Genomic DNA, 114,230 nt, shown 5'->3' with positions numbered 1-114,230 from the left:
AGCTAAAGCCGAAGCTCAGGCTAAAGCCGAAGCTGTGGCTGCTAAGAAAGCAGAGCTGGAGTTGGCTCAGGCTAAAGCGAAAGGTATTCATAAAGTAAGCAGCGGGGATACTTTATCTAGCATTGCTGTTCGTTATGATGTAAGCGTAGCCGATTTGGTTTTTGCCAACAATATTAAGGCTAATCATATTGAAACAGGGCAAACGCTTAAAATCAATGTGAGAAATAGTGCAAAAGCGGCAGAATTGGCAGCAGTGAAGAAAGCTGAATTGGAGTTGGCACAAGCTAAAGGGATACATAAAGTAGTTAATGGAGATACTTTGTTTAATATTGCTGGCCGTTATGATGTAAGCGTTGCGGATTTGATTGCGGCAAATAATATTAAAGGCAATCATATTGAAATTGGTCAGAAGCTAAAGGTTACTGTTAAGAATAGTGCTAAACGCACAGAAACAACAAAAGTAGAGAATGATAGCCGTAAATCTGATGCGTCGAAATCTATAATCCCAGCAACGCATACCGTTAAAAAAGGTGAGACGTTAGAAGGGTTAGCTGCGCGCTATGGCTTAAAAGTGAATGATTTGAAACGTTTTAATAATGGTGAAAGCACAATTAAGGTTGGACAAAAAATTAAATTGTCATAATTTTAAGTGCTAAAGAATGGTCGTTCTTGTATTTGGTTCACAAGGACGACCTTTTTTACTTGTTAAAAAAAATATAACTCGTTACAATTTTGCGAATTTTGTTTTCAGACTACTTGAAAAAATGAGGAAAGAATCATTATGCAGTGGAATATACCTATTGGATTAACTTGGATGAGGATTGCGCTTATCCCAGTCTTTACCGCTTTGTTCTATATACCGAATACGTGGATAGCGGAAGAAACAGTTAATATTACTGCTGCTGCTATTTTTGCGGTGGCAGGAATAACAGATTGGCTTGATGGTTTTTTGGCGCGACATTGGAAGCAAACATCTGATTTTGGCGCGTTCCTTGACCCTGTTGCAGATAAGTTAATGGTAGCTGTTGCGTTGATTTTGCTGGTTAAGCTCAATCGAACATTAGACTTGTATGCCATGATTATCATTGGGCGTGAAATTACCATTTCTGCATTGCGTGAATGGATGGCGCAAATGGGAAAAAGGAATAGTGTTGCTGTTGCTTATATCGGTAAATTGAAAACGGCTGCGCAAATGGCTGCTATTTTTTTATTATTGCTGCATACATCGCCAGTTGGCAATTTTGGCTTACATTTTATTGGTAACTTATTGATGTTTATAGCATCAGTTTTAACCGTATGGTCTATGTTTTATTATTTGAAAATGGCATGGAAAGAATTTCAGTAAAAATTTTTCGAGAAATGCTTGACAGAAAATTTCAAGCTGTTATAATGTCTACTTCTTCGCTGTAGCAAGAAGTGAAACGCGGGAGTAGCTCAGTTGGTAGAGCACAACCTTGCCAAGGTTGAGGTCGCGAGTTCGAGACTCGTTTCCCGCTCCATAATTTAAAATAATTTAATCAGGGCGGGAATAGCTCAGTTGGTAGAGCGCAACCTTGCCAAGGTTGAGGTCGCGAGTTCGAGACTCGTTTCCCGCTCCACTCTGATTAAATTTCGTTATGCGGGAATAGCTCAGTTGGTAGAGCGCAACCTTGCCAAGGTTGAGGTCGCGAGTTCGAGACTCGTTTCCCGCTCCATTTTTTATATTGCATTTATGCGGTATAAATGGCGAAATAGCATAGTGGTAATGCAGCGGATTGCAAATCCGTGGACGCCAGTTCGATTCTGGCTTTCGCCTCCAGCTATTTATAAATGGCGGGGTGGCAGAGAATTTATGCGATAAAGGGTGCAGCCTTTATATAGGCTGGTGTGAATCCACGCCATCGACTCCAAAATCCAGTTCTAAAGAGTGCCCGAGTGGTGGAATTGGTAGACACAACGGACTTAAAATCCGTCGCTCCTAAACCGAGCGTACCGGTTCGATTCCGGTCTCGGGCACCAAATTATAAAAGCAGCCTTTTCAGGCTGCTTTTTTCACATCTGCTAATTTTCTAGTTTATAAAAAAGCAGCCTGAAAAAACTTTTCAGGCTGCTTTTATCATTACTTACCTTCTTCGCTATCCAAGAAACTTTTCAGCTTATCAGAGCGCGTTGGATGGCGCAATTTACGCAACGCTTTTGCTTCAATTTGGCGAATACGTTCACGCGTAACATCAAACTGTTTACCCACTTCTTCCAACGTGTGGTCAGTATTCATATCAATACCAAAGCGCATACGCAACACTTTTGCTTCACGCGGTGTCAGGCTTTCCAACACATCTGCCGTTACTTCACGCAAACTTGAATACATCGCCGCTTCTGCCGGCGCAACGTTATTCACGTCTTCAATAAAGTCGCCCAAGTGCGAATCATCGTCATCACCCACAGGCGTTTCCATAGAGATTGGCTCTTTGGCGATTTTCATGATTTTGCGGATTTTGTCTTCAGGCATTTCCATCAATTCCGCCAATTTTGCAGAATCAGGATCTTCTCCTGTTTCTTGCAGATATTGACGCGAAATGCGGTTCATCTTGTTAATCGTTTCAATCATGTGAACTGGGATACGAATGGTGCGCGCTTGGTCGGCAATCGAACGTGTAATTGCTTGGCGAATCCACCACGTTGCGTATGTGGAGAATTTGTAACCACGGCGGTATTCAAATTTATCCACAGCTTTCATCAATCCAATGTTACCTTCTTGAATCAAATCCAAGAATTGCAAACCACGGTTGGTGTATTTTTTCGCAATCGAAATCACCAAACGCAAGTTCGCTTGAATCATTTTTTGTTTCGCTTGCGCCGTTTCGCGCTCGCTTGCCGACATGTTTTTGCTGATTTCTTTCAGCTCAGTAATGGAAATACGCGCATGCGCTTCCAAATTAGCCATTTCAGTTTGTTTTTCCAAAATCGCATGACGGAAACGGTCAAGTGCTTCACTCCAAACACGTTTTTTCGCAATTTCTTCTTCCAGCCAATCCAAGTTAGTCGCGTTTGGCAAGAAACTATCAATGAAATATTGTCTGTCCATGCGGACACGTTCCAAGCAAATATCGCGGATTTCGCGTTCTAATTTGCGAATTTGCTCCACGCGACCACGCAAGTTGGCACTCAAATTCTCAATTTGGCGAGTAGAGAAACGTACTTTCAACAATTTTTGCGCAATCGCATCGCGGTGTTCTAAATATTTCGCGTGTTTGCTGTCGTGTTTATCCAACGCTTTGTTCATCAAACCGTAGCTTTTTTCAATTTGCTTGAAGTGTTCCAGTACTTGGGCTTTTAATTCTTCCAAGTTTTGTTGGTTGTCCATGCCGCCTGAAACATCGCCGCCATCATCTTCGTCATCTTCATCAGATTCATCTTCATCGCTGGCTTCATCTGCACTGTTCAGGCTGCTTTCCAAGTGTCCCAAACCCAATTCGTTCAGCAAAACTTCATTCGGGTCAATAATGGCTTCCACCACTTCATCAACGCGAATTTCGTCTTTTTTCACTTGGTCAATCAACGCCAAGATTTCGCCAACTGAACCTGGACAGGCTGAAATGGCTTGAATCATGTTTTTCAACGCATGTTCAATTTCTTTGGCGATTTTGATTTCGTCTTCACGTGTCAGCAAGTTCACTTGCCCCATTTCGCGCATATACATACGTACAGGGTCTGTGGTGCGACCAAATTCAGAATCAGCTTGCGACAAAGCAGCTTCGGCTTCCGCAACCGCGTCTTCATCGGTAACGGCTGCGCTGTTATCGCTCATCAACAAAGAATCTGCGTCAGGGGCTTCTTCGGTTACTTGAATACCCAAGCCTTGAATCATATTGACGATGTTGTCGATTTGCTCTGCGTCTGACATATCATCAGGCAGCGCGTCGTTGATTTCAGCGTAAGTGATGTAGCCGCGTTCTTTGCCCAAAATAATCAGGCGACGCAAGCGTTCACGTTGCTCTTCGGGGGTTAAGGCGCGATTTTCGTTTTGTTCTTCGTTATCGTTGTCAATAATTCGTTCAGACATTTGTAGAAACTCGTAATGAAAAGAAACACATGGTTGCAATGAATGATTTTCTTGCCTATCGTTGGGCAACGCGTTGCAATAGATGTGCTGGTTTTGTCTGCAATAGCTCAAAATGGCTTTCAGACCAAGAAATAAATTGTAGATGAAATATAGGGTTTAACAGGCTAATTACAAGTAGGCAGCCTGAAAAAATAAGGGCGTGAATTATAACAGATTTAAATGCAGTGATTTGAATTTAAATCAATACTGTGAGCGTTGTCGAAATTTAAACCACTGCATTTTCAGGCAGCCTAAAAGTTTAAAACACAAATAGCGTGTAAACATCAGGATAACTTGTGGATAAGTAAACTAATTCACTGAAGTATCAAAATATTTTCAGACTGCCTATTTTTTGAGCAGTTTTGATTTCATGTTTCGCCGTTTTGAATTTTTGTTTCATCACAGCCAACGCGTCCGCGCTCACAAACCAACGTCCGTCAGACAGCAAAATCGCGCCGCTATCACACACAATCACAACTGCACGACCGCTCAGTTTATCCACTTCTGTTACGCACACGCGCTTGGATTTGCCCCAATCGCAAACAGGCAAATATACTAGCGCAGCCTGAACCGCCATATTGTGCGCCGCTACGTCCTGCGCTTCACATGCCGCCGAGCATTTACCAACGACGCTCACAGGGCAAGGCGTTCCTTTTGGCAACTCGTCAGGCAAAATGCCCAGCATATTCGGGCACAAATCCTGCTCTTTCGCCCATGCGGATAATGCGCGTTTTGCCGCTTTTGTGTTCAAAAACAAGCCGCGCGGCGGTTTATCATAAAAACCTGCACGCAAAGGGCGAATGCGCGTTTTCAGGCAGCCTGAAACGATGTCTTGCTGCACCAAAATGGAATGACGCACGATTTCATCGGCTGGCAGCAAACCATGTTCCGCCATGATTTCCGCGCGAGTTTGCACGTTATGCAATGCGCCTAGCGTTGGTACGAAAACCAGTTTTGCCGCGCGCGCGTAAGTACTTTGTCGCAACAAAACCGCCACTTCACGAAACGCGTGTTCATGCTCGTGTAACGCGAAAGTTTGCCCTGCTGCATCATACCAAATCGAAACGCCAAAATTGTCAGACAATTCAAACGCTGCCTGAAAAATGCTTGGATTGACGTTTTCAGGCAGCATTGGGGGATTGAATAATTGTTTCGCAGCCTGAAACCATGCACTTTCGCCGCGTTCTTTCACTGAAAGCTGCAAAAATTCTGCTAACGCTAACACATCGCTCATCGCGCGATGACGGTCTTCCACGGCGATGTTGTGGCGTTCGATAATCGTGTCTAAATTATGCTTGTAAAATTCGGGGTACAGCTTGCGTGATAGTTGCACGCTGCATAAAGCTGGCGTGGCAAATGGTACGCCCATGCGCTGAAATTCATGGCGCAGAATGGTGTAGTCAAATTTACTGTTATGCGCAATCAGCAGACTGCCACGCAACAGGGGTAAAATGTTGGGAGCGAAATCGGCAAATTGTGGTGCGGTGGCAACCATTTCGTTGCTGATGCCTGTTAAGTCTTGCACAAAGCTGCTGATGGGAGTCGTTGGGTTAATCAGTTGTTGAATGGGCGTGATTTTGCCTTGCCAAAAATGCAGGAAAGCGATTTCCGTGATTCTGTCTGTGGTTAAATTTCCGCCCGTGGTTTCTAAATCGATAATCACAACGGGGGTAGGATAGTGGGCAAAATGTGCAGCTAGTTCATTAAAAGATGAAAGCATGATAAAAATTTCTTTAATAATTTTCGTGAATTATACGATTTTTGATAAATTTTGTGAAATAGAGTATTGACAGTTTTTGGGTTGGTTACTATAATTCAAATCTTTCTTACACGGCACCCGTAGCTCAGTTGGATAGAGTATCTGGCTACGAACCAGAGGGTCGGGCGTTCGAATCGCTCCGGGTGCGCCAGTAAGAGTTCCTTTATTCCGCGCCCATCGTCTAGCGGTTAGGACATCGCCCTTTCACGGCGGTAACCGGGGTTCGATTCCCCGTGGGCGTGCCATTTTTTAAAAGTTCTGTTTTTTAGCAGAACTTTTTTATTTATGTGTCTAAAAAATGCAGCCTGAAAACCGTTTTCAGGCTGCATTTATCTTTTAAATTCTCTCTAAAATCATCGCATCGCCATAGCTAAAAAAGCGATATTCCTGCTCAATCGCATGGCGGTACACTTCGCGAATATGCTCGCTGCCTGAAAACGCAGACACCAACATCAGCAAAGTCGATTTCGGCAAATGGAAATTCGTAACCATGCGGTCAATCACTTGAAACTGATAGCCTGGCGTGATGAAGATATCCGTATCGCCTTGCCCCGCTTTCAGGCTGCCTAAACGTGCTGCCGATTCAATCGCACGCATAGACGTTGTGCCAACCGCCCACACTTTGCCGCCACGCGCCTTGGTTTTCGCGATTTTCGCCACCGCTTCTTCCGACACGCTGTACCACTCGCTGTGCATTTTGTGTTCCGCGATATTGTCCACACGAACAGGCTGGAACGTGCCTGCGCCAACGTGCAGCGTTACTTCCGCAAAATCCACGCCCTTGTTTTTCAGGCTGCCCAATAATTCATCGGTAAAATGCAAACCAGCCGTTGGTGCGGCAACTGCGCCTTGATGTTTGGCGTACACCGTTTGATAACGCGAATCATCGTTGTCATTCGCATCGCGCACGATATACGGCGGCAACGGCATGTGTCCATTGTGTTCCAACAATTCATAAACCGTTTCACTGCCTGAAAAATGCAACTTGAACAATTCTTCTTTACGTTCCACCATTGTCGCGCGGATGTCGCCTTCAAAAATCAGTTCCGCGCCTGCTTTGGGCGATTTGGAAGAACGAATGTGCGCCAAAGCCGTGTGTGCGTCCAACACGCGTTCAATCAGAGCTTCAATTTTGCCGCCGCTTGCTTTTTGCCCAAACAGTCGGGCTTTCATCACTTTGGTGTTGTTGAAAATCATCAAATCGCCTGCGGCAACGTAATCAGGCAAATCAGTAAAATGTTTGTCTTGCAACGGACTTTCAGGCAGCGCAACCAATAAGCGACTGCTGCCGCGCACAGCTGGCGGATTTTGCGCGATTAAGTGTTCGGGCAGATGAAAGTCAAAATCGGAAATATTCATTTGGGTAAACTTACAAAAAAATCAAAACGCGAATTATACTCTAAGCGAGGTTGCTTTTATAATTGCAGCCTGAAAACCCATTTCGTTGTTTTTAACAGAACGTGGCGTTGCGCCTCCACACCTACGCTTTAGGTTCGTGAAACCCCACAAAACGCAGCCTGAAACCACACAAAGAAACCTCCATGAACTACACCGTCTTCGGCAACCCCATCGCCCACAGCAAATCCCCCAAAATCCACCAACTTTTCGCCGCGCAAGAACACGCCACCATTGAATACACGCGCACCCTTGTGGACGACAATCCTCAAGCGTTTCAGGCTGCCGTGCAACAATTCTTCGCACAAAACGGCGGCGGCGCAAACGTAACCCTCCCCTTCAAACAACACGCCTACGCACTCGCGCAACACCACAGCCCACGCGCCCAAGCCGCAGGCGCAGTAAACACCCTAATCTCCCAAGCAGACGGCACATTATTGGGCGACAACACAGACGGTTTAGGTTTGGTGCAAGACCTCACCCAAAATCTCCAGTTTTCATTAAAAGACAAACGCATTTTGCTACTCGGCGCAGGCGGCGCAGCGCGTGGCGTGATTTTGCCTTTGCTAGAATGCCAACCAGCACAATTCATCATCGCCAACCGCAGTCCCGAAAAAGCCCAAGCACTTGCCGCGCAATTTCACATTCAAGCGCAAACTTTCGCCGAACTTTCAGGCTGCTTTGACCTAATCATCAACGCCACATCAGGCAGCGTTTCAGGCAGCGTTCCCGAAGTGCCACCGCAAATTTTTTCAGGCTGCCAACTTGCCTACGATATGTTCTACAGCGCACAACCCACCGCCTTTATGCAGTTCGCCGCCCCAAATGGCGCAGCGCACACATCAGACGGGCTGGGTATGTTAGTTGGGCAAGCCGCCGCATCCTACCAATTATGGCGCAATTTCGCCCCACAAACCGCGCCCGTTATCGCCGCATTACGCAAGGAATTACACGCATGAAATACCTAAAATGGCTGCTCACCGCCCCGTTTGCCGCACTCGTTTTGTTTAACGTGTACGCATACGGCACAATCATCAGCTACCGTGCACTCGCCCCGCACCGCACATCATTCATGACCATGCGTATGGACGAGTTCGCCGAAAGTCGCCCCGATACCAAACTGAACTACCAATGGGTTGCCTACGACAAAATTTCGGTCAATCTCAAAAAAGCCCTGATTGCGTCAGAAGATGCCAATTTTGCCGAACACGGCGGTTTTGACTGGAACGGCATCAAAAGTGCCATTCAGCGCAACGAACGCGGCGGCAAAATCAAGGCAGGTGGTTCAACGATTAGTCAGCAGCTTGCCAAGAATTTGTTTTTAAACGAAAGCCGCAGCTATTTTCGCAAAGCCGAAGAAGCCGCACTCACGTCCATGCTGGAAGCAACTACCGACAAAGACCGCATTTACGAGCTTTATCTCAATGTGATTGAGTGGGGGTATGGCGTACACGGTGCGGAAGCGGCTTCGCAATATTTTTATCGCAAGCCAGCCGCCGATTTAAGCGCAGGACAAGCCGCCATGTTAGCCGCTCGCGTTCCCAAACCCTTGTTCTATATTGACCACCCAAACGACAGGGGTTTACGCGCAAAAGCTCGTGTGATTTTGCGCCGCATGGGTTCGGCTGAATTGCCAGCGCAATGAAATAGCCGCAATTTGGGTAAACCCGTACACAATCCACTCAAACGCAGCCTGAAAATGGCATTTTATCTATTTGAAAACCGTCTTCGCTCAAGCCTGAGTGAAGACGGTTTTTTATGCTCTGTTGCAAATATACAACATAAAATTTCTTTATAAAATAAAGATTTGCTATGCAACCCCGTGGCGGTTATGCTTAGGGAAGTTTATGCTTTTTGGGCTTGAAGAAAGCGTTTTATTGCCCATATACAAAGTAGGTTAGATTCTCGAATCCAACATTTCGCTAAATTGAACGATTGTTGGATACGAGTATCCAACCTACATTTTTAGCACTCTCAATTTCAGCGTTTTCAGGCTGCCAACAAATGCAACAAACGCAGCCTGAAAACATTTCTCAACCTCCGAAAAACAAGGAAACCAAAATGAAAAAAGTTTTTCTCAGCGTGCTAACCGCCCTAGCCCTCACCGCTTGCGGTCAGCAAAACAACAATGAAGTCAGCTCAATCGCATCGCAAGTACAACAAGAAATCAAAGCTGAGTCTGCTGATAATGCCCCAACCGCCAGCGCACCCGTTGCCGCTTCTGCTCCAGCGATTATTAGCCTAGATATTCGCAAAGACAACTTGGGTGGCGATTTCACGCTCACAGGCAGCGATGGCAAACCGTTCACGCTTAGCAGCCTGAAAGGTAAAGTTGTGATTTTATCGTTTGGCTACACCAACTGCCCTGATGTTTGCCCAACCGAATTGCTCACATACAAAGACGTTTTGGCGCAACTGGGCGACAAAGCTAAAGATGTTGCCGTTGTGTTTGTCAGCGTAGACCCAGAACGCGACACGCCAGAAGTGGTTGGCAAATATGTGCAACAGTTCCACCCATCATTCATCGGTTTAACCGATACCACCAAAGGGCGCGATTTGGCTGTGATTAAACAGCTTTATGAAGTGGTTTCTGCGAAAAGTGCGATTCAGTCCGACACCGTTTATGTGGTAGATCATTCATCAGGCACGTTCTTGTTGGACAAAACAGGCAAGCCAGCTTATATGGAACGCTACGGCATGGAAGCCCCACAAATTGCGGCAGATGTAGAAAAATTGCTTGCCGAGTAGGTCGTGTGGACATTTCATTTAAAAAATGAGTATCCATAATTGATTAGATAAAAAATGGCGAATGAGTAAAATTTAATTTCTACAAAAAACCCTACCATTCGCCATGCCTCGCCTAATGCTCAATAATAAACAATGGACAAGACTGAAAGCTATTTTACTCAAACAAGGTATTTACGACAAAGAAAATTTGCGTAAAACCGTCGAAGGTATTTTATACCACATGAGAACAGGCATTCCTTGGCGAGATTTGCCAAAATATTTTGGTAAATCTAACACGATTTATAAAACATTTAACCGTTGGTTTGTTGCTAATAAATAGTTGTTTAAATGGCGATATGATAGGCTTGTATCGTCATTCTAAATTTTTATCATTTTTGTGAATACAGGTTCTTACTTGGATAAATCTGTTTGAAAAGAGTGCTAATTTGACATACTCGACATACTCTTTAGTTAAGTATGTTATACTCATGTACGTATATTACATACACATTAGTCTAATGTAATAGGCATGATTCTCTGACTCGTTCTATTAAGGATTTTTTTGAAACATTTGAATAAGGAAGAATTTATGAGTACCTCTAATAAAGCATTAGGTATTTCAAGTAATTACCCAATATTTAAGCTAAATAATTTAACTTCGGATAATATTATTTCTGCAGAAGAAGCCAAAGGCAATATTGCCATTACTGGTATGGTAAGTGGTACCGCAAAAGTGGGCGACGTGGTAACAGTTACTGTAAATGGTAAAAATTATACTGGTAAAGTAGCTGCTAATAAAACTTTTTCTATTAGTGTTTCGGGTAACCAATTAGTTGAAGATAAAGATAAATTAATTGAGGTGTCCATTGTAACCAAAGTAGGAAATACAACATATCGTTATACGAAACAAACTCAGTTTAAAGTAGACACTACCGCTATAATAACTAAACCAAAACCAGCAGTTATCAATCCAATCATCACTTTAGATGCCAAAGTTGCTGGTGATGACCTCGTATCTTTAGCAGAAGCTAAAGGAAAATTGAATGTAACAGGTAAAGTAGGCGGAAGTGCTAAAGCAGGCGATACAGTAACCTTAATTATCAATGGCAAAAAATACACAGGCAAAGTTGACAACAAAAACACCTTCTCAATTGGGGTAAACGGTTCAGATTTAGCAGCAGATAAAGACCGCACAATTGAAGCTGTATTGAACAGCAAAGACAGCACAGGCAAAGCAGTAAGCGTAAAAGCAACTGATACGTATAAAGTTGAAACTGCAGTCCCCATTGCATCTATAATGCCTAAACCTACCGTGAGTACAGCAACGTTAACATTGGATGCAATAACAGGTGATGACTTATTGAATTATGCCGAAACTAAAGGCGATGTTAAATTGACTGGTAGTGTGGGTGGTTCAGCTAAGAAAGGCGATACTGTTGAGCTGAATATCAACAATAAAAAACAAAAAGTTACAGTTAGTGAAGGTAATAAATTCTCGTTAACGGTTAAAGGGAGCGAGCTAGCAGCAGATAAAGATGGCGCAATTGAAGTGATTTTGACCACTAAGAATGGTGATAAACCTGTAACATTATCAAGTATTTATAATTTTACTGCTATTCATGACGTAAGCGGCAAGCATGCTAATGATAAAGGACAAGTAGTAACGCCTTATTTTGTGGATTCAATTTCTATTTCTGATGATAATCGCCGTGGATATTTATATCCAACCACGAAAACATATGCTCGAGCACCAAGAACAAGCTATTATGTGCGCGATGACCAACTAGGTCCAAAATTGCAAGGTAAATGGGCAGGGCCAGGTAAAGGTATTGTTGTGCGCTATAGTTTCGCGTTGAGAAACTACAATGGTGAAACTAATTTCAAAGAATTCTCGGTTACACAAAAACAAGCTGTTCGAGATGCTTTGGCTGAATATGCAAAATATGCCAATATCACTTTTGAAGAAGTATTAGATTCAGGTGATCAATTAGATAAAGGTAATGCCGATTTCCGCTTCTATTTTGATGATTTGAGAAATCATAATGAACCTGGTACAGTTGTTTACAATTCTGTGAAATCTAGCCAGCCAAACTTAATGCCGACCACGCAAAATATGTGTTTATGTTGTGGTGGTTTCCACCGCACAGCACGACATAATAAAACTACTGCTATTGGCTCAGAAGAAGCACAAAATGCAGGCGTCAGTATGACTGCAGGTTATGCTTATTATGGTGGTGATGTGCATATCAATAGCTTGTTGTATGCAGGTGATAAAGCTTTAAGCAAAGGCACATTAAAAGTACCTTATGGCAATGGTTGGTTTGATGGCGGATACGGCACATTGGTACACGAAATTGGTCATAGCTTAGGCTTTAAACATACGGGTAACTACAATGGCCAAAACGGTAAGGCGGAAGGTCCATATTTGCCAGACGGTGAAGAAAACTCTGGACACTCTGTCATGTCGTATAAAGACCTTCGTGATAGTAATCAGAATGTTATTCAAACAGGTCAAGGTTTACAAATTTTTGACTTAGCAGCTTTGCATTATCGCTATGGTGTGAATAAAGCTGAAAATAGTGGTAACAATACTTATCGCTTTAAAGCATACAACAAAGATAAAGTCGGTAACGATATTTATATTTGGGATGGTTCGGGTATTGATACATTCGATGCATCTGATGCTAAAGATAAAGTGACTGTGGATTTAACACCAGGTTCTTGGAACTATATCGGATCAAAAACCAGCCATTTGATTACAGATACATTAGGTCACAAAGTAACAGGTCAATCGTTTATTGGTTATGGTACACAAATCGAAAATTTGATTGGTTCTGCGTTTAATGACACTTTGAGAGGTAATGATGCTGATAACATCATTACTGGCGGCAAAGGCAATGATACTATTTTTGGTGATTTAGGTAATGATACTTTGGATGGTGGTGAAGGAGTAGATCAATTGTCTGGTGGTAAAGGCGATGATATTTATATTGTTGATAACACAGGCGACACTGTAACCGAAGTTGCTAACGAAGGCAAAGACACTGTTATTAGCAGCGTAAACTACACATTAAGTGCCAACGTAGAAAACTTGACTTTAGTTGGTAAAGCAAATCTTTCTGGCACAGGTAATGATTTAGATAATGTAATTACTGGCAACCGTGGTAATAATACCTTGATTGGTGGTAAAGGTAACGATACCTATGTGTTTAGCAAAGCAGGCGGTCACGATACTATTATTACTAGAGGTGGTGGCAATGATACCTTGCGTTTTGCAGGCATTAATATGGATGCTGTGTTAAATAAAACAGGCGGCGTGAAACAAAATGGTAACGACTTAGTCTTATCTGTAAGCAATAGCAGAGACAGTGTAACTATTAAAGATTGGTTCCAAGGTGGGCGAGATGTATTAAAAACATTTGAATTTGCCAATGGCAAAAAAGCTACAGCAGATCAAGTAGCAAGCTATATAAGCGCGTCTAACCAAATGGTGCATGCAATGGCATCATTTGGTGTAGCAACTGGCACATCAAGCAGCCTGAATAATATTGATCAACAAACTTCAACCCCAGTTTTGGCAGCTTCTTTATTGTCATAAATAGAAATGTTCGTATGGATTGAATAAAAATAGGCAAATTAAATATAATTTAATTTGCCTATTTTTCAATAAAAGTTGTTACCAACAATTTACGAAAGTTTGCAGCTTTGGTTTTTGCTGCTACTAGGTCGTGTGGACATTTCATTTAAAAAAATGAGTATCCATAATTGATTAGATAAAAAATGGCGAATGAGTAAAATTTAATTTCTACAAAAAACCTTACCATTCGCCATGCCTCACCTAATGCTCAATATAAACAATGGACAAGACTGAAAGCTATTTTACTCAAACAAGGTATTTACGACAAAGAAAATTTGCGTAAAACCGTCGAAGGTATTTTATACCACATGAGAACAGGCATTCCTTGGCGAGATTTGCCAAAATATTTTGGTAAATCTAACACGATTTATAAAACATTTAACCGTTGGTCTGCTGCTAATAAATTTATGGACATATTTAAGCAACTTATTGATTATCCTGATATGGAATGGATATTGATTGATGGGACTTACGTTAAAGCACATCAACACAGCAATGTTGCCAATCCTAAAGAACAAGCAATTGGTCAAAGTGTTGGTGGCCACACGAGTAAAATTCATCTAGCAGTAGATGCACATGGCAATCCTTTGGAATTTATCATTACTGACGGTTCGGTACATGATGTTAAAGTTGCACCTGAATGGATTGCTAAATTGGATTTAAGTGAAACATCAATAGTTTGTGCAGACAAAGGTTATGATTCAGAACCTTTGCGTGAACAAATTGAAGCTGAAGATACTCATGCAAATATACCAGTAAAATCAAATAATAAGAAAAAAGGTAATCATCACATGGACTGGCATTTAGATAAATGTCGCCATGTTGTAGAAAACCAATTTAACAAAATTAAAAACTACCGAGCTATTGCTACACGGTTTGATAAACTAAAGCGAAATTATGAAAATAATGTCGCTCTAGCCCTTGCGTATCAATGGCCCAAGCTATGAATGTTCAACAAGACCTAGTAAAATCGAGTTTATCCTAGTTATCTAGGACAGCCCCTAATTTTTTCAATATGATAATTGATTTCATCAATAACTTGATGAGCAAAATCCACCGTATAATCGCTCACAATATCCGCTAAAATTTGTTCTAGTTCTAGCTCATAAAATGGGTCATATTCCACTTGATACATTTCACTTATCCATTCTTGCTAAAACTCTTTGCAACACAGCATTGTGAAAGTCATCGGGCATTGGCTTTGCTTGATAGTTGGGTATATTCATACGCTCCAATGTATTGAGTAGTTGGGCATCAATCATTTCTTGATAATTCTGTTCAGCCTTTCGTGCTAATGCAGAGCTGCTATGCATTGGCGAAAAAATCTCATTTTGATGAATAACGTAATCCATTTTATGATTTCCTTTAAGTTCCATTTTTCCAGTATACCATTTACTCAATGAAATAGAACAAAAAACCGCCCCATATTATGGGACGGTTTTAATCAAACTGTACACAAAGAATTACAGATTGTTCGCAGCGAATACCTGTTGTGCATACTCTTTCATCTGTTCAGGAACACCTAAGCCACTTCCTTGTTGTGGTGCGAATGCTGCCATTGCCTGTACCAATTTTTGTACTGCGCTAACATCAAGATGTGAGCCGTCATGGGTTTGAATGGTCTCAATCCTACGCGGAATAATGCCAAACCAATCTTCAACGGTTACGCTGTCTGTTTGACCCAATACTTGAACTGTCAAATTACGACCATTGCGGCTAAACCATAAATCCTGTTTCGCAATACCTGAACCCAATAACAGCGTATCATTACCAAAACTGTCATAAATGCGGTCATTGCCGTTACCAAGATTGAATGTGTAAGTATCATTGCCGACACCACCTTCTAATCGGTCATCATTTTGCCCACCTGATAAAGTATCGTTGCCCCAACCACCCACAAGATAATCAACGCCAACATTACCGATTAAGGTATCGTTACCACTACCACCATGCAATTTGCCACCGTCTGTGTAAGCATAAAGCTTATCATCGCCACGAGTAGGACTAATGACCCATTGGCGCAGTTGCTCGGTATTCAGTTGCTGACCGTCAGCAAATTCAATACTTTGAACCGTGTAATCGCCCTTGCCGTCTTTCTCAAAGAAATTTTGAACGGTAACTTGCTGACCGTCTTGTTGTGTAATCAACAAATCAGCTTCATTGCGATGAATGATTACATCGTCTAATCGTGTATGGGTAAATTTCAGCACATCTTTATCTTGTTGATGTGGATTGAAGTTCAAAACCGTATCTTGACCAAATTGTTTCCCGAAAACATAAGTATCCGAACCAATACCACCCTCTAACGTATCATTCAGGCTGCCTGAAACAATGGTATCGTCCCCATCTCCACCATAAGCGCGATTATTTCCTGTTTCTAGGTAAATCCTATCGTTACCGCCGCCCGCATCAATATTGTCATCGCCTAACCCTGCGTAAATGGTGTCATTGCCATTGTAGGTTTCAATACGGTCATTTCCTGCCCCTGCATGAACCGTATCATCATCGCCATAACCCTGTAAGAAATCGTTACCATCTGTACCACGTAACAGCGTTTCTTTGATTTCTGCTAGGCTGATTTGACCACCGTCATATTCAATCGCATCAATGTGTTGAGTTAAAACATCGCCAGCAAACATATTGCTAACAGTAATACTGTTTTGCTCACCAGATACACGAATAATTAGGTCATTACCATTGCGTTTATAAGAAATGGCATCTTTGCTCACACCGTTCAAACGTACCACATCATGACGTTTGTCTGATGTATCGCTATTGTAAATCGTGGTTGCACCAAAACCTTTATTAAACTCGTACACATCAGAGCCATTACCACCATTCACAACAGCAGTAGCAGAACCTACGATTAAACGGTCATCGCCCCCATTACCATTCAATACATCACGACCGAGCAAACCAACTGCTTGTAAGACATTGTTAGCAGCATCACCATTTTGTTCTGCCAAAATGGTAGCTGCTTTATCACCTAGTACATTCAGCCAGTCTTGTAATTGACCGCTCTCTTTACCCTGTTTAGCGAAATCAGAAAGCAACGACATTCCAGCAGTCCAATCTTTTGCACTACCAAAAGCCAAAAATTCGCCTAAATCTACAAAGGCTTTTTGAGCATTGGTTGCAAAAGTTTCTTGAAATTTGGTTTGAACATCGGTGTAATCTAACGTAAATTGTTGTTTATCATCTAATTTAAAGCCGATTTCATTCAAATAAGGCTGTAAACGTGTTTGGAATAACAAACCCTGATAGATATTATTTGCCAATGAATCATAAGTTTGATTAACCGTATCAATAATTTGACGAGCTTGTGCTTGCGTACCAAAGTAGAGCGTTTCAGATTTTTCGCCTGTAAACGCATCAAGAACGGCAATTTTGCTGCGTACAGCTTCAAAATCGGCTTTGGTTTGAGCATCTAACACAATACCTTTGCGCCATTCTGCGATTTGAGTGGGTGTCAACCCAATGCCCTCGTTATCAGTCAAAATCAAATCACTAGATAAAGTAAACGCATCTGTTTTGGATTTGAATGGGTCAGTTGCACCCCATTTAGTAACCAACTCACTCAACAATGCTGTTTGTTCTTCTTTGGTTTGAGCAGCAGCATAGGTTTTTAACGTATCTGCTAATTCAGCGTTCAATGCGGCAGCCTCGCGCAAATCGCGCAAACGTCCCAAACCCTGTAAATTAGGAGCTTGTAATTGTTCAGGTGTCAGCTTTACCGTATCTGTGTAACGACTATACAAACTGTTGCTAGCAAATTCTACATCGCCCATTTCACCAGTTGTACCATCTATTTTAGTGTAGCTACCAATATGGGTTAAACGGTTGCCATTGCCTAAATCTTTGCTATTTTCTTGATATTCTAAATTAAGAGATTGAATACCCAATGCTTGTAATGTAAACAATTCATTGGCTTGTGAGATGCCGTCTTGATTGATGTCTTGCCATACTTTCAGGCTGCTAAACAATTCATCTGCTTGATTGATGAGATTATCGTGATTACTGTCTAATTCAGCCAATGCTGCATAACCATGAGCTGCTGTCGCACCATTAGACAAAACAGAATGGTTACCAAAGATTTCCTTACCGCTATCAATTTTGCCGTTTTTATCCAAATCTAACGCCAAAATACCGTTACCTGCTGCCGTCCAGCCTGTAGCAGTTGCAATACCGTCTGCGTTGTGGTCAAAACGCGCACTGATAGAAGATGGTGTAAGAGTTTGAATGCCTTTGCCGTCTAGGTTTAGGATTAATGGGTCGTAGCCGTGGGCTTTGTTAGTGCGTGGTGGCTGTTCCACCCAAGGTTTTAAACATTGGTAACCATCATCTCCATATGGGAAAAGTGGCTCACTTCCAGGTAACATATTAGACCGAGACTCATTCCATGTTGGCCATAACATTCCATCAAAATCTTTAACAGGATTAATACCCCCGACATTTAATGCTCTCCAAGTAAAATCAATGCAACTATTCCATAACCCATTATAGTCTCCATCAAAACCATAATTAGAGGAATGTTCTCCAAAGTCTTTTAATCGCTCATATTGTTCTTTTGTAATTTCTATTGTTCTAGAATAAGAAGTCGATAAGTAGTTGTCACTGTCATCATCGTATACATGACCTTTTCCAAATGCTTTTCCATGTTCAAGAGGTGCGAATCCGTAACTTTTGGGTTTGGATTTATAATCATTGATTTCATACCACATATGACCAACTGAAGAAGTTCCGCCTTTTTTCAAAGGTGTTCCTCTATTTGCAATATGGATGGTTACTGAATAAGTCATCATTTACCTCGTTACTTTGCTTTGTATAAAAGAGTAATTTCAATTTGTTTTCGATAATTACCAAGAGAGCTTAAGTCTATATTATCAATATTAATTTTAAAGTAATATCTTCTCCCTTTTTCTAAATAAAAATATTTAGGAAATGCATCCACAGAAATGACTCTGTCAGCTGGATTAGAACTATGGTGATGCAACCGTATGGGGTATTCAGTTATGGAATAAATTAATTTATTGTTTTCATCGAATATTGAAATTGATGATTTATATTTTCCTGTATTACTTTCGGTTCTTATAAGATCTATTGTTTCTCCCCACTTATTTATGTCATCCACAAAGTAATTAATATAAATTGAATAAGTATCGCTCTTGTCAATATCTATAAAATAATAAACATCAATTTTATTATTTAAATCACCTAACTCATAGAAATAACTTTTTTCATAATGACATCCGCATAAGAGTATAGTTAATCCCAATAAACTAAATAATATTTTTTTCATTGAAAAAATCCTTGCCATTATAATATAGATTTATGGTTAATAATTTGTTTGCTAGAAAAAGATTCTATTCCTTTGTTTAAATCTATTTCCATTTCAAATATAATTCACTATAAATTATTATCATCTATATGATTTTTTGATTTACAATTCCTTTATAATTGTAAATATTATTTAAACATTTCATACCTATATTAGATTATTTCAAATTCATGTACGTCATTGGTGTTTTGTACTCTTTCTCGAATAATCTGCTTTATATATAATGGGTTGTTTGGATATGATTTAATAATTAAACTACTTATTTCATTATTTAGCATTGGTATTACTGGGAATACTGTCTATTTGATAGCAAGCGTAGGGCGGGTGCTTACACCCACGCATTTTCAAGTTGCTCATCAGCCCATCATTTTAACTTTTACCCTGTGTGATAGAAATTTTACAAAAGTTATCACAACTTAAACTTACAGTCAATAGCTTTACGAATTATTCTTATTTTCTTTTTCGTAATTCTGATATATCAATCAGCTTTCAGGCTGCCTGAAATATCAAAACTATTTAACATTACTGGTTAATTCAGCGTAACCAAGCATAAATCACGTAAGCGACCCAAACCCTGTAAATTAGGAGCTTGTAATTGTTCAGGTGTCAGCTTTACCGTATCTGTGTAACGACTATACAAACTGTTGCTAGCAAATTCTACATCGCCCATTTCACCAGTTGTACCATCTATTTTAGTGTAGCTACCAATATGGGTTAAACGGTTGCCATTGCCTAAATCTTTGCTATTTTCTTGATATTCTAAATTAAGAGATTGAATACCCAATGCTTGTAATGTAAACAATTCATTGGCTTGTGAGATGCCGTCTTGATTGATGTCTTGCCATACTTTCAGGCTGCTAAACAATTCATCTGCTTGATTGATGAGATTATCGTGATTACTGTCTAATTCAGCCAATGCTGCATAACCATGAGCTGCTGTCGCACCATTAGACAAAACAGAATGGTTACCAAAAATTTCTTTACCGCTATCAATTTTGCCGTTGTTATCCAAATCCAATGCCAAAATACCGTTACCTGCTGCTGCCCAACCCGTGGCGGTTGCAATACCGTCTGCGTTGTGGTCGAAGCGTGCGCTGATAGAAGAGGGGGCGAGAGTTTGAATGCCGTTGCCGTCTAGGTTTAGGATTAATGGGTCGTAGCCGTGGGCTTTGCCATTTCGGTTGATATTATTAAAATCATGTGCACCTTTTTCACATAATGGGGATTCTTTTAAAAAAAAGTTATATGTAAAAAGAGCACCATTAGCAACTGCTGCTGCTGTTAATGTTCACGGATTTGCCAGACCTGCTAATACCCCAAAACCAGCCAATAACGACATAGTTGATGCTGCTACTTCCGCATAATCCGTAGGCTCTGCTGTACCATTATGAATTTTATAAAATAAATCAGCAGTACGAGTTACCCATGTCCCTTGACCTGTTAGAGCATTAGCTATTGCTACTCCTGGGTTTGCACCTCCTACAGCTTTTCCAATCATACCTGCAAAAAAACTTACTGCGCCTGCATAGTTTTCAGCAGTTTCAGTTCCTGAATGGCATTGTTTGCTCATAATAATATCCAAACTTTGAGTTGTAACAAAAAAATTAATTAAAATAAGAAACTAATTATATATAAGATACTTGCAAAAATCAGCATAGTTAAACAAATTATAATATTTATTCTATCAAATTTTCTATCTTCATCTTTGTTACTTTTATTAAACAAGGAAAATATAGTTCCTGTATTTAAAATTACATATATAGATGTCCCAATTAAAATTAATGATAATAATCTAAAGATTTCCTTCATATAATATTAAGAACCCGTATTCACAAACAACTATTTGATAAATTTTAATATTTGTGAAATATACCCTAGTTTAACAAAATTTTCAGCAGATAAATTCGTCTGCTCAAAATCTTTTGCTAAACGTCGAGACCAACCTAACCATGCAAACGTTCGTTCTACAATCCAACGTTTGGGCAGAATATGCCAAGAAATATCTTGAATTCTCTTTGAAATCTCAACAGTTAAACCCAATTGCTCTGATACTTCACGCTCAAATGTATTCCGATAACCTGCGTCCGCACAGAAACCTTTTAAACTCGGATAGGTCTCAAACGCTTTTTTTGCTACAAAAATACCTGCTTTTGTGTCATGAATATTGGCTGCATGAACCACAACAGACAATAGATTACCCAACGTATCAACAGCTATATGTCGCTTACGACCTTTGATTTTTTTACCTCCATCAAAACCTTTATCATGTGCGCTAGAAGCTGTTTTGACACTTTGTGAATCAAGAATGGCATAAGTTGGCATTGCTTGTTTTTGATGGATTAAACGTTTTTTTGAACCAATGCCAAAAGAATTCTATCCCATAAGCCTGATTGATTGGCTCTGCGATAGAAACTCCATACGGTTGAATAAGGTGGAAAATCATTGGGCAGCATACGCCATTGGCAACCTGTTTTGGTGATGTACAAAACGGCATTCACTAATTGACGTTTATCCCATTTGTAGTGGCGTAGCTGGTTAAAATATGGCTCAATCGCTTGCCATTGGGCATCTGTTAAGTCTGTTGGGTAGGATTTTCTAGTCATAAAGATATTTTATCATTTTTGTGAATACAGGTTCTAAATCTGTCAAGTGTAGAGTAAGCGTAGTGTGATTGCTTGCACCCACGCATTTTATTAAATAAATTCTCAAAAAAGAATTGGTAATGATGTGATTATATCTCAAAAAGATTAGAGCTTTTTCAAATCATCATCTGTTATTTTAAACATTCTCATCACAAGTTCCATTTCTTTAACCGTATCATCATTCATCATATTTTTGAAATCTCTATACATAATCAATTGTTTTTCAACTTGTTTTTTCCAATCATCTCTAAAAGAAATTGTGCCTTGAACAGGTGGGTGCAAATCTTCCTGCTTAATCTCTTTTTCCGTGTCGCGAACTGGTAAATCAGTCAGTTTTTTTGCTCTTTTAGCACATTCTTCTTTTTGAAAATACTCATAAAATTTTTTGACAAATCGCACATCAGTATGCACCGTTCCTTGCTTTTGTGCATTCTGAAAAATCTGTTTGAATGCACCTTGTCCAACTTCTTTAAATATCATCTGAATAACCGTTTCTTGCTGTTCAGACGATAACATTTCAAATTTCTTGATTACAAAATTTCTTTGTTTTTCAATCTCTTTTTGTTCATTTTCTTTTTTGAGTTGCTCTGCCTGTTCTTCTGCTTTCTTACGTTCACGCTCAGCTTTGGCGATTTTGGCTTTCTCTTGTTGCTTAACCAAAATATCCAGCCCCCAGCGTTCAGAAATGGCTTTTTTCGTGATATTGGTGCGGTAAAAGTCGCTAATTAACTCGCCTTTCTGCTCCTGATGTTTGATGTACTCATCAATTCGGGATTGAATGGCTTTGCGCTCAACGTCTGAAAAGTCCGCGAACAAGTCAGGTTCGGGGGACGTTTTAGGTGTTTCTTGGATTTTTTCAGGTTGCTGCCGTTGTTTTTTTGTAAAGTCATAAACGTCAATTAGTGAATGCCGTTTTGTACATGACCAAAACAGGTTGCCAATGGCGTATGCTGCCCAATGATTTTCCACCTTATTCAACTGTATGGAGTTTCTATCGCAGAGCCAATCAATCAGGCTTATGGGATAGAATTCTTTTGGCATTGATTCAAAAAAACGTTTAATCCATCAAAAACAAGCAATGCCAACTTATGCCATTATTGATTCACAAAGTGTCAAAATAGCTTCTAGCGCACATGATAAAGGTTTTGATGGAGGTAAAAAAATCAAAGGTCGTAAGCGACATATAGCTGTTGATACGTTGGGTAATCTATTGTCTGTTGTGGTTCATGCAGCCAATATTCATGACACAAAAGCAGGTATTTTTGTAGCAAAAAAAGCGTTTGAGACCTATCCGAGTTTAAAAGGTTTCTGTGCGGACGCAGGTTATCGGAATACATTTGAGCGTGAAGTATCAGAGCAATTGGGTTTAACTGTTGAGATTTCAAAGAGAATTCAAGATATTTCTTGGCATATTCTGCCCAAACGTTGGATTGTAGAACGAACGTTTGCATGGTTAGGTTGGTCTCGACGTTTAGCAAAAGATTTTGAGCAGACGAATTTATCTGCTGAAAATTTTGTTAAACTAGGGTATATTTCACAAATATTAAAATTTATCAAATAGTTGTTTGTGAATACAGATTCTTAGTAGGTGTCAATAAAAATACCGCAGCCTATTATTTTCATCGTTTACGATTACTTATCTATCAAAACAGTCCACATTGAGAAATGTTTGATGGCAAAGTAGAAGCAGATGAAAGTTATTTCGGTGGACAACGTAAAGGCAAGCACGGTCGTGGTTCAGCTGGCAAAGTCGCTGTATTCGGGCTTTTGAAGCGAAATGGTAAGGTTTATACGGTTACTGTACCGAACACTCAAACCGCTACTTTATTACCTATAATCCGTGAACAAGTGAAACCTGACAGCATTGTTTATACGGATTGTTATCGTAGCTGTGATGTATTAGATGTGAGTGATAAAGCCATTTTAGCTTCGCTGAAACTTCGTTTTCGTATCAATCACAGTACACATTTTGCTGAACGACAAAACCATATCAATGGAATTGAGAACTTTTGGAACCAAGCAAAACGTCATTTACGCAAGTTTAACGGCATTCCCAAAGAGCATTTTGAGCTGTATTTAAGGAGTGCGAATGGCGTTTTAACAACAGTGAGATAAAAGTTAAAATTTCCATTTTAAAACCATTAGTAAAATCGAGTTTATTCTAGTTATCTAGGACAGCCCCTTTTAAAATTCAAAGAATATCAACATGAACAATCAACAAGCATTAATCCACATTCAAGGCGAAGTTGGCAAATTAGAAACCATTTATTTACCTGCGAAAGGCGTAGAACAAGGGGTTGCCGTGATTCACCACCCAAACCCCACTCAAGGCGGCACATTCACTAATAAGGTGATTCAAACCGCAGCAAAATGCTTAACCACAATGGGCTTTCATTGCTATCTCCCCAACTCACGCGGAACAGGAAACAGCGAAGGCGTACATGATTATGGCAAAGGCGAAAGTGAAGATTTAGTACGCGTGATTGACTTTGCACGCGCTCAACATCCTAACGCCCCTAAATTCATTCTGTCAGGTTTCTCATTTGGCGGTTATGTTTCCACATTTGCAGCGCAGCAGCGCGAACCTGATGTGTTATTGCTTATTGGTGCAGCAGTAGGTTTTTATGAAGTACCCGCCCCTCATGTACCCAATATCAATAAAACCTTGATGATTCACGGTGCAGATGATGAAGTAGTGGAATTGGCGCGACCATTGAAATGGGCAGCAGAACAAAATATGCCTGTGGTTGTTATCCCCGAAAGCTCACACTTCTTTCATGGCAAACTAATTCACCTACGCGATACGATTAACCGCTTTGTTCCACCAATGTTGTAAATACACTTTTCAGGCTGCCTGAAATTTCTTTTTATTCACCTTTAAGGAATTGTTATGCTCACACTTGATATTCGCTTTAATCAAATTATTGTCACAACAGATGAACAAGAAAACGCCGAGCCTATCCAATTTTCAGCCACGTTCAGCAATAATCGCCTAATTGTTTCCGATTTCAACGCGTTTGTGGCTGCGTTAAAAGCAGTATTGGAACAAGCAGCTGCAAAAGGGTATTACACACCGTTTAACCAAATCACAGGCAAATTATTGGCAACAATCGTGCGTTTAGATGTACGCGAAGAATTGCAAGGTGGACTCAGCGCAATCGAATATAAAGTGTTACAAGAAAGCATGATTGCCACTAATTTGCGTGGGCGAGAAATTTGTTATCGCGGTGCGCCCGTGTTTTTTGCATAACTAAAAAGCAGCCTGAAATTCAGGCTGCTTTTTTTCAGGCTGCAACTTGTAAATGTTATAATCCGCCCATTTTTAATCATTACAAAAAATCACTATGAACCACTTTGCTTCCGAGCTTGCCAACGGCATTGCCGCCATGAATTTATCGATTGACGACGCCCAACAACAAAAATTACTTCACTATCTCGAGCTGCTCAAAAAATGGAACAAAACCTACAATCTCACCGCCCTGCGCGATGACAGCAAAATGGTTAGCCTCCATATTTTGGACAGCTTAACGCTGCTGCCCTACGCGGAACACGCGCAAACCATGATTGACGTGGGTTCAGGTGGTGGCATGCCAGGTATTCCCACCGCTATTTGTCGCCCAGATTTACAGATTACGCTGATTGATTCTAACAGCAAGAAAACCACGTTTCTGCAACAAGCCGCGATTGAATTAGGGTTGAAAAATCTATCCGTGAGCAGCAGTCGAGTAGAAAATATTTTGGACAAACGCGCCGACATCGTAACCAGCCGCGCCTTTGCTGAATTGTGCAATTTCGTGCAACTCACGCGCCACTTACTCAACGAGAACGGACATTGGGTTGCAATGAAAGGCGTGTATCCCAACGAAGAATTATTCAGGCTGCCTGAAAATGTGGAAGCGTATCAAATTGATTCGCTTACCGTGCCGACTTTGGACGCAGAACGCCACATGGTGCTGTTGAGACCGAAACACGAGGAAACAAAATGAGTGCAAAAATTTTAGCGATTGCCAACCAAAAAGGCGGCGTAGGCAAAACCACCACGGCGGTAAATTTAGCGGCAAGTTTAGCAGCAAAAGGCAAACGCGTTTTGTTGATTGATTTAGACCCACAAGGCAACGCCACCACAGGCAGCGGCGTGGACAAAACCACAATAGAACAGGGCGTGTATCACGTTTTGTTAGGCGACACCGATATTCAGGCTGCGCGTGTAAAAAGCGATGCAGGACAATACGATTTATTGGCGGCGAACCGTGAATTGGCAGGCGCAGAAGTAGAGCTGGTGCAAGAAATCGCACGAGAAATGCGCTTGAAAAACGCGCTGGTGTTGGTGGAAGAGGATTACGATTTTGTGCTGATTGACTGCCCGCCCACGCTGACTTTGCTGACCTTAAACGGCTTGGTTGCCGCGCAGGGCGTGTTAGTGCCGATGGTGTGCGAATATTATGCTCTGGAAGGCATTAGCGATTTAGTAGCGACTGTCCGCAAAATCCGCACGGCGATTAACCCAAAATTGGATATTTTTGGCATTGTGCGCACGTTGTTTAACAACCAAAATCGTTTGGCGCAAGAAGTGAGTGCGCAGTTGCAACAGTATTTTTCAGGCAAAGTTTTTGAGACGGTGATTCCGCGCAATGTGCGTTTGGCAGAAGCCCCAAGCCATGGTTTGCCAGCGTTGGCTTATGATGCGAAAGCCAAGGGAACTTTGGCTTATTTGAGTTTGGCAGATGAAGTGTTGGCGCGTGCGTAAACAATAAAAAAAGCAGCCTGAAAAAGTTTTCAGGCTGCTTTTTATTGTAAGGATTACGCTTTTTGTGCAGTAGCTTTCTTCGCTTCCAATTTCAATACGCCACGGTGAACCATCGCGCAGCAGAAAATGCAGCCTGCAACGGCAAACAGCAATAGATAGAAACCAGCGTCCCAGCCGAATTTTTCTGCCAAGATACCGAACAGAGCGGTGCCGCCTGCGCTACCCAAAACGTAGCTCAACAAGCCGCGCAAACCTGTTGCAGAGCCAGCCGCAAATGAAGGCACTAGCTCAATTGTTTGCAATGAAGACAGGAACATCGGCACGTAAATCAAGCAGCCAACGAAGCCTGCGCCAATCGTAACCGTAACCAAATCGTTACCATTGCGATACAAGAAGATAGATGCGCCCACTCCAACCAGTGTGATGATAGACAATGGCATGCGTTTGCCTTTGAAATAGGTGTCTGTTACCCAGCCTGCCAATAAAGTGGACGGAATCGCTGCCCATTCAAAAATCGCAAATGCCACGTGCATGTCTTTTTTAGAAAAGCCTTTGGTTTCCAAAAGATACAATGGCAACCAAGTCAGCACACCAAAGCGAATCATATAGGTGAACACGTCAATAAACGAAACGAACCAAACGTTCATGTCTTTTAAAATGTAATCGCGGAAGATTTCCCATGTGCTTAAGTTCACGTTTTCTTCTTTGGTGGCAATCAATTCTTCATCGGCGTTGTTCAAGATTTGGTTCATTGGCGGCAAACCTTCGTTGTATGTTCTGCCTGCGCCGAAGATGAAGAAAATGGTCGCCACAATAGAAGCAAGCACGGCTGGCACGATGAAGTGAGCTGATTGCCAGTGCGTTTCGCCCAACCAAGCCACAGAAGCACCTGCAATCGGTGCAACCAAACCGCCGCCTACGTTGTGTGAAATGTTAAACACGGCTGTGGTTGTGCCGCGTGTTTTGCGTGGGAACCAGCTTGCTAGCACAACATAAGCAGGACCTGCGCCCATGCCTTGAAAAATACCGTTGAGCATGCACAAGAAAAAGAAAATCCAGAATGAAGTGGTGAAACCCATCATCAGATTGACTAAAGCGGACATCACCAAGCCAAAAATCATAAAGTATTTTGGATTGGATTTATCTGCTAATGCAGACATAAAACCTTTGCTGACACCGTAAATAATCAACATGGTTGCGGATACAAAGCCGATGTCTTTTTTCGTGAAACCGAAATCACGAATCAAATCGGGTGATGAAAGCAAGAAATTGTTACGCAGAATATAGTAAGCGGCGTAACCGATGAAAATGCCAAATAATGCTTGCCAACGCAACCGATTGTAACGGTCGAGGACTTCTGCATCAGGGACTGGCTTGCCAGGTTTGGAAGCGAGTAGGGATAGCATAGTGTTTCTCCAAAAAGTGAGTTGATAAAATTTGAGGGCGTATTATCTTTTTTAACATGTGTAAAAGCTACTGTTAAATTTTGATAAGTAGGAAATATTTGTTCTAAATCAAAAAAGCAGCCTGAAAAAGTTTTCAGGCTGCTTTTTTAGACTTCAATTTTATTTGGTGTAAAGGTTTCCCACTTATTGCAAGCAGGGCAATGCCAGAAGTAAACCTGTGATTTAAAATGGCAATTTCGGCAGCGATACATCACAGCTTTTTGCAACTGACGACCAATCACACTACGCATCATGTCTGCATCTGCTTTCCATTGCGGATTCAAATCCGCCATCTGAAACCCAAGTAAGCGATACATGCCGTTCAAATCAGGTTTCGCGCGGATTAAGTCAATCGCTATTTGATTGGCTTTTTCTTCGCCGTTCAGCAGCAGCGATTTATCGTAAATCACTTGCACCAAATCCAGCTCTGGAAAGGTTTTCATGTAACCAATCAATACGTTCAAGCCGTCTTGCGGTTTGCCCAGCGCATCGTAAGCATCGTATAAACGCTCGCCAATCATGCTCAAATAAGCGTGATTTTGCTTTTCAATCGCTGAATACGCATCAATTGCAGCCTGAAAATTGCCTTGTTTTTGCTCAATGTCGCCCAAAATCATATTGGCACGAGTGCATTTTTTGTTTGCGTCTAACGCTGCGGCAATGTGTTCACGCGCAGCCTGAAAATCGCTTTTGAATAACGCGGTTTGTGCTATTTCGCAATAAAACTGTGCAATTTCAAATTGATAGGTTTGTTCATTGTGCGCCAGTTGTTGCGCTTCGTTTACGGCTTTTTCCCAGTCGCGGTCCTGTTCGTAAATGTTCAGCAACACTTGTCGCGCTTGCTTATTCATATTGCCGTCTTGCAACTCAAGGAAAATGTGTTCCGCTCTGTCCACCAAACCTGCGCTTTGATAGTTCAAGCCCAGTTCATACAACACGCGTTCACGTTTTTCGCCGACTGTATCGGGCGAATCCAACAGGGCTTTGTGCATGGCAATCGCTTTGTCGTTTTCGCCGCGTTGGCGGTAGAGTTTGCCCAGCGTGAGGCTCAAATCGTAAGAACCTTGTTGTTGGTCAATCACTTCCGTGAGATTGTGAACGGCTTTGCCTGTGTTTTTGTCCACCAGCGCGTCCAAACTCACATAGAAACCAGCTGGCACTTTTTTAGCGTGTTTCAGCACGGTTTTCATGTCCACACGCGCGGCAAACCAACCCATAGCAAAAAAAACTGGCAGTAGGATAATGGGGATAATTAGCCACCAAATTTCTGTACTATCCATGATTATTTGCTTTCGGTTTTCGCTGGGGCTGGTGCGGCGATGTCTTGGGTGGCTAACCGTGCGGATTTTTGCACTTCGCTACGCAAACGGGTGTTTTGATTGCGTAAGCGCAACAAGCGTCCAAACATGGAAAATACACCGACAATCGCGCCTAATACGAAAAAGCCAAATAAAACAACAATCAAAGGAATGTCAATTTTTTGAGACGGCAGGTAAGAAAAAGGGACTTTGTCGGTGTTGATTAAGGCGAAAATCACGAAAATAATCAGAATGATGAATTTGATAATGTTGGCAAAAAGTTTCATTTTTGTTTCCTTTGAAAAACAAGATTGGCAGCCTGAAATTATTTTTTCAGGCTGCGTTCAAATAGGTATAAGTTTAAACGATTTAAAGCTGTTTTGATACTTGTTTAATCGTTTTGCAAGTGTATAATCAAACGCTTTATTTCCTTTTCAGACTGCCTGAAAAGCCTAAATTATTCTCTAATCAACACATTAAGAAAGACTCAAATCATGGCAATCACAATGGACGACCGCGACGGTAAAATTTGGTATAACGGCGAAATGGTTGAATGGCGCGAAGCAAAAACCCACGTTTTAACCCACACTTTGCATTACGGCATGGGTGTATTTGAAGGCGTACGCGCGTATGAAACGCCAAAAGGCACAGCGATTTTCCGTTTGCAAGACCACACAAACCGCTTTTTCAGCTCTGCGAAAATTGTGGGCATTCACTTGCCATTTACCAAAGAAGCGTTCAACCAAGCGCAATTAGACGTTGTGAAAACCAATAATTTGAAATCTTGCTATGTCCGCCCAATGGCGTTTTATGGCTCTGCAAAATTGGGCGTTGCGCCACAACAAGATGATGTGAATGCGATTGTGGCAGCATGGGCTTGGGGTGCTTATTTGGGCGAAGAAGGTATGCGTAAAGGCATTCGCTGCAAAATCAGCAGTTTCACACGCCATCACCCAAATGTAACCATGATTAAAGCCAAAGCCAATGGTAACTACATGAACTCAATCATGGCAAATACTGAAGCGAAACAAGGCGGTTTTGATGAAGCGATTTTGTTGGACGCGGCTGGTTATGTAACTGAAGGTTCTGGCGAAAACATCTTTATCGTGAAAGATGGCATGTTATACACACCAGCTTTGGACGTGGCTTTGGATGGCATCACACGCAAAACTGTGATGATGATTGCGCGTGAAATGGGCGTGGACGTGCAAGAAAAACGCATTACGCGAGATGAATTGTATATTGCTGACGAAGTATTCTTCACAGGCACAGCGGCAGAAGTTACTCCAATCCGTGAAATTGACAATCGCCAAATCGGTATCGGCGAGCGCGGCGAAATGACAACTGAAATCCAAAAACGATTCTTTGATATTGTAGAAGGTCGCAATGCGGATTATGAACATTGGCTGACTTACGTAGGTTAATTTTTCAGGCAGCCTGAAAAGCAACAAAACCCATGTTTCTATTTGAAACATGGGTTTTTCTTAAGCAAACCGCTTTCATGCAGCCTGAAAGTTGATTAAAATACTGGTTTATTTAACAACATTTTAAAAATAAAAGGTTTACCCCAATGAGCATGCAAATTACCGACCTTCTCGCATTTGGCGTGAAAAACAAAGCATCAGACTTGCACCTGTCAGCAGGTTTGCCTCCAATGATTCGCGTCCACGGCGACGTGCGCCGCATCAACTTGCCAGAAATGAGCGCAGAAGATGTTGGCAACATGATTAGCTCAATCATGAACGACTTGCAACGCAAAAACTATCAACAAAACTTGGAAACCGACTTTTCGTTTGAATTGCCAAACGTGGCGCGTTTCCGTGTGAACGCGTTTACGACTAACCGTGGCCCAGCAGCCGTGTTGCGTACCATTCCGAGCAAAGTATTGACTTTGGAAGAATTGAAAGCGCCGCGCATTTTCCAAAAAATTGCTGATAACCCACGCGGTTTGGTGTTGGTAACAGGCCCTACAGGTTCTGGTAAATCAACCACTTTGGCGGCGATGATGGACTATGTGAACGACAATCACGCAGGTCATATCTTGACGATTGAAGACCCAATTGAGTTCGTTCACCAATCTAAAAAATGCTTGGTAAACCAACGCGAATTGCACGAACACACTCACAGCTTTGCCAACGCATTGAAATCAGCGTTGCGTGAAGACCCAGATATTATTCTGGTGGGCGAGATGCGTGACCCTGAAACCATCGGCTTGGCATTGACTGCAGCCGAAACAGGTCACTTGGTGTTCGGTACCTTGCACACCACATCAGCCGCTAAAACGATTGACCGTATTATCGACGTGTTCCCAGCTGCCGAAAAAGAAATGGTGCGCTCAATGTTGTCAGAATCATTGCGTGCCGTAATCGCGCAAACGCTGCTGAAAACCAAAGACGGCAAAGGCCGTGTGGCAGCGCATGAAATCATGGTTTCAACGCCTGCGATTCGTAACTTGATTCGTGAAAACAAAATTGCGCAAATGAACTCAACCATTCAAACAGGTCAAAACTACGGTATGCAAACGCTTGACCAATGTTTGCAAGACTTGGTGCGCCGCAACATCGTTTCTTTGGCGGACGCACGTTCTAAAGCACAAAACCCAGATATGATTAACTAATCGTTTTCTCTTTTAAAGGAGCGTTGCCATGTCAGAACAAAACTCAAATCCCTCTTCTGAGTTAGCCCAATTGTTGGAAGGCTTTGTAAACACTTATCAGGTTACGCCCGAAAATGGTCCAAAGCCTGTGCCACACGCGGCAGGTAAAGCGATTGTTCACGCGCAGCAGCACCCAAATGATCCGCAAGCAGCAAAAGCAGCGGCTGCAGCTTCAACAGCAGAAGTGGCGCAGAGAAAAGGCTTGCATCCATTGCTGGAACGCATGTCGTTAGAGTGTGAAAAACGTCAGGCTTCTGATATTTTTATCAGTGCAGGTTTTCCACCGTCTTTTAAAATCAACGGTGAATTAACACCTGTGCCTTTGAAACCACTCACGCCGCAAGATACGCAAATTTTGGTGTATTCAACTATGAACGCCGACCAGCGCGCTCGTTTTGACCAAGAACTGGAATTAAACTATTCCGTTTCATCATCTGACGGAACGCGTTATCGTGTGAATGCCTATCACGAGCAAGGTCGCATGGGTATGGTTTGGCGACGCATCACTACTAAAATTTTGACTGTGGACGATTTACATTTGCCACAAGGCTTGAAAGATTTAGCGATGCAACCGCGCGGTTTGCTGATTTTGGCTGGTGCGACAGGTTCGGGTAAATCCACTTCTATGGCAGCGATGTTGGACTGGCGCAATAAACACGCGGCAGGTCATATTGTTACCATTGAGGACCCTGTGGAATATTTGCACAAGCCAATCAAAAGTATTTTCACACAGCGCGAGTTGGGTATTGATACCAATTCATGGTCAATGGCGGTTCAGTCTGCTATGCGTCAAGCGCCTGATGTGGTGTGCGTGGGTGAAGTGCGTAATGAACACACGATGGAATACGCCTTGCAGTTGGCGCAAACAGGGCACTTGTGTATTTTCACGATTCACGCAAACAACGCCGTGCAAACCATTGAACGGATTATGAACTTCTACCCAGAAGAGCGTCATCAACAAGTTTTGATGGATTTGGCGTTGAATACCGTGGGGATTATTGGGCAACGTTTGGCGCGTTTGAAAGAAGGCGGTCGCCGCGCTGTGGTAGATTTGTTGGTGAATACACCTGCGATGCAAGACTTTATTTTCAAAGGCGAATTGATGGAGTGCTCCAACTTAATGGCGCGTTCTCAAAACGATGGTATGCAAACATTCGACCAAGATTTGTTGAATTTGTATAAAGAAGGTTTGATTACCAAAGAAGAAGCCTTGAGACAAGCCGAATCGGTAAACGATTTGAACTTGGCAATTAATCTTTGGGAAGATGGCAAAGAGCGAGACGGTATTTTTAACCGTGTTCGTGATTTGCAAGTTTTGTAATTTAGTTGTAATAAAAAAGCAGCCTGAAAAGTTTTCAGGCTGCTTTTTTTATAGTTGGTTAAAATGAAAATGAGGCAAGGCGACAAAGCCTGCCGTGTGCAAGTAGCACATAAGGGCTTTGGCAACGCAGTATCATTGATATTTTAATCAACTATTTATACGATTTCTGCTTTAGTGATGACTACTGCTTCAGTTGGCACATCATCATGGAAACCGTGGCTTTTTGTTTTCACGCCTTCAATTTTGTCCACAACGTCAGTACCTTCAACCACTTTACCAAACACCGCATAACCCCATTCTTGTACCACTTCACGACCGTGCATTTCTTTTGAACGGTAGTTCAAGAAATCATTGTTGTTGGTGTTGATGAAAAATTGTGCGCTGGCAGAGTGGGGTGCAGAAGTACGCGCCATTGCGATAGTGTATTTGTCGTTTTTCAGACCATTACTGGCTTCGTTTTGAATCGATTCGCGGGTGTCTTTTTCGTTCATGTTTTCGTCCATGCCGCCACCTTGAATCATGAAGCCTTTGATAACGCGGTGGAAAATCACGCCGTTGTAGAAACCATCTTTGACGTATTGTTCAAAGTTTGCCGCTGTGATTGGGGCTTTTTCGTGCTCTAATTCAATACCGATTACGCCAAAATTGGTGTGCAATTTAATCATTTTGAGTCCTTTATAGACAGGTTAAAGATAGGTTACAAAATATAGGCAGCCTGAAAAAATTCAAGTCTTTCAGGCTGCGTGAGTGTTATTTTTCAATGCGAACTTGTTTGATTAACACTGTTTGCGTTGGCACATCTTGATGCATCATTTTGCTGCCTGTGCGCACTTTTGAAATTTTATTAACCACGTCCATGCCTTTGGTAACTTTACCAAATACAGCATAGCCATAACCTTGCGTGGTTTTACTAGTGTGATTTAAGAAATCATTGTTTGCTGTATTGATGAAAAATTGGCTGGTTGCTGAATTTGGGGCGGCGGTTCGCGCCATGGCAATCGTGCCAACGGTATTTTTCAAGCCGTTATCTGCTTCGTTGTTGATGGCTTTGGCGGTTGGTTTCTCTAGCATATCAGGTGTGAAACCGCCACCTTGAATTATAAAGCCGTCAATCACACGGTGAAAAATGGTGTTGTTATAAAAACCGCTTTTGGCATATTGCACGAAGTTGGCTACGGTTTTTGGGGCTTTGGTTTCGTCTAATGATAATTCGATGTTGCCCATGTTTGTTTCAATCACAGCGTGAGTTTCGGCGTGAGCAGCAAATGCGGTGGTGCTCATTACGGTGGCTAAAACGATTTTTTTGATTGTTTGTTTCATTGAGGTTTCCTGTTGGTTGTCTAAATAAGGAAGAGTAATTTTAGCAAGTTTTGTTGTAAGCAACTGTAAAATGAAATCAAAACGCAGCCTGAAAATATTTTTCAGGCTGCGTTTTGATTATTCAGCAGCTTGTTTTTCTGCTGCTTTGGCTTGTTGTTTGGCTGCGCGGGCTTGTGCGGCTTCTGCGCGGCGAGCGTCTTGTTTTTCAATCGCTTCTTTAATGCCTTCGTGCGACAAGGCGTGTTGTTGCTCTTCAGGGCTCACTTCACCGTGGAAACGATTGTTTAAGTTGAAGCGTTTGCCACCACGCGCAACGGCTTTGATGTATTTTGGTCGGCGGCAGTGGTTGGATAACACGCGATTAATCAGTGTTGGGTCGAACTGTGGCAAGGCTTCTACTAGGTCTTTTTCAATGCCGATAGAGAGGGGTTTGAAACGGCTGAAAACTTCGTATTTGCTATAAATATAGTCGGCAATCATTTCCGTTTGTTTTTTCTTGCTCATGGTTTGCACGGCGTTTTTTAAGGCTGCTCCTAAGGCGGTTTCTTGTGTCATGGTTTTGTCCTAGCTTTCGTTATTTGGGAAGATAATTTGATAATACGGTTTTTAAAATTTGCTCGTCTTCAATGGTGGTGAGCTGTGCTTTGCCTAATGCTGCTAATGTGATGAAGCGCATTTTGCCGCTGGCAACTTTTTTGTCGTGGCGCATATGGGCTAACCAGCGTTCAAATGGGAAGACGGGCGGTGTGTCGGGCAATTTGGCTTGGCGCAAAATGGCTTTGATGCGCTCGGTGTCTGTGGTTTTCAGGCTGCCTAATTGTTCAGAAAGTTGGCAAGCTAATACTGTGCCAGCGGCGACTGCTTCGCCGTGTAACCATATGCCGTAGCCCATTTCGGTTTCTATAGCGTGTCCGAATGTGTGTCCGAGATTGAGTAGGGCGCGGATGTCTTGCTCGGTTTCGTCTTGTGCGACGATGTTGGCTTTCATTTGGCAGCAGTGGTAAACGGCTTGGGTGAGTGTGGCTTTGTCGCGCTGCATCAGGGCTGCCATGTTGTTTTCTAGCCATGTTAAAAATTCTGCATCGTCTAAAATGGCGTATTTGATGACTTCTGCCATACCTGAGGAGAGTTCGCGTTCAGGCAGCGTGTCTAATGTGTCTAAATCGGCTAATACGAGTTGGGGTTGATAGAATGCGCCAATCATGTTTTTGCCAAGTGGGTGGTTGATGGCGGTTTTGCCACCTACTGATGAATCAACTTGGCTGAGTAATGTGGTGGGGATTTGCACGAATGGTATGCCGCGCTGATAGGTGGCGGCGGCAAATCCTGCCATGTCGCCAATCACGCCACCACCTAATGCGATGATGGTGGTTTTTCTGTCGGCGTGGTTTTGCAGTAGGCTGTTGTAGATTTGGTTGAGTGATTCGTGGTTTTTGTATTGTTCGCCGTCTTGCAGAATGATGTCAAAGTATTCGATTTGGTTGTTTTTTAGGACGGTGTGTAGGGATTCGATGTAGAGCGGGGCTACGGTGGTATTGCTGACAATCGCTACTTTTTTGCTGATGTGTGGTTGCAAGAGTGAGAAGTTGTTGAGTACGCCGTTGCCGATGTGAATGGGGTAGGCGTGTGATGGGGTATCAACGATTAACTGGCGCATAATTTTCAATGCTTTCTAATAGTTGGTTAAAGGTTTTCAGGCTGCCTGAAAGTTCTATATCTAGGATAATGTGTGCGGTGCGGCGATAGATGGGGTCGCGTTGGGTGTAGAGGTCTTGCAGCTTTTGCAATGGGTCTTCTACTTGAATCAGTGGGCGATTTTGGTCGCCGCGAATACGTTCAAATAGGGTTTCAGGCTGCACGTGTAAATAGATAACTGTGCCTGATTGTTTGAGGCATTGTTGGTTTTCTTCGCGTAAAACTGCGCCACCACCTGTGGCTAAGATGATGTTGTTGAGTTGGCATAAATCGCGGATAACAGTTGCTTCTCGCAGCCTGAAACCTTGTTCGCCTTCTCGCTCAAAAATGGTTGGAATGGACACGCCTGTTCGCTCGCAGATTTCTTGGTCGCTATCGTGGAATGAATAGCCTAATGTATCAGCGAGTTGATGTCCGAGTGTAGTCTTGCCTGCACCCATCAATCCGATTAAAAAAAAATTGCCTACCATGTTTTTCATGGTAGGCATTCTAACCTAGTTTAAGGTTTTTTAGTAGCGAAGAACGCTAGTTTCACTGCCCATGATGCGTGGGGTGATGAAGAACAGGAGTTCACTACGGCTGTCACTGCGAGAGCGTGCTTTAAATAAGTTACCTACTACTGGCAAGTCACCTAATAAAGGAACTTTCTTAATAGTATTTGATGCTTCTTCTACATAAATACCGCCTACAATTAAGGTACCACCATCTTCAATCATTGCTTGGGTTTTAAGTGATTTAGTTTCTAAACCAGGTTCACCTTGAGCACTTTGATATCGATCACTTGGTGCATCTTTTTGGATAGCAATATCCAAAATAATTTTATTATCCGGTGTGATACGTGGCGTTGCTTTTAGGCTTAATACAGCATCTTTAAAACTTGTTGTTACTGTATTATCTTGACGAGTAGTATAAGGAACTTGATAGCCTTGTTTAATTTCAGCTTCTTGGCGATCTTGCGTTAAAACGCGTGGAGTTGAAATTGTTTTGGTACGGTTATCTTGTTCTGAAGCAGAAAGTTCTAAACCTAATGCTCCAGATGCAACTGCTTTCACAATTGCGATGGAACTAGTTGGAGAAGCTGCGCTCATAGAAATATTAGGGCTAGTAATGATACCGCTATTAGCTCCTCTACCAGTACCTGCATTCACGTTATTTAAACCATTTCCCCAAGTTGAGCCCCAGCCCGTGTTACCTGCACGAGAGAAACCAAATTTAACACCTAAATCACGTGAAAAACCATCTGCAGCTTCGACAATGCGTGCTTCAACCATTACTTGACGAGCTGGAACATCCAATTCCTCAATTAATTTAACAAATTTTTGAATAACAGATTGAGTATCTGTGATAATCAAAGTATTTGTTGCTGGATCAACTAATGCACTACCACGGCTAGTTAAAATAGATTTGCCATCTCTATTATTAGAATCTTCAAGCTTCAGGATTGTTTTAAATTCTTCAACATTTTTATATTTCAGTTGGAAGCTTTGAGAAATCAATGGACCTAATTCATCTAATTCTCTTTTCGCTTTTAATTCGTCTTTATCTTTTTCTAATAATTCTGCACGTGGTGCAATATTAATAATGTTACCTACACGACGCATATCTAAGTTACGCGCATCCAAAATCAAATCTAATGCTTGATCCCATGGAACATTTTTTAAAGATAATGTCATTTTACCTTGAACGCTATCACCTGCAACAATGTTCATGCCAGATTCAGTAGCTAAAATTTGTAATACTGTACGTACATCAACATTTTGGAAATCTAAAGAAATATTTTTACCTGTAAAGGTTTTATTTTCTTGACGCTGCCCAATGCCTGATGACGCAATATTTTTATTAGGAATAATTTGAACAGTTTGACGATTTGCTTTTCCTGTTAATTTATATTCCCATGTACCTTGGTTGCGAATGGTAATTTGAGTATCGTTACCAATACGTTTAGCAGAAACAGTACGCACAGGTGTAGAGAAATCTGTTACGTCTAGATTTCTTTGGTCTTGCGTAGATAATGCGTAATTTTTTAATGTGATGATTAAGCGATCATTTTGTCGTTTAATTTGTGGCTGTCCAGTATAATTAGATGCATATTCAATCACACCTGAGTTGGCAGAACCTTTATGGAAATCAATGTTAAAGGCTACAGGAGCTGTTACTGTGCTTGTGGTATTTTTTGTAACAGGTGAAGAAATTGCAGATGCAGCAGAATTGGTTGATTCTGCTTCACTTAGATATACCCATACTTCATTACCTTTCACTTCAGTATTATATTGACCCTCTTTCGATAAACCTAACAATACACGTGAGTGCCCATTACCTTGTGCTGCAATGATTTGATTTAACAGCTGGTCGTTAAATGAAAGTGATGATTGAGCAACTTTAATGTCAGTAGAAGGAAAATCTAAAGCAATACGCGCAGGTGTTGCAGTAATAAATCCGCTTGGTTCTACTGCATTTTCATCAAATTGCAATTTAATAACACGTTGTTGATTGGGTAATACAGAAACTTTGATGTCTGTGATGTTACCTGCGTGCGCAGATTGAATAAATAAGCCTAATGCTATAGCAGATAAAGTTTTAATTGAATTTACTTTCATAGTCATGAAACCTCGTAAAAATTATTTGAATTGCTAATTATTTTGAAGGGCTATCTGAATCAGATAGAGGTAGGTCTACGTTTCGTGGGTTCCATTTGCCATAGACATCTTCAACATTCTCTTGGATAGTAATTACTTCTGGTTTTATGGATGTGATACGACCAAGATTTTGACCAATATAATTACCAGGTTTTACTGTATACACAAAGCCATCAACTTCAATCATTGCTGATAAGTTGTCACCAGAGCCAATTGAACCAACATATTTCAGACTTTCTAAACTATAATTTTCTAATAGTTCTTTGCTTCTATTTAAGTCTGGCATATTAGTGCTTTGATAAGCTGCACGCATTCTATCTTCATTGAATGCATTAGGGCCTGATGTTTGAGGTGCGTAGTAGGTTACTCGCTCAACTTTTTCAGGAGGTGCAATAGGTTTAACTTTGGATTTTGCACTAGCTTGAGTTGATTTCATCCATACTTGTAAATCTCCTTCTTCTTCTGAACATGCAGATAAGACAAGTAGTGATGCAATTATTAAAGAGATTGTTTTCATTATTGCTTCCTAAAGATTCTATAAATCAAAATTATTCATCAGCATTGTTTGCAGGTTTGCTAGCAGCTGATGCGGAAGAAGCAGTATCAGTTAGATTCATTGCTTTATATGTATTTGCAGTAGCTGTAAAAGTCAATTTACTACCTTCTCCGTTTTGTTCACTTTTTGTAATATTAATATTTGATAAAGTAACAATACGAGACATAGAACCAACATCTCTGACAAATTGAGCAACGTTTGAGTAATTACCCGTTACTGATATTGCGAAAGGTAAACGTTCAATCGGTTTTTCGATTACTTTTGCTTCTGGAGTTACACTGTTCATTGTTAAGCCATTTTTGGCTGCTGCTTGATGCAACTCCTGAATCAATGTTGGAATTTCTTCACTTGTAGGCAATTGCTTAATCAAGACTTCAATTGAAGCTTCAATATCAACTAATTCTTTCTTTAAATTATCCAAATTAGCTGCTTGAGCACTTTTCTTTTCATAGTCTGATTTCAATTCAGCTTCTTTTGCAACGGTTGATTGATACTCTTCCCATTGCGCTTGAAATAAACCAAAATATCCTAATACAACAATGACAACAGCCAAAATCAATGCCATTAAAAATTGTATAGGCTTATTTTGTAAATGAAGTTTTTTAAAATCAATTTCATTTAAATTCATTTTAGTTTCCTTTTGATTGAGAAGCTGCAGCAACCGCAGGTTCGGTAGGTTGTGAAGCTACTTTTTGCTCTACCAAGTCAGCTTCTAAAACAAATTCTTGACCATTATCAGTTTTTTTAATGCTGATTAATTTAGGGGCTTCGAATATGCCAGTACTTGGTAAGGCAGTCATAAGCATCGCTACTTTGTTATCACTGATGGCTTTACCTGTAATGCTATACGTATTGCTATTTTTTCCTGTAGCCGCTGTCGCTTGAATTTTTGCTAAATAAGCTCCTTCAGGCACAAGCTGATTCAATGTATCAATAATATAAGCACCTTCAAAACGCTTATGATCCAATTCTTCAACTTTTAGTTTACGAGCCAAAAAACTTTGTTTTTGCTTATTCAACTCTTTAATTTCAGTGAGTTGCTTATCTAGTTCTTTAATTCCTGCTTGCAAGCTTTCATTACGACTTTCTTGACTAACCATCAGACCTGTCAAGCCTAGATAAATTGCAGCACATGCTCCAATGCCAGCTAAAGCACCTGCAGCCATAATCAATTGAAATTTTTTCTTTTTCTTTTGCTCTTCCATTTCGCGATATGGAAGTAAGTTAATTTGAATCAATTTCATGTTATATCAGTCCTCTTAAAGCCAAACCAAAAGCAGTTGTCAAAGAAGAAGCATCTTTATTCAGTTGTTCCTCTTCTATTTTTGTTTTGTTTGTTGCTAACAAAATAGGGTTTAATTGTTGAGTAGGTATGTTAGTTTGAGAATAAATAACCTCTGCAACGCCTGAATTAGGTGTGCAACCACTACCACTAATGAAGATATGTTTTACATCTGAGCCACTGTCCATGCTTTGTGTTGCATAGAAAAATTGCATAGTACGCTGTACTTCTTGTGCAATTTGCATATTAAAGCTATCAGTAATCAACTCTTTATAGTCTTTTGGTCGAGCCGCTTCACCAAAAATCATAGCAAGCGCTTCATCATCAGGAACTTGATAGTTGCGTTGAATTAATTGTACAAGTTGTTCTAAACCGAAATTACTTTCTTGCTTGTACAGAATGCGACTACCTTCCATGATTAACGCTTTTAATGAAATGTCGCTAACATCAAAAACAGCGATACGCTCATGTGCGAATTCACCACCTTCTTTAGCATCAGCAAAAATAAACGCATTTGCAATAGCAAATAAATCCACATCTACGTTAGAAGCTGTTATACCTATTTCATCTAGTAAGTCAGAGCATTTATCAACAGCTTCAGTTTTTGCAGCAACCATCAAAATATTTTGGTCATTACCTTGCTCAGATAAAATCTGCCAATCGTAATTCATTTCATCTAAATCGCCGATTTGAGAAACGGTTACTTCCACAAATTCTTGCAAAGAGAGTTCTTCTTCATTATTTTTTGAGAAAACAAGATTCTCTTCAATAGTTACAGAACCAGTAGGTAGTGCAATGTTAGCTTGTTTACAGTTCGTTTTTAATTTTTCATAGCATTGTTGTAAAATAGATACAAACTGTTCATAGTCATTGATTTCATGACCCAAAACAACATTTTGCGGAAGAGGCAAAATAGCATATTTTTCAAGCTGAACTTGCGATAGTTGGCGTCCAGATACTTGAACCATGCGAATATTATTTTGGCTAATATCTACCCCAATTACACTGTGTCCAGATGTCGCAACTGAAGCATTATTGCTTGTATTTTTTTTGGTTTTTCCAAAGCCCATAATTTAAAATCCTTACCTCTCGCTAAAACATTTATAATGGCAGCTATCAATCAAGTTTGTTGTAATAACAAATACAAGCGATATTTTACTTTATTTTAAAAAACAAATGGTAATTTTGTTGAAAATACTTTTGGGAAATTATGATTAAAAATTTCATTGCCACATTATTTGGGCTAATTTTGGGTTTGTTTTTATTTGGTGTTGGGGCTGTATCAATTGCTATTTTGATGGCTTATCCAAAACTACCCGCGTTAGATAATGTCAGAAATTATCAACCGCATGAACCTTTAACAATTTATTCAGCTGATGGAGTAGTAATTGGCTCATACGGAGATGAACGCCGTGAATTTATGCCTATTGATAAATTTCCCGATAATTTAAAAAATGCTGTGATTGCAGCAGAAGATAAAAGATTCCGTGAGCATTGGGGTGTGGATGTTGTAGGTGTTGCGCGAGCGATTGTTAGCAATTTAGCAGGTGGGCATAAACAAGGTGCAAGTACCATTACGCAGCAGGTTGCTCGTAATTTTTATTTGACTAATGAGCGAACATATACACGTAAATTTAACGAAGCACTTTTAGCTTATAAAATTGAGCGCAACTTAACCAAAGACCAAATTTTAGAGTTGTATTTCAATCAAATCTATTTAGGTCAGCGTGCTTATGGCTTTGCAGCAGCAGCAAAAATTTATTTTAATTCAAACGTTAATGATTTGAGCTTGGCTGAGGCAACTATTTTGGCAGGTTTGCCAAAGGCCCCTTCTGCGTTTAACCCGATTGTGAATCCAACTCGTGCCAAAGAGCGTCAAAAATATATTTTGAACAATATGGTTGAGATGGGTTTTATTACAGCTGCTCAAGCTAATGAAGCATATAACGAAGAATTGATGTATGAGCGCTATAGCTTACCTATTGATCAGAATTCTTTATACGTTGCAGAAATGGCACGACAAGAATTATTTGAGCGCTATGGTGAAGAAGCCTATACCAGAGGTTTTAACGTTTACACAACTGTGAATAGTCAGAACCAAAAAGTAGCTACAAACGCCTTACGTAAAGCCTTGCGGAATCGTGATGGTGGAGGCTATCACGGTGTAGAACAACAATTAACTTTTGCAGATGATGATGATATTGAAACAGAAGCAGAACAGTTTTTAGCGAACACTTACACAGTGGAAAAAATGGTGCCGGCAGTTGTTTTAGAAACAACAAGAAAAGGCATTACGATTGCTATGCAAGGAGGGCAAAAAGCTGAGTTAAGTATTAATGATTTAGGCATTGCTAAAAGTGCGCTTGCTTTAAATAATAAAAAATTAGGCGATAAAGCAATTAAAGTTGGCTCTGTTATTCGAGTGATAAAAAATGGTAGCCGTTGGAATGTAACGCAACAACCCGCCTTGCAAGGTGCACTGGTTTCATTAGATGTGAAAACAGGCGCAGTTCGTGCGATGGTGGGTGGCTATGATTTCCATGCCAAAGCCTTTAACCGTGCGACACAAGCCATGCGTCAGCCAGGTTCAACATTTAAGCCATTTGTTTATTCCGCTGCCTTATCTAAAGGTATGACGGCGGACACTATGGTGAATGATGCGCCAATTACCATTGGTAAATGGTCGCCGCAAAACTCAGATGGTACCTTCCGCGGCATGATGACTTTACGTCAAGCATTAACCGCTTCACGTAATACTGTATCAGTGCGCATTGCGCAAGCAATGGGTGTACCTTATGTGCTCAATTATTTGCAAAAATTTGGTTTTAGAAAAGAGCAAATTCCAGCAGCAGTAGCATTGGCTTTGGGTACTGGCTCCGTAACACCTTTGCAAATGGCAGAAGGTTATTCAGTATTTGCCAATGGCGGTTACAAGGTATCAGCTTATGTAATCGATAAGATTTATGATTCCAAAGGCAATTTACTTGCGGAAATGGAACCATTAGTCGCAGAGAAAAGCGCACCGCGAGTAATCGATAAAAACAATGCGGTTGTGATGACTTCTATCATGCGCGATGTGGTGCAACATGGTACAGCAAGAGGTGCCATGGCTCTGGGACGCTTAGACATCGCTGGTAAAACAGGTACAACAAACGACTTTAAAGACTCTTGGTTTGTAGGTTATTCTCCAAAAATTGTAACTGCGATTTATGTAGGTTATGACACACCAAGAACCATTGATAAAAAAGCATTTGGTGGTACATTAGCTTTACCAATTTGGGTAGATTACATGCGTTATGCGTTGAATAAACCTGATGCAAAAAGTTCTGAAAAATCTGTAGCAGATGCTCAAAAGCAGCAGAAAACAGCTAAACCTGCTATTCCAACTGAAGACTCAACGGAAGAGCCTAAAGCGGTTAAATCAACCACTAAAGGAAATGCCAAAGAAGAAGAGGCAACTCAAGCAGAAGAATCTGATATTCCGTCAGAATTGCAAGCAAACCCAGTTAGTGCAAGTGATTTGTACGATTAATCAAAAAACAACGCAGCCTGAAACTTTCAGGCTGCGTTTTTATTGACTATTTTGCAATCATATCAACACCCGCAATAGTAGCCAGTTGAATAAGCGTTTCTTGCGGCATAAAGCGATGAGCAAGCAATCGAATATCCGCCAAAACAGGGAGATGGCTCAGTTGCTTAGCCGCAACAGTCGCATCAACGTCTAAGCGTAACATTTCACTGGTTGGATTTAGCGTCCCAGCATCGCCCAAAATCACATGCTGATTGCCGCGCAAGACAATCTGTTCCGCCGCTAATAGCCAGTCTTTGACTGTATGAGTGGCATGCTTGCACACAATAACAGGAATATTTAGGCTGCCTAATTCATGTAAAACGTAACGATTTTCTACCAAATCCCCACCAATATAAATCATGTCTGCCTGCATATTGAAAGCAGCCTGAATGTGTTTGCTATCGTGAATTTTTATGATAACAGGTTGATTGTTTTGATGATGTAGACTAATTTGATTGCTAATTTCTTTTTCAGTTTTGCAGCCTGAAAATAAATAAGGATTGCTGGGCAAGTAAAAAGGGTCGAGTAAAATAGCATCATCTGTTTTCAGGCTGCCAATGTGTTTAATCGGCGTATTCCCGCCAAAAGTTACCCCTCGAACAGTGATTTCTGTATTTTGCAACGCGGCTTCTTTGCTAACCATTCGCCATTCGTGCACAATATTAATCGCACGCTCTACTTGTGGTAATTGTTCAATTTCTGCTGCATCAACCACACGCACATCACCCATTGCGCCAATAATGGTTCGCTCTGTCCCGCGAGAAATGTGTTCTTTTAATCCTTTTTGATTGATAAATTGAACAACGGCTTGGATAGAATCATCGGTAGTGTGGGCTTGCATGACGATAATCATGATGGAATCTCCTGAATTAAGTGGCAGCCTGAAAAAATAGCCCTATAAAAGGGCTATTTTGTTATTTGATATTAACGAAGCTATTTGGATTGACTGGTGAACCGTCTAAACGAACTTCAAAATGCAATGGATTACTGCCCATAGTTGCTACTTTTTGACCACGTTTAACAATAGCTTTTTCTTTAACGGCAAGAGAGGCAACATTGCTATAAGTAGTTGAATAGTTTTGACTGTGCTTTATTACTACTAAATTGCCATAACCTTCAGGACCAATACCGCTATATACAACTTCTCCATCTGCTGCAGCAACGACAGATTGCCCACTACTAGTAGATAAATCAATGCCGTGAGTGATAGCTGAGTAGGCTTTAACGATTTGTCCGTTGGATACAGGGCTTTGCCAATTAATACCATTTTTAGATTGGGTGCTTACATTGCTTGAGCTTTGTGTTGATGAGCTGTAAGTCTTGGTTACTTCTGAACGTGTTACTGTTTCTGCAATCGAGGGATTCGGTGAAGTGTAAGTTGATGGCGTTGAAGTAATTTTTGTTGTTTGGGTTTTAGTGCTTTTGGAGGTAACATTGGCGTATTTGTTGGTTGAGCTGCCTACTTGCAAAACTTGCCCTAGTTTGACTGTGTCGCTAGGCAGATTATTCCATTCGCGTAATTGATTAACAGAAACGTTGTAGCGTTTAGAAATGTTATACAAGGTATCGCCTGCAACAACTACGTGGCTTGTGCCAGAGGCTGAAGTTTGTGTACTAGAAGTAGTTGCCTTTTTGCTGGTGCTTGCTGGCTTTACTTTTAATACTTGTCCTACGCTAATATTGTTGTCTGATAAGTTATTCCATGCACGCAAATCATCTTGGCTAATGCCGTAACGTTTTGAAATGTTGTAAACGGTATCGCCAGAAACAACGGAATGGGTTGCTGCATTGGGATTAACTGTAGCATTACTAGGATGGTGAGCTGTTTTTAATAATCCTGTGCTATTGGTGCTGCTGGGTTGGTAAACTGTTTCAGTAGTGGATTTGATGGTTTCTTTCTGCTGATTTAAAGGTTCTTTTAATTCTGATTTAACTTCAGCCTGCATGCTTTTGATTTTTTCTGATACTTCTGCTTTGCTGGTATCTAACTCTTCATTTAAATCTGTTACAACAGCACCGTAAGGGTTATTAAGGTCAATATTGACTGAATCTTTGACTGTAGTGGTATTGGTTGCTGGTGTTGTTGATTGAGTAGTGCTATGGGTGTTGTTTATTGCGGGGGTTGCGGTGCTGGTGGCAGCAGTTACAGGTGCTGCTGTGCCGGAAAAAATAGGTGCTGTGGTAGGTGTAGCGCAAGCGGTGAGAATCAAAACGGCACTTGCACTAAATAAGCGTGAAGTCTGTTTGTTGTTCATGGAAAGACCTTTAATTGTTAAATATCTTTAATTATACCGTTTTTGTTATTCTGATAGATAAAAGTTGATAAGTAAAATGCGCAAATAAAAACAACCTAAATATAAATATTTAGGTTGTTTTTAGTTATTTGGCGGAGTAAGAGGGATTCGAACCCTCGATCCAGGTTATAGCCCAGATGCACCCTTAGCAGGGGTGTGCCTTCAGCCTCTCAGCCATTACTCCGTTTCAGGAAAGACTCGAATTATATAGATGGATAAACTCATCGTCAATATTTCAAATTTAGTAAAAATTTACTTTTTTGTTTTTACTGTAAAAATTTTCGCATTAACGTGCAACTTGCCGAAATTTTTGCATTAAACGGCATCACAGCTTCACCCAAAGTTTCATAGCCATTGAGCGTGTAAAACGAAGTGGAATTAGCGGAAGCGTACAAACTCAAAATACTCAAATCTGCTTTCAACATCAACGCTTCTGCGCGTTGCAACAATGCCGTTCCCAGCCCCAAATGATGCAAAAACGGATGAACATACAACGCGTCCAACTGCGCTCGTTGCAAATCCAGCAAAAAGAAGCCACTGATTTTGTTTTTGTATTCAATCACCCACAATTCTTTATCTTTAGATGTAATCGCAGCCTGATAACTGTCTTGGTCGAGCAGAGCCAGCCATGCTTCTAAAATTTCGGGCGTGTAACTGGTTAGACAAGTGTAGCGCACAGCAAGGCGGTGGACGGTGTAAATGTCGAAGCAATCGGCTGGCGTGGCGCGGCGAAGTTGAGTAATTAGGCGGTTCATTTTTGTTGGTGTGCGTAAAAGTAAAACGGGGCGAATTATAACGGATTTCAGGCAGCCTGAAAGGTTTTCAGGCTGCATTTATTTAGCCAATCAGTTGTTTCAAAACTTCTGCTTTGGCTGCGTCATAATCGGCTTGCGCAATTAAACCGCCGTCCAGCAAGGCTTTCAATTTTTGCAACTTCGCTTGTGGGTCTTCGGCTGCTGGGGCGACTGCTTGCGGTTGCGCTGCGCCTGCCATTGCGCTTGCCATGGCTTGACCTACGCCAACACCCACGCCCATTCCTGCGCCCATGCCAGCTAAACCGCCTTCGTTTTGCGCTGCCATGGGAATGGCTTCTGCGGTTTGATAACTGGTGTATTGGTTCAAATCACCAATAATATTCATGGACATACGTTTATCTAATGCAGCCTGAATATTTTCAGGCAGCGTTACGCTTTCTACAGTGAAGTTTTCCAATGCTAAACCGAGTTTGGCAAATTCTGGTTTCAGCAATTCGTTCATTTTTTGCGACAACAAAACTTGGTTGGCAGCCATGTCCAAAAACGGTACGCCTGATGTGCCGAATGCGGCGGCAAGTTGTGTCATGGCAATGTTTTTCAATTGCGCTTCCAGTTGCTCACCCGTGTAGGCTTCTACCACGCCTGCGATTTCTTTGAAGAATAGGGCTGGGTCAGCAATGCGATAGGAATACATGCCAAACGAGCGCAGTTGCACAATGCCAAAATCGCTGTCGCGGACGGTTACGGGTTGCGCTGTGCCCCAACGTTTGCCGATTTGTTGGCGTGTGTTGAAAAAGTAAACGTCTGATTTGAATGGGGATTGGAAGAATTTATCCCAGTTTTTCAGATTGGTTAAAATAGGCAGGGTTTGGGTGTTGAGTGTATATCGTCCTGCGCCAAATACGTCTGCGGTTACGCCTTCGTTTACGAACATTGCCATTTGGCTGTCGCGCACGGTAAGGCTTGCGCCGTTTTGGATTTCTTGGTCGGCAACGGGGAAACGCCATACTAGGGTTTCTTCGCTTGGGCTTTCCCATTGAATGACGTCAATAAACTGCTTGCGGATAAAATCGAACATTTTGGTTTCCTTTGTGTGAATGGGTTGGGTTTTCAGGCTGCGTGAAAATTAGGATAAACAAGCGGCGTTAATCAAGCCAATGGCAATCGACAACGCAGCAAATAAAATCCCTACGGCAATATTGTTGTTTGCTAAATGCTGATTAGCTTGCGGAATAAGGCGCGTGGTAGTGAAGTGGGTCAAAATTTGCACAATCCCTGCGCCAATGCCCCACGCGATGAAATTGAGAATATCCAAGCTGTGCGTAATACTGGACGCGAGTGCAAGGCAAAAGCCAATCAACGTGCCACCAAACGATAGGGCGCAGGCGATATTGCCGTTTTGGATTTCTTTCAACTCGTTTACAGGCGTGATTTTCATGTAAACGACTGAGTGCATGATAACCATCACTGAGCCGATAAACATATATTGCAAATACAAAATATACTGCGCTAAGGGTAGCGACATGGGTAACCTCGTTATCAAAAAATAGTGAAAAGGATTATGCCATATATCCGCATTTTTCAGGCAGCCTGAAAACTATATATTTTAATAGTGTGGCATAATAATGACTTTACATTTCAAGCATAAAAATCATGACACAAAAACGCAAAATCTTAGTAACCTCAGCCCTACCTTATGCCAACGGCTCAATCCATTTAGGACACATGGTTGAGCATATCCAAACCGACATTTGGGTACGTTTCCAAAAATCACGCGGACACGAATGCTATTACTGCTGCGCGGACGACACGCATGGCACGCCAATCATGCTCGCTGCCGAAAAACAAGGCATTACCCCCGAACAAATGATTGACAAAACCCACGCCGAACATTTGGCGGATTTCACAGGCTTTGGCATTGGCTACGACAATTATTACTCAACCCATTCGCCTGAAAACAAAAAATATTCCGAACAAATTTATTTGGCGTTGAAAGCGAATAACAAAATCGCCAGCAAATACATTAACCAACTGTTTGACCCCGAAAAACAAATGTTTTTGCCTGACCGTTTTGTTAAAGGCGAATGCCCAAAATGCCACGCCCAAGACCAATACGGCGACAACTGCGAAGTCTGCGGCACAACCTACTCGCCAACCGAATTGATTAAACCGTATTCAGCCGTATCAGGCGCAACGCCCATCATGAAAGAAACCGAACATTTCTTTTTCAAATTAAGCGAATGCGGCGATTTTCTCAAAGCGTGGACTTCAGGCAGCACCAACGGCAAAGCCAATTTGCAGCCTGAAGCCTTGAACAAAATGAACGAATGGCTCAAAGACGGCGAATTGTCCGACTGGGATATTTCACGCGATGCGCCGTATTTCGGCTTTGAAATTCCCGACCAACCGAATAAATATTTCTACGTTTGGTTGGACGCACCTGTGGGCTACATGGCTTCATTCCAAAATCTTTGCGACCGTATCGGCTTGGATTTTAACGAATTTTTCGGTAAAGATAGCCAAACCGAAATGTATCATTTCATCGGCAAAGACATTTTGTATTTCCACGCACTGTTTTGGACGGCGATGCTGGAATTTAGTGGACATCGCGCCCCGACTGGCATTTTCGCGCACGGCTTTTTGACGGTGGACGGTCAGAAAATGTCTAAATCTCGCGGCACGTTTATTACCGCGAAATCGTATTTGGAACAAGGTTTAAATCCTGAATGGATGCGTTACTACATCGCCGCGAAATTGAACAGCAAAATTGAAGATATTGACTTGAATTTACAAGATTTTATTGCGCGTGTGAATAGCGATTTGGTGGGTAAATATGTAAACATCGCTGCTCGTGCAAGTGGTTTTATTGCGAAACGCTTTTCAGGTAGCCTGCAAGATGTTTCAGGCAGCAAATTGATTGCCCAATTAACCGAAAAATCGGAATCCATTGCCAACGATTACGAAAGCCGCGAATACGCAAAAGCCTTGCGTGAAATCATGGGTTTAGCGGATTTGGTCAATGAATATGTAGACGCGAACAAGCCTTGGGAATTGGCAAAACAAGACGGCGCGGAACAGCGTTTGCACGAAGTGTGCAGCGAATTGATTAACGCATTCAAGATTTTAACGGCGTATTTGTCCCCTGTTTTGCCGAATGTGGCAACGCAAGCGGCGGCGTTTTTGAATGCGGGTAAATTGGATTGGGCGCACACGGTTTCCACGCTGCCTGAAAACCACATCATCAACAAATATGAACATTTAATGCAACGTATTGAGGAAAAACAAGTGAACGATTTAGTAGAAGCGAACAAACAAACGATTCAGGCAGCCCCTGAAACCCCAGCAGCCGCAAACAATGAATTTGCACCAGTTGCCGAGCAATGCAGCTTTGACGATTTTATGAAAGTGGATATGCGCGTGGCGAAAGTGTTGAATTGCGAAGCGGTTGAGGGCAGCACGAAGTTGTTGAAATTTAGCTTGGATTTTGGTTTTGAGCAACGCACGATTTTCTCGGGCATTGCTGCGAGCTATCCGAACCCTGCGGAATTGAACGGTACAATGGTGATTGCGGTGGCAAATTTCGCGCCACGCAAAATGGCAAAATTTGGCGTGTCAGAAGGTATGATTTTGAGCGCGGCAGATAAAGACCATAATTTGAAATTGCTGACCGTCCACGAAGGTGCGCAGCCTGGCGATAAAGTGGGTTAATTTTCAAAATAAATGCAGCCTGAAAAATAGTTTCAGGCTGCATTTTTTATCACGAGATTTTGACTATGTTAAAACGATGGTTGATTGTTTGTCTCACACCACTTTTATTAGTGATTTGGTTCGCCATAAATCCCGCGCAAACGCCAACGGACTATCTGATTAACGGCATTGTGATGGCATGCGCTGCCGCATTTTTGTTCAAATATGTTTTATTTGCGGCGATATGGTCGCACTTAAAACGTGATTTGCGCAATAAACAACATGCGTTGTGGCAGTTTGTGCCGTTGGGCGTATTTATTGGCTATATTGTGTGGTATTTTATGCGTTAAATTTTTTTCAGGCTGCCTCAATATAGAAAGGAATATAATGGAATTTTGGCACGGTTTTTTATTGATTACGGGCGTTCATTTATTGGGAGCGATTTCTCCAGGCCCAGACTTTGTGTTTGTGTCGCAACAGGCATTGAGCCAAGGTAAGCGCATTGGCTTGATTAGCAGCTTGGGCATGGCGTTGGGTTTGGGCGTGCATATTTTGTACTCTGTGCTGGGTATGGCGGCTTTGATTGCATCGGCGGCTTGGTTGCTGACTGCGGTGAAAATTGTGGGCGGTGCGTATTTGATTTATTTGGGGATTAAAGGTATCCGTGCGAAAGCGAAAGGCGAAGTAACGGAAATTCATGCAGAAAAAGCACAGCAGCAGTCGGCGATGTCTGCATTGCGAAGCGGTTTTTTATGCAATGTGCTGAACCCTAAAGCGCCTGTGTATTTTGTGTCTATTTTCACGATTGTGTTGTCGCCCAATATGCCCACTTGGCAACTGGCGATTTACGGCGTGTGGATGATGGTGATTCAATTTGCATGGTTTGCGACAGTAACATTGTTGCTGTCTATGCCTGCGGTGAACAGTCGTTTCCAAAAAGCAGGGCATTGGATTGACCGTGTGCTGGGTGTGGCAATGACGGCTTTGGGTATCAAAGTTTTGGTAAGTTAATGGAGAAAGCGATGAGTAAAATTCAGAGATTTGGTTGCTATGAACGCCTTTCAGAGGCGGTTATGGCTAATGGATTTGTATTTTTGTCGGGCATGGTACCTGAAGATACTTCGGGCAATATTACGGTGCAAACGGCTGATGTGTTAAAACAAATCGACCATTGGCTGGCGCAATGTGGTTCAGATAAATCGCACATTTTGGAAGCGACGATTTTCTTAACGGATATGGCGGACTACGATGGCATGAACGCTGCGTGGGATAGCTGGGTTGATACGAAAAATTCGCCCGCTCGTGCGTGTGTGGAAGCGAAATTAGCTAAATCTGAATGGAAAGTGGAAATTAAAGTTTCTGCAGTGCAAAAATAAATTTCAGGCTGCATTTTATAATGCAGCCTGAAATTTTTTTGGAGGACTAATACTTTAGTATAGTTTTTGCGTTTAATCCCTTTGACGATTAGGCAAAACAAAACCGCTTTGTTACCATGAATTTTTACTGAAACCGAAAGAAAAACCATGTTGCGTCAAATCACATTAGCCACCGCTGTTTTATTTGCCATGCAAAGTGTTCAGGCTGCGGATATTACCGTTTCCGCCGCCGCCAGCCTGAAAGAAGCGTTCACAGAAATCGCCAAATTGTATGAAAAACAAAATCCGCAAGACAAAATCAAATTGAACACCGCTGCATCAGGCGTATTGTTGCAACAGCTTGCACAAGGCGCACCTGTGGACGTTTTGGCGACTGCTGACACCGCCACTATGGACAAAGCCAATAACCAAAAACTGATTGTCGCCCACACACGCAAAAATTTCGCACGTAACTCGCTGGTGTTGGTTACGCCAAAAAAATCCACCGTTCGCGTGAAAACTTTAGCCGATTTGCGTCAAGCCAACGTGAAACGCATTGCGGTTGGTAAACCCGAAAGCGTGCCAGCAGGCGCGTATGCCAAAGCTGCATTGGAAAAGAACAATTTGTTTAACCAACTGAATAACAAATATATTTACACGCAAAATGTGCGTCAAGCCCTAGATTATGTGTTCCGTGGCGAAGTGGATGCAGGTTTTGTTTACCGCACAGACGCACAACTGAAACAATTTGCGCTGAACATCACAGGCGAAGTGCCAACCGTGCAGCCCGTGATTTACCCAATCGCCACCACAACACGTAGCCAACACGCCGCTGAAGCCAAACGCTTTACCGATTTTGTGTTGTCGCCAGAAGCTCAAAGCGTGTTGCAACGCTATGGGTTTAGCAAACCTTAATTTTTGAACGATTTTCAGGCTGCGTGAGAAATCAAACGCAGCCTGAAAATATTAGTAGGTCGGCGCATTTATGCCCGACATTTGATAATATTCAGAAACCTGTAAAATTCATGCAGCCTTTCAATACACGACAAAAATGGAGAGTCGGCGGCTCGCCGACAAAATCTCTGATTACTGTTATTTAAAAATATGTGGGTGAACCGTCGACGCTCCATTGTAAAAGTTCTATCGTGTATTGAAATGCAGCCTGAAAATATCATGTTGGGCAAAAATGTCCAACCTACAAGTTTCTCAAAAAATTCCAAAACGCAGCCTGAAAAAATCATAAAAACATAGGTTGGATTCTTGAATCCAACATTTTCAGGCTGCATGAAACATCAAACGCAGCCTGAAAACCCCAATGGAAACCCTATCCCCAGCCCTTTATCTCTCGCTCAAAGTCGCCAGTTGCGCCACAATTATCAACCTGATTTTAGGCATGCTCACAGGCTACGCACTCGCCAAACGCCGCTTTATCGGGCGCGACTTACTGGACACGCTGCTCACCTTGCCCATGGTTTTGCCGCCCACCGTTATGGGTTACTACCTGCTCGTTTTATTCGGCAGAGAAGGCACAATCGGCAAATGGCTGCAAAACACGTTTGACATCAGCCTAGTCTTCACATGGCAAGGCGCAGCGATTGCTGCCGCCGTGGTCACTTTCCCTCTGATAACCAAACCCGCTCGCGCCGCCTTTGAAGGTGTGAACCCACAGCTAGAACAAGCCGCCAAAACGCTCGGATTGTCCAGCACAGCCGTATTTTTCCGCGTAACCTTGCCTTTGGCATGGCGCGGCATTTTGTCGGGATTGCTGCTCGCCTTTGCTCGTGCGCTCGGCGAATTTGGTGCGACGCTGATGATTGCAGGCAGTATTCCCAACGAAACTCAAACCCTATCTATCGCCATCTACGAAGCCGTGCAAGCTGGCGATGATTCGTTGGCAAATCAATTGGTTATCATTATTTCTGTGGTGTGCGTAACGATATTATGGCTGACACAATATCTCAGCAAACCACGTTATCAATCCCAATAAACGCAGTCTGAAAACATGATTTTTGATTTTTCCATTCAAACCGAAATCCGCAACAAAAACCACGCCTTTTCGCTGAACGTTCAATGCCAAAGCCAAGCCAAACGGCTGGCGATTGTGGGTGCAAGCGGTTCAGGCAAAAGCCTTACGCTGCAAGTGTTGGCAGGACTAATCCGCCCACGCGCCACCAAAATCGTTATTCAAGAAACCTGTTTTGCAGACGAAAAAACATGGTTGCCCACGCAAAAACGTGGCGTTGGATTGATGTTTCAAGATTACGCGCTGTTTCCACATTTAACTGTTGTGCAGAATATCGCCTTTGGATTGCACCAAAACTGGCGCAATCCGCCGCTAACCTTTGATGAACAAACAGAAAAATGGCTGAACAAAATGCAATTAACGCACCTAGCCAGCCATTATCCGCACCAGCTTTCAGGCGGACAAAAACAGCGCACCGCATTGGCAAGAGCGTGCGTGGTTCAGCCGCGTTGCTTGTTGCTTGATGAACCGTTTTCTGCGTTGGATACGGATTTACGCGCCCAAATGCGGCAGGAAGTGGCGGCGTTGCAGCAGGAATTGGATATTCCTATGTTACTGATTACGCATGATAAAGCAGACGCGGACGCGTTGGCAGATGAAGTGTGGCGCATGGAGCAGGGTGTTTTGACGCTTCAGGCAGCCTGAAATTGGTGCGCGGGGCGCACCCTACGGTTGTGTGAATACAAAAGCAGTCTGAAGAAATATTTTCAGACTGCTTTTATGTTTACATCACACCCAGAATCGTATTTGCTGCGTTAAACACCGCCGCCATTTTCTGCCCGATGTGAATATCCAAATTTTCGCTGCTGTGTAGAGTAATCGTGGCAGTAACGGTTAAACCGTCAAACAATTCCAGCATAACCGTTTGATTAACCGCGCCTTTTTCCAAACGAACAACCGTGCCATGCAACACATTTTCCGCCGACAATCTTAACGGTTCAATTTCCGTCATCAAAATAATAAACGGAGCTTTCACCATCACCACCGCGCCACTGCCCACTTTCGGCTGCAACCGCGCTTGAGCTTGCGGGCTGATTTGGCTGATGATTGTCGTGTCGCCGCATTGCACGGTTACTTCGCACACGCCGTTTAGCGTTTGAACGTCTTGGATAATGCCGCCAAAGCGGTTTCTTGCACTGGTTTTCATGGATTGCCTTTGAGAATGTTTCAAGCTGCAAATTATAGCGTATGATAAAGTGGCTTTTAATAGACAAAAAGGATAATCACATTATGGCATACATCATTATTACTGGGCATTCTCGCGGTTTGGGCAAGGCGTTGGCGCAACATTATTTGGCGCACGGGCATCATGTGCTGGGTGTATCGCGCAAGCCGTTAGATTTGGCGCACGACAATTTGCAGCAAATTGCGTTGGATTTGTCGGACACGCAAGCCGTTTTGGCGGCGTTGTCGCAACCAATTTGGCAGACGTTTTTTCAGGCTGCCGATGAATTGGTGCTGATTAACAACGCGGGAACGGTTGCGCCCAATGCGGTTTTGGGGTAACAAAGCGCGGCGGATATTGCGCGTGCGGTGGCGTTGAACGTGGCTGCGCCGATGATTTTGAGCAACTTTGTCGCGCAGCAGAAATTGCCAAAATGCAGCCTGAAAATTGTGCATATTAGCAGCAGGGCAGGGCGCAGACCGTTTGCGGGTTGGAATGTGTATGGTGCAACCAAAGCGGCTCTTGACCAGCATGCGCTGTGCATGGCGGACGAAGCGCATGGGAATATTTTGGTGGGCAGCGTTGCGCCGGGGGTGGTGGATACGGATATGCAGGCGGAAATTCGCGGTGCGGCGGCGCAGGATTTTCCGATGTTGGGGCGATTTGTGGCGTTGAAGCAGGATAATGCGCTGACGCAGCCTGAAAATGTGGCGGAGAAAATTGTGCGGTGGGTGGAGTCGGCGGAATTTGGTGGGAAGATTTTGGTGGATGTAAGGGAAATGCAGCCTGAAAATATTTAATTAGAGGAAAATATGATGAACGAGAACAAGCTAAACTCCAACGCGCACTTACTTGATGATGTGCCTGAATTAACCGATGATTTTTTTGAACATGCAGATGTCTATCCGCGCATTAACGCGGCATTGCGTGAATGGTTGATTACGCATTGAAAAGCAATCAGAACGCAGCCTGAAAATAATTTTTTCAGGCTGCTTTTTTGCGTTTGGCTAAATAAATCCATGTGCAATACGATAAAACCAAGCTGAAAAAAGTTAGACCACTACCACGCATAAACTATAAATTCCGCTTCAACCGTTGCTCTATTGGCAGACGGAAAGAGATATTGCCATAACCCATTAAAATAAATTGCCGCCACAAAAAATAAGCCAATGTAGCCCCAATGATTCATTTTTTTGAATAATACAAAAATAGGGATAAAAATCATGGCAAATAATCCATGAAACATAAAATTAGAAAAGCTAAGAAAAACAATAGAAATAAAAATTCCAAAAAAAGTATGTAATTGATGACCTATTCCAATCAGCAACAATGTATAGTAAATTAAATTCAAACCAGTACAGCGTTGCCAACGCCCTTATGTACCACGCGTACACGGCGGGCGTTGTCGCCTTGTCCTGATTTGAATTTAATCTACTATAAGCACGCTTTCAAATACCGCTGCCAATGCCAGCGTTTTAAATAAAAAAACAAAATTCTTCATTTATATTCCAATACAAAAAAGCAGCCCGAAAAATATTTTCAGGCTGCCTGAATGATTTAGCGCGAATTATTTTTTCAATTCCGCCAAAATTTCATCAACTTTCGCTTTTGCATCGCCAAAGCACATCACGCTGTTTTCATTGAAGAACAACGGATTTTGCACCCCAGCATAGCCCGTATTCATTGAGCGTTTGAACACGACCACTTCTTTCGCTTTCCACACTTCCAAAACAGGCATACCCGCGATAGGCGAATTTGGGTCAGTTTGCGCGGCAGGGTTTACCGTGTCGTTTGCGCCGATGACCAACACCACATCAGTTTCCGCGAAATCATCGTTAATTTCGTCCATTTCCAACACGATGTCATACGGCACTTTTGCTTCCGCCAACAACACATTCATATGCCCTGGTAAACGCCCAGCCACAGGGTGAATACCAAAACGCACTTCCGTGCCATTTTTACGCAACAAATCGGTGATTTCTGCCACAGGATATTGCGCCTGCGCCACCGCCATACCGTAACCAGGGGTAATAATCACGCTGCTGGCTTCTTTCAACATATTCGCCACATCTGCCACTTGCACTTCACGGTATTCGCCCACTTCTTCGCTGCTGCCTGAAGCCGCCGCGCCGTCCGAACCAAAACCGCCAGCAATCACAGACACAAACGAACGATTCATCGCCTGACACATAATGTAAGACAAAATTGCACCGCTAGAACCCACCAACGCGCCAGTTACAATCAGCAAATCATTTGACAACATAAAACCAGCCGCCGCAGCCGCCCAGCCTGAATACGAATTCAGCATAGACACCACCACAGGCATATCCGCGCCACCGATTGACGCGACCAAATGCCAGCCAAACGCCAACGCAATTAACGTCATCACAATCAACGCAAACCAGCTACCGCCAGCCGACACAAAGCACAACATCAACACAAACGACACGACCAACGCCGCCAAGTTCAATTTATGTTTATGCGGTAATTGCAAGGGTTTACTGCTGATTTTGCCGTTCAATTTACCGAACGCCACGATAGAGCCTGTGAACGTAACCGCGCCGATGAAAATGCCCAAGAACACTTCAACCAAGTGAATCGTGTGCATTTCTTCCGCCACGTCGCCAGCGTCAATAAAGCTGTTGAAGCCCACCAACACCGCCGCCAAGCCGACAAAGCTGTGCAGCAAGGCAATCAATTCAGGCATTTCGGTCATTTCCACTTTTTTGGCTTTGTAAATACCGATTGCCGCGCCGACAATCATCGCCAAAATAATCCAACCCAAACCAGCCACCGATTCGCTGAATACCGTTGTCACTAATGCAATCGCCATACCAGCGATGCCAGAATAGCAGCCTTGTTTCGCCGTTTCTTGTTTAGACAAACCAGCCAACGCAAAAATAAAACAAATCGCAGCAATGATGTATGCCGCCGTAACTAAACCTAAGGACATTTTTATTCTCCAAAATTTTTTTCACGGTAGGGTGGGTAACTCGTTTGCTCACCAAAATTTGTGATTTCGCGTGGGCAATAATACCAACCCTACCTAGATATTTTCAGGCAGCCTGAAAACTCAGTTACCCTTTACGGAACATATTTAGCATACGGCGCGTCACAAAAAAGCCGCCGAAAATATTGATGCTCGCTAACAAAATCGCCACAAAAGCCAAGAACGATACAAACGCATGACCTTGCCCAATTTGCAACAACGCACCCACCACAATAATGCCCGAAATCGCATTCGTAACCGCCATCAACGGCGTGTGCAGCGAATGACTCACATTCCACACTACATAATAGCCAATCACGCACGACAACACGAACACGATAAAGTGATTCAAAAATTCCGCAGGCGCAACCGCACCGACCCACAAAATCAACGCCGCACCAATCACAGCAGGAGCAAATTTCAACCACAAAGGCGTAGGTTTCGGTTCAGGTTTCGCGATTTTTTCAGGCTGCTTGTTTGCTTGTTGTGGCGCAGCAGACACCTGAATTGCTGGCGGTGGGAATGTAACTTCGCCGTCGCGCGTAACCGTCATATTGCGAATAATCACATCGTCAAAATTCAACTCTATTTCGCCGTCTTTATTTGGCGATAACAATTTGGTTAAATTCACTAAATTTGTCGCGTACAGTTGCGAAGATTGCCCAGCCAAACGGTTCGCCATATCAGTGTAACCAATGATTTTCACGCCGTTATCGGTAACGAACAATTCCCCAGGTTTCGTCAATTCACAGTTACCGCCAGTCGCCGCCGCCAAGTCCACAATCACAGACCCAGCTTTCATTGATTCCACCATTTCTTTGGTAATCAATTTTGGCGCAGGTTTGCCCGGAATTGCCGCCGTTGTGATGATGATGTCCACTTCACGTGCTTGCTCGGCAAACAATTTCATTTCCGCCGCGATAAATTCTTCACTCATCACTTTCGCGTAACCATCGCCCGAACCGCCTGATTCTTGTGGGAAATCCAATTTCAAGAATTTGCCGCCCATCGACTCAATCTGTTCTGCCACTTCCAAGCGCGTGTCAAACGCTTTCACGATTGCGCCCAACGAATTCGCTGTACCAATCGCCGCCAAACCAGCCACGCCCGCTCCAATAATCAGCACTTGCGCAGGCGGCACTTTACCCGCCGCCGTGATTTGCCCCGTGAAGAAACGCCCAAACGCATTCGCTGCTTCAATCACCGCGCGATAGCCCGAAATATTCGCCATAGATGACAGCGCGTCCAAAGCCTGAGCGCGAGAAATGCGCGGCACCATGTCCATCGCCAATACATTCACTTTTTTCGCGTTCAGTTTTTGAACCAGCTCTTCATTTTGGCGCGGATACAAAAAGCTCACGAGTGTTTGCCCAGCTTTCAGGCTGCCTGATTCTTTATCAGTCGGCGCATTCACTTTGTAAATCAACGGTGCCTTCCACGCTTCTTTCGCGTCCACCAACACCGCGCCAGCCGCTTCATAAGCCGCATCGGTTAAACCAGCCGCAATCCCTGCGCCACGTTCCACCGCTACTTCAAAGCCCAATTTTTGCAATTGAGCCACAGTGGTGGGCGTACACGCCACGCGAGTTTCGCCTGCCAGTGATTCTTTGGGAATGGCAATTCTCATTTTGAACTCCTAAAGTTAAGGTTAGTAAAGAAAGATAACAGCAGCGCGTTTTCAGGCTGCCTGAAATGGTTAAAACTTGGTAAAAATAAGTTTACAAGAGATAGTATACGCTGACAAAGGTTAAATGTGTAAAAGATGACACAAGTTAAATAAGCAACAAAATTGCGCAATAAATAACTATTGGAAGACATTGTTTCATTTATTTTTTCTGTAAAAAGCGATTTTAATATTCAATGCTATAATTTCGTTTTTTTAATCACACACAGCCTGAAAATGCTAAGAAAAATCTTTCAATACGTGGCGCAACAGCCTTTGTCCAAACTGCACTGTTTGGCAAATCGGCTGGGGCGCGTTCTTTATTATTGCAGCCCCAGCGACCGCCGCCGCATTCGTCAAAACCTACGCACCGCACAACTGCCCAACGATAAAAACATGGTTTTGCGCGTGTGCCAAGAAACCATTAAAGGCGGCTTGGAATTGCCCGTAGCATTTTTTAGGCAGCCTGAAGAAATCGCCGCAATGTTTACACAAATTCACGGCTGGGAACATATTCAGGCTGCGTTAGACGAGAAACAAGGCTTGCTGCTAATTACGCCGCATATCGGCAGTTATGATTTGGCTGGGCGATACATCAGCGAGCAACTGCCGTTTCCGCTCACAGCCATGTATAAACCGCCCAAAATCAAAGTGTTCGATGAAATCATGCAAGAGGGCAGGGTGCGCGGCAAAGGTCAAACCGCGCCAACCAATCTGCACGGCGTGAAGCAAGTGATGAAAGCCCTACGCGCTGGCGAGGCAACGATTGTGCTGCCTGACCATGTGCCTGCGCCTGAAGAGGGCGGCGATGGTGTGTGGGCGGATTTTTTTGGGAAACCTGCGTTCACGATGACTTTAGTAGCCAAGTTGGCTCAAGTGAAAAATGTGAAGACCTTGTTTTTTGTGGGCGAACGGTTGCCCAATGGAGAGGGTTTCGCGCTGCATATTGCGCCACTTTCAGGCAGCCTGAACGGCGATAAAACGCACGATGCGCGGATAGTGAACGAAAATGTGGAATACTGGGTGCGCCGTTTCCCAGAGCAATATTTGTTTGCTTATAATCGGTATAAACAGCCTGCTGGCGCGCCTGAGCGTCCCGAATCCTGATTTTCAGGCTGTGTTTTGAACAATCAAATGGAATGGAAAAAATGACGATTGAAGAATTGTATTCGCTGGCTGCGCGTTTGTTGGACAAACTGGAAACACAAGGCAGCGAGGCTTTGAGCGATGAACAGCACACCTTGCTGGCGTATTGCTGGCTGGATAGTGAAGTGCAAGAGGGCGGTTTTGTGCAACTGATTGCATCAGGCTACGGCGAATATATTTTGCTGAACCCAGTTGCCGATAGTTTGCGCCGTTGGAAAATCAAGTCCACGCCCAAAGTGTTGGACAAAGCACGTGCGTTGTACCAAAAATTTGGTGAACAAATTGAAGCGGCTGTGGACGAAAATCCTGAAGTGGATTTGGATACCTTGCGTCAGCGTTTTGCCGATTTTGAAGAGCTGGACGCGGAATATTTTGAATGTTCTGATGAAGACATTTTGGCGGTGTGTGAATACGTGAACGCGCATCTTGAGCTTTTTCAGGCAGCCTGAAATCAAAATGAGTATAATCTGCCCCTTTTTGAATAAAGGATTAAGGCAATGAACTTAGTGGCTACAGTGTTGCTGGCGTTCAGCATGTCGGCAGACGCATTCGCGGCAGCAATCGCACGCGGTGCAAGTATGGGCAAACCAAGCAATTCACACATCGTAAAAATTGCGCTGACTTTTGGCGTTGTGGAAACCATTACGCCGCTGATTGGTTACGGAGCTGGCACAATCGCCGCGCCGTATATTGAAGCGTTTGACCATTGGGTTGCGTTTGGTTTGCTGCTGGTGTTGGGCGGAAAAATGATTTGGGAGAGTTTTTCGCCCGATGATGAAGACGAGGCTGAAACGGCAGTCATGCCATCTAAATGGCTCTTGTTGATTACAGCCATCGCAACCAGTATTGATTCCATGATTGTGGGCGTAACGCTGGCATTTTTGGACGTGAATATTTGGCTAACCGCGCTGGCGATTGGCTCTGCAACCACATTGATGGCAGCGATTGGCGTGAAATTAGGCGGCGTGTTGGGTGATGTTGTAGGCAAACGAGCAGAGTTTATTGGTGGTTTGGTGTTGATTGGGATTGGCACGTTTATTTTGTTGGAACATTTAGGATATTTATAAGAAAAAGCAGCCTGAAAGATTATTTTCAGGCTGTTTTTTTCGATTCAGGCAGCCTGAAAATCCCCTTTCAGGCTGCCTGAATATTTACACGATTAACGCAATTTCGCCCCAACCGTTTCCGCTTGTGCAATCAATTCCTGAATAATCGGCTCAACCGTTTCATCAGTCAAAGTCGCGTTCATATCTTGCAGCGAAATTTTGACCGCCAAAGATTTATGATTTTCAGGCAGCCCCGCACCGCGATACACGTCAAACAACTCAATTCCTTGAATAATCGGGTTATTTACTTGACCTAAAGCAGCCTGCAAATCCGCAAACGCCACATTTTCAGGCAGCACAAACGCCAAATCACGTCGCCCAGCTTGGAATTTAGACACCGCCTGATAACGCACTTTTTCAGTCGCCAGCACTGCGTCCATGTCCAATTCAAACAACAACGGCGCTTGCGGCAAATCGTATTTTTGCGTCCATTTCGGGTGCAACTCACCGATGATGCCGACATTGGCGCCATCAACCACAATCGCCGCGCAACGCCCTGGGTGCAACGCCGAATGTTCCGCTTTCACAAACGCCGCGTTTTTGCCACGCAACAGCGTTTCCACGTCCGCTTTCAAATCGTAAAAATCCACAGGATGCGATTTTTCGCCCCATTGTTCAGGTAACGCCGAGCCGTAAACCAAACCGCCCACACGTTCCGTTTGTACAAACTGATTGTTTTCTTTACGGAAAATACGCGCAATTTCAAACACACGCACGCGATTTTGTTTGCGATTCAAATTGTTTTGCAGAATCTCAATCAAGCCGCCCATCAACGTAGAACGCATGACCGCGTATTGTGCCGCCAACGGATTTTGTAAACGGATAGGGTCTTGATTATTCGCAAAATCTTGTTCCCATTGCTCGTCTACAAACGCATAACTCACGACTTCTTGGAAACCACGAGCCGCCATTTTTTGATACACGCCAAAACGCGAATGACGGTTTTCAGGCAGCTTCAACATCGCCAATTTACCCGACGTGTAATCATCAGGAATATTCTCGTAGCCATACACGCGAGCAATTTCTTCAATCAAATCCGCTTCAATTTCAATATCATAGCGGAAACTTGGTGCGGTAACGCGGAAACCGTCCGCCGTTTTTTCAGGCTGCAAACCCAAATGCTGCAAAATCGTTTCAATGCGTTGATTTTCAATAGAAACGCCCAACACTTTTTCCACGCGAGCCGTGCGAACTTCCACCGTTTTCGCGGCAGGCAAATCGCCCAACACTTCCATGATTTCGCCCATTTCACCGCCGCAAATTTGCACGACCAATTCCGTTGCGCGTTCAATCGCATCGCGTTGTAATTCGCTGTCCACACCGCGTTCAAAACGGAAAGAGCTGTCCGAACCAAAACCGTATTGTCTTGATTTTCCTGAAATAATCAACGGATTAAACCACGCCGCTTCCAAAACAATATTTTTCGTTTCATCAGAAACCGCACTCGCCGCACCGCCCATCAAACCAGCGATAGACAAGGCTTGCTGTTCATCGGCAATCACAAGCGTATTGTCCGCCAGCGTAACCGTTTTTTCATTCAAACAATCAAGCACTTCGCCATTTTTCGCGCGGCGAACGTGCAGGCTGCCTGAAATTTTATCCGCGTCAAAAACGTGCATCGGCTGCCCGATTTCCAACATCACATAATTGCCGATGTCCATGAGCGGCGAAATGCTGCGAATGCCGCTACGTTCCAAGCGTTGCACCAACCAATCAGGGCTGGCGGCGGTCGCGTTCACACCCAAAATCACGCGACTGATAAAACGTCCGCAGTCGTTTGGTGCGTCAATTTGTATGGCTTGTTTTTGCGTGGTTTGCGTGGCGATGTGATTGATTTGAATAGGATTAAATTCGCATTGCGTCAAAGCCGACACTTCACGCGCAATGCCTTTAATGCTCAAACAATCGGTGCGGTTTGGCGTGATTTTCAGCGTAAAAATCGCGTCGTCCAAATCCAAAAATTCGCGGATATTTTGACCGACTGGCGCGTTTTCAGGCAGCACGAGCAAGCCGTCCACCTTGTCTTCCAAACCCAATTCTTTGGCGGAACACAACATACCGTTGGACACCACGCCACGCATTTTGGTTGGTTTGATTTTAAAGTCGTTTGGTAACAATGCGTTAGGCAAAGCACACGGCACTTTAATGCCCACTTTCACATTCGGCGCACCGCACACGATTTGGATTAACTCGCCTGTGCCTGCGTCCACTTGGGTTACGTTCAGGCGGTCAGCGTCGGGGTGTTTTTCAACGGATTTGACTTCCGCCACCACCACGCCCGAAAAATCGGGGGCGGCTGCGTTGAGTTCTTCCACTTCCAAACCTGCCATGGTCAGCAAGTGGGAAAGTTGGTCGGCGGATAAATTGGGGTTGGCTTGGGTTTTTAGCCATGTGTAGGAGAATTGCATTTTTTAAAATCTCTTTGTTTTCTAAAATTAAAATGGGGGGCAGGCAGCCTGAAAATTAGTTTTCTTCAAAATAGAAATCTTCAAGCTGAAAGGTTGTGATTGGTTTGACGTATAACTGATATTTTTCAACTAATTCAATGATTTTATCGCCATTGATTAAGGTAATAGCTCTTTTTCTATTACGAGAATTTTCAATCGCTTCTCGTGAAAAATCAGAAGTAGTAATAAAAATACCAAATTCAGCATTGTGAAGATCCATTGCCCCTGCAAATTGGTTAATTTCAGGAGAACCTACTCGCGTATTCGTCCAACGTTTAGCTTGAATAGCAACACGAGAAGTCCGAAAATCATCAGAAACAATATAGCCGAAACCGTCCAATCCACCGTCTCTCGTTTCAGAAACGCCTTTTTTATCGTCTATATCTACCCCCATGGCTTTGATCAATGCACGACAAAATATTTCAAATTTTTTGGGCGACATATTAAGAAGAGCTTGTTTTAATTGCTCTTTCCAATTTTCACTGACATCATTTTCTTCTGTTTCTTTAATACTATTTTCTTCTTCGTCTTCTTCTTCAATTTTTACTTTATTACTATTTTTCTTATTTGCACGGCGTTCTTTCCACATTGGGTCAGAAAATGCGTAAATATCTCTTTCAACATCAATATCTTCACTATTACAGGCTCTACCTTTTTCGGTAAGAATAATCTCGCCACGGTTAGGACGTTTTATAAAGCCTGCCATTTCTAAATTGGCAACTCCAAAATTAAATACAAAATCAAAAGGACGATAAGTCCCCCCATTTTTTGCAGGTCTTGTTTCATCAATAAATTCTTCTGGAATTTCTTTTACTGACGATTTAATTTCATTTCGCAATTCTTTGCGTGTTGTTTTACCACCAAGATTTTGCAGCAATTTAATTAAAATTGGCATTAAAATGCTGCGTTGGTCGTATCGTTTCATATCTTCATATTTCATTGATTTTCCTTTTTCAGGCAGCCTGAAACTCAAACGGATTAAGCAATTTCAGTCCCACACCCTGAAAATCCTTAATATTGCGCGTAACCAACACAAAATCATATTCCAATGCAGTCGCCGCAATAAAGGCATCATTTACAGGGCGTTTATTGGGAATGTGTAAAGTAGCATAACGCAAAGCAATTTCTTTATTTATCAAAATACTGCGCGATTGATATTCGGGTAAAACCTGATTTTCAAACGAATCCGCCAACATATTCGCTTGCTGTTTATCACTTTGCGCCAAACGTAAAATACCCATTTGAATTTCGCTAATTGTTATCACGCTGATAAATGTTTTATCAAAATCAACTTGTTCCGCCCATTTTTGCACGTTTGGATTGATTTTATTGCTGTCTAGTTTTCGTAATTCAGAAACAATATTGGTATCAAGCAGATACATTAGTCAAACTCCGCTGCGCGAAATTCGTCCATTTCTCGCTCAAACTCAAAATTTACTTCTGCTGCTGGATGATAACCGCCTAATTTTTCAGCTAAACTGACTTTCTTTGGCGTGGCAGCCTGCTTTTGCACAAACTCGCGCATCAATTCGCGCAATAATTCCGCACTACTGCGATTGGATTCCTTGGCAGCCTGAAAAAATGCCTGTTTCAAATGATTATCTAATTGAAATGTATAGTGAACATTATTCATTTTTCTACTCCTTCAAATTTTCAGGCAGCCTGCACCACAAAATACCGCACCGCCACAATCGCCCGAAACTCATCGCCAATCAAACACCAATCCACCAAATCTACTTTCCACGGCAAATCGCTTTCCGAAAAAGCGCCCACCAAATCCGCGTGTTCCGCCAAAGAAAGCGGCGTGTCGCCCAGCACTGCTAAATCCAAATCCGAATACGGCTTTGCCTTGCCATTTACGCGCGAACCAAACGCCCACACCGTGCGTTGCGAAATGTGTTGCTGCAAAATCGTTTGCACAATTTGCCATTCATCGGGCGAAATGTTTAATTCTACTGGCATGATTTTTCTTGAAGTTTTTGCTGTAAAAATTGCGCTTCCGCAAGAAATTTCTCAATGCCTTGCACCACAGCAATCGCGGTTTCTTCATCGTAAGTGTGGCTCGTCCGCGCGCGCATATCGCGGTATTGTTTCCAATCCGCCCAATTTCCCAGCAATAAATTTTGCTCGTTGGCGGTGCGAATGATGTCTTGAAAACTTATCAAATCAAATTGCGTGGAGTCGGCGGACGTGTTTTCTAAATAGCGTTTTAAAATTTTATGGCTGATTTCGTAGGTAAATTCAAAGCGTTGAATCAATCCATCGCGGATTTGCGTGTCGCTGGTGTCTTGCAAATAACGCTGCCAGCCTTCTTGCAATCGGGTAACGATGTCGCTAAATAGTTGGATAGATAATTCTGCCATTTAGATTTCCTTTCAGGCAGCCTGAAAAATCACTTCTTAAACTGATTCAAAAACGCCAAATCATTATCAAAGAACAAACGCAAATCGTTCACGCCATAACGCAACATCGCGAAACGGTCTAAACCAATCCCAAACGCAAAACCCGTGTATTGTTCAGGGTCAATATTTACATTTTTCAATACGTTAGGGTGAACCATGCCGCAGCCGCCCACTTCCAACCATTTGCCGTTGTCGCCCATGATGTCAATTTCGGCAGATGGCTCGGTAAATGGGAAAAATGACGGACGGAAACGCACTTGCAAATCATCGCGTTCAAAGAAATTACGAATAAAATCAGTAAATACCGCTTTCAAATCGGCAAAAGTAACACCTTCTTCAACCCACAAACCTTCGCATTGGTGGAACATCGGCGAATGGGTCGCGTCACTGTCCACGCGGTACACACGCCCTGGTGCGATAATGCGGATTGGTGGATTTTTCTTGTCCAACATATAGCGCACCTGAATCGGCGAAGTATGCGTACGCAACACATCGCCATTTTCCACATAAAACGTGTCTTGCATGGCACGCGCAGGGTGATTTTGTGGAATGTTCAAGGCTTGGAAATTGTGGAAATCGTCTTCAATTTCAGGGCCGTCCGCCACTTCAAAACCCATGCCGTGAAACAGCTCAACCACGCGCTGCAATGTCAGCGTTACAGGATGCAAACCACCCACGTCTTGACCACGCGCAGGCAGCGTTACGTCCAAGGCTTCGGCGGCTAATTGCGCTTGCAATTTGGCTGCTTCCATTTCGGCGCGTTTCGCATCGTAGGCTGCCTGAAACTGTTGTTTGCATTCATTAATGTGTGCACCAACAGTTTTGCGTTCGTCAGGCGACATTGCGCCGAGTTGTTTCAGCAGCGCGTTTAATTCGCCAGCTTTGCCTAAATATTGCGCTTTGACGAGTTCTAGGGCTTGTTGGTCGGTGGCTTGGGCGATGGCGGTTAAGCCGTTTTGTGTGATTTGAGTAGCGTTGTTTTGCATAGTAAATTCAATCGGATAAAAATAGTTTGGCGCGTGTTTGAAATGTCGTGCAAACACGCGCGGAAATAGGAAAATTTGACTTATTTTAACGCAAATCCTTGTTTTCCTAAACTGCTTTTTCAGGCTGCCTGAAAAATAAAATCCCATTGATTTAGCAATGGGATTTTTGAAAGTTTAGGCTAATTGTTTTTCAAGCGCAAAAATGGCTTGTCGGCAACGCGAGAGGTTGGCTTCTTTTCTATCTACGGCGAGATAGATAAACATATGTTTGTATTTTTTTGATGGACACATCAGGTGATATTGCGTGGTTAATGTAATCAAAATATCGTTGATTTCATCGTCCATCGCTAATCTGTCCATAATGCGGCGTTTGGCTCGAATCACTTCGCTGCCTCGTCCTGCTACCACTTCTAAATCGTAGCTTGGGTCGTTGTTGGCAGATGCCATCAGCATGCCGCTTTCGTAATCGACAATTGCTGCTGCTATTGCTCCTTTTAGTGTGACTAAACCTTCAGTCATTTTTTGGAGATTCATGGTAAAAGCCCTTTCTGTATGTTAGTTGCTGGATTTTACACCTTTCAATTTCTACTCACACGAATTTTTTATGGTTTACTGTTAAGTTTTGAAAATGCTGGGTAGCAGTGCTTATTCATTGCTACTTTGACATGCGTCTTGCCATATTTGTTTGACTAGGTCTGCCCAATCTGAACCAAATTGTTGGTAATCAAACAATGGGGTTTTGCGGACGTGTTTACGCATGCCTAGGCGCATGGCGTTGAGCATGCCCCAACGGGCTGGGTTCGCCCAATAGATGGCTTTGCCTAAATATTCGGCTTCGTTGTGGCATATCCAGTCGGGCAGTTGCGCGGCAGACATGAGTTGTTCGCCTTGTCTGGCTAACATGCCTGGCTGTGTGAGGGTGAGCGTGGGTACGCCCATCCATAGGGCTTGGCATGTGGTTGTTCCGCCAGGGTAGGGGAAAGTATCTAAAATGATGTCGATTTCATTGTATGCTTTGAAATAATCGATTAAATCGGTGGCTTCGTGAATGTCTACGCGTGATTCGTCTAAGCCACTTTGACGTAGGGTTTCTTTAAATTTTTGCATGTGCAGGCTGTTGGGTTTTAACTTATCTGCCTGAATGCGCCAGCGTGCGTTGGGTAGAGTGCGTGCGATTTCTGCCCATGTGGATAATACGGATAAGTTGATTTTTTGGATATTTTGGAAACAGCCAAATGTGATGTAACCGTTTTTTAGCGCAGGCAATGGGTTGATTTCTCCTGCTTCTGGTGGTTCGTGCATGCACAAGCGTGTATGCGGCATGCGCCAAACTTTTTCGACAAACCATTTTTCTTCGCCTTCTGGGACGCAATAGGGGTCAGCAATGACGGCTTGTTCGGTAGATAAGCCTGTGGTGGCGAAATAACCTAACCAGTTGATTTGCACGGGTGCAGCTTGTGCGGCGATTACGCCGATGCGGTGTCCTTTAGTTAAACCTGATAAATCCAGCAGAATGTCGATTTTGTCTGCTTGGATTTTTTTGATGACTTGTTCATCTGTTAAATCGTGAATAGCATGCCAGTTTTTAAATCTGGGTTTGATGTAATCGCTTAAGGTGTCGAAATGGTCTGGTTCGTTGTTAGCATAGGCTGACCAGTCGAATTGTTCGGTTGCTTGGCTTTTGAGTAGGCTGGAAACGAAATAGCCAACGGGATGTAAACATAAATCGGCAGATAAAATACCGATATGCAAACGTTTATTTTGTTGTTCTAAAGTGGGTTTGGGTGCGGTTTTTTTGCATAGGGTACGCACAATTCTGTCGCCATGATGTTTGGCTTCTGCAAACAGGTTTTCAGGCTGCATGTGTGTCATGTAATGCAGGCTGAACATCATGTTGGGAAAGGCTTTGGCATAACCTGTGTGGTTTTCTAGCAAATCTTGATAAAAGGGAAGGGCGCTTTCTCCTTCGTGATTGCCTTGCAAACATACGGCTAAACCAAATTTGGCTTCATCATTTTCAGGCTGCGTGTTTAAGATTTCTCTGTATAACTGAATGGCTTGGGGTAATTTGAAATGATTGCGGTATTCATGGGCAAGATTGAATTTTGCGTCAACATAATCAGGGGCAATTTCTAAAATGCGTTCCAAGCATTGAGTGGCTTCATCATGCTTTTTTAATTTGCGCAACACAACGCTGGAATTGAACCATGCGTCTACATTTTTTTCATCTACCTGCAAGGCGCGTTGAAAGAAATCGTATGCTTCTTCATAGCGATTCATTCTGTGATAGGCACTGCCCATATTGCTGAGCATGGTGGTGGATTGTTCCCAGTTAGGCAAGCGTTGCCACATGGTGATGCCTTCGTCAATACGGTTGTTTTCACACAGTAAAACGGCGGCTAAATTGAAAATGGCATCTTGGTTTGTTTGCTCAGTTAAAGGGAGAATTTTATCTAATGCTTCTGCTTTGTATCCGCTTTGCCATAATTGGTAGGCTTCTTGATAAATTTGTTCGTAATTGCTCATGAATGTTTATCCACTATAAAATGCAGCCTGAAACTTTCAGGCTGCCTGAAAAATAACCCTTTGGTTATGTTACCAAAGGGTTATTTTGTTTACAAATTACTTCTTCTGATGGGTAATCAATTTGCCCAATGCCATTACCAACTGTTCGTCAGTGAATGGTTTGCAAATGAAAACCACGTGCGCCATATTGCAAGGCTTTCAAACCTGTTTGACGGTCAGACAAGGCAGAAACCACCAAAATGCTGGTATCAGCACTGATTTCGCGAATGCGTTGGATACATTCCAAACCGTCCATTTCAGGCGTGGTTAAGTCCATGGTAATCAATTCAGGTTTGTGTTCTTTGAACATTTGCAACACTTGTTCACCATTAGAAGCGGTGGCTACTATTTCCACAGACAAGTTTTTCAGGCTGCGTTCAATACGGTTACGGATGATGTTGGAATCATCGATAATCATTAGTTTATACATAGTTTTCTTTCGTTAAATTAGGCTTTTGGGAAAGTTAAGCTAAAGCGTGTGTAACTTTCTGCGTCTGTTGCTACGCTGATACGACCGCCCATGTTTTGCACGGTTTCTTTGATGATGTCCATGCCTACGCCGCGACCTGCATCTTCTGTTTCAGAGGTGGCAGTTGAGAAACCGCTGCTGAACATCAGGCTTAACATTTGACGCTGTTCCATAGATTCAGCTTCTGCTGTATCCATCAAGCCTAGCAATACGGCTTTGCGACGAATAGCGTCGAAGTTAGAATCTGTATTCACAAACAACTATTTGATAAATTTTAATATTTGTGAAATATACCCTAGTTTAACAAAATTTTCAGCAGATAAATTCGTCTGCTCAAAATCTTTTGCTAAACGTCGAGACCAACCTAACCATGCAAACGTTCGTTCTACAATCCAACGTTTGGGCAGAATATGCCAAGAAATATCTTGAATTCTCTTTGAAATCTCAACAGTTAAACCCAATTGCTCTGATACTTCACGCTCAAATGTATTCCGATAACCTGCGTCCGCACAGAAACCTTTTAAACTCGGATAGGTCTCAAACGCTTTTTTTGCTACAAAAATACCTGCTTTTGTGTCATGAATATTGGCTGCATGAACCACAACAGACAATAGATTACCCAACGTATCAACAGCTATATGTCGCTTACGACCTTTGATTTTTTTACCTCCATCAAAACCTTTATCATGTGCGCTAGAAGCTGTTTTGACACTTTGTGAATCAAGAATGGCATAAGTTGGCATTGCTTGTTTTTGATGGATTAAACGTTTTTTTGAACCAATGCCAAAAGAATTCTATCCCATAAGCCTGATTGATTGGCTCTGCGATAGAAACTCCATACGGTTGAATAAGGTGGAAAATCATTGGGCAGCATACGCCATTGGCAACCTGTTTTGGTGATGTACAAAACGGCATTCACTAATTGACGTTTATCCCATTTGTAGTGGCGTAGCTGGTTAAAATATGGCTCAATCGCTTGCCATTGGGCATCTGTTAAGTCTGTTGGGTAGGATTTTCTAGTCATAAAGATATTTTATCATTTTTGTGAATACAGGTTCTTAAATAGCTTTTCTTCATAATGTATTTGTTTCCTCAACAAAGAATTGTAAAAAAATAATCATGTAATATTTGCATTATTTTGATGTACATCAAGAAAGTTTTGTATTCTTCTTATAACACTCATCTAAAAGACGCAAAAAAACCTGTTGTTTCAAATAACAACAGGTTTTTTAATCAGTCTAAAAATTAAGCCATTGCTTTTACTTTAGCAGACAAACGGCTTTTGTGACGTGCAGCTTTGTTTTTGTGGAATACGCCTTTATCAGCGATACGGTCCAAAACTTTAACGCTTTCTTGATAAACTACTTGAGCAGCAGCTTTGTCGCCAGCTTCAACAGCTTTCAACACTTTTTTCACTGCAGTACGGAAAGCAGTACGCAGACTTGCGTTGTGTGCACGGTTTTTCAAAGATTGACGGGCGCGTTTGCGAGCTTGTGCGCTATTTGCCATTGTAAATACTCCTGAATTAGGGATTAGTTGATTTCGTAAAACGCGCCATTCTAAACACTAAGTCGGTAAAATGCAAGTATTTTCAATGCTAAAACGCATTTTTCAGGCAGCCTGAAAAAAATAACGGTCTTTACAACATATTCGTAAAATAATGATAAAATACCTCATTTTGTTTCCACTGCTTTGCTGTTTTCAGGCTGCATTATTAAAGTAATCATATTATGTCTTATCAACAAGCCAACATTCCCGTTCAAGAAGCCATCGCCGAAACCTTTTCAGACGCACTTATGGATTGCGGTGCATTATCCACAGCCATTGAAGACGCATTTGCAGGAACAGACAATGAGCAACCCATTTTCGGCGAACCAGGTATGCCAGAACAACAACTGTGGCAACAAAGCAAAATTGTAGCCTTGTTTGATGAGCAAGCCGATGTAGCAAGCATTATCGCGCAAGCCGCCCAAAGCATTAATTTACCTCAGCCTGAATACACCATTGAAACTTTGGAAGAACAAGACTGGGTGCGTTTAACACAATCTCAGTTTGACCCGATTAAAATTTCAGACCGTTTGTGGATTACCCCCACTTGGCACGAATCGCCAGATTCTAATGCCATTAACTTGCGCTTAGACCCAGGCTTAGCATTTGGCACAGGCAGCCACCCAACCACCCATTTATGCTTGCAATGGTTGGACAATAATCTGAAAGGCGGCGAAAGTGTTTTGGATTACGGCTGCGGCTCAGGCATTTTAACGATTGCTGCTTTGAAAGTGGGTGCAGGTTCCGCCACAGGCGTGGATATTGACCCACAAGCGATTAGAGCAAGCAACGATAACGCAGTACAAAATGATGTTCAGGCTGCATTCTATTTGCCAGACGGTTTGCCAGAAGGACAATTTGATGTTGTTGTTGCCAATATCTTGGCAAACCCTTTGCGTATGCTCGGCGAAATGCTGGCAGCGCGTACCAAAACAGGCGGACGCATTGTGTTATCAGGCATTTTGGCTGAACAAATTGATGAAATGAGCGGTATTTACTCACAATGGTTCGACCTTGCACCTGCCATTACTGACAACGGCTGGGCTTGCTTAAGCGGCGTAAAACGCTGATTTTTCAGGCTGCCACATTTCATTCCAAATTAGACAGAAAACATACCAAATATTATGAGCGAAATTAAAGTAAGTTGCCCAGAATGCAAACAACCTGTTTCTCTTGATTCTGCCATGTTGAACAAGACTCAGGGTCGTGCTGATTGTCCGCATTGTGGCTTTGTCTTTCATTTGGTTAAAAAATCCAAGAAAAAACCTGCAAATGCTACGCCAGCAGAAATCAGTTCACCTAGTCCAATGCCTCGCAATGAATCAGCGAATACGCCAAGTAAAAATTACGATGCCTTGATGAACGATAAATTAACGTTTCAAGCATTTGATGAAGACTCAAGCGTGGCAAAATTAAATTCAAAAACTGATGAAGAAATCACGCTGGATTTAAACGGTTTCCAAGAAATTGAAGAACCTACTTCTCCTCCAGTACCAGATTTTAAAGAAGTAGATGAAACCAATGTAGCAAAATCCCTGCAAAATATGTTTGATAATTTTGCAGACGTTGATGAGCAAGACAATAAACAAGTTCCTTCTTTTCATGAAGTGAAAGATAATGGTGAAGACAATATTCTGAAGCGTCAAACCAAGAACCCATTGTCTTACCGAATCCCCAAAGCAGCAGAAATGTTTGCGGAAGATGAGACGGCAAATAACCCATTCACTTTCACCATGCTTGACCGAGACAGCATCGCTTCACAGCTGCCACAAGTAACCATGAAAGAAAAAAATGGCACAACAGCCATAGCAGCGCAGCGCAGCGACCAACAAAATAACATCACTATCCACACAGATAGCCTAGTGTTTACCTTGATTGGCGACGGTCAAATTCCAGCAAACGCATTGCCTGCCAATAATGCTTACGTGTCTAGCGATGAACCCAACACGGCTACACAAACACAAGTTCAAGCAAGCACCGCAGTTGCCACACAAAACGATATGAACTGGACGGTTGCAACCATTGCTGCATTGATGGTTTTAATCGTGCAACTGTTCTACTGGGTTATTTTAATGATGTAACACAACACGCGTTTCAAGCAGTTTTCAGGCTGCCTGAAACGCTGTTTTTATGGATAATGATATGGAAAAACAAAAGTTATTTCTCTTTTTGACCCTATTATTTTCGTTTATTTTTCTGCTACTCATCGGCACAGGCGTGTATCTCCTATCCCTCAAAACGCAGCCTGAAAAACAATACGGCATTGCCGCCATACTTTTCGCCATCGGCGCAGCCAGCGCACAATTCACCAGCCTCATGCTGTATCTCAAAGCCAAAACAGGACAAAATCATGCTGAATAAAATCGTACTCGCCAGCAACAACGCAGGCAAACTGCGCGAATTTTCCGCCTTATTCGCCGCGCAAAATATTGAAATTTTGCCGCAATCCGCATTCAATACCCCAGAATGCCCCGAACCATTTCACACCTTTGTAGAAAACGCACTTGCCAAAGCACGCAACGCCAGTCGTGCCAGCGGATTGCCTGCATTGGCAGACGACAGCGGCATTTGCGCCACCGCATTAGGCGGCGCACCAGGCGTGTTATCCGCAAGATACGCAGGCGAAAACCCCAAATCAGATACCGCCAACAACGCCAAATTATCCGCCGACCTTGCCACACACAGCGACAAATCCTGTTATTACGTTTGCGTACTCGTGTTCGTGCGCCACGAAAACGACCCACAACCCATCATCGCCGAAGGCATTTGGCGCGGACAATGGCAGCCTGAAAGTGCAGGCGAAAACGGTTTCGGTTACGACCCCCATTTTTACGTCCCAGAATACGGTTGCACCGCCGCCGAATTATCGCCCGAACAAAAAAACGCCATCAGCCACCGCAGCAAAGCCCTTGCTGAACTCGTCCAAAAAATCAACGCAGCCTGAAAAATGTTAGCCCAATTACCCCCACTTTCGCTCTACGTCCACATTCCATGGTGCATACAAAAATGCCCCTATTGCGACTTCAACTCACACAAAATCAAAACCACGCTAGACGAAAACAGCTATATCCAAGCCCTGCTCACCGACTTGCGAACCGAATTACCCCACATCAACAACCGCTCGATAGAAACCATCTTCATCGGCGGTGGCACACCCAGCGTGTTCAGCGCAAACGCCATTCAGCAATTATTAGACAACATCCGCAACACCGTAATCCTTAGTGAACAAGCCGAAATCACACTAGAAGCCAATCCAGGAACATTTGAACGCACTAAATTTCAAGGTTTCAAAGACGCAGGTGTGAATCGCCTATCCATCGGTGTACAAAGTTTTGACGACCAAAAGCTCGCCGCACTGGGACGCATTCACAATGCCAACGAAGCACGCGCCGCCATAGAAACCGCACAAAACATTTTTGAGCGCGTAAACATAGACTTAATGTACGCCTTGCCCAACCAAACCGTTCAGGCTGCGTTAAACGACGTGCGCACCGCCGCCCAATTTGGCATAACCCACCTCAGCGCGTATCATCTCACGCTCGAACCCAACACCGCATTCGGACACACGCCGCCCAAAGGCTTGCCCGAGATGGACACCGCGCAAGACATAGAAGACGCCGTTCACAGCGAATTAGCCGCCTACGGATTTACACAATACGAAACCAGCGCATTCGCCAAACGAAACGAACACCGCGCCCGCCACAACATCAACTACTGGCAATTCGGTGACTACATCGGCATTGGCGCAGGCGCACACGGCAAAATTTCACACCGCAATTACATTGAACGCACCACGCGCAAACGCCACCCCAGCGAATACCTAGCCGCCATGCACAGCCAACCACAGCAAGCCATCGAACGAAAAACCGTTGCGTCCGAAGACGTACCATTTGAATTTATGATGAACGCCCTGCGCCTGATAGACGGTGTGCCAAGCGCATTATTCGCCGAGCGAACAGGCTGCGACATCGCCCACATTCAAACGCAAATCCAGCTCGCGCAACAAAAAGGCTTATTAGAAATGCAGCCTGAAAAACTCAAACCCACCGAATTAGGGCAGCGTTTTCTCAATGATTTAATTGAACTCTTTTTGTAAACCCATTTTCAGGCTGCGATAGAAAACGCAGTCTGAAAAAATATCACAACATGAAACCCGAACCCCTCATCACCCGCTATCTCCGTCGCCGCTATCTCACCGCCAACGAATGTAACCTACTGCGCCCCATATTCAAACAATCGCTGGATTATGCCGCCATGCGCGTCGCCGCAAAATGCTTCATGCCCTTTCAGGCTGCCCAAACCGCCATAACCCCAAACGGCATCATCTACCTCCCACAAAATCTCTACGCCCCCGATTTTGCCCAATCCTCGTGGACATTGCGCCAACTCTTCATTCACGAATGCGCCCACGTTTGGCAACATCGGCTCGGCTACCCCGTATTACGCTGCGGCATCTGTCTCGCCCTGCAAGGCGGCTACTACAAAAATCGCGCCTACCGTTATCGCCACCTGCTGCGCGACCGCCAAGACATCGCCCAGTTCAACATGGAACAACAAGCCGAAATCATCGCCGAATACTTCACCGTCAAATTTCAGCACGGCATAGAAGACCCAGCTTTAAAACCCGTGTTACAGCGCTTTTTACACAACCCCGCCGATAGCAGTTTGCTGCCTGAAAAAATGCGCATATAAAAGCAGCCTGAAAAAAGTTTCAGGCTGCGTTTTGCGTTAAAATGACATTTTTCAATTTTCCATTTTCAGGCTGCAAATACAAAACGCAGCTTGAAAAATCCCGAAAGCAAAATCATGATTCCCTACGGCAAACAAACCATTTCAGAAGCCGACATCGCCGCCGTTGTCAGCGTTTTAAAATCCGACTATTTAACCCAAGGCACACAAGTCCCAGCATTTGAAAGCAGCCTGAAAACCCACTGCGGCGCACAACACGCCATTGCCGTCTGCAATGCCACCGCTGCCCTGCACATCGCCTGTCTCGCGCTTGGTTTGGGCAAAGGCGATATTTTGTGGACAAGCCCAATCACGTTTGTGGCTTCGGCAAACTGCGGTTTGTACTGCGGCGCAAGCGTTGATTTTGTGGACATCGACCCAAAAACCATGAATATGTCTGTGGACGCATTAGCGGAAAAATTAGCCGCCGCCAAAATTTCAGGCAGCTTACCAAAAATTATCGTGCCTGTGCATTTGTGTGGCGAACCGTGCGATATGCAAAAAATTCACGCATTATCAAAAGAATACGGTTTCAAAATCATTGAAGACGCATCACACGCGATTGGCGCACGTTATCAAAATGGCTACGTTGGCAACTGCGAATACAGTGATATTACCGTTTTCAGTTTCCACCCAGTCAAAATCATCACAACCGCAGAAGGCGGCGCATGTTTAACGAATAACGCGGAATTAGCCAATAAAATCGCGCAGTTACGTTCACACGGCATCACGCGCAATGCTGATGAAATGGTCGGCGAATCAGACGGCTCTTGGTATTATCAACAAGTGGATTTAGGCTTCAACTATCGCATGACGGAACTTCAGGCAGCATTGGGTGTAAGCCAAATGACGCGCTTAAATGAATTTGTCGCTCGTCGTCAGGAATTGGCGACGCGTTATGATGAATTATTGGCGGATTCGCCTGTAGCGACACCGTATCGCAACCCTGAAAATATGTCTGCGCTGCATTTGTACCCGATTCGTGTGCTGCCTGAAAGCGGCAAAAATCGCCGTCAAGTGTTTGATTATTTGCGTGAACACGGCATTGGTGTGAATGTGCATTACATTCCTGTGCATACGCAGCCGTATTACCGCGAACTTGTTGGTTTTCAGGCTGGTGCATTCCCCCACGCGGAAACATATTACGCGCAAGCGATTAGTTTGCCGTTGTATTTTGGTTTGACTGAAGCCGAGCAAGATGTGGTTGTTAATACATTGAAACAAGCGTTTCAGGCAGCCTGAAAAATTAATTTCATTTGAGAAAATGGTGCGCGGGGCGCACCCTACAAAATAAGGGCAGCCTGAAAGGAATAAAAATGACCTTATGCATAATCCCAGCGCGTGGCGGCAGTAAACGCATTCCGCGCAAAAACATCAAATTATTCAACGGCAAACCCATGATTGCCCACAGCATTCAAGCTGCGCAAGATTCAGGCTGCTTTGAGCAAATCATCGTTTCCACCGATGACGCGGAAATCGCCGACATCTCGCAACAATATGGCGCAACTGTGCCATTTACGCGACCAGCCGAATTGTCGGACGATTTCGCCACCACAGGCGCGGTGATTGCCCATGCCTTTGATTTTATGCAGCAACACGGCTGGCAAGGCGACAGCGCGTGTTGTTTGTACGCAACTGCACCATTTGTGCAAGCCAATGATTTACAAAGTGGTTTGCTTGCCTTGCGCGACAATCAGGCAGATTTTGCGTTTAGTGTTACCAGTTTTCCGTTTCCAATTCAACGCGCTTTGAAATTGGCAGAAAATGGCACTGTTTCCATGTTTCAGCCTGATTTGTTTGCGGTGCGCTCGCAAGATTTGCCCGAAGCGTGGCACGATGCAGGACAATTTTATTGGGGAACGGCGGCAGCTTGGTTGGCGCAAAAACCGATTTTTAATAGCCACAGCGTTGCCTGTGTTGTGCCGCGTTATCGGGTGCAAGATATTGATACGTTGGAAGATTGGACACGCGCGGAGATGATGTGGCGTGTGTTGGCGGAATTGGGGGAATGAGTTTTCAGGCAGTCTGAAAGGATAAAATATGTTCATGAGACAATGGTTAATTTCATTTTTTGCATTATGTACTGCTGCTGTGTATGCAGCGAATCCCACATTAAATCAATTAGATTTCAAAATTGTGCCTGTTGTTTTTTCAGAAAAAGATATTCCTGCTCAATCTGCAACGGATTATCAAGCAATCAATATTCAAATTGCTGAAAATGAAATGGATACAACCCAGTATTATCCGATGTGGGTCAGTAAAAAGAAATGGCTAACGCAAAAAGATTATGGCATAACCCATACAGAAATCGCGCTAGATTCTCTACAACGGTTTGTATTAAGAACCTGTATTCACAAAAATGATAAAATATCTTTATGACTAGAAAATCCTACCCAACAGACTTAACAGATGCCCAATGGCAAGTGATTGAGCCACATTTTAACCAGCTACGCCACTAGGGGCTAATGACATTTTAGCTATAATTTCAACCAAATCAAAGCACAAGCTAATGACACGGTACTTTCATAATTACGTTTTAATTTATCGTACCGTGTTGCCAGTGCACGAAAATGCTTTAATCGTGCAAAAGCATTTTCTACCAAGTGCCTGATTTTATATAAATACCAATCTGTGTCCACATTAAGATGTTCTCTATTTTTCTTATATGGAATATTGGCTTTACTTTGTTTAGAATGAATTAACCGACGAAAAGTATCACTGTCAAAACCCCTATCAGCACACACGGTTTCATTATCACTTAAGTCCAATTGTGCCAATAAATCAGGCGCAACAACAATCTCATTTACATTACCAGCTGTAATCATAAATTCAATTGGATTACCACAAGCATCAACCGCTAAATGAATTTTAGACGTATGACCTCCGATACTCTTACCGACAGCTTGATGCACAATGGATTTTTTACCCATGCCGTGTTGATGAACACGGATATGACTACCGTCCATAAAGACCCATTCCATATCGGGTGTATCTGCCAAATGTTTAAATAATTTGGTAAAAATACCGCGTTTAGACCAGCGATTGAAACTTTGGTAAAGGCTGTTTGCTTTACCAAAATAACTAGGTATATCAGCCCATTGGCAGCCTGTACGTAAGCGAAACAGGATACCTTCTACTGTTTTGCGTAAATTTTTCTTGCGATAAATGCCAAGCTGTTTCAAAATAGGCAACAGTCTTGACCATGTTTCATTTGTAAGCGTGTTTCGGGACATGGCAAAGGTTTAGGATGGTTGTATGGAAACAATATCTTAAATCCTTTGCCTCTTTTTTTGAATTGTCAATAGCCCCTAGGGTATATTTCACAAATATTAAAATTTATCAAATAGTTGTTTGTGAATACGGGTTCTAAGTCTTAAATTATCACCAGTCGCGCAAAGAGAAATTGCTGAAATGACCACGCTTGCAGCAAAAAATCATTATGCTGTCGGTATTTTTCACTTTAAAACCAAGCGACAAATTATGGTTGCCAATGTGTATGAACCCTTAATGATTCACACACTTCAACTTTCCGATGCTGGTTCTTTAAGTGATATAAAAATATTACAGGGTATGATTAAAAATCATGAAATTGAGTTTCGCCTAGTTTCTCGGGACAAACAGCCAACTAATATGGCCGATTGGCAAATAATTAAAACTCATGAACAAATACCTAGTGCAATCGTAAAGAAATGGGCAACGCATGCTGCATGGGTCAATACTCGTTTGGCAATTACGCCTAATGATGCTGATGATTTAAAACAAAAAACAATACAGGGTGCAGCAGGCAATCGAGAAACGATTGTCTTAAATTTAAATCAAGATGGGCAAAAGAAATGGCAGCAACAATATGATTTACCTGCTCAAAATTTGCTTGTTTTATTGAATAAAAATAATGAACTCATTACACCTATTGATGATATTTACACTATGTATGCCGATAAAGAAGAGTTGGTTATTAAGGCATTGTATGGCAACGACTCCATAGATGAATTTTTACAGCAATTAAAAAAATAATTTTCAGGCAGCCTGAAAGATAAAAATCATCTTTTCAGGCTGCTTTTTGCTGATTTTTTTGTAAAATTGCTATTTTTGGGCACTACTATCTTGATTTGTAACGGATAATTTAGGATAATCCGCGCTTATTTTTAAAACATTGAAGGTAATAAAAAAATGACTCTTACCAAAGCAGAATTGGCTGATATTTTGGTTGAAAAAGTAAGCAGTGTAAGCAAAAATGACGCTAAAGAAATCGTGGAACTGTTCTTTGAAGAAATTCGCACAACTTTAGAGCGTGGCGAAGAAATTAAAATTTCTGGTTTTGGTAATTTCCAATTGCGTGATAAACCGCAGCGCCCTGGTCGCAATCCTAAAACTGGCGAAGAAGTGCCTATTTCTGCGCGCCGTGTTGTAACGTTCCACGCAAGCCAAAAACTTAAAGGCATGGTGGAGCATCATTATGATAAACAACGATAATTTATCTGTTATCCCTGCAAAACGGTATTTCACAATTGAAGAAGCATGTGATTTAGCTGGGATTACAACCCAGCAGCTTACTGAATGGCAACTTCAGGAATGCTTGGTGTTAGGGAAGGGCGCAAATGTTTTGACGCGCTCAGATGTGATGAAGTTGCGTCAAATGCGTTATGCAATTCTTTCGGTTACCAATATGGATTCTTTTGGTAATCCTGCTATTTCTAATGATGAAATGCGTAGCGAGTTGAAAGATATGCTAGCAAGTATTCAAAAAGTGCTTGCTCCTGAATAAAGCTCTTAATATAATCTCTTCCTTTCGGAGTGTGGCGCAGTCTGGTAGCGCACTTGCATGGGGTGCAAGGGGTCGAAGGTTCGAATCCTTTCACTCCGACCAAAAAAATAACAAAAAAGTCAGCTTAATTTGAGCTGACTTTTTTGTTTATGGTGTTTTAAATTTCTGCTAACTGCAAAATCACTTCGTTATTTTCAATTTTTGCAGCCTGAATAGTATGCTGTTTCAACATCGGGCGGAATAAGGCAAATTCCGCTAAATTCAACCGAATGGTTTTGTTAGACGTGTCCACGGTAAGTTTTTTCATTTTCGGGCTGCCAAGTGCTATGTTGGCAACAAAACCTAAGCCGAACGGGAACACGTATTGAAATGTCAGCGTGTTTTGCGTGTTGCCAACCAGTTTTAAGGTTAGATTTACGGTGGTTAAATTCAAATCATATTGTGCCACAATCGTGTTCGGTTCAGTCTGCGTGAAACGCACTGCCTTGTTGCGTTGCTTTAAAATACTTTGGCTGATTTCAGTTAAAGATTGTCGCCATTCTTACATTATATTTTCCTTTCAAAAAAAAGCAGCCTGAAAACGATTTTCAGGCTGCTTTCTGTTATTAACCGTGTTGTTTTAATGCCGCTTTCACAAACGCTTCAAACAAGCGATGTCCACGACGCGGATTTGACGTAAATTCTGGATGGAACTGACACGCGAAGAACCAAGGGTGGTCAGCAATCTCAATCGTTTCCACCAAACGCTCACGCCCAGCCGACACCCCGCCAATCGTTAAACCAGCCGCTTCCAGTTGTGCCACATAATTGTTGTTCACTTCATAGCGGTGGCGGTGGCGTTCACGAATTTGGTTCGCGCCATAAATTTTCGCCGCCAAGCTGCCTTCTTTTAGCTCAACTTCTTGCGCGCCCAAACGCATTGTGCCGCCCAAATCTGCGTTTTCATCACGCGTTTCTACGCTGCCGTCAGCCGTTTGCCATTCATCAATCAACGCAACCACTGGGTGCGGTGTTTTCAAATCAAATTCAGTAGAATTTGCGCCAGTCAAACCTGCCACATCACGCGCGTATTCAATCAACGCAATCTGCATACCCAAGCAAATGCCCAAATATGGAATTTTGTTTTCACGCGCAAAACGTGCTGCCGCAATTTTGCCTTCTACGCCACGAGAACCGAAGCCGCCTGGTACTAAAATCGCGTCAAAACCTTTCAAGTAATCCACGCCGTCTTTTTCAATATTTTCGCTGTCCAAATAAGTGATTTGAACGTCCGTTTGCGTGTGAATGCCGGCGTGTTTCAAAGCCTCAATCAGTGATTTATATGATTCAGTCAAATCCACATATTTGCCGACCATAGCAATTTTCACTTTGTGCTGTGGATTTTGAATTGCGTGAACGATTTTTTTCCAGTCGGTTAAATCAGCTTGTTTTACATTTAATTGCAACTGCTCGCAAATAATTGTGTCAATACCTTGATTGTGCAACATTTCAGGGCATTCATAAATGCTGCCCACGTCATAACTGCCCACAATCGCGCGCTCTTCCACATTGCAGAACAAGGCGATTTTGCGGCGTTCATCGGTTGGCATTTCTCTGTCCATGCGGCAAATCAAAATATCAGGTTGCAAACCAATGCTCAACATTTCTTTTACTGTGTGTTGCGTTGGTTTTGTTTTGATTTCGCCAGCCGCCGCGATATACGGCACATAGCTCAAATGCGCAAATAAGGTATTCGCGCGACCCAGTTGGCTACGCATTTGGCGAATCGCCTCCAAAAATGGCAACGATTCAATATCGCCCACCGTGCCACCGATTTCCACAATCGCCACATCGTAACCTTTTGCGCCTTCGTGAATGCGGCGTTTAATCTCGTCCGTGATGTGCGGAATCACTTGCACTGTGCCGCCCAAATAATCGCCACGGCGTTCTTTTGCAATCACATTTTCATACACTTGACCTGAGCTGAAGCTGTTCGCACGTGTCAAAGTTGCGTGAATAAAGCGTTCATAGTGACCCAAGTCTAAATCCGTTTCCGCGCCATCGTCTGTAACGAATACTTCGCCGTGTTGGAATGGGCTCATTGTGCCAGGGTCTACGTTGATATAAGGGTCAAGTTTCAGCATGGTTACATTCAAACCACGCGATTCAAGGATAGTAGCAATAGAAGCGGCGGCGATACCTTTGCCTAATGAAGATACAACGCCGCCAGTTACGAAAATAAATTTTGTCATGATTGTGATACCTGTGTTGGAATGTGCAATTTTAACGCAAAATAACGAACCCCTGCAATCTTTCAAAACGCAGCCTGAAACCGTCAGCCCAGTTTTCAGGCAGCCTGAAAAATGGCATAATACATAACTTTACATTCTATCGGACATGCGCCATGACAACCTCACAAAAAGGCAATGTATTCATCATTTCCGCCGCATCAGGCACAGGCAAAACCACGTTGGTAACACGCCTAGTTAATCACAACGACAATATTCGCGTCTCCATTTCGCACACTACACGCGCACCGCGTGAAAACGAGCAACACGGCAAACATTATTATTTTGTTACGCGTGAACAATTTAGCAGCCTGATTGAACAAAGCGCGTTTTTAGAACACGCCGAAGTATTTGGCAATTTCTACGGCACAAGCTCTGCCGCTTTAACCGAAATGTGCGAACAAGGCTACGATGTGATTTTGGAAATTGACGTGCAAGGCGCAGAACAAGTCCGCAAAGCCATGCCTGAAGCCATCAGTATTTTCATTTTGCCGCCGTCAATGGCAGTGCTGGAAGAACGCTTACGCAACCGCCAAACCGACAGCAAAGAAGTGATTGCACGTCGCTTGAGAGAAGCCGAACAAGAAATTCAACACGCCTTTGCGTTTGACTACATCGTTACCAACCGCGATTTAGTGCAAGCCGAAAGCGATTTGCTGCACATTTTTAAAGCCAGCCGCCTAAATTTGGCAAATCAACGTACAGCCGTTGAAAAAGTGTTGCAAAATCAGTAAAATCCAAAAACTCCACAGTTTCAGGCAGTCTGAAAACTTTATTTGTTTATTTGAAGAAAGAAGCAATATGTCTCGTATTACGGTTGAAGAATGTCTTCCACAAATTTCTAACCACTTTGATTTGACTTTGGCAGCCGCTCGTCGCGCACGTCAATTAGAAAACGGTACACAGCCTTTGGTTGATGATATTCGCAATGACAAACCAACAGTAACCGCGTTGCGTGAAATCGCAGCAGGCCAAGTGGGCGCAGAAATTTTGGCGCGCAATAAATAATTCTAATGATGAATTTTCAGGCTGCTTTTTTATAAAGGCAGCCTGAAATTTTTTTGATAATATTGTTTTTTATAGTAAATTTAAAATAAAATAGTGCAATTCTAATTTTATCTTTAAGGTGCATAAAATGGCATATTCAATTGATTTACGAGAAAAAGCATTAAATTGTTACAAGCAATGTAACAATGCAAGTAAAGTTGCCAAAACCTATGGTATCTCAAGAAATACGCTTTACCTTTAGATTAAATTAGAAGAACAAACAGGTAGCCTGAAACATCAAGTCAAAGGGCAAAATGCCACTAAATTGGATACGCAAGCACTCAAACAATATATTGAACAAAATCCTGATGCTTATCTCTATGAAATGGCTGAAATGTTTAGTTGCTCCCGCTTGCACCTTATTCGCCTGAATTAAATCCAATAGAAAAAACATGGGCAAATATTAAGAAATATATGCGTTCAATTTTGCCTAGTTATGATAATTTCACAGATGCGCTACTATCCTATTTTTATTTTAATTAACTATAAAACATAGTTATGCCATAAAATAAAAGAAATAATCTTTCAGGCTGCAACAAACAATCGCAGCCTGAAAAAAACATCATCACACATTCTCCATTCCTCATAAATACCACTATGCCCACACCACAACCCCAAGCCCCATACGATTCACTCACCGCCGATTATCGTGAGCAACTCCTCCGCGAAGCCCGTTATCTTTCTGCTGATGAACAACAGCAGTTAGAAAAAGCCTGCGCGTTTGCGTTTCATGCACACGATGGCCAAATCCGAAAAAGCGGCGAACCTTACATCACGCACCCGATTGCCGTTGCCACAGAATTGGCGCGCTGGCGCATGGATATTCAAGCCTTAAGCGCAGGTTTGATGCACGATGTTTTGGAAGACACCAGCGTAACCAAAGAACAAATGACCGCAGAATTTGGCGACACGATTGCTGAAATGGTGGACGGTTTATCCAAGCTGGAAAACTTGAAATACGACAGCAAAGAAGAACATCAAGCCGAAAGTTTCCGCAAATTGATTTTGGCGATGACCAAAGACGTGCGCGTGATTATCGTGAAGCTGTCTGACCGCTTGCACAATATGCGGACATTGGGCGCGAAAAAACCAGCCAGTCGCCGCCGCATTGCCACAGAAACGCTGGAAGTCTATGCGCCGATTGCCAACCGTTTGGGCTTGAACCACGTTTACCGTGAGCTGCAAGACTTGGCGTTTTTTGCCATGCACCCAGCGCGTTACGGCGTGTTGCAGCGTGCGATGACGACGTTTAAAAAAAATCGCCATGATGTGATTGAACGCGTGTTGCGTGAGATGAGCTTGCGTTTAGTGGGGCAAAATATTGAAGCGCAAATTCGTGGGCGCGAGCGCAATTTATACAGCATTCATCAAAAAATGCTGACGAAAAAAGTGAAGTTTGAAGAATTGCAGGACATTTATGGCTTTCGTGTGATTGTGAACAGTGTGTCGCAGTGTTACACCGCTTTGGGCGCGTTGCATGGTTTGTATCAACCAAAACCTGGGAAATTTAAAGATTTCATCGCCATTCCAAAATCCAACGGTTACAAATCGTTGCACACCACTTTGAGCGGACCTTACGGTTTGCCGATTGAAGTGCAAATCCGCACGCGTGAAATGAACATGATTGCGGAAGTGGGTTTGGCGAGCCATTGGCGCGATTCAGGTAGTCAAGAAGATGAAACTACGCGCCGAACCAATCAATGGCTGAAAAATATTTTGGACTTGCAAGCGCGTAGTGAAAATGCGATTGAATTTTTGGAACACGTGAAAATTGATTTGTTCCCGAATGAATCGTATATGCTCACACCTAAAGGCAAAATCATCACACTGCCACGCGGCGCAACGCCGATTGACTTTGCGTATGCGGTTCACACCGATGTGGGCAATCATTGCGTGGGCGCGCGTGTAAACAAAATTCCTGTGCCTTTGCGGACGCGCTTGAAAACAGGCGACACGGTGGAAATTATCACATCTGAATACGCAAAACCGAATCCTGCGTGGCTGAATTTTGCCGCGTCTAGCCGTGCGCGTAGTGCCATTCGCAGTTACATTAAAAATGCTGACCGTTCGGACGCGATTGCATTGGGCGAGCGTTTGTTGGCAACGGCTTTGGGCAGTTTGTTGCCGAAGAAAGTGGCGGAATCTGATGAACTGAAAGAGAAGTATTTTCAGCAGTTGGCGGACAAGCAGTTATCGTTTGAAGATGTGCTGTATAACGTGGGCATTGGGCGCACAATGCCTGTGGCAGTGGCGATGGAAATTGCAACTATGGCTGGCGAGCATTTTGGCGATGAAGTGAAACTGAGCCCGATTCAGGTAAACAGCCATGAAACGGCGCGTGTGCATTTGGGCAAATGTTGTTTGCCTGTGGCTGGGGATAGTATTCGTGCGGTGGTTGTGCCTGAACAGGGCTTGATGATTCATCGCGATATTTGCCCTGTGCTGCTGAAAACGGACGCGGAACATCAACTGGACGCGGATTGGGCGGCTTTGCCTGAGGGCATGGAAAAGATTTATCAGACAGCTTTGGTGGTGTCTTCAGAAGATTCGCATGGTTTGCTGGCGAATATGGCAAGCGCGATTTCGGAAACGGGCTGCGATATTGTTTCGGTGGATACGTTGTCTAAGGCGCAAGAAGGCTTTATTGAGTTTAAGTTTACGCTGACTGTGCGTGATTTGTTGCATGTTCAGGCTGTGATGGCTCGGTTGCATAAGATTGTGCAGGTGCGTAAGGTTGTTCGGGTGTGATTTTCAGGCTGCCTGATTGTTGGTGCGTGGGGCGCATCCTACGATAAAACGCAGCCTGAAAACAAAAAAACCGTTATCTTCATCAAGATAACGGTTTATATTTTTTTCAGGCTGCCTGAAACTTATTCAGCCACAGCATCTTCAAAAGGATTTGGATTGGTTTCCACTTGTTGCAACGCAGGACGTGGGGCAGCAGCAGGTTTGCTATCATGTTGAACGCTAACAGAGCGTGATGGAACAATCGTAGAAATAGCGTGTTTATACACCATTTGCGTTACAGAAGTGTTGCGCAACAACACAACATACTGGTCAAACGATTCCACTTGCCCTTGCAATTTAATCCCGTTTACCAAGTAAATAGAAACAGAAACATGCTCTTTGCGCAAAGCGTTCAAGAAAGGGTCTTGTAATAATTGTCCTTTGGCTGTCATTTTTGAAACTCCATTATGGTTATGATTATGTTGCCAGCGAAAAACTGGCGGTAAAACAAGTGTTGATTTTAACGTGAATTAACCAAAATAACCAACTATATTTTTTCAGGCAGCCTGAAAATGACAGAATAAACCACAAAATTTATAATTCTAGTGTTTTAAATTTGAACGATTACCGCGTTGCCAACGCCTTTATGTACCACGCGCACACGGCAGGCGTTGTCGCCTTGTACTCGTTCAAATTTACAACACTATATTTTATTTGATTTAACTTTCAGGCAGCCTGAAACCCATGAAACTCAACCCCCAACAACAAGAAGCCGTGGAATATCTCGGCGGCGCATTATTCGTACTCGCAGGCGCAGGCAGCGGCAAAACGCGCGTGATTACCGAAAAAATCGCCTACATGATTACCCAAGCGCACTACAAACCGCACCACATCGCCGCGATTACCTTTACCAACAAAGCCGCCAAAGAAATGCAAGAACGCATTGCCCAACGGCTCGGCAAAGACCAAACGCGCGGCTTAACCGTGTCCACGTTTCACTCTTTGGGCATGAAAATTCTGCGCGAAGAAGCCCCACACATCGGTTACAAAAAAAACTTTTCCATTTTAGACGGCTCCGATAGCGGCAGAATTATCAGCGAATTGCTGGGCAGTTCAGGGCGCGAGCCGATTTTTCGCGCACAACACCAAATTTCGCTGTGGAAAAACGATTTGAAAACACCCGAAGACGCTTTTCAGGCTGCGAGAGAAACCGATGACGAATGGCTGCAACAAGTCGCACAAGTTTACGCCGCCTATCAAGCCACGCTGGAACACTATCAAGCCGTAGATTTTGACGACTTAATCCGCTTGCCAACCTTGTTGCTGCAAAACAATTCAGACGTGCGCCTGAAATGGCAAAAATGTCTGCGCTATTTGCTGGTGGACGAGTGCCAAGACACCAACGCTTGCCAATACGCGCTCATGCGTTTACTCACAGGCATTGAAGGCATGTTCACAGCCGTGGGCGATGATGACCAATCCATCTACGCATGGCGCGGCGCAAATATGGAAAACTTGCGCCGTTTGCAAGAAGATTACCCAGCCTTAAAAATCATCAAGTTGGAACAGAATTACCGCTCAACGGCGCGAATTTTGAAAGTGGCGAATAATGTGATTGCGAATAATCCCAAGTTGTTCCCAAAAACATTGTGGTCTCAATTTGGCGAGGGCGATGTGGTGCGCGTGATTGCGTGCAAAGATGAAAACCATGAAGCCGAATTTGTCGTGAATCAAATCGCGCGAAACAAGGTGGTTTACGGAGCGGATTTTGCGGATTTTGCTATTTTGTATCGCGGCAATCATCAGGCGCGTTTGTTTGAAGACGCGTTGCGCTCGGCGCGGATTCCGTATCAGATTTCGGGCGGACAAAGTTTTTACGACAAGGCGGAAATTAAAGACGTGTTGGCGTATATGCGTTTGTTGGCGAATCCGAATGATGACCCTGCATTTTTACGCGCCGCAACCACGCCCAAACGCGGCATTGGCGACACGACTTTGGGCAAATTGAACGATTATGCGAAACAGCACGAATGCAGTTTGTTTGAAGCGGCTGGCAGTCTGAAAGCGATGGAATCCTTGTCCACAAAAAGCCGTGAAAGTGTGCAGCAATTTATGGCGTTGCTGCATGATTACCGTGAACGGGCTACGGTGGACGCGGCTGGGGAAGTGGTGCAGGATTTGCTGTCGGATATTCAATACGAAGCGCATTTGAATGGGCAAGATGAAAATTTGCGTGCGGCGGAAATGCGTTGGCGAAACGTGCAGGATTTGGCTGGCTGGTTGGAACGCAAGGGCGAAGACGGCGAGAAAAATTTGATTGAATTGACGCAAACGATTGCGTTGATGACGTTGCTTGAGGGCAAGGACGAAGAAGAAGTGGACGCGGTGAAGTTGTCCACGTTGCACGCGTCTAAAGGGTTGGAATATCCGTTTGTGTATTTGGTGGGCTGTGAAGAGGGGTTGTTTCCGCACGCGGATAGTGTGGAAGAGGGGAACTTGGAAGAAGAACGGCGGTTGATGTATGTGGGGATTACGCGTGCGAAACAGCAATTAACGCTGACGCATTGTGTGAAACGCAAACGCCAAGGGGTGTGGCAGTTTCCTGAGCCGAGCCGTTTTATTGATGAAATGCCGCAGCAGGATTTGGAAATTTTGGGGCGTAAGGGTGGTGCGCCGATTGTGTCTAAAGCTGAGGGTCGGGCGAGGTTGGGCGGTATGTTGGATATGTTGAATAAGAAAACGGGACAGTAAATTTTGATTAGAAAGCAGCCTGAAAATGTTTTCAGGCTGCATTTGTATAAATGTGAGGATTTAATATGACGCAAACTTTCGCTCAAGATGATTTCAACCGCAAACCGATAGCCGAGAAAATCATCAAATTACTGCAATCTAATATTGACGTTTCGCCTATGGTCATTGCTGGCGGAGATTATTCGGGTTTGCGTGCCTGAAGATGATACGGCGGAGGGTTACAGATGAGGTATTAATATAGCTAAAAAACAAAAAGCAGCCTGAAAAACATTTTTCAGGCTGCTTTTATATATTACAAAACAATCGTCTGCTGCAAAAATGCTAAAACCGCCGCCAACTCTTCCGCCGTTTCCGCTTGCGTGCCGTTGCCTGTGTGTCCGCCTTTTTCGGGCGCAAACAGCCACGCTTTCGCATTCGGATTCTCACGCAATTTCGCATAAAATTTCAGCGCGTGAGCAGGGTGGACACGGTCGTCTGACAAACTGGTCGTGATGAACGCTGGCGGATAATTCAGGCTGCCTGAAAGCTGATGATACGGCGAAAACGCTGCCAAATACTCGCGCATTTTTGGGTCGGCTGGGTCGCCGTATTCGTCAATCCAACTCGCGCCTGCGTACAATTCCGTGTAGCGCAACATATCCGTGAGTGGCACTTCGCAAATCATCGCGCCCAAATTTTCAGGCAGCCTGCAAAATGCGGACGCGACAACCAAACCGCCATTGCTGCCGCCTTGAATGGCGATTTTTTTCGCGCTGCTGTACCCGCGTTCCACTAAATCATTGATTACCGATAACAAATCATCAACGCTCTTATGTTTATTTTCACGCTGCGCCGCCGTGTGCCAATGCGTAAACTCGCCGCCGCCGCGCACATTCGCCAACACAAACGCACCGCCACGCTCCAACCAATGCCGCCCAATCGCGCCCATATAATGCGGCAATTCAGGCACAGCAAAACCGCCGTACACATAAACCAAAGTCGGCGTATCGGGCGATTGCGTTTTGCCAACGTGATAATACGGAATGCGCGTACCGTCCGCCGAAGTAGCAAAATTCTGCGTAACCACAATATCTTGCGCGTTAAACTGCTTCGGCTGACGGCGCAAAACCGTCAATTCCATCACATTTAAATCCAACGCAAACAAAGTCAAAGGCGTAACAAAATCGCTCGCCGCCAAGTAAACCGTATCGCCGCCCCAAGGCTGGTCGGCAAGCTCAATCGCGCCATTCGGAAAACGCGGCAACGCCTGCTCAACCCACGCGCCATTTTCCCATTTCCACGCTTTCAGGCTGCCTGAAACATTGTCCAACAAACTCGCAATCACAAATTTCCGTGTCGTTTCAATCAGTTCCAACGCTTGCGAACTCGTTGGCGCAAACAGACAAAACGCTTCGCCCAACTCGCCCTTATTCAATTTCACCGCAATCAGGCTGCCTGAAACATATTTTTGCTTACTGCGCTGCCAATCCGATTTCAAATGCAAAAATAATTGCCCAGCCAAATAACCCACGACTTCACAATCACGCGGCAGAGCCAATTTCACCGCTGCCAAATCCGCATTCACATAAAAATAATCCTTTTGAAAGAAAGACGTATTCGCTTCAATCAAATCCAACGGCGCACCCTGCGCGTCCAAATAACGCCACGCGCTGACCATTACGCCGTCCGCGTCCATTTCGTAAACAGGCGTGGCTTCGTCAAACGACTGACCGCGCTGCATCAACCAAACCTGACGCGGATAACCCGAAGTCGTGAGCTGCCGCTCGTCCCATGCAGGGCAAACCCAAACGCTGTTTTCATCGCGCCAAGCCACATGATTTTTGCCCAATGGAAAATGAAAACCACCCGATACAATTTCGCTAGTTTTCAGATTAAATTCAATCGTGTACGCACTATCCGAACCTTGTGAAGACAGCGAAATCAACGCTAATTCAGGGCGTTCCACATAATGCGACACGCCGTCTAAATACACATCATCGCCCAAAATTTCATCAAAATCCGCAACTGAAAATAAAATTTCCCAATCGGGAATGCCAGCACGATAGCTTGCCGCACTGCACACGCGATACACGCCTTTGGGCAAATCCGCCGACTGATGAAAATGGTACATTCGGGCGCGGTGTTCTTGGCAAAATGGGATTTGTCGCTCGTCTTGTAATTGTTCGGTAATTTGTTGTTTTGTTTTGTGGAAATTTTCGGATTGGCAAAATTTCGCCAGCGTTTTGGCGTGGGCAGATTGGTGGAATTTTTGCGTTTCGGGAGAATGGAGATTTTCTAAATATTGATAAGTATCTTGCATTTTTCAGGCTGTCTGAATAACTAATTAGAGAAAAAGCCCAAACATTTCTGTTTGGGCTTATATCTGGCTCCCCGAGCTGGGCTCGAACCAGCGACCTGCGGATTAACAGTCCGTAATCGCCCACTTTTAAAAAATTCAATTAACTGATTTTTATAGATTATTTATTTTGTGGTGTCTGCACATACCATCACATAAAGTCTCATAACAATCGCATTTTAGCACAAATTGGACACACAAGAAAACACACTTAAAACCGCGTTCACTCGCTTTTTAAAGTGTGTTTTTTCACTTTGATAAAAGGAAAATCTATGCACACAGCACATTTTTTGATGATGACGGCAGCTATTGCAACCGCGCTGCCAACTTTTGCTGCACCATCGCCACCAATCAATTATTCACAAATGCGGTTTAACGATTTGGCGCAACAATGCAGTAAAGGTGTCCACCCCAACACATTGCAAGCGGTCGCTCGTGTGGAAAGCCATTTCAATCCCTACGCCATCGGCGTTGTTAAAGGCAGCCTGATACGCCAACCGCGCAATCTTGCCGAAGCGGTCGCTACCGCCAAATCATTACACGCACAGGGCAAAAATTTCAGCATGGGTTTGATGCAGATTAACCGTTACAACTTGGCAAGTTACGGCTTGAATTATGAAACCGTGTTTGAGCCGTGCAAAAACATTAACGCTGGCGCACAAATCTTGAAATCTTGCTTTGACCGCACAGGTGGCAACGGACAAACCGCATTGCAAAAAGCATTTTCTTGTTATTACTCGGGGAATTTTCGCTTTGGTTTCAAAAGCGATTTCAAAGGACAACCGCCTTACGTTACCAAAATCATTTTGGCAGCGATGGATAATTCTCCGAATCAAACCATTGATTTTTCAGGCAGCCTGAAAGCCAGCAACAACTATTCGGCACAATCTCATTTACTCAAAACCAGTTATGTGCCACAACCGAGCAACAGCAAGCAGCCTGAATATATTCCGATGCCACAAGCAGAACAGCAAGTGGCGCAACCCCATTCGGTTACTGAACAAACAGTTGCCGTTTCGTCAGCAGAACCCGTGAAAGTCGCAAAGGCTACCGCCGATTGGGACGTATTCGCCGATTTCTGATGGCAGCAATCCGATACCGCCAAATGGCGGTTTTTTCTTTTTTAAATTTAAGGAACTTTGTATATGAAAACAAATACTTTAACGCGTATCGCGCAAGGCAAAACAGCTAAATTTGCTCTGATGGTTGCTTTGGGTTTGGCGACACAATCCGCAATGGCAGCAGGTGGTTTCGCCAGCGAAGCAAAAACGATGGTGGAAAGCATTCGTGATGGCATCAACATCATTGTGGGTGTGGTCGCAACCATTGCTTTGTTGTGGCAATTCGCACAAGGCTTTATGGGGCGTAAAACGTGGGGCGACATTTTAGAAACATCTATGTGGATTGTTGGCGCAGGTGCTGGTATTGCATTGGCAACATGGCTGTTTACCAAAGGCGGCTCAATGACTTTCTAGGGTTTCAATCATGAGCGATTACGAAAACATTAACACAGAATACGCCACTTACAACGCGCTCGGCAGACAAGCCATGATTATGGGTGTACCAGTCGTTGCATTGGCGATGAGTAGTTTTGTTTTGGTAATGGCAACAATGTTGGCAATGCCTTTCCTGCAAGGTCGGGCATTGCTGATATTAGCCTTACTGATACCGATTTTTATTGGTCTACGGACGGTGTGTGAAACAGACGACCAAGCCTTACGCATTTATGTGTATGAAATTAAATGGTTTTTCAGAAAAAGAAACGCCAAAATGTTCAACAATACCACCACCGTTATTCCGACCAAATATGGGAGACAAAACAGTGATTACCAGCGATTTTTTCAGCAAGACATTCAATCAGCAGCCAGCGCATTCAGACTTACTGCCGCCAATTTGCCAACACGTTACCAATAATATTGTTTGGTATGAAACAGGTCATGTTGCTTTTGTCATCAGAATGAATGGCTTGCCTTTTGATGGCGTAGAAGACAGTTATTTGTACACGCAATTTGTCGGTTTAAAAAATATGTTGGCAGGCATCGGCAAAACATTGGGCAACCGTTTAGCCGTATGGACAACGTTACAGCGCAAAAAAATCAACTTTGACCGTGAATACAACTTCAAAACGCGTTTTTGCCAACAATTTGCCGAAAAATATGTACAGCGTTTTCACAATGACAATTATTTTGAAAACGTGTTCCATATTACCGTTCTGATTAAAAACAGCGACATAGACGATGGTATCAAAGAAGCCGAAGAGTTAATCGCCAGCATGATGTCATCACTCACGCCGTATGAACCCACGTTGCTGACCGCGTACCAAAATCAAAACGGCGTACTTTTTTCTGATGTGTACCGCTTTTTTGGCAGCCTGATAAACGGTCAAGATGAGCCAGTTCCCTTGTCGTTTGTAGACACTTATCAAACGCTCGGCAGCGCGTATTTGCATTTTGGCAGCGATATTGGCGAAATCCGCCCGATGCACGGACAACGCAAATTTGCTACTTGCTACGATTTGAAAGATTTTGGCATCAGCAAGCCTAAAATTCTCACGGATATTTTGACGTTGCCGTGTGAATTTACGCTCACGCAAAGCCTGATTTACATCAATTCGCACACCATGCAGGCTGAAATCCGTAAACAACTGAACAATTTGAAATCGGTTGGCGACCAAGCCATAGAACAGCAAGAAGAGTTGTATAGTGGTATGGGTAAATTAACGGCTGGCGATTTGATGTTCGGCGATTATCATGCGGCATTGGTTGTGTATGGCGATACACCGCAAGAAGCCGCCACCAACGGTTCAAAAGCCTATGCGGCATTTATGAACTCGGGTGGTTATCGGTTTACCAAAGCTGGCGCATCGGCGTTGTCCACTTATTTCAGCCAAATTGCAGGCAGCCGCGAACGTCCGCGTTCGTTTCCCAAAACCACAACCAATTTAGCAACCACATTCGGCATTCACAATTATTCATGCGGTAAAAGTCGGGGCAACCCGATTGGCGATGGTTCGGCGGTCATACCGTTGCAAACCAAATCACGCACTTTGTACGATTTCAATTTCCACTTTTCCAATCCACAAGAAGACAACACAGGCGAAAAAATCGCAGGACATACGCTGATTTTAGGAGCGACAGGCACAGGTAAAACCACCTTGCAAACATCGCTGATGGCGTTTGTGGAGCGGTTTGACCCTTACATTTTCGCGCTGGATTTAGATAGGGGTATGGAAATTTTTATCCGTGTGTTGGGCGGTCAATATTTTGCATTGGAAGCAGGTGTGCCAACTGGTTTAAATCCGTTCCAACTGCCTGATACGCCGTCTAACCGTGAATTTTTGTACACGCTCGTGGGTATGTGTGGCGCAAATCACAACGGTACATTAACCGCCGAAGAAGAAAAGCAAATTCAAGTCGCCGTTGATACGTTGATGGGACTAGACCACGAATTACGCAATTTCAGCCATTTGTTACAAAACATTCCGATGGTTAATCAAGAAAATAGTTTGCGTGAACGCTTGGGGCGTTGGTGTCGGAGTGAAAACGGACGGTTTGCATGGTGCTTGGACAATGATACCAATCTGTTTGATGCCGAACAGTTTTATCGTGTGGGATTTGATTTAACCGATATTCTGAAAGAAGACTATCCGCCGACTGCGCCTGTCATGGCATATATGTTCCATTTGCGCGGCATTATGATGAAAGGCGTGGCGGAGAAAAACGGCATTCTTGCCAGTATCGTTGAAGAATTTTGGTGGGCAGCACGTTTTCCAGTTTTACAGGAATTGATGCTGAAAATCCTGAAAACCGACCGCAAATTGGGCGGTTGGCTGATTTTGGTCTCACAATCGCCCGAAGATGCGATTGCTTGCCCGATTTTTCCTGCGATTGTGCAACAAACGCCGACCAAAATTTTTCTGCCAAATCCCGATGCGGAATACAAAAACAGCTACGAACGCTGCGGCATTACCGAAAAAGAATACTGCGAACTGGTGGAATTATCGGTGGATAGTCGCATGTTTTTGGTTAAGCAGTCCACACAATCTGCTTTTGCTAAACTGAATCTACAAGGTTTTTCAGATGAAATGGCGGTGTTGTCGGGTTCGGCGGATAACGTGGAATTGTTACATCGTGTGATGGCGGAATGTGGTAGCGAAAGCTCTGAAATTTGGTACGAACCGTTTATTCAGGCTGTCCGTGAACGTAGAGCCATGAAAAAACGTGTTTAATTGAAATTGCTGTTGTCGTAATGATAATAGCTGCAACCCGACCGCTTAATGCGGTTTTTTCTTTTTGAGAAGGACTTTTCAACCATGAAAACAAAATTAACTCAAATTGCCGCCGTTGTGCTTTCAGGCTGCCTGATTATTTCAACACCTGCATTTGCACAAGGTATTCCAACTTATGACGTAAAAGCGGTGCTGGAATCTATTGAACGCGGCAAACAATTAAAAGCACAGATTGAAAACCAAATTTCCCAAATTCAGGAAATGAGAAACCAATTGGCTGCTATGAAAGGCTCACGCGGTATGGGCGACTTGGCGCGTAAAGCTATTAATTACGATTTGAACGTACCGAGTGAATGGGGCGATTTGCACAAATTAACCAGCGCACAACAACAGGCACGTTTGAAAGGCAATCAATACGATGCGGCTCAATCCGACAATTTGCTGAACCAAAATTTAACCATGTTGTCTAAATTTACGTCAGAAAATCAGCAACGTTTGAATACGATTGATAGTTTGATTAACCAAATCAATACCACAACCGACATCAAAGCATCTAGCGATTTGCGTAACCGCTTATCGGCAGAACAGCTTAAATTTCAAAACCAGCAAACCATGTTAGACCAAATGGCGCGTATGTATGATTTGCAGGAGAAAGTTCAGGCTCGCCAGTATTCAAATCGTGAAGCGTGTTTGGCTCGGCATTTGGTAGATAAAAATTACGCTGCTTGTAAATAATAATAGGCAGCCTGAAAAGATAATTTTTCAGGCTGCCTGAATATCACAATTAGGAGTGCAACCATGTTTGAATCACTATTTGAATCTCTTTTGACAGGTCTCGGTACTGATTTATTTCAAAAAACCACCAAACTGATTGCTGAATTATCGCCACTATTTGCCGCAGGATTTGGCATTTACATTATGATAGTCGCTTTAAACGCATACAATCGCGGTTTAGATGGTAATGTATTGGATTTGACAAAAAAGGTAGTTGGCTGGTTGATTATTATTTCTTGCGCGTTTAATGCTACACAGTATCTAAAAATTGCAAATATGCTGTATGAATTTCCCGAACAAATGGCATCACTCATTACAGGCGCACCATATTCAGCAAATCAATTAGATGCTAATTTCAATGAATTATTAGCATCAATGGGGCGTGTAGAAGCCTATGGTCAAAAAGAAATACCGCCTTTAAATGTAGGAGATAGGCTTGCATTAAAAATAATGGTTTTAGTTATTTTATTGTGTGGCATTATTTTCTTGACGATTGTTGCTGCATTTTATTTGGTTGCTAAAATCTCATTAGCTATGGTTATTTTAGTCGGTCCAATCTTCATCGGCTCAATGCTATTTCCAGCAACACGGCAATGGGGCATGAATTGGATTGGACAGATTATGAGTTACTCACTTATGGTTACATTCTACATTGCACTAGGAGCAATTCAGCAAACCTTTTTTGAATCCAGTTTAAAAAATCAAATTACTGATGATTGGGTTGGACTGACTACGCTATTAATTATTGCTGCAATGTATTTTACAGCTACCATGATTTTTCTAGTGGTTACGCTCTCTATACCGTCTATTGCAACAGCTTTAACTGGTGGGGCAACTATTGGTGGATTTAGTGGCGTGATGCGTAGCATGGTAGGACTATCCAAAGGTGCTAGCGTTGGAGCAGGAATGCCAGCGCGTGGGTGGAATGCAGCACAACGATTTTATCAGCGATTACAAGGTAATAGCGTTAAACCAAAATAAGATAAAGGCTGTCTGAATTATTATTCAAACAGCCTTTATTTATGCAAACATGGCATTATTTAAATGATTTTTCATTGAATGAAACAACCTACGCCATTGAATTTGATAAAAAGCAACTAGACCAATACAGCCAAACAAAACTGTATTGTCAAATAATGTATCAAGCCAAGTAGGAATATCAATGTAAGTAGTAAATAGCCATTCAATCATAAATTTGAAAATAAACAATAAAATAGGAGATAAAAATAGCATGAGTGCAAAAAGCAAGTATCGTGAATATTGAGATTTTGCAAATTTCTTCATGTTTTCTAAATTCCAATCAGCATTGGTTAATGTTTTATTTTTAAGACCAATAATGGATTTACCATATTGATTAACAATAGAAAATACCAAAATTTCATTACCTATACGCATAGGAATAGACCAATTTGTTAAATGGAAACATTTTTCTGTACCCTGTTCATCAGTCAGAAAAAATTGTGTGTACTGGGTTGTTGTGCTGTTTACTGTAACGTGTCCAAAGCTCCCACTTCCTGATACTTCAACTTGCGAATTTTGTTGAATATCTGCCACCGTACCCCTATCAATTTCAATCGTATAGTTCTTATACTGAATGGTTTGATTGTTCATCTTAAACCCCTTATTTTATAAAGAAATTTCAATTAAATTTTAACACAAAAAGCCTATTTTTCAATCCACAAGCAGCCTGAAATCTATTTTCAGGCTGCCTTTTTCTATGGAACTTTTATCATGAAAAAATTGCTCATCATGCTCACGACAACCGCTCTACTCGCTGCTTGCTCGCACAATCCACCCAAGCCTTACGGCAAACCTTTTCCAATTAACCCACAACCTACCATGACCACAGAAAAGGCTAATCCATGAAAACCAATCCCACACCCAAAGCCCCCAATCCACGCCAACAAGGGCTGAAATTTATCCAAGAAGCCAAAGAATTTCACAAAGCCGAACTAGACCGTGTCCGCAAAAACAGCCGCATTGCTTGGCGTATTTCAGGCGTATGCCTTGTGATTACAGGGCTTGCCGTTGGTGCGGTGGCTGGTTTAACGCCGCTTAAAACCACACAACCGTTTGTAGTGCGTGTAGACAACAATACAGGCGTAACCGATATTGTTACCACACTCAAAACATCTGAAAAAAGTTACGGCGAAGTCGTGGACAAATTTTGGTTGGCGCAATACGTCCGCCATCGTGAAAGCTACGATTGGCAAACTATTCAATCTACTTATGATGCCGCCATGTTGTTGAGCGACCCAAACATTCAGGCAGAATTTGCCAAACTCTACAATAACCCAACTGCCGCGCCACACAAAATCTTGCGCGACCAATACAAAGTTATTGTGAAAGTGAATGCCATCAGTTTTTTGGGTAACGAAGTCGCACAAATTCGTTTTGAAAAACAAACCATTCCTGTAAACAGCGTGAACCAGCCGTTGCCGCCACAACGTTATATTGCCACCGTTGGCTATGCGTATAAAAATCAGCCACAGGAAGAAAAAGACCGTTTAATCAATCCATTGGGTTTTCAGATTACCAGCTATCGCGTAGACCCTGAAAACACACCGAACCAATAGGATAATCTCATGAAAAATAAATTGATTTATCTCGCTATGGCAGCCATTGTGCTGCCATTTTCCGTTCAGGCAGCCAATATTCCAAAAGGCTCGCCCAAAGACAAACGCATTCAGACGGCTGTTTATACGCCTGATGATGTATTTGTGGTTCGTACCAAAGTCGGCGTAGCCACCGTTATTCAGTTGGAAAGCGATGAACGCATTATCGGCGAAAGCAGCGCAATGGGCATCGGTCATGCCGAAGCATGGAAAATGACCGCTCGCGGCAACAATATTTTCTTCAAACCCACCGCCGAACACCCCGATACCAACTTGCTGATTACCACCAATAAACGCACCTATGCCTTTGACCTGAAATCCACCAACGGCACACCGACGCCAACATACATTCTGCGTTTCAATTACCCTGATACCGCATTTGCCCAACGGCGCACCGCCGCACAAAAACGCATTCAGTCAGCCGAAGTATTCGGGCAAGCACAATCTGCGCCACCGCTTAACACCAATACCAATTATTGGGGACTTGGCAACAAACATCTCGCACCGACACACATTTACGACAACGGACGATTTACCTACTTCCGTTTCAATAATGGGCGCGACTTACCGACCATTTACAAAGTATTGGACGATGGCAGCGAAGTTCTGCTGAACACACACATGGACGGCGACACAGTTGTTGTTCACGAAACCGCGCAACATTTCATTTTGCGTTTGAACAAGCAAGTTTTGGGTATTGAAAATCGAGGATTTAACAGCAACGGTCAATTCAATCAAACTGGCACAGACGACAATTCATCTGTTCGTTTACTGAAAGGATTTTAAATGTTAAAAAAATTTTTAAACCGCAAAAAAGAAGTGTCCAATTTGCCCGAGCCTGATTTCAGGCAGCCTGAAAATGCAGAAAACAGCATTGAAAACACCGAACCCATGCCGTTGAGTGAACAAATCAATGATGTAAATGTAGAAGCTGGTTTGCCACTCAATTCATCAGGCGGCAAAAACAATATGACGAAAGTCGTGGTGGTAGGGGTTGGGCTATTGGGCGTGGGTATGGCGGTGGCTGGTTTAATTGCGTTTTCAGGCAGCAGCAATGAAGATGAAGCAGTCGCTGCCAAACAGCAGGAATTAGAACGCGTGAAAAACACCCAATCCAAAGATTTTTCTACTGAAAAACTGGATTTTGGACAAGAAGAAATCGCTACGGCATCTGCACCTGTTGCGGCATCGGCAGCATCTGCCCCCGAACCGCGAACCGTACCGCCGATTGATACGGTAGAAGCACCGCCACCACAGCCCACGAACACGGTTGAAGCCACGCCCGAAACACAAGCCGCACCTGTTGCCGAACCCAAAGAACCACCAATCGATAGCCGATTATTGGGCGATGTATTGGTTAGTAATCAGTCATCAGACATGAGCGGTCAAACGGTTTCAGGCAGCTTTGAACAAGGCGAAACACAAAATGTTTCTTTTTCTGAAAGCTCATCAGAAAGCAGCGACAATCCGCCAGCGCAAAACAGTTTTGCAGCGCGTTTAAATCCAACGGTTACGCCGAGCGTAAAAGCACAACGCCGCGCCGATGTAACGTACTTGTTGGCAAAAGGCACAAGTATTCCGTGTACATTGGACACGCAAATCATTACGACCCACGCAGGCATTACGCGCTGTTTGGTAACAAAAGACGTGTATTCTGCTAACGGCAAAGTGTTGTTATTGGAACGCGGCACAAAAATCATCGGCGAACAAACCATCGCGATGTTACACGGTCAAGCGCGTGTATTTGTGTTGTGGAACGAAGCCGAAACCCCCAAAGGCGTGAAAGTATCATTAGCGAGCGGCGGTGCAGGACAGTTGGGCGCATCGGGTCATGGCGCACGCATGAAATATCATTTTTGGCAACGTTTTGGCGGCGCGGTTATGATTAGTTTAATCGGCGATTTGGGCGATTATTACAGCAACCGCTCACAAAGCAATGGGCAAAATATTTCTTTTGAAAATTCGTCCGAAGCCGCGCAAGAAATGGCAACCGAAGCACTCAAAAACAGCATCAATATTCCGCCAACTGGTTTCATCAATCACGGTACGCTCATCAATGTGATGGTGGCGCGTGATGTGGACTTTGGCGGTGTGTATGAAGTTGTCAAACCGTATGAAATGTTTTGATGATTTCAGGCAGCTTGTGTTTTCAGGCAGCCTGAAATACAATAAGCATTACATTTAATGTACAGGAGTAAAACAATGGCAACAACTAATTATAATATTCGCATTGAGCAAGATTTACGCGACAAAGCCTTTTCTGTTTTAGAAAGCTACGGATTAGCCCCTGCACAAGCCATTAAGCTATTTTTAAAACAAGTAGCAGATACGCAAACTGTGCCATTGTCTTTCAATCATCATGGTACAAGCCGTATTCCTAATGAAACAACGCTTGCCGCTATTCAAGAAATTCTTGAAGACAAGGAAACACGGCATTTGAAGCGATACAGCAGCATGGAAGAAATGATGAATGACATCGCGGAGTTTGATGAATGACTAGAAAACTTGTACCAAGCAAACAATTCAAACGAGATGTTAAAAATAGATTGGATTTATTGCTTACTTCTGAATGGACAACCGTTTCTTGGTCTCTCATCAACAATCAACCTATGCCAGAAAAATTTAAAGACCATGAATTAAAAGGAAATTTAAACAACTTTCGTGAATGTCATGTTAAACCTGACCTACTGTTGCTTTATACATCAGATGATGATGAAGTTCATCTTGCACGATTAGGTTCACATTCAGAACTTTTTGGTTAATGATAGATTACAGGCAGCCTGAAAACACTATTCAGGCTGCCTGAATTTTTGATAGGAATAAAAATGGAAAACCAAACCATCCGCGCCGATACCAGCGCACGAAACGCCCTAGACCGCTTGGGCATCAGCGATTATTTGAACCAAGACGGCGTTACCGAAGTCATCATCAATCGCCCGAATGAAGTGTTTATTGAAAGCGCAAACGGCTGGCAACGTTTTGACGACAACCGTTTAGATTTCAAAGCATTGGAACATTTAGCCAACACCTTATGCGTGTTTAACAGCAAGCATATTTCCGCCGCCAACCCCATTCATTCGGTAACGCTGCCCAATGGCGAACGCGGACACATCATGATACCGCCGTCTTGCGAAGACAAAACCATCGTGTACGCATTCCGCAAACCGTCTAAAACACGTTTTTCGGTTGATGATTACATCAATACAGGGCGATTGAGCCAGTTCCGCGACAGCGCACAATACGGCGTTTCAGGCAGCCTGAAAACCGAAATTGACGGTAAACATTTCCATGATATTGCCGACAAAATGAACGTACCGCACGATATACCGTTGGCAAATTGGCAATACGAAATGTTAAACCACAAAGCTAACCGTGATTTGAACGCCTTTTTTGAATTAGCGATTGCCCACAAGCTGAATATTTGCATGGTCGGCGGTACAGGTTCGGGCAAAACCACGTTCACAAAAGCATTGGCAGATATGATTGACCCGACCACGCGCATCATCACGATTGAAGACACGCACGAGCTGGATTTGCCTAAACACCCGAACCATGTTCACTTGTTCTACAAAGAACACATCACAGCCAAACAAATTATCGCCGCCTGTATGCGCCTGAAACCCGACCGCATTTTTCTGACCGAGCTACGCGGCGATGAAGCGTGGGATTATTTGTCTGCGCTGAATACTGGACACGCTGGCGGTTTAACTTCCGTCCATGCCAACGATGCCCAATCGGTGTTTTACCGCATCGCACAACTGGCGAAAGAATCCGCCACAGGGCGCACAATGGACTATGATTTCATTTTGAATACTGTCCGTTCCACCATTGATATTGTGTGCTTTTTTGACCGAACGCGCATGACTGAACTGTATTTTGACCCTGTGGCAAAGTATCGGGCGTTAAGTGGACGGTCGTAAATGTATTCAAAACGAAATGAAAGATTGTTAAACCATTCAGGCAGCCTGAAATTTGTAAAGGAATTGGATATGAACCAAAACGAAATCAATATTTTAAATCGCCAACAACAAACCATGAACACATTACTCAATCAGCGCGTGTTGGCGCAATATGATGAATGTGTGAATCGTTTAATACGGTTTGGTGTGCTTCCCAATCACGACTACACGCCAACGCAAAAGCATATTTTATTTAACCAATTCAGCCTGTTAATGGCAACAGGTTCACACACAAGGGAAGAATGGCATGAACAAATGGCATCAGTTTTACAAGAATTAGGCATCAATCAAACTTCTGATTAACCGCCCCTTTTTCCATAAACAGAAAGCCTAGCGTTTCGGTATTTAAATCTTCTACCGTTAAATTTTCATTAAATTCATTCATTTAACTTTCTCCTGAAAAGGTAACATTATGTACTACAACCGTATTCAAATCATGGGTAATCTGGGCAAAAACCCCGAAATTCGCTATTTCCCTGACGGCACAGCATCGGCGAAATTGTCCGTTGCCTACTCCGAAAAATGGCGCGACAAAAACGGCGAGCAGCACGAGCGCACCGAATGGTTTACTGTGCTTTTAACCAAAAAACAAGCCGAAACCGCCGCCAAATATTTGCACAAAGGCGATACCGTTCAAGTGGCTGGCAAGCTGCTGTCGCGCCATTATACCGACAAAGACGGCGCAAACCGCACCGTGTACGAAATCCACGCCAACGAATTTTTGATGATTAAAACGCGCCAATCCGCCGAACCTGAAATGGCGGATTTACCCGAAGATTTGCCAATGTAATCATTTTATTTTCAAGGAAAAAATCCCATGTCCAAAACCCTAATCATCGCTGAAAAACCCGATATGGCAAAAGCCATCGCCGCCGTGCTGAATGTCCCCAAAACCAAAGGTTGCTACGAAAACGAGCAATTCATCGTCAGTAACTGCATCGGGCATTTGATTGAATTTGATGTTCCCGAATGGCGCGACAAGAACGCATCATTGCCTGTTATTCCGCAAACTTTTTCCCTGAAAATCAAAGAACAAACCGCGCAACATTATCAGTTTTTGCGCGGTTTAATTCATCGTGCGGACGTGTCCACGCTCGTAAACGCTTGCGATGCCGACCGTGCAGGTGAACATATTTTTCGGTTGGTTTACCAACATTCAGGCTGCCTGAAACCTGTAAAACGTATGTGGATTCAATCCACTACGCAACAAGGTTTACGCCAAGCGTTTGACCATCTGAAAAACGGCACAGATTACGATAATCTCGCTGCTGCCGAACAATGCCGCGCCGAAGCCGATTGGCTGCTCGGCATGAACGGCTCTCGCGCATTGAGCAATCAGTTTGGGCGCGTGATGACCCCTACGCTGGCGATGGTGGTTGATGCTTATCTCGCCAACAAAAATTTCAGACCTGAAAACTATTGGGAAGTATCGGCGCAATTTGCTATTCAATCAGGCAGTTATACCGCAAAATTATTGGACAAAAACGACAAAATCTCCCGTTTTGCCGATGACGAAACCGCGCAGGCTGCCTGTGAACACATCCACAATCAAAACAGATTTGCTGTGAACGATGCTGCCGAAACGGAATACGCTCACGCGCCGTATTTGTTTGATGCCAATGAATTGCAAAAAATCGCCAATAAAAAACTTGGTTTTGCTGCCGATAAAACCTTGTCTATCATGCAAAGTTTGTACGAAAAGCACAAAGTTTTGACTTATCCGCGTTCCGATTTTAACGCGCTGCCTGACGATTACTTGCCCACGTTAAGCACCACGATTGCAGGATTAGGCGCGTTGGCGGAATACAGTAACATCGTAAATGATATGCAAGCCCATGATTTGATTAAACACAATCCGCGTGTTTTTGACGACAAGCGCATCGGCTCACACTATGCGATTGTGCCAACTGGTTTCATTCAGACGGCAGACGGCGAACGCGCTTTGTCGGATTGTCCGCCCAATGTGTTGCACGAAACTTTGTCGGCTGATGAATATACCGTGTTTCATTTGGTGGCGTTGCGAACGCTCGCCGCACTTTATCCTGCTGCCGAATACGCCGTAACCACGCGTATCACGTTTTCAGGCAGCCTGAAACTGCGGACAACTGGGCGCGTGTTGCAAAAACAAGGCTGGCTGAACGTGTACGGTGGCATTGATGATGACGAAGACAAGCAGCAGTCGGATAAATTGCCGCCGTTGTCGCCCGATGAAACCGCGCAACTGGACAGCGTGTCCGCCAAAAAATTAACCACCAAAGCACCGCCGCTCATGACCGAAAGCCGTTTAATCCAAGCCATGAAAACCGCAGGGCGCGATTTGGACGACAAGCATTTGGCAGACGTGATGAAAGACGTGAAAGGCATCGGCACATCTGCTACACGCGCGCCCATCATCAAAAAATTGAAAACGCCGCCCGAACATGAATCAGCCTATTTGTTGCTGGAAAAGAACCAGTTAATCCCGAGCCAACGTGCGCTTGATGCGATTGCCCACGTCCGCCAGTTTTTCCCTGAAACCGCCGACCCAATTTTAACTGCTGAATGGGAAGACAAATTGCATCAAATAGAACACGGTCAATTTGCTGCCGATGATTTTCGTGCGGAAATTCATGGGTTCGTGAAAAAATTTGTAGCAACGGTGTTGCCGCATCGTCCGAACGCACATCAAGCAGAAATCTTGTGTGCGTGTCCGAATTGCGGTTCAGGCAGCCTGCAAAGCCAAAAATTCAGTTGGCATTGTGAATGCGGTTTCAAACTCTACAAAGAACAGCGCGGTCGTGCCATGTCGGCAGATGAATTGCGCCAACTGATTGAACACGGCAAAACCGATTTGCTGCAAGATTTTGTGTCCAAAGAAAAAGGCACAAAATACGCTGCTGTCTTAAAGCTGGAACGCGATGATACAGGCAGCCTGAAAATCGGCATGGCGTTTCCCGAACGCAAAACGGAAACCTGTCCGTGTTGTTCAGGCAGCCTGCACGACAAAGGTGGTTTGTACGAATGTGAATGTGGTTTCAAATTATGGAAAACGCAATTTGGCAAACGCTTGACCGAAAATCAGCTTAAATCGTTGATTGAAAAAGGCGAAAGCGGTTTGATTAAAGGCTTGAACCGAAAAGACGGCAGCACATTTGATGCGGCATTGTGCGTGGACAAAGTGAATAAGAAGATTGGTTTTGTGCCGCGTAAAAAATAATGAGTTTTCAGGCAGCTTGGATAAATTCAGGCTGCCTGAATTTTTTGGGAATTTCATCATGAAAAATAAAGCACTACCCATTGTTTTATTTATTTTGTTTACGCTACCGCTCGCAATGGCTGGCGGTGGTTATGTTGGCAGTATGATATTTGTGCGCTGGCAAAAATTGAACAGCAAACCGTCCGTATTTTTGCTATACGAATACGCGCAACATTTGGACAAACTGTCTGCCAAGTTGCTGATGCCATATAAAATCAGCGTGATGATTGCGCTGCTAATCAGCATTTTACCTACGCTGATTATGTTGGCGGCGGTGTTCGCCAAACCCAAACGCGAATTACACGGCTCTTCACGTTTTGCCAACGCGGTTGAAGTACAACAAGCTGGCTTACTCAAAGCCGATTACAGCAAAGAAAAACCCGATTTGCTCATCGGCAAATACAGAAACAAATATTTGCGTTGGGCTGGTAACGAGTTTCTGTATTTAGCCGCACCGACACGCTCGGGTAAAGGCGTGGGCGTGGTTATTCCAAATTGCTTGCATTATCGTGATTCTATGGTGGTGTACGACCCGAAATTGGAAAATTTCATCATCACAGGCGGTTTCAGGCAGCAAAAATTGGGGCAACAGGTTTTCTTGTTCAATCCCGGTGGACGTATGCCCGAACATGAACGCAATCCGATGTTGCCGCTTGTTAGCCATCGCTGGAATCCGATGACCTACATTCGCCGTGATGCGCGATACAGCTACAAAGATTTGTCCAATATGGCAGCCATTTTGTTGCCCAAACCTGCCAAAGACAACGGCAGCGGTACATTTTTTGTGGAAAGCGCGCGGAAATTATTTGTCGGCTTGGGTTTGTACATGATTGAAACCGAACGTGAACGCGATTTAGACGATTACACGCAACGCACCACATTGGCAAATTTGTTCCGTTTAACCGCGCCGACTGACGGCAAACCGCTTAATGAATGGTTGTTGGCTGAAATCGCCGAACGCGATAACGACCCTGAAAAAACGCCGTTATCCAGTCAATGCAAAACGCTGTTGCTCGGTTTTGCCAATGGCAGCCCGAAAACAGGCGCGGATATTTTGGCATCGCTGACCGCACCGCTCGGCATTTTCCTTGACCCTGTTTGCGAAGCGGCAACATCGGGCGATGATTTCCGTCTTGATGAACTCCGCAAAAAGCGCATGACAATTTTCATTGGCGTTGTGCCGACCGAAACCGAAACATTCAGCCGTTTAACTAATTTGTTGTTTTCGCAAATTATTGACGTGAACGTGCAACAAGGTTTACCACAAGACAACAAAGCATTGCTCAAATACCAATGCTTATTGTTGATGGACGAATTTACCGCGCTCGGCGTGATTCCAGCCGTGCAACACGGCGTGTCGTACATTGCAGGTTACGAATTGCGGCTACTCATCATTATTCAAGCTCCGTCCCAAGTGGAAGCGATTTACGGACGTGAAAACATGGAAACGTTTTTTACCAACTTTACTTGTCGGATTTTCTACACGCCACGCGTTCAGAAAGATGCCGAAGAGTACAGTAAATCAATCGGTTATGAAACATTTAAAGCGCGTTCTACATCGCGTTCGCAAGGCAAAGGCGGCAGCCGTAGCACCAGCATCAGCGACCAACAACGTGCCGTGATGAACCCCGATGAAATCAAGATGATGCCGAACTCGGATTGCATCATCAATTTGGGCAGCAGTCGTGCCATTTACGCGCAAAAAATCGTGTATTGGCAAGATGATGTGTTCAAAGTTCGCGCCAATTTACCGCGCCCCGATGTCCCCAATCTTGAAATCAAAACCCACCGCAGTCAGCCGAAATCTGCCACCGCTCAAACCGCCAAAACCGAGCCTGTTCCCGATGAAAAGCTGCCTGAAACCGATTTTAAAACCTGTGCCAACAACGATGAATTGTTTTACACAATGGCTCGTGCGTTGGTTACGCCCGACAGTCCGCCTGAATACATCAAGCAAATTGTGGCAGGTATGGCAAAACAATGGGGCAAAGACAGCGAGCAAGTCTTGGCAAAATTATTCGTTTGATGATGTTGTGAACAAGGCAGCCTGAAAGTTGTGTTTTTCAGGCTGCCTGAATTTTTGGGAGAAAAAACAAAATGAGTGATTACGAAGAAATCCGCAAAGCCTTAACTCATCTTGATGCGAATGACCGTGATTTTTGGGTCAGAATGGGTGCTGCCGTGAAAGATGAATTGGGCGAAGATGGTTTTGAATTGTGGGACGAATGGTCGCGCCAGTCGGACACCTACAAGCCCAATGATGCAAAAGCCGTTTGGAAATCCTTGAAACAAGGACATATTCATATCGGAACGCTGTTTTATCATGCGCGTGAAAACGGCTACCGTCCCGACAAGCCCTACACGCCACCAAGCGCGGAAGAGTTAGCCAAACGCGCCCAAGCCGCGCAAGAAAAACAACGTGCCGAAGCCGAACGCATCGCCAAAGACCACGCCAAAGCTGCAAAAACCGCTTATGGCATTTGGAAAAACGCCAGCCCTGCTGACCCCAATCATGCCTACGCAAAAAATAAAGGCTTGGGATTGAGTGAAGCTGCGATGAATGCCATTCGTCAAAATGAATACAACGGCAAAAAGCAGTTGATTATCCCTTTGTATTCAGACAAAAAACTGGTAAACGTGCAAACCATTGACGAAGACGGCAACAAAAGTTTTTTGAGCGGCGGACAAAAGCAAGGCGCGTACACGGTCATCGGCGATTTCAGGCAGCATCAAAACGGCGTGATTTTGGCGGAGGGTTATGCGACCGCCGCAAGCGTTCATCAGGCAACTGGTAAACCTGTGATTGTGGCGTTTGATGCTGGCAATTTGAAAGCGGTATCGGAAAAATTGGTAAACGTGCTGCCTGAAAACGTGCCTGTTTATTTTGCCGCCGACAACGACCCGAAAGAAACAGGTTTAGTGAAAGCACAAGCTGCCGCGCAAATTTGGGGCGAACGCGCTCAAATTGCCATGCCGACATTTTCTGCTAAACAGATTGATGAATATCAAGCAGAACATGGCAAATTTGATAGTCATGGCAATGAAAACGTACCGACTGATTTTAACGACTTGCACAAATTAGCTGGTATTGAAGCGGTGCGCGAGACATTTGGCATTGAGCCTGAACCTTATATCATTGAAACAGAAACGGATATTGAACTTAACAGGCAGCCTGAAAGTGAAATTAAATCTGAAATTGAACAACATGGAGCAGACATCATGCAAGAACACGATAAACCCGATGTACCACGCGAAGAGTTGCTGAAAAACAATTACTGGCGTGTCCAAAATGGCTACGACCCTTTGCCTGAAAATGACCAACAGCCCGAGCAAACCACCTACTCTGCTGACAATCCCTATGCACAATGGGCAGAACATGATGATGAAGTTCGTCATAATGCAGATAGTTGGGAAATGCGGACACCTTTAACCAATGAGAGATTGGCTCATTTTAATCAGCAAGCCGAGCAATACGGTTTTACTACGCGCATTGAAAGCAGTAGTGGAGAATTGGGCGTTTTTCAGGCGGATAAATGGGTCAATGAAACCTATCATGTAGAAATTGACGGTCAATTTAAAAATCATGGCTCTATGGCTACTTATGAAGCTGCCCATGATTTTACGATGTCTTTTCATGAAAATGATGAAATTGTCCACTATGTTTACACCAATCATCTTGATGATGCACTTCAACAAGCCAATGACTTTTTACAAAATCCAGCAGAATGGATTAAAGAGCAAGATTTGAAAATGCAAGCAGAAGCAATGCAGCCTGAAAATGCACCACCTGAATACGATTATATGCCTGAATATTCATCTGATGATAACGAGTTACCACCCTATTATCCACCTGAATATTTTGAACAATTATCTACTGAACCACCCACAGCCACATCAGAAAAAGATGTGGCTGTTTCCGTTTCAGAGCAGGAAGAGCAGCCTGAAAAAATCGTTTCGGAATACGCCAAACAGATGATTTCGGAATTATCGCAGCAACACGGCTGGACACAAGGCGGAGAAGACCGCGCCTACAAAAATGTGGACGATGAACGCACTTTGGTAGCATACGCCAATGAGCAATATTTGACGTTGGGCGAAAACGATGTGGACGGTGGTCGGGATATTGTGTACAGCGTGGACACACAGCAAACATCGCCGCAGTTGGCGGCTGATGTGTTTAACCAATATGCCGACCGTTACGCACAAGGCGAACATATCCGTCCGCAAGATGTGGAAATAGCGTTGCAGCAACGCAATCAATCTGTACAGCCAGCCCCCGAAACCACCATTCCCGAGCCGCCACAACGTAGGCAGCCTGAAAGTGAATTGGCGCAACCCACAGCCACATCAGAAAAAGATGTGGCTGTTCCCGTTTCAGAGCAGCAAGAAACTACTCCTGAAATTCAAACAGAACAGCAACCTGAAATGTTCAACGGCATTGAATACGGTGGTTTCCAGCGCGAAATCAGGCTGCCTGAAAAACAGCCCGAATTACAACCAGAGCCACAAACTGAACCAGCCACAGAACCAGTTCAACCCACTCCACCCACAGCCGAGAAAGTGCAGCCAGCCCCACAACCCGATGTGGAAGAGCCTGAATTATCACGCCCCGAAACATTGGAACAACCACAGCCGATTTTGGATTTAACGTATGAGAAACCACCCAAACATCTGCAATCGCGCTACATCGTTGCGGAGAATGGGCAATATTTGTCTGCCGACAATCACACCACTGTTTTGTTTGAAGACAAAGGTAACGCGCTCAAAACCGCCAAATCCGACCAGCAAACCATTCAGGATATGTTGGAAGTCGCCAAAGCCAAAGGTTGGGATAGCATCAAAATTTCAGGCAGCCCTGAATTTAAATCCATGATGTACGTTGCTGCTGAAAGTCAGGGCATCAAAACCACAGGCTACAAACCCACTCCTGCGGATTTAGCAATGGTAGAAAAATTGCGTGAAGACCGTTCCTTGAATGGTATTCAAAGCACCCATAAACCCGAGCTTGACCCGAGCAAGCAGCCTGAAAAGCCCGATGTTGCCGCGCTTTCTGCTGCTGATAAACTCAAAACACAAAGCGCGATGCCCGATGAACGCCAAATCAATTCATCTCCGATTGCCGACACCGAAGCCGCGCCAAAAATAGAGAGTTTGGGTAACAAAACCATTCAGCCCGAAGTGCTACGAAGTAGCCAAGAAATGACAACCGCCGCCCTGTCGCCCGAAGTGGCAAACGCCAAAGCCGCCTACGACCAAAAAGCGCAACAGTTAAGCGAACCCAACCAAGCGCGGCTAAAAGCCTACGAGCGCAACACAATGGACGTGCTGCGCGATGTTCAGGGCGATGCGCGTAATCATGCGTTAAGGAATTACTATGAATACACGACCAATGCCATGAACGGCACAGAATTGAATTTGCCACAACCAATGCAAAACCGCGCCCCCACTCATCATCAGGCACATGAACCGCAACAGTCCAACAGCCAAGATTTTGAAATGGAACGCTGATTTTTTTCAACAAAAAGCCCTGCTTAGCATTGCGCTAAACAGGGTTTTATTTTGATAAAAGGAATAATGATGAAACAACAAGAAATCCGTGTTTTTGGTTTAAGTCATGATGTCATCAATCAGCTTCAACTAATGGCATTAGAACGCTATGGTAAAGCCAGCGCATCTTTAATGTTACGAAAACTGGCAGAGAAACAAATCAGGCAGCCTGAAAATATTCCTACTGAAAATTATCAAGAAAACAAGCAAAATCAACGCTTAACTTTACGCCTGCCACCACAGCAGCAACATTACCTAAACCAAAAAGCCCAACTGCAATACAGTAGTTTAAACGATGTAGTACGCGATATTATCGCTGAGTACATTACGCAAAATCCTGTATTGAGTAATGACGAAGTACAGGCTCTATATCAGTCTAATTACCAACTTTTGCGTTTGGGGCGCAACATCAATCAAATTGCGCGACAACTCAATAGCATTACACCTAATTCTTTGACAAGTCAGCAATTAACTGAATTATCAGCATTTTTAAAGCAACACGCTGAAACAGTCGGTAAAGTTTTACGCAAGCAAAATAAACCGTTC

General features: G+C 43.4%; 118 protein-coding genes, 9 tRNA genes and 4 pseudogenes (2 of these 131 running past the window's edge). 76 read left to right on the top strand and 55 right to left on the bottom strand.

Annotated features, from left to right (window positions below):
- The 7 genes from QEO93_RS05395 to QEO93_RS05365 all read left to right on the top strand — a co-directional run.
- Positions 1-643, top strand: partial view of a LysM peptidoglycan-binding domain-containing protein gene (locus QEO93_RS05395; RefSeq protein ID WP_308201115.1) — the final stretch only. 1,619 nt of this gene lie to the left of the window's left edge; only the last 643 of its 2,262 coding nucleotides appear in the window; its start codon lies off the left edge, out of view; it ends in the stop codon at positions 641-643.
- A 138-nt stretch (positions 644-781) separates the two neighbouring features.
- Complete coding sequence (pgsA, locus tag QEO93_RS05390) at positions 782-1,345, top strand: CDP-diacylglycerol--glycerol-3-phosphate 3-phosphatidyltransferase (RefSeq protein ID WP_032137771.1); 564 nt, start codon at positions 782-784, stop codon at positions 1,343-1,345.
- Positions 1,346-1,423: 78 nt separating this feature from the next.
- Positions 1,424-1,499, top strand: a tRNA-Gly gene (locus tag QEO93_RS05385).
- A 23-nt stretch (positions 1,500-1,522) separates the two neighbouring features.
- Positions 1,523-1,598 (top strand) — tRNA-Gly (locus QEO93_RS05380).
- Positions 1,599-1,618: 20 nt separating this feature from the next.
- Positions 1,619-1,694 (top strand) — tRNA-Gly (locus QEO93_RS05375).
- A gap of 30 nt (positions 1,695-1,724) precedes the next feature.
- A tRNA-Cys gene (locus QEO93_RS05370) sits at positions 1,725-1,798 on the top strand.
- Positions 1,799-1,908: 110 nt separating this feature from the next.
- A tRNA-Leu gene (locus tag QEO93_RS05365) sits at positions 1,909-1,998 on the top strand.
- A gap of 100 nt (positions 1,999-2,098) precedes the next feature.
- Here QEO93_RS05365 and rpoD read toward each other — a convergent pair.
- Together rpoD and QEO93_RS05355 are read right to left on the bottom strand one after the other, a co-directional pair.
- A complete protein-coding gene (gene rpoD / locus QEO93_RS05360) occupies positions 2,099-4,042 on the bottom strand; it encodes an RNA polymerase sigma factor RpoD (protein ID WP_032137770.1) in 1,944 nt (647 codons plus the stop codon).
- A 364-nt stretch (positions 4,043-4,406) separates the two neighbouring features.
- Positions 4,407-5,801 carry a 3'-5' exonuclease family protein gene (locus QEO93_RS05355; protein WP_044250389.1) on the bottom strand — a complete coding sequence of 465 codons (1,395 nt, stop codon included), beginning with the start codon at positions 5,799-5,801 and terminating at the stop codon, positions 4,407-4,409.
- Between the two features lie 113 nt (positions 5,802-5,914).
- On the opposite strand from QEO93_RS05355, the gene QEO93_RS05350 reads away from it, so the two are divergent.
- Together QEO93_RS05350 and QEO93_RS05345 are read left to right on the top strand one after the other, a co-directional pair.
- A tRNA-Arg gene (locus QEO93_RS05350) sits at positions 5,915-5,991 on the top strand.
- Between the two features lie 19 nt (positions 5,992-6,010).
- Positions 6,011-6,085: transfer RNA gene (locus tag QEO93_RS05345), tRNA-Glu, on the top strand.
- 91 nt (positions 6,086-6,176) lie between these two features.
- On the opposite strand, the gene queA is transcribed toward QEO93_RS05345, so the two are convergent.
- Positions 6,177-7,199, bottom strand: coding sequence for a tRNA preQ1(34) S-adenosylmethionine ribosyltransferase-isomerase QueA (queA, locus tag QEO93_RS05340; protein ID WP_032137769.1), 1,023 nt, complete (start codon positions 7,197-7,199; stop codon positions 6,177-6,179).
- A 182-nt stretch (positions 7,200-7,381) separates the two neighbouring features.
- On the opposite strand from queA, the gene aroE reads away from it, so the two are divergent.
- The 6 genes from aroE (at position 7,382) to QEO93_RS05310 (ending at position 14,546) form a co-directional block, all read left to right on the top strand.
- Positions 7,382-8,194 carry a shikimate dehydrogenase gene (gene aroE, locus QEO93_RS05335; protein ID WP_032137768.1) on the top strand — a complete coding sequence of 271 codons (813 nt, stop codon included), beginning with the start codon at positions 7,382-7,384 and terminating at the stop codon, positions 8,192-8,194.
- Positions 8,191-8,880 carry a monofunctional biosynthetic peptidoglycan transglycosylase gene (gene mtgA, locus QEO93_RS05330; protein ID WP_032137767.1) on the top strand — a complete coding sequence of 230 codons (690 nt, stop codon included), beginning with the start codon at positions 8,191-8,193 and terminating at the stop codon, positions 8,878-8,880. Before aroE ends, mtgA begins: the two co-directional genes overlap by 4 nt.
- A gap of 416 nt (positions 8,881-9,296) precedes the next feature.
- Positions 9,297-9,983, top strand: a complete 687-nt coding sequence (locus tag QEO93_RS05325; protein WP_085815738.1) for an SCO family protein — start codon at positions 9,297-9,299, stop codon at positions 9,981-9,983.
- A gap of 103 nt (positions 9,984-10,086) precedes the next feature.
- Positions 10,087-10,302, top strand: a complete 216-nt coding sequence (locus tag QEO93_RS05320) for an IS5 family transposase (protein ID WP_032137056.1) — start codon at positions 10,087-10,089, stop codon at positions 10,300-10,302.
- Between the two features lie 249 nt (positions 10,303-10,551).
- Entirely contained in the window at positions 10,552-13,560 is a 3,009-nt protein-coding gene (locus tag QEO93_RS05315) for an Ig-like domain-containing protein (protein ID WP_052368707.1), read from the top strand.
- Positions 13,561-13,791: 231 nt separating this feature from the next.
- A protein-coding gene (locus tag QEO93_RS05310) for an IS5 family transposase (protein ID WP_245190640.1) occupies positions 13,792-14,546 on the top strand; the annotation gives its coding sequence in 2 pieces (ribosomal slippage) (positions 13,792-13,813 and positions 13,813-14,546; 756 coding nt in all).
- A 38-nt stretch (positions 14,547-14,584) separates the two neighbouring features.
- On the opposite strand, the gene QEO93_RS05305 is transcribed toward QEO93_RS05310, so the two are convergent.
- The 9 genes from QEO93_RS05305 to QEO93_RS05265 all read right to left on the bottom strand — a co-directional run bounded on the left by QEO93_RS05305 (position 14,585) and on the right by QEO93_RS05265 (position 22,395).
- Positions 14,585-14,734, bottom strand: a complete 150-nt coding sequence (locus QEO93_RS05305; RefSeq protein WP_157686289.1) for a hypothetical protein — start codon at positions 14,732-14,734, stop codon at positions 14,585-14,587.
- Between the two features lies 1 nt (position 14,735).
- Positions 14,736-14,951 (bottom strand): hypothetical protein, encoded by a 216-nt coding sequence (locus QEO93_RS05300; protein ID WP_032137054.1) that lies wholly within the window; start codon positions 14,949-14,951, stop codon positions 14,736-14,738.
- Between the two features lie 111 nt (positions 14,952-15,062).
- On the bottom strand, positions 15,063-18,014 hold the full coding sequence (locus QEO93_RS05295) for a calcium-binding protein (RefSeq protein ID WP_284627636.1): 2,952 nt from the start codon (positions 18,012-18,014) through the stop codon (positions 15,063-15,065).
- A gap of 395 nt (positions 18,015-18,409) precedes the next feature.
- A complete protein-coding gene (locus QEO93_RS05290; RefSeq protein ID WP_003789288.1) occupies positions 18,410-18,898 on the bottom strand; it encodes a hypothetical protein in 489 nt (162 codons plus the stop codon).
- A 568-nt stretch (positions 18,899-19,466) separates the two neighbouring features.
- On the bottom strand, positions 19,467-20,036 hold the full coding sequence (locus QEO93_RS05285) for a FrpA/C-like protein (protein ID WP_489639029.1): 570 nt from the start codon (positions 20,034-20,036) through the stop codon (positions 19,467-19,469).
- A 189-nt stretch (positions 20,037-20,225) separates the two neighbouring features.
- Positions 20,226-20,507 (bottom strand): hypothetical protein, encoded by a 282-nt coding sequence (locus QEO93_RS05280; protein ID WP_032136712.1) that lies wholly within the window; start codon positions 20,505-20,507, stop codon positions 20,226-20,228.
- Positions 20,508-20,776: 269 nt separating this feature from the next.
- Complete coding sequence (locus tag QEO93_RS05275) at positions 20,777-21,259, bottom strand: IS5 family transposase (protein WP_085815393.1); 483 nt, start codon at positions 21,257-21,259, stop codon at positions 20,777-20,779.
- Positions 21,260-21,276: 17 nt separating this feature from the next.
- Positions 21,277-21,540, bottom strand: a complete 264-nt coding sequence (locus QEO93_RS05270; RefSeq protein ID WP_003792189.1) for a transposase — start codon at positions 21,538-21,540, stop codon at positions 21,277-21,279.
- 144 nt (positions 21,541-21,684) lie between these two features.
- Positions 21,685-22,395, bottom strand: coding sequence for a hypothetical protein (locus QEO93_RS05265; RefSeq protein WP_425337435.1), 711 nt, complete (start codon positions 22,393-22,395; stop codon positions 21,685-21,687).
- A gap of 104 nt (positions 22,396-22,499) precedes the next feature.
- Here QEO93_RS05265 and QEO93_RS11665 point away from each other — a divergent pair, with 104 nt between their 5' ends.
- From QEO93_RS11665 to QEO93_RS05235, 7 genes and pseudogenes are all read left to right on the top strand, one after another.
- Positions 22,500-22,640: a transposase gene (locus QEO93_RS11665; RefSeq protein ID WP_089152893.1), complete on the top strand. Its 141-nt coding sequence runs from the start codon at positions 22,500-22,502 to the stop codon at positions 22,638-22,640.
- A 17-nt stretch (positions 22,641-22,657) separates the two neighbouring features.
- Positions 22,658-23,140 (top strand): IS5 family transposase, encoded by a 483-nt coding sequence (locus QEO93_RS05260; protein ID WP_085815636.1) that lies wholly within the window; start codon positions 22,658-22,660, stop codon positions 23,138-23,140.
- A gap of 20 nt (positions 23,141-23,160) precedes the next feature.
- Positions 23,161-23,744, top strand: a pseudogene (locus QEO93_RS05255) (IS1595 family transposase); the annotation flags it as partial.
- A gap of 41 nt (positions 23,745-23,785) precedes the next feature.
- Positions 23,786-24,415: an alpha/beta hydrolase gene (locus QEO93_RS05250; RefSeq protein ID WP_032137006.1), complete on the top strand. Its 630-nt coding sequence runs from the start codon at positions 23,786-23,788 to the stop codon at positions 24,413-24,415.
- Between the two features lie 54 nt (positions 24,416-24,469).
- Positions 24,470-24,829 (top strand): hypothetical protein, encoded by a 360-nt coding sequence (locus QEO93_RS05245; RefSeq protein WP_032137007.1) that lies wholly within the window; start codon positions 24,470-24,472, stop codon positions 24,827-24,829.
- Between the two features lie 94 nt (positions 24,830-24,923).
- The gene (rsmG, locus tag QEO93_RS05240; RefSeq protein WP_032137008.1) at positions 24,924-25,565 is read left to right on the top strand and encodes a 16S rRNA (guanine(527)-N(7))-methyltransferase RsmG; all 642 of its coding nucleotides are present in this window, start codon (positions 24,924-24,926) and stop codon (positions 25,563-25,565) included.
- Positions 25,562-26,326, top strand: a complete 765-nt coding sequence (locus QEO93_RS05235; RefSeq protein WP_032137009.1) for a ParA family protein — start codon at positions 25,562-25,564, stop codon at positions 26,324-26,326. The genes rsmG and QEO93_RS05235 overlap by 4 nt, the downstream gene beginning before the upstream one ends.
- A 53-nt stretch (positions 26,327-26,379) precedes the next feature.
- Here QEO93_RS05235 and QEO93_RS05230 read toward each other — a convergent pair whose 3' ends face one another.
- From QEO93_RS05230 to QEO93_RS05220, 3 genes are all read right to left on the bottom strand, one after another.
- On the bottom strand, positions 26,380-27,732 hold the full coding sequence (locus QEO93_RS05230; RefSeq protein ID WP_032137010.1) for an MFS transporter: 1,353 nt from the start codon (positions 27,730-27,732) through the stop codon (positions 26,380-26,382).
- Between the two features lie 146 nt (positions 27,733-27,878).
- The gene (gene lapB / locus QEO93_RS05225) at positions 27,879-29,051 is read right to left on the bottom strand and encodes a lipopolysaccharide assembly protein LapB (protein WP_032137011.1); all 1,173 of its coding nucleotides are present in this window, start codon (positions 29,049-29,051) and stop codon (positions 27,879-27,881) included.
- Between the two features lie 2 nt (positions 29,052-29,053).
- Positions 29,054-29,356 (bottom strand): LapA family protein, encoded by a 303-nt coding sequence (locus QEO93_RS05220; protein WP_032137012.1) that lies wholly within the window; start codon positions 29,354-29,356, stop codon positions 29,054-29,056.
- A gap of 207 nt (positions 29,357-29,563) precedes the next feature.
- Between QEO93_RS05220 and QEO93_RS05215 the strand changes: the two genes are divergently transcribed.
- The 3 genes from QEO93_RS05215 to QEO93_RS05205 all read left to right on the top strand — a co-directional run bounded on the left by QEO93_RS05215 (position 29,564) and on the right by QEO93_RS05205 (position 33,046).
- Complete coding sequence (locus QEO93_RS05215; RefSeq protein ID WP_032137013.1) at positions 29,564-30,493, top strand: branched-chain amino acid transaminase; 930 nt, start codon at positions 29,564-29,566, stop codon at positions 30,491-30,493.
- A 152-nt stretch (positions 30,494-30,645) separates the two neighbouring features.
- Positions 30,646-31,686, top strand: coding sequence for a type IV pilus twitching motility protein PilT (locus QEO93_RS05210; RefSeq protein WP_179184685.1), 1,041 nt, complete (start codon positions 30,646-30,648; stop codon positions 31,684-31,686).
- A gap of 28 nt (positions 31,687-31,714) precedes the next feature.
- On the top strand, positions 31,715-33,046 hold the full coding sequence (locus QEO93_RS05205; protein ID WP_032137015.1) for a PilT/PilU family type 4a pilus ATPase: 1,332 nt from the start codon (positions 31,715-31,717) through the stop codon (positions 33,044-33,046).
- A gap of 155 nt (positions 33,047-33,201) precedes the next feature.
- On the opposite strand, the gene QEO93_RS05200 is transcribed toward QEO93_RS05205, so the two are convergent.
- From QEO93_RS05200 to pilM, 10 genes are all read right to left on the bottom strand, one after another.
- Entirely contained in the window at positions 33,202-33,711 is a 510-nt protein-coding gene (locus tag QEO93_RS05200; RefSeq protein ID WP_032137016.1) for a peptidylprolyl isomerase, read from the bottom strand.
- Positions 33,712-33,796: 85 nt separating this feature from the next.
- Positions 33,797-34,366 (bottom strand): peptidylprolyl isomerase, encoded by a 570-nt coding sequence (locus QEO93_RS05195; RefSeq protein WP_032137017.1) that lies wholly within the window; start codon positions 34,364-34,366, stop codon positions 33,797-33,799.
- 117 nt (positions 34,367-34,483) lie between these two features.
- Positions 34,484-34,921, bottom strand: a complete 438-nt coding sequence (locus QEO93_RS05190) for a ProQ/FINO family protein (protein WP_032137018.1) — start codon at positions 34,919-34,921, stop codon at positions 34,484-34,486.
- A 19-nt stretch (positions 34,922-34,940) separates the two neighbouring features.
- A complete protein-coding gene (aroB, locus tag QEO93_RS05185; RefSeq protein ID WP_032137048.1) occupies positions 34,941-36,023 on the bottom strand; it encodes a 3-dehydroquinate synthase in 1,083 nt (360 codons plus the stop codon).
- On the bottom strand, positions 36,004-36,549 hold the full coding sequence (locus tag QEO93_RS05180; RefSeq protein ID WP_032137019.1) for a shikimate kinase: 546 nt from the start codon (positions 36,547-36,549) through the stop codon (positions 36,004-36,006). The genes aroB and QEO93_RS05180 overlap by 20 nt, the downstream gene beginning before the upstream one ends.
- A 21-nt stretch (positions 36,550-36,570) precedes the next feature.
- Positions 36,571-38,658: a type IV pilus secretin PilQ gene (locus QEO93_RS05175; RefSeq protein WP_032137020.1), complete on the bottom strand. Its 2,088-nt coding sequence runs from the start codon at positions 38,656-38,658 to the stop codon at positions 36,571-36,573.
- A gap of 37 nt (positions 38,659-38,695) precedes the next feature.
- The gene (locus QEO93_RS05170) at positions 38,696-39,214 is read right to left on the bottom strand and encodes a pilus assembly protein PilP (RefSeq protein ID WP_032137021.1); all 519 of its coding nucleotides are present in this window, start codon (positions 39,212-39,214) and stop codon (positions 38,696-38,698) included.
- A gap of 31 nt (positions 39,215-39,245) precedes the next feature.
- Entirely contained in the window at positions 39,246-39,881 is a 636-nt protein-coding gene (locus tag QEO93_RS05165; protein WP_032137022.1) for a type IV pilus inner membrane component PilO, read from the bottom strand.
- Between the two features lies 1 nt (position 39,882).
- Complete coding sequence (locus tag QEO93_RS05160; RefSeq protein WP_032137023.1) at positions 39,883-40,497, bottom strand: PilN domain-containing protein; 615 nt, start codon at positions 40,495-40,497, stop codon at positions 39,883-39,885.
- 1 nt (position 40,498) lies between these two features.
- A complete protein-coding gene (gene pilM / locus QEO93_RS05155) occupies positions 40,499-41,605 on the bottom strand; it encodes a type IV pilus biogenesis protein PilM (RefSeq protein WP_052368703.1) in 1,107 nt (368 codons plus the stop codon).
- A gap of 140 nt (positions 41,606-41,745) precedes the next feature.
- On the opposite strand from pilM, the gene QEO93_RS05150 reads away from it, so the two are divergent.
- The gene (locus QEO93_RS05150) at positions 41,746-44,067 is read left to right on the top strand and encodes a penicillin-binding protein 1A (protein WP_032137025.1); all 2,322 of its coding nucleotides are present in this window, start codon (positions 41,746-41,748) and stop codon (positions 44,065-44,067) included.
- Positions 44,068-44,113: 46 nt separating this feature from the next.
- Here QEO93_RS05150 and QEO93_RS05145 read toward each other — a convergent pair whose 3' ends face one another.
- The 6 genes from QEO93_RS05145 to QEO93_RS05120 form a co-directional block, all read right to left on the bottom strand.
- Positions 44,114-44,959 (bottom strand): hypothetical protein, encoded by an 846-nt coding sequence (locus QEO93_RS05145; protein WP_032137026.1) that lies wholly within the window; start codon positions 44,957-44,959, stop codon positions 44,114-44,116.
- 61 nt (positions 44,960-45,020) lie between these two features.
- Positions 45,021-46,361 (bottom strand): LysM peptidoglycan-binding domain-containing protein, encoded by a 1,341-nt coding sequence (locus QEO93_RS05140; RefSeq protein ID WP_085815635.1) that lies wholly within the window; start codon positions 46,359-46,361, stop codon positions 45,021-45,023.
- A 129-nt stretch (positions 46,362-46,490) separates the two neighbouring features.
- Positions 46,491-46,584: transfer RNA gene (locus QEO93_RS05135), tRNA-Ser, on the bottom strand.
- A gap of 82 nt (positions 46,585-46,666) precedes the next feature.
- Positions 46,667-47,155, bottom strand: coding sequence for a GNAT family N-acetyltransferase (locus QEO93_RS05130; protein WP_032137050.1), 489 nt, complete (start codon positions 47,153-47,155; stop codon positions 46,667-46,669).
- Positions 47,156-47,237: 82 nt separating this feature from the next.
- Positions 47,238-48,233 (bottom strand): SPFH domain-containing protein, encoded by a 996-nt coding sequence (locus tag QEO93_RS05125; protein ID WP_032137027.1) that lies wholly within the window; start codon positions 48,231-48,233, stop codon positions 47,238-47,240.
- Between the two features lie 48 nt (positions 48,234-48,281).
- On the bottom strand, positions 48,282-48,680 hold the full coding sequence (locus QEO93_RS05120; protein WP_032137028.1) for a DUF350 domain-containing protein: 399 nt from the start codon (positions 48,678-48,680) through the stop codon (positions 48,282-48,284).
- A 128-nt stretch (positions 48,681-48,808) separates the two neighbouring features.
- Here QEO93_RS05120 and metG point away from each other — a divergent pair, with 128 nt between their 5' ends.
- The 7 genes from metG (at position 48,809) to QEO93_RS05085 (ending at position 54,865) form a co-directional block, all read left to right on the top strand.
- The gene (gene metG / locus QEO93_RS05115; RefSeq protein ID WP_032137029.1) at positions 48,809-50,863 is read left to right on the top strand and encodes a methionine--tRNA ligase; all 2,055 of its coding nucleotides are present in this window, start codon (positions 48,809-48,811) and stop codon (positions 50,861-50,863) included.
- A 65-nt stretch (positions 50,864-50,928) separates the two neighbouring features.
- Positions 50,929-51,192, top strand: coding sequence for a hypothetical protein (locus tag QEO93_RS05110; protein ID WP_032137030.1), 264 nt, complete (start codon positions 50,929-50,931; stop codon positions 51,190-51,192).
- A 37-nt stretch (positions 51,193-51,229) separates the two neighbouring features.
- Positions 51,230-51,853, top strand: coding sequence for a LysE family translocator (locus QEO93_RS05105; RefSeq protein ID WP_032137031.1), 624 nt, complete (start codon positions 51,230-51,232; stop codon positions 51,851-51,853).
- An 11-nt stretch (positions 51,854-51,864) separates the two neighbouring features.
- Positions 51,865-52,218 (top strand): RidA family protein, encoded by a 354-nt coding sequence (locus QEO93_RS05100; protein ID WP_032137051.1) that lies wholly within the window; start codon positions 51,865-51,867, stop codon positions 52,216-52,218.
- A 147-nt stretch (positions 52,219-52,365) separates the two neighbouring features.
- Positions 52,366-53,112, top strand: a complete 747-nt coding sequence (gene modA, locus QEO93_RS05095) for a molybdate ABC transporter substrate-binding protein (protein ID WP_032137032.1) — start codon at positions 52,366-52,368, stop codon at positions 53,110-53,112.
- Positions 53,113-53,512: 400 nt separating this feature from the next.
- Positions 53,513-54,184 carry a molybdate ABC transporter permease subunit gene (modB, locus tag QEO93_RS05090; RefSeq protein ID WP_032137033.1) on the top strand — a complete coding sequence of 224 codons (672 nt, stop codon included), beginning with the start codon at positions 53,513-53,515 and terminating at the stop codon, positions 54,182-54,184.
- A 15-nt stretch (positions 54,185-54,199) separates the two neighbouring features.
- Positions 54,200-54,865 carry an ABC transporter ATP-binding protein gene (locus QEO93_RS05085; protein ID WP_032137034.1) on the top strand — a complete coding sequence of 222 codons (666 nt, stop codon included), beginning with the start codon at positions 54,200-54,202 and terminating at the stop codon, positions 54,863-54,865.
- A gap of 79 nt (positions 54,866-54,944) precedes the next feature.
- Here QEO93_RS05085 and QEO93_RS05080 read toward each other — a convergent pair whose 3' ends face one another.
- Positions 54,945-55,367, bottom strand: a complete 423-nt coding sequence (locus QEO93_RS05080) for a TOBE domain-containing protein (protein ID WP_085815634.1) — start codon at positions 55,365-55,367, stop codon at positions 54,945-54,947.
- Positions 55,368-55,408: 41 nt separating this feature from the next.
- On the opposite strand from QEO93_RS05080, the pseudogene QEO93_RS05075 reads away from it, so the two are divergent.
- Both QEO93_RS05075 and QEO93_RS05070 read left to right on the top strand, forming a co-directional pair.
- Positions 55,409-56,185 (top strand): annotated as a pseudogene (locus QEO93_RS05075) (SDR family NAD(P)-dependent oxidoreductase).
- A gap of 15 nt (positions 56,186-56,200) precedes the next feature.
- Positions 56,201-56,335, top strand: coding sequence for a hypothetical protein (locus QEO93_RS05070; RefSeq protein WP_281251094.1), 135 nt, complete (start codon positions 56,201-56,203; stop codon positions 56,333-56,335).
- Positions 56,336-56,445: 110 nt separating this feature from the next.
- On the opposite strand, the gene QEO93_RS05065 is transcribed toward QEO93_RS05070, so the two are convergent.
- The 3 genes from QEO93_RS05065 to QEO93_RS05055 form a co-directional block, all read right to left on the bottom strand.
- On the bottom strand, positions 56,446-56,610 hold the full coding sequence (locus QEO93_RS05065) for a hypothetical protein (protein ID WP_218775922.1): 165 nt from the start codon (positions 56,608-56,610) through the stop codon (positions 56,446-56,448).
- Between the two features lie 342 nt (positions 56,611-56,952).
- Complete coding sequence (gene pntB, locus QEO93_RS05060) at positions 56,953-58,338, bottom strand: Re/Si-specific NAD(P)(+) transhydrogenase subunit beta (protein WP_032137038.1); 1,386 nt, start codon at positions 58,336-58,338, stop codon at positions 56,953-56,955.
- Between the two features lie 124 nt (positions 58,339-58,462).
- Positions 58,463-60,001, bottom strand: coding sequence for a Re/Si-specific NAD(P)(+) transhydrogenase subunit alpha (locus QEO93_RS05055; RefSeq protein ID WP_032137039.1), 1,539 nt, complete (start codon positions 59,999-60,001; stop codon positions 58,463-58,465).
- A 273-nt stretch (positions 60,002-60,274) separates the two neighbouring features.
- Here QEO93_RS05055 and QEO93_RS05050 point away from each other — a divergent pair, with 273 nt between their 5' ends.
- Genes QEO93_RS05050 through QEO93_RS05040 form a run of 3 tightly spaced genes read left to right on the top strand, consistent with a single transcriptional unit; the run spans position 60,275 to position 62,250 of the window.
- The gene (locus QEO93_RS05050) at positions 60,275-61,144 is read left to right on the top strand and encodes a lysophospholipid acyltransferase family protein (protein ID WP_032137052.1); all 870 of its coding nucleotides are present in this window, start codon (positions 60,275-60,277) and stop codon (positions 61,142-61,144) included.
- Between the two features lie 41 nt (positions 61,145-61,185).
- Positions 61,186-61,632, top strand: coding sequence for a DMP19 family protein (locus QEO93_RS05045; protein ID WP_044250148.1), 447 nt, complete (start codon positions 61,186-61,188; stop codon positions 61,630-61,632).
- Between the two features lie 48 nt (positions 61,633-61,680).
- Complete coding sequence (locus tag QEO93_RS05040; RefSeq protein ID WP_032137041.1) at positions 61,681-62,250, top strand: manganese efflux pump MntP; 570 nt, start codon at positions 61,681-61,683, stop codon at positions 62,248-62,250.
- A 92-nt stretch (positions 62,251-62,342) separates the two neighbouring features.
- Here QEO93_RS05040 and pheT read toward each other — a convergent pair whose 3' ends face one another.
- The 14 genes and pseudogenes from pheT to rpsT all read right to left on the bottom strand — a co-directional run bounded on the left by pheT (position 62,343) and on the right by rpsT (position 72,667).
- Positions 62,343-64,697: a phenylalanine--tRNA ligase subunit beta gene (gene pheT / locus QEO93_RS05035; protein WP_085815633.1), complete on the bottom strand. Its 2,355-nt coding sequence runs from the start codon at positions 64,695-64,697 to the stop codon at positions 62,343-62,345.
- A 55-nt stretch (positions 64,698-64,752) separates the two neighbouring features.
- Positions 64,753-65,676, bottom strand: a complete 924-nt coding sequence (locus QEO93_RS05030) for a restriction endonuclease (RefSeq protein ID WP_003788247.1) — start codon at positions 65,674-65,676, stop codon at positions 64,753-64,755.
- Between the two features lie 13 nt (positions 65,677-65,689).
- The gene (locus tag QEO93_RS05025) at positions 65,690-66,118 is read right to left on the bottom strand and encodes a type II toxin-antitoxin system VapC family toxin (protein WP_032137043.1); all 429 of its coding nucleotides are present in this window, start codon (positions 66,116-66,118) and stop codon (positions 65,690-65,692) included.
- Entirely contained in the window at positions 66,118-66,369 is a 252-nt protein-coding gene (locus QEO93_RS05020; protein WP_003788252.1) for a hypothetical protein, read from the bottom strand. The genes QEO93_RS05025 and QEO93_RS05020 overlap by 1 nt, the downstream gene beginning before the upstream one ends.
- 20 nt (positions 66,370-66,389) lie before the next feature.
- Entirely contained in the window at positions 66,390-66,698 is a 309-nt protein-coding gene (locus QEO93_RS05015) for a nucleotidyltransferase family protein (protein ID WP_085815632.1), read from the bottom strand.
- The gene (locus tag QEO93_RS05010) at positions 66,689-67,099 is read right to left on the bottom strand and encodes an HI0074 family nucleotidyltransferase substrate-binding subunit (RefSeq protein ID WP_032137044.1); all 411 of its coding nucleotides are present in this window, start codon (positions 67,097-67,099) and stop codon (positions 66,689-66,691) included. Before QEO93_RS05010 ends, QEO93_RS05015 begins: the two co-directional genes overlap by 10 nt.
- Before the next feature lie 29 nt (positions 67,100-67,128).
- Entirely contained in the window at positions 67,129-68,124 is a 996-nt protein-coding gene (gene pheS, locus QEO93_RS05005; RefSeq protein WP_032137053.1) for a phenylalanine--tRNA ligase subunit alpha, read from the bottom strand.
- A 174-nt stretch (positions 68,125-68,298) separates the two neighbouring features.
- Positions 68,299-68,658 carry a hypothetical protein gene (locus QEO93_RS05000; RefSeq protein ID WP_032137045.1) on the bottom strand — a complete coding sequence of 120 codons (360 nt, stop codon included), beginning with the start codon at positions 68,656-68,658 and terminating at the stop codon, positions 68,299-68,301.
- A gap of 111 nt (positions 68,659-68,769) precedes the next feature.
- Positions 68,770-70,650: an O-linked N-acetylglucosamine transferase, SPINDLY family protein gene (locus tag QEO93_RS04995; protein ID WP_032137046.1), complete on the bottom strand. Its 1,881-nt coding sequence runs from the start codon at positions 70,648-70,650 to the stop codon at positions 68,770-68,772.
- 96 nt (positions 70,651-70,746) lie between these two features.
- Positions 70,747-71,107: pseudogene (locus QEO93_RS04990) on the bottom strand (response regulator).
- Positions 71,108-71,136: 29 nt separating this feature from the next.
- Positions 71,137-71,412 carry an ATP-binding protein gene (locus tag QEO93_RS04985; RefSeq protein WP_245190639.1) on the bottom strand — a complete coding sequence of 92 codons (276 nt, stop codon included), beginning with the start codon at positions 71,410-71,412 and terminating at the stop codon, positions 71,137-71,139.
- A 6-nt stretch (positions 71,413-71,418) separates the two neighbouring features.
- On the bottom strand, positions 71,419-71,901 hold the full coding sequence (locus tag QEO93_RS04980; RefSeq protein ID WP_085815393.1) for an IS5 family transposase: 483 nt from the start codon (positions 71,899-71,901) through the stop codon (positions 71,419-71,421).
- 17 nt (positions 71,902-71,918) lie between these two features.
- Entirely contained in the window at positions 71,919-72,182 is a 264-nt protein-coding gene (locus tag QEO93_RS04975) for a transposase (RefSeq protein ID WP_003792189.1), read from the bottom strand.
- A gap of 221 nt (positions 72,183-72,403) precedes the next feature.
- A complete protein-coding gene (rpsT, locus tag QEO93_RS04970; RefSeq protein WP_032138195.1) occupies positions 72,404-72,667 on the bottom strand; it encodes a 30S ribosomal protein S20 in 264 nt (87 codons plus the stop codon).
- 221 nt (positions 72,668-72,888) lie between these two features.
- Here rpsT and prmA point away from each other — a divergent pair, with 221 nt between their 5' ends.
- The 9 genes from prmA (at position 72,889) to QEO93_RS04925 (ending at position 79,813) form a co-directional block, all read left to right on the top strand.
- A complete protein-coding gene (prmA, locus tag QEO93_RS04965; RefSeq protein WP_032138196.1) occupies positions 72,889-73,776 on the top strand; it encodes a 50S ribosomal protein L11 methyltransferase in 888 nt (295 codons plus the stop codon).
- Between the two features lie 54 nt (positions 73,777-73,830).
- A complete protein-coding gene (locus tag QEO93_RS04960) occupies positions 73,831-74,787 on the top strand; it encodes a zinc ribbon domain-containing protein (RefSeq protein ID WP_032138197.1) in 957 nt (318 codons plus the stop codon).
- A 61-nt stretch (positions 74,788-74,848) separates the two neighbouring features.
- A complete protein-coding gene (locus QEO93_RS04955; protein ID WP_032138206.1) occupies positions 74,849-75,067 on the top strand; it encodes an NGO_0222 family membrane protein in 219 nt (72 codons plus the stop codon).
- Positions 75,057-75,650 carry an RdgB/HAM1 family non-canonical purine NTP pyrophosphatase gene (gene rdgB, locus QEO93_RS04950; protein WP_032138198.1) on the top strand — a complete coding sequence of 198 codons (594 nt, stop codon included), beginning with the start codon at positions 75,057-75,059 and terminating at the stop codon, positions 75,648-75,650. Before QEO93_RS04955 ends, rdgB begins: the two co-directional genes overlap by 11 nt.
- A 3-nt stretch (positions 75,651-75,653) precedes the next feature.
- Complete coding sequence (hemW, locus tag QEO93_RS04945; RefSeq protein ID WP_032138199.1) at positions 75,654-76,802, top strand: radical SAM family heme chaperone HemW; 1,149 nt, start codon at positions 75,654-75,656, stop codon at positions 76,800-76,802.
- Between the two features lie 50 nt (positions 76,803-76,852).
- Entirely contained in the window at positions 76,853-77,398 is a 546-nt protein-coding gene (locus QEO93_RS04940) for a hypothetical protein (protein WP_044250581.1), read from the top strand.
- A 90-nt stretch (positions 77,399-77,488) separates the two neighbouring features.
- Positions 77,489-78,676, top strand: coding sequence for a UDP-4-amino-4,6-dideoxy-N-acetyl-beta-L-altrosamine transaminase (gene pseC / locus QEO93_RS04935; RefSeq protein WP_245190693.1), 1,188 nt, complete (start codon positions 77,489-77,491; stop codon positions 78,674-78,676).
- 74 nt (positions 78,677-78,750) lie between these two features.
- Positions 78,751-79,446, top strand: coding sequence for a pseudaminic acid cytidylyltransferase (gene pseF / locus QEO93_RS04930; RefSeq protein WP_032138200.1), 696 nt, complete (start codon positions 78,751-78,753; stop codon positions 79,444-79,446).
- Positions 79,447-79,480: 34 nt separating this feature from the next.
- Positions 79,481-79,813, top strand: a complete 333-nt coding sequence (locus QEO93_RS04925) for a hypothetical protein (RefSeq protein WP_085815631.1) — start codon at positions 79,481-79,483, stop codon at positions 79,811-79,813.
- Between the two features lie 98 nt (positions 79,814-79,911).
- Here the strand turns inward: QEO93_RS04925 and QEO93_RS04920 are convergent, their stop codons facing one another.
- Positions 79,912-80,667 (bottom strand): IS5 family transposase, encoded by a 756-nt coding sequence (locus QEO93_RS04920; protein WP_085815416.1) that lies wholly within the window; start codon positions 80,665-80,667, stop codon positions 79,912-79,914.
- Positions 80,668-80,845: 178 nt separating this feature from the next.
- On the opposite strand from QEO93_RS04920, the gene QEO93_RS04915 reads away from it, so the two are divergent.
- From QEO93_RS04915 to QEO93_RS04900, 4 genes are all read left to right on the top strand, one after another.
- Entirely contained in the window at positions 80,846-81,448 is a 603-nt protein-coding gene (locus QEO93_RS04915) for a hypothetical protein (protein ID WP_032136805.1), read from the top strand.
- Positions 81,449-81,604: 156 nt separating this feature from the next.
- Positions 81,605-81,907: an integration host factor subunit alpha gene (locus QEO93_RS04910; RefSeq protein ID WP_032136806.1), complete on the top strand. Its 303-nt coding sequence runs from the start codon at positions 81,605-81,607 to the stop codon at positions 81,905-81,907.
- Positions 81,891-82,199 (top strand): hypothetical protein, encoded by a 309-nt coding sequence (locus QEO93_RS04905; protein ID WP_032136807.1) that lies wholly within the window; start codon positions 81,891-81,893, stop codon positions 82,197-82,199. The genes QEO93_RS04910 and QEO93_RS04905 overlap by 17 nt, the downstream gene beginning before the upstream one ends.
- 25 nt (positions 82,200-82,224) lie before the next feature.
- Positions 82,225-82,301, top strand: a tRNA-Pro gene (locus QEO93_RS04900).
- Between the two features lie 55 nt (positions 82,302-82,356).
- Here the strand turns inward: QEO93_RS04900 and QEO93_RS04895 are convergent.
- Both QEO93_RS04895 and pyrG read right to left on the bottom strand, forming a co-directional pair.
- Positions 82,357-82,647 (bottom strand): hypothetical protein, encoded by a 291-nt coding sequence (locus QEO93_RS04895; RefSeq protein ID WP_143445757.1) that lies wholly within the window; start codon positions 82,645-82,647, stop codon positions 82,357-82,359.
- A gap of 157 nt (positions 82,648-82,804) precedes the next feature.
- The gene (gene pyrG, locus QEO93_RS04890; protein WP_032136809.1) at positions 82,805-84,430 is read right to left on the bottom strand and encodes a CTP synthase; all 1,626 of its coding nucleotides are present in this window, start codon (positions 84,428-84,430) and stop codon (positions 82,805-82,807) included.
- On the opposite strand from pyrG, the gene QEO93_RS04885 reads away from it, so the two are divergent.
- The 5 genes and pseudogenes from QEO93_RS04885 to QEO93_RS04865 all read left to right on the top strand — a co-directional run bounded on the left by QEO93_RS04885 (position 84,429) and on the right by QEO93_RS04865 (position 88,261).
- Complete coding sequence (locus QEO93_RS04885; RefSeq protein WP_257874991.1) at positions 84,429-84,557, top strand: hypothetical protein; 129 nt, start codon at positions 84,429-84,431, stop codon at positions 84,555-84,557. The genes pyrG and QEO93_RS04885 overlap by 2 nt on opposite strands.
- A gap of 25 nt (positions 84,558-84,582) precedes the next feature.
- Positions 84,583-85,200: a guanylate kinase gene (gene gmk / locus QEO93_RS04880; RefSeq protein ID WP_032136810.1), complete on the top strand. Its 618-nt coding sequence runs from the start codon at positions 84,583-84,585 to the stop codon at positions 85,198-85,200.
- A 67-nt stretch (positions 85,201-85,267) separates the two neighbouring features.
- Entirely contained in the window at positions 85,268-85,474 is a 207-nt protein-coding gene (gene rpoZ, locus QEO93_RS04875) for a DNA-directed RNA polymerase subunit omega (protein ID WP_032136811.1), read from the top strand.
- Positions 85,475-85,601: 127 nt separating this feature from the next.
- Positions 85,602-85,996: pseudogene (locus QEO93_RS04870) on the top strand (IS630 transposase-related protein).
- A gap of 114 nt (positions 85,997-86,110) precedes the next feature.
- Positions 86,111-88,261, top strand: coding sequence for a RelA/SpoT family protein (locus tag QEO93_RS04865; protein ID WP_032136813.1), 2,151 nt, complete (start codon positions 86,111-86,113; stop codon positions 88,259-88,261).
- Between the two features lie 122 nt (positions 88,262-88,383).
- Here the strand turns inward: QEO93_RS04865 and hfq are convergent, their stop codons facing one another.
- Positions 88,384-88,692, bottom strand: coding sequence for an RNA chaperone Hfq (gene hfq / locus QEO93_RS04860; protein WP_044250089.1), 309 nt, complete (start codon positions 88,690-88,692; stop codon positions 88,384-88,386).
- 292 nt (positions 88,693-88,984) lie between these two features.
- Between hfq and rep the strand changes: the two genes are divergently transcribed.
- Positions 88,985-90,991, top strand: coding sequence for a DNA helicase Rep (rep, locus tag QEO93_RS04855; RefSeq protein ID WP_085815629.1), 2,007 nt, complete (start codon positions 88,985-88,987; stop codon positions 90,989-90,991).
- Positions 90,992-91,056: 65 nt separating this feature from the next.
- Entirely contained in the window at positions 91,057-91,191 is a 135-nt protein-coding gene (locus tag QEO93_RS04850; RefSeq protein ID WP_257874974.1) for a hypothetical protein, read from the top strand.
- A 92-nt stretch (positions 91,192-91,283) separates the two neighbouring features.
- Here QEO93_RS04850 and QEO93_RS04845 read toward each other — a convergent pair whose 3' ends face one another.
- Positions 91,284-93,290 carry a prolyl oligopeptidase family serine peptidase gene (locus QEO93_RS04845; protein ID WP_085815628.1) on the bottom strand — a complete coding sequence of 669 codons (2,007 nt, stop codon included), beginning with the start codon at positions 93,288-93,290 and terminating at the stop codon, positions 91,284-91,286.
- Positions 93,291-93,598: 308 nt separating this feature from the next.
- Here QEO93_RS04845 and QEO93_RS04840 point away from each other — a divergent pair, with 308 nt between their 5' ends.
- The 6 genes from QEO93_RS04840 (at position 93,599) to QEO93_RS04815 (ending at position 99,309) form a co-directional block, all read left to right on the top strand.
- Positions 93,599-94,408: a lytic transglycosylase domain-containing protein gene (locus QEO93_RS04840; RefSeq protein ID WP_085815627.1), complete on the top strand. Its 810-nt coding sequence runs from the start codon at positions 93,599-93,601 to the stop codon at positions 94,406-94,408.
- A gap of 63 nt (positions 94,409-94,471) precedes the next feature.
- Positions 94,472-94,801 (top strand): TrbC/VirB2 family protein, encoded by a 330-nt coding sequence (locus QEO93_RS04835; RefSeq protein ID WP_085815626.1) that lies wholly within the window; start codon positions 94,472-94,474, stop codon positions 94,799-94,801.
- Positions 94,802-94,811: 10 nt separating this feature from the next.
- Complete coding sequence (locus tag QEO93_RS04830) at positions 94,812-95,240, top strand: VirB3 family type IV secretion system protein (protein WP_085815625.1); 429 nt, start codon at positions 94,812-94,814, stop codon at positions 95,238-95,240.
- On the top strand, positions 95,134-97,554 hold the full coding sequence (locus tag QEO93_RS04825) for a VirB4 family type IV secretion/conjugal transfer ATPase (RefSeq protein ID WP_284627629.1): 2,421 nt from the start codon (positions 95,134-95,136) through the stop codon (positions 97,552-97,554). Before QEO93_RS04830 ends, QEO93_RS04825 begins: the two co-directional genes overlap by 107 nt.
- 84 nt (positions 97,555-97,638) lie before the next feature.
- Positions 97,639-98,289, top strand: coding sequence for a type IV secretion system protein (locus QEO93_RS04820; RefSeq protein WP_085815623.1), 651 nt, complete (start codon positions 97,639-97,641; stop codon positions 98,287-98,289).
- A 63-nt stretch (positions 98,290-98,352) separates the two neighbouring features.
- Positions 98,353-99,309, top strand: a complete 957-nt coding sequence (locus QEO93_RS04815; RefSeq protein ID WP_085815622.1) for a TrbL/VirB6 family protein — start codon at positions 98,353-98,355, stop codon at positions 99,307-99,309.
- 39 nt (positions 99,310-99,348) lie between these two features.
- On the opposite strand, the gene QEO93_RS04810 is transcribed toward QEO93_RS04815, so the two are convergent.
- Positions 99,349-99,939 carry a hypothetical protein gene (locus tag QEO93_RS04810; RefSeq protein ID WP_085815621.1) on the bottom strand — a complete coding sequence of 197 codons (591 nt, stop codon included), beginning with the start codon at positions 99,937-99,939 and terminating at the stop codon, positions 99,349-99,351.
- A gap of 251 nt (positions 99,940-100,190) precedes the next feature.
- On the opposite strand from QEO93_RS04810, the gene QEO93_RS04805 reads away from it, so the two are divergent.
- From QEO93_RS04805 to mobC, 12 genes are all read left to right on the top strand, one after another.
- A complete protein-coding gene (locus QEO93_RS04805) occupies positions 100,191-100,904 on the top strand; it encodes a VirB8 family type IV secretion system protein (RefSeq protein ID WP_085815620.1) in 714 nt (237 codons plus the stop codon).
- Between the two features lie 9 nt (positions 100,905-100,913).
- Positions 100,914-101,729 (top strand): P-type conjugative transfer protein VirB9, encoded by an 816-nt coding sequence (gene virB9, locus QEO93_RS04800; RefSeq protein ID WP_085815619.1) that lies wholly within the window; start codon positions 100,914-100,916, stop codon positions 101,727-101,729.
- The gene (gene virB10, locus QEO93_RS04795; RefSeq protein ID WP_085815618.1) at positions 101,730-103,070 is read left to right on the top strand and encodes a type IV secretion system protein VirB10; all 1,341 of its coding nucleotides are present in this window, start codon (positions 101,730-101,732) and stop codon (positions 103,068-103,070) included. It abuts the gene before it with no gap.
- 75 nt (positions 103,071-103,145) lie between these two features.
- Entirely contained in the window at positions 103,146-103,439 is a 294-nt protein-coding gene (locus QEO93_RS04790) for a type II toxin-antitoxin system RelB/DinJ family antitoxin (RefSeq protein ID WP_032136821.1), read from the top strand.
- Positions 103,436-103,705, top strand: a complete 270-nt coding sequence (locus QEO93_RS04785) for a type II toxin-antitoxin system YafQ family toxin (RefSeq protein ID WP_032136822.1) — start codon at positions 103,436-103,438, stop codon at positions 103,703-103,705. Before QEO93_RS04790 ends, QEO93_RS04785 begins: the two co-directional genes overlap by 4 nt.
- 63 nt (positions 103,706-103,768) lie before the next feature.
- Entirely contained in the window at positions 103,769-104,863 is a 1,095-nt protein-coding gene (locus tag QEO93_RS04780) for an ATPase, T2SS/T4P/T4SS family (protein WP_085815617.1), read from the top strand.
- Complete coding sequence (locus tag QEO93_RS04775) at positions 104,864-105,205, top strand: hypothetical protein (RefSeq protein WP_085815616.1); 342 nt, start codon at positions 104,864-104,866, stop codon at positions 105,203-105,205. It begins immediately after the preceding gene.
- Between the two features lie 109 nt (positions 105,206-105,314).
- Positions 105,315-105,692, top strand: a complete 378-nt coding sequence (locus QEO93_RS04770) for a single-stranded DNA-binding protein (protein ID WP_085815615.1) — start codon at positions 105,315-105,317, stop codon at positions 105,690-105,692.
- 27 nt (positions 105,693-105,719) lie between these two features.
- Complete coding sequence (locus QEO93_RS04765; protein WP_085815614.1) at positions 105,720-108,098, top strand: DNA topoisomerase; 2,379 nt, start codon at positions 105,720-105,722, stop codon at positions 108,096-108,098.
- Between the two features lie 58 nt (positions 108,099-108,156).
- A complete protein-coding gene (locus tag QEO93_RS04760) occupies positions 108,157-110,163 on the top strand; it encodes a type IV secretory system conjugative DNA transfer family protein (RefSeq protein WP_085815734.1) in 2,007 nt (668 codons plus the stop codon).
- Between the two features lie 71 nt (positions 110,164-110,234).
- The gene (locus QEO93_RS04755) at positions 110,235-113,645 is read left to right on the top strand and encodes an LPD7 domain-containing protein (RefSeq protein WP_245832180.1); all 3,411 of its coding nucleotides are present in this window, start codon (positions 110,235-110,237) and stop codon (positions 113,643-113,645) included.
- A gap of 69 nt (positions 113,646-113,714) precedes the next feature.
- Positions 113,715-114,230: the 5' portion of a plasmid mobilization relaxosome protein MobC gene (gene mobC / locus QEO93_RS04750; RefSeq protein WP_245190630.1), read on the top strand. The gene runs 27 nt beyond the window's last position; the window shows 516 of its 543 coding nt (coding positions 1-516); it begins with the start codon at positions 113,715-113,717; its stop codon lies beyond the right edge, outside the window.

The sequence above is a fragment of the Kingella negevensis genome (assembly GCF_030177895.1).
GTDB lineage: Bacteria > Pseudomonadota > Gammaproteobacteria > Burkholderiales > Neisseriaceae > Kingella_C > Kingella_C negevensis.
This window is presented reverse-complemented; position numbering and strand designations above follow the sequence as displayed.

Excerpts from the sequence above, each read along its gene's own strand:
- QEO93_RS04955 (WP_032138206.1), top strand. The coding sequence starts at position 74,849 with ATGGAAAAACAAAAGTTATTTCTCTTTTTGACCCTATTATTTTCGTTT.
- rpoZ (WP_032136811.1), top strand. The coding sequence starts at position 85,268 with ATGTCTCGTATTACGGTTGAAGAATGTCTTCCACAAATTTCTAACCAC.
- QEO93_RS05260 (WP_085815636.1), top strand. The coding sequence starts at position 22,658 with ATGCCAACTTATGCCATTATTGATTCACAAAGTGTCAAAATAGCTTCT.
- QEO93_RS05065 (WP_218775922.1), bottom strand. The coding sequence starts at position 56,610 with ATGATTTTTATCCCTATTTTTGTATTATTCAAAAAAATGAATCATTGG.
- QEO93_RS05015 (WP_085815632.1), bottom strand. The coding sequence starts at position 66,698 with ATGCCAGTAGAATTAAACATTTCGCCCGATGAATGGCAAATTGTGCAA.
- QEO93_RS04755 (WP_245832180.1), top strand. The coding sequence starts at position 110,235 with ATGAGTGATTACGAAGAAATCCGCAAAGCCTTAACTCATCTTGATGCG.
- QEO93_RS05190 (WP_032137018.1), bottom strand. The coding sequence starts at position 34,921 with ATGACACAAGAAACCGCCTTAGGAGCAGCCTTAAAAAACGCCGTGCAA.
- QEO93_RS04905 (WP_032136807.1), top strand. The coding sequence starts at position 81,891 with ATGATAAACAACGATAATTTATCTGTTATCCCTGCAAAACGGTATTTC.
- QEO93_RS05100 (WP_032137051.1), top strand. The coding sequence starts at position 51,865 with ATGAGTAAAATTCAGAGATTTGGTTGCTATGAACGCCTTTCAGAGGCG.
- QEO93_RS05175 (WP_032137020.1), bottom strand. The coding sequence starts at position 38,658 with ATGAAAGTAAATTCAATTAAAACTTTATCTGCTATAGCATTAGGCTTA.
- QEO93_RS04775 (WP_085815616.1), top strand. The coding sequence starts at position 104,864 with ATGTATTCAAAACGAAATGAAAGATTGTTAAACCATTCAGGCAGCCTG.
- QEO93_RS05180 (WP_032137019.1), bottom strand. The coding sequence starts at position 36,549 with ATGCCTACCATGAAAAACATGGTAGGCAATTTTTTTTTAATCGGATTG.
- QEO93_RS04785 (WP_032136822.1), top strand. The coding sequence starts at position 103,436 with ATGACTAGAAAACTTGTACCAAGCAAACAATTCAAACGAGATGTTAAA.
- QEO93_RS04980 (WP_085815393.1), bottom strand. The coding sequence starts at position 71,901 with ATGCCAACTTATGCCATTCTTGATTCACAAAGTGTCAAAACAGCTTCT.
- QEO93_RS05165 (WP_032137022.1), bottom strand. The coding sequence starts at position 39,881 with ATGAATTTAAATGAAATTGATTTTAAAAAACTTCATTTACAAAATAAG.
- QEO93_RS05270 (WP_003792189.1), bottom strand. The coding sequence starts at position 21,540 with ATGACTAGAAAATCCTACCCAACAGACTTAACAGATGCCCAATGGCAA.
- pyrG (WP_032136809.1), bottom strand. The coding sequence starts at position 84,430 with ATGACAAAATTTATTTTCGTAACTGGCGGCGTTGTATCTTCATTAGGC.
- QEO93_RS05025 (WP_032137043.1), bottom strand. The coding sequence starts at position 66,118 with ATGTATCTGCTTGATACCAATATTGTTTCTGAATTACGAAAACTAGAC.
- queA (WP_032137769.1), bottom strand. The coding sequence starts at position 7,199 with ATGAATATTTCCGATTTTGACTTTCATCTGCCCGAACACTTAATCGCG.
- QEO93_RS04805 (WP_085815620.1), top strand. The coding sequence starts at position 100,191 with ATGAAAACCAATCCCACACCCAAAGCCCCCAATCCACGCCAACAAGGG.
- QEO93_RS05315 (WP_052368707.1), top strand. The coding sequence starts at position 10,552 with ATGAGTACCTCTAATAAAGCATTAGGTATTTCAAGTAATTACCCAATA.
- rep (WP_085815629.1), top strand. The coding sequence starts at position 88,985 with ATGAAACTCAACCCCCAACAACAAGAAGCCGTGGAATATCTCGGCGGC.
- QEO93_RS05130 (WP_032137050.1), bottom strand. The coding sequence starts at position 47,155 with ATGAACCGCCTAATTACTCAACTTCGCCGCGCCACGCCAGCCGATTGC.
- QEO93_RS05230 (WP_032137010.1), bottom strand. The coding sequence starts at position 27,732 with ATGCTATCCCTACTCGCTTCCAAACCTGGCAAGCCAGTCCCTGATGCA.
- QEO93_RS05205 (WP_032137015.1), top strand. The coding sequence starts at position 31,715 with ATGTCAGAACAAAACTCAAATCCCTCTTCTGAGTTAGCCCAATTGTTG.
- QEO93_RS05235 (WP_032137009.1), top strand. The coding sequence starts at position 25,562 with ATGAGTGCAAAAATTTTAGCGATTGCCAACCAAAAAGGCGGCGTAGGC.
- QEO93_RS11665 (WP_089152893.1), top strand. The coding sequence starts at position 22,500 with ATGACCAAAACAGGTTGCCAATGGCGTATGCTGCCCAATGATTTTCCA.
- QEO93_RS04975 (WP_003792189.1), bottom strand. The coding sequence starts at position 72,182 with ATGACTAGAAAATCCTACCCAACAGACTTAACAGATGCCCAATGGCAA.
- QEO93_RS05320 (WP_032137056.1), top strand. The coding sequence starts at position 10,087 with ATGCCTCGCCTAATGCTCAATAATAAACAATGGACAAGACTGAAAGCT.
- QEO93_RS04960 (WP_032138197.1), top strand. The coding sequence starts at position 73,831 with ATGAGCGAAATTAAAGTAAGTTGCCCAGAATGCAAACAACCTGTTTCT.
- pilM (WP_052368703.1), bottom strand. The coding sequence starts at position 41,605 with ATGGGCTTTGGAAAAACCAAAAAAAATACAAGCAATAATGCTTCAGTT.
- QEO93_RS04920 (WP_085815416.1), bottom strand. The coding sequence starts at position 80,667 with ATGTCCCGAAACACGCTTACAAATGAAACATGGTCAAGACTGTTGCCT.
- QEO93_RS05295 (WP_284627636.1), bottom strand. The coding sequence starts at position 18,014 with ATGTTATGGCCAACATGGAATGAGTCTCGGTCTAATATGTTACCTGGA.
- QEO93_RS04810 (WP_085815621.1), bottom strand. The coding sequence starts at position 99,939 with ATGAACAATCAAACCATTCAGTATAAGAACTATACGATTGAAATTGAT.
- QEO93_RS04770 (WP_085815615.1), top strand. The coding sequence starts at position 105,315 with ATGTACTACAACCGTATTCAAATCATGGGTAATCTGGGCAAAAACCCC.
- QEO93_RS04760 (WP_085815734.1), top strand. The coding sequence starts at position 108,157 with ATGAAAAATAAAGCACTACCCATTGTTTTATTTATTTTGTTTACGCTA.
- QEO93_RS05280 (WP_032136712.1), bottom strand. The coding sequence starts at position 20,507 with ATGAGCAAACAATGCCATTCAGGAACTGAAACTGCTGAAAACTATGCA.
- QEO93_RS05030 (WP_003788247.1), bottom strand. The coding sequence starts at position 65,676 with ATGAAATATGAAGATATGAAACGATACGACCAACGCAGCATTTTAATG.
- mtgA (WP_032137767.1), top strand. The coding sequence starts at position 8,191 with ATGAAATACCTAAAATGGCTGCTCACCGCCCCGTTTGCCGCACTCGTT.
- hfq (WP_044250089.1), bottom strand. The coding sequence starts at position 88,692 with ATGACAGCCAAAGGACAATTATTACAAGACCCTTTCTTGAACGCTTTG.
- modB (WP_032137033.1), top strand. The coding sequence starts at position 53,513 with ATGGAAACCCTATCCCCAGCCCTTTATCTCTCGCTCAAAGTCGCCAGT.
- QEO93_RS04885 (WP_257874991.1), top strand. The coding sequence starts at position 84,429 with ATGATTGTGATACCTGTGTTGGAATGTGCAATTTTAACGCAAAATAAC.
- pntB (WP_032137038.1), bottom strand. The coding sequence starts at position 58,338 with ATGTCCTTAGGTTTAGTTACGGCGGCATACATCATTGCTGCGATTTGT.
- QEO93_RS05020 (WP_003788252.1), bottom strand. The coding sequence starts at position 66,369 with ATGAATAATGTTCACTATACATTTCAATTAGATAATCATTTGAAACAG.
- pgsA (WP_032137771.1), top strand. The coding sequence starts at position 782 with ATGCAGTGGAATATACCTATTGGATTAACTTGGATGAGGATTGCGCTT.
- QEO93_RS05195 (WP_032137017.1), bottom strand. The coding sequence starts at position 34,366 with ATGAAACAAACAATCAAAAAAATCGTTTTAGCCACCGTAATGAGCACC.
- QEO93_RS04780 (WP_085815617.1), top strand. The coding sequence starts at position 103,769 with ATGGAAAACCAAACCATCCGCGCCGATACCAGCGCACGAAACGCCCTA.
- QEO93_RS04925 (WP_085815631.1), top strand. The coding sequence starts at position 79,481 with ATGAGACAATGGTTAATTTCATTTTTTGCATTATGTACTGCTGCTGTG.
- QEO93_RS05080 (WP_085815634.1), bottom strand. The coding sequence starts at position 55,367 with ATGAAAACCAGTGCAAGAAACCGCTTTGGCGGCATTATCCAAGACGTT.
- QEO93_RS05210 (WP_179184685.1), top strand. The coding sequence starts at position 30,646 with ATGCAAATTACCGACCTTCTCGCATTTGGCGTGAAAAACAAAGCATCA.
- QEO93_RS05070 (WP_281251094.1), top strand. The coding sequence starts at position 56,201 with ATGAACGAGAACAAGCTAAACTCCAACGCGCACTTACTTGATGATGTG.
- modA (WP_032137032.1), top strand. The coding sequence starts at position 52,366 with ATGTTGCGTCAAATCACATTAGCCACCGCTGTTTTATTTGCCATGCAA.
- QEO93_RS04995 (WP_032137046.1), bottom strand. The coding sequence starts at position 70,650 with ATGAGCAATTACGAACAAATTTATCAAGAAGCCTACCAATTATGGCAA.
- QEO93_RS04835 (WP_085815626.1), top strand. The coding sequence starts at position 94,472 with ATGAAAACAAATACTTTAACGCGTATCGCGCAAGGCAAAACAGCTAAA.
- QEO93_RS04815 (WP_085815622.1), top strand. The coding sequence starts at position 98,353 with ATGTTTGAATCACTATTTGAATCTCTTTTGACAGGTCTCGGTACTGAT.
- QEO93_RS05250 (WP_032137006.1), top strand. The coding sequence starts at position 23,786 with ATGAACAATCAACAAGCATTAATCCACATTCAAGGCGAAGTTGGCAAA.
- QEO93_RS05045 (WP_044250148.1), top strand. The coding sequence starts at position 61,186 with ATGACGATTGAAGAATTGTATTCGCTGGCTGCGCGTTTGTTGGACAAA.
- QEO93_RS05215 (WP_032137013.1), top strand. The coding sequence starts at position 29,564 with ATGGCAATCACAATGGACGACCGCGACGGTAAAATTTGGTATAACGGC.
- QEO93_RS04830 (WP_085815625.1), top strand. The coding sequence starts at position 94,812 with ATGAGCGATTACGAAAACATTAACACAGAATACGCCACTTACAACGCG.
- QEO93_RS05300 (WP_032137054.1), bottom strand. The coding sequence starts at position 14,951 with ATGGATTACGTTATTCATCAAAATGAGATTTTTTCGCCAATGCATAGC.
- QEO93_RS05170 (WP_032137021.1), bottom strand. The coding sequence starts at position 39,214 with ATGAAAACAATCTCTTTAATAATTGCATCACTACTTGTCTTATCTGCA.
- aroE (WP_032137768.1), top strand. The coding sequence starts at position 7,382 with ATGAACTACACCGTCTTCGGCAACCCCATCGCCCACAGCAAATCCCCC.
- QEO93_RS04940 (WP_044250581.1), top strand. The coding sequence starts at position 76,853 with ATGAAACCCGAACCCCTCATCACCCGCTATCTCCGTCGCCGCTATCTC.
- QEO93_RS05040 (WP_032137041.1), top strand. The coding sequence starts at position 61,681 with ATGAACTTAGTGGCTACAGTGTTGCTGGCGTTCAGCATGTCGGCAGAC.
- QEO93_RS05275 (WP_085815393.1), bottom strand. The coding sequence starts at position 21,259 with ATGCCAACTTATGCCATTCTTGATTCACAAAGTGTCAAAACAGCTTCT.
- pheT (WP_085815633.1), bottom strand. The coding sequence starts at position 64,697 with ATGCAATTCTCCTACACATGGCTAAAAACCCAAGCCAACCCCAATTTA.
- QEO93_RS05010 (WP_032137044.1), bottom strand. The coding sequence starts at position 67,099 with ATGGCAGAATTATCTATCCAACTATTTAGCGACATCGTTACCCGATTG.
- QEO93_RS05305 (WP_157686289.1), bottom strand. The coding sequence starts at position 14,734 with ATGTATCAAGTGGAATATGACCCATTTTATGAGCTAGAACTAGAACAA.
- QEO93_RS04820 (WP_085815623.1), top strand. The coding sequence starts at position 97,639 with ATGAAAACAAAATTAACTCAAATTGCCGCCGTTGTGCTTTCAGGCTGC.
- rpoD (WP_032137770.1), bottom strand. The coding sequence starts at position 4,042 with ATGTCTGAACGAATTATTGACAACGATAACGAAGAACAAAACGAAAAT.
- QEO93_RS05290 (WP_003789288.1), bottom strand. The coding sequence starts at position 18,898 with ATGAAAAAAATATTATTTAGTTTATTGGGATTAACTATACTCTTATGC.
- rdgB (WP_032138198.1), top strand. The coding sequence starts at position 75,057 with ATGCTGAATAAAATCGTACTCGCCAGCAACAACGCAGGCAAACTGCGC.
- QEO93_RS04850 (WP_257874974.1), top strand. The coding sequence starts at position 91,057 with ATGACGCAAACTTTCGCTCAAGATGATTTCAACCGCAAACCGATAGCC.
- QEO93_RS05355 (WP_044250389.1), bottom strand. The coding sequence starts at position 5,801 with ATGCTTTCATCTTTTAATGAACTAGCTGCACATTTTGCCCACTATCCT.
- QEO93_RS04765 (WP_085815614.1), top strand. The coding sequence starts at position 105,720 with ATGTCCAAAACCCTAATCATCGCTGAAAAACCCGATATGGCAAAAGCC.
- virB10 (WP_085815618.1), top strand. The coding sequence starts at position 101,730 with ATGTTAAAAAAATTTTTAAACCGCAAAAAAGAAGTGTCCAATTTGCCC.
- metG (WP_032137029.1), top strand. The coding sequence starts at position 48,809 with ATGACACAAAAACGCAAAATCTTAGTAACCTCAGCCCTACCTTATGCC.
- QEO93_RS05120 (WP_032137028.1), bottom strand. The coding sequence starts at position 48,680 with ATGTCGCTACCCTTAGCGCAGTATATTTTGTATTTGCAATATATGTTT.
- hemW (WP_032138199.1), top strand. The coding sequence starts at position 75,654 with ATGTTAGCCCAATTACCCCCACTTTCGCTCTACGTCCACATTCCATGG.
- QEO93_RS05000 (WP_032137045.1), bottom strand. The coding sequence starts at position 68,658 with ATGAATCTCCAAAAAATGACTGAAGGTTTAGTCACACTAAAAGGAGCA.
- gmk (WP_032136810.1), top strand. The coding sequence starts at position 84,583 with ATGACAACCTCACAAAAAGGCAATGTATTCATCATTTCCGCCGCATCA.
- QEO93_RS04840 (WP_085815627.1), top strand. The coding sequence starts at position 93,599 with ATGCACACAGCACATTTTTTGATGATGACGGCAGCTATTGCAACCGCG.
- rsmG (WP_032137008.1), top strand. The coding sequence starts at position 24,924 with ATGAACCACTTTGCTTCCGAGCTTGCCAACGGCATTGCCGCCATGAAT.
- QEO93_RS05245 (WP_032137007.1), top strand. The coding sequence starts at position 24,470 with ATGCTCACACTTGATATTCGCTTTAATCAAATTATTGTCACAACAGAT.
- QEO93_RS05220 (WP_032137012.1), bottom strand. The coding sequence starts at position 29,356 with ATGAAACTTTTTGCCAACATTATCAAATTCATCATTCTGATTATTTTC.
- aroB (WP_032137048.1), bottom strand. The coding sequence starts at position 36,023 with ATGCGCCAGTTAATCGTTGATACCCCATCACACGCCTACCCCATTCAC.
- QEO93_RS05150 (WP_032137025.1), top strand. The coding sequence starts at position 41,746 with ATGATTAAAAATTTCATTGCCACATTATTTGGGCTAATTTTGGGTTTG.
- QEO93_RS05140 (WP_085815635.1), bottom strand. The coding sequence starts at position 46,361 with ATGAACAACAAACAGACTTCACGCTTATTTAGTGCAAGTGCCGTTTTG.
- QEO93_RS05160 (WP_032137023.1), bottom strand. The coding sequence starts at position 40,497 with ATGAAATTGATTCAAATTAACTTACTTCCATATCGCGAAATGGAAGAG.
- rpsT (WP_032138195.1), bottom strand. The coding sequence starts at position 72,667 with ATGGCAAATAGCGCACAAGCTCGCAAACGCGCCCGTCAATCTTTGAAA.
- QEO93_RS05110 (WP_032137030.1), top strand. The coding sequence starts at position 50,929 with ATGTTAAAACGATGGTTGATTGTTTGTCTCACACCACTTTTATTAGTG.
- QEO93_RS05125 (WP_032137027.1), bottom strand. The coding sequence starts at position 48,233 with ATGTTCGATTTTATCCGCAAGCAGTTTATTGACGTCATTCAATGGGAA.
- QEO93_RS05055 (WP_032137039.1), bottom strand. The coding sequence starts at position 60,001 with ATGAGAATTGCCATTCCCAAAGAATCACTGGCAGGCGAAACTCGCGTG.
- prmA (WP_032138196.1), top strand. The coding sequence starts at position 72,889 with ATGTCTTATCAACAAGCCAACATTCCCGTTCAAGAAGCCATCGCCGAA.
- QEO93_RS05145 (WP_032137026.1), bottom strand. The coding sequence starts at position 44,959 with ATGATTATCGTCATGCAAGCCCACACTACCGATGATTCTATCCAAGCC.
- QEO93_RS04845 (WP_085815628.1), bottom strand. The coding sequence starts at position 93,290 with ATGCAAGATACTTATCAATATTTAGAAAATCTCCATTCTCCCGAAACG.
- QEO93_RS05050 (WP_032137052.1), top strand. The coding sequence starts at position 60,275 with ATGCTAAGAAAAATCTTTCAATACGTGGCGCAACAGCCTTTGTCCAAA.
- QEO93_RS04915 (WP_032136805.1), top strand. The coding sequence starts at position 80,846 with ATGACCACGCTTGCAGCAAAAAATCATTATGCTGTCGGTATTTTTCAC.
- QEO93_RS05325 (WP_085815738.1), top strand. The coding sequence starts at position 9,297 with ATGAAAAAAGTTTTTCTCAGCGTGCTAACCGCCCTAGCCCTCACCGCT.
- lapB (WP_032137011.1), bottom strand. The coding sequence starts at position 29,051 with ATGGATAGTACAGAAATTTGGTGGCTAATTATCCCCATTATCCTACTG.
- QEO93_RS05085 (WP_032137034.1), top strand. The coding sequence starts at position 54,200 with ATGATTTTTGATTTTTCCATTCAAACCGAAATCCGCAACAAAAACCAC.
- QEO93_RS05105 (WP_032137031.1), top strand. The coding sequence starts at position 51,230 with ATGGAATTTTGGCACGGTTTTTTATTGATTACGGGCGTTCATTTATTG.
- QEO93_RS04790 (WP_032136821.1), top strand. The coding sequence starts at position 103,146 with ATGGCAACAACTAATTATAATATTCGCATTGAGCAAGATTTACGCGAC.
- QEO93_RS04910 (WP_032136806.1), top strand. The coding sequence starts at position 81,605 with ATGACTCTTACCAAAGCAGAATTGGCTGATATTTTGGTTGAAAAAGTA.
- QEO93_RS04825 (WP_284627629.1), top strand. The coding sequence starts at position 95,134 with ATGGGAGACAAAACAGTGATTACCAGCGATTTTTTCAGCAAGACATTC.
- pheS (WP_032137053.1), bottom strand. The coding sequence starts at position 68,124 with ATGCAAAACAACGCTACTCAAATCACACAAAACGGCTTAACCGCCATC.
- virB9 (WP_085815619.1), top strand. The coding sequence starts at position 100,914 with ATGAAAAATAAATTGATTTATCTCGCTATGGCAGCCATTGTGCTGCCA.
- QEO93_RS05200 (WP_032137016.1), bottom strand. The coding sequence starts at position 33,711 with ATGATTAAATTGCACACCAATTTTGGCGTAATCGGTATTGAATTAGAG.
- QEO93_RS04865 (WP_032136813.1), top strand. The coding sequence starts at position 86,111 with ATGCCCACACCACAACCCCAAGCCCCATACGATTCACTCACCGCCGAT.
- pseF (WP_032138200.1), top strand. The coding sequence starts at position 78,751 with ATGACCTTATGCATAATCCCAGCGCGTGGCGGCAGTAAACGCATTCCG.